General features: G+C 38.9%; 93 protein-coding genes and 1 pseudogene. 71 read left to right on the forward strand and 23 right to left on the reverse strand.

Annotated elements, in window-relative coordinates; all coding sequences use genetic code 11:
- Positions 1 to 90: 90 nt before the first annotated feature.
- The 8 genes from A4245_RS10825 to dnaA all read right to left on the reverse strand — a co-directional run bounded on the left by A4245_RS10825 (position 91) and on the right by dnaA (position 10,828).
- A complete protein-coding gene (locus tag A4245_RS10825; RefSeq protein ID WP_067727757.1) occupies positions 91 to 1,197 on the reverse strand; it encodes an HD-GYP domain-containing protein in 1,107 nt (368 codons plus the stop codon).
- 126 nt (positions 1,198 to 1,323) lie between these two features.
- Positions 1,324 to 3,864: a DNA gyrase subunit A gene (gene gyrA, locus A4245_RS10830; RefSeq protein ID WP_067727758.1), complete on the reverse strand. Its 2,541-nt coding sequence runs from the start codon at positions 3,862 to 3,864 to the stop codon at positions 1,324 to 1,326.
- Positions 3,865 to 3,947: 83 nt separating this feature from the next.
- Positions 3,948 to 5,873 carry a DNA topoisomerase (ATP-hydrolyzing) subunit B gene (gene gyrB / locus A4245_RS10835; RefSeq protein WP_067727759.1) on the reverse strand — a complete coding sequence of 642 codons (1,926 nt, stop codon included), beginning with the start codon at positions 5,871 to 5,873 and terminating at the stop codon, positions 3,948 to 3,950.
- Between the two features lie 104 nt (positions 5,874 to 5,977).
- A complete protein-coding gene (gene remB / locus A4245_RS10840; RefSeq protein WP_067727760.1) occupies positions 5,978 to 6,259 on the reverse strand; it encodes an extracellular matrix regulator RemB in 282 nt (93 codons plus the stop codon).
- Positions 6,260 to 6,281: 22 nt separating this feature from the next.
- Positions 6,282 to 7,394, reverse strand: a complete 1,113-nt coding sequence (recF, locus tag A4245_RS10845; RefSeq protein WP_067727761.1) for a DNA replication/repair protein RecF — start codon at positions 7,392 to 7,394, stop codon at positions 6,282 to 6,284.
- Positions 7,395 to 7,399: 5 nt separating this feature from the next.
- A complete protein-coding gene (gene yaaA, locus A4245_RS10850; RefSeq protein ID WP_067727762.1) occupies positions 7,400 to 7,621 on the reverse strand; it encodes a S4 domain-containing protein YaaA in 222 nt (73 codons plus the stop codon).
- A gap of 487 nt (positions 7,622 to 8,108) precedes the next feature.
- Positions 8,109 to 9,245: a DNA polymerase III subunit beta gene (gene dnaN, locus A4245_RS10855; protein ID WP_067727763.1), complete on the reverse strand. Its 1,137-nt coding sequence runs from the start codon at positions 9,243 to 9,245 to the stop codon at positions 8,109 to 8,111.
- A gap of 239 nt (positions 9,246 to 9,484) precedes the next feature.
- Complete coding sequence (gene dnaA, locus A4245_RS10860; protein WP_067727913.1) at positions 9,485 to 10,828, reverse strand: chromosomal replication initiator protein DnaA; 1,344 nt, start codon at positions 10,826 to 10,828, stop codon at positions 9,485 to 9,487.
- Positions 10,829 to 11,446: 618 nt separating this feature from the next.
- On the opposite strand from dnaA, the gene rpmH reads away from it, so the two are divergent.
- The 13 genes from rpmH (at position 11,447) to A4245_RS10925 (ending at position 22,779) form a co-directional block, all read left to right on the forward strand.
- Positions 11,447 to 11,581, forward strand: coding sequence for a 50S ribosomal protein L34 (gene rpmH / locus A4245_RS10865; protein ID WP_010648907.1), 135 nt, complete (start codon positions 11,447 to 11,449; stop codon positions 11,579 to 11,581).
- A 138-nt stretch (positions 11,582 to 11,719) separates the two neighbouring features.
- A complete protein-coding gene (rnpA, locus tag A4245_RS10870) occupies positions 11,720 to 12,061 on the forward strand; it encodes a ribonuclease P protein component (protein WP_067727764.1) in 342 nt (113 codons plus the stop codon).
- 114 nt (positions 12,062 to 12,175) lie between these two features.
- Complete coding sequence (gene spoIIIJ, locus A4245_RS10875) at positions 12,176 to 12,916, forward strand: YidC family membrane integrase SpoIIIJ (RefSeq protein ID WP_407668384.1); 741 nt, start codon at positions 12,176 to 12,178, stop codon at positions 12,914 to 12,916.
- A gap of 14 nt (positions 12,917 to 12,930) precedes the next feature.
- A complete protein-coding gene (jag, locus tag A4245_RS10880) occupies positions 12,931 to 13,545 on the forward strand; it encodes an RNA-binding cell elongation regulator Jag/EloR (protein WP_067727766.1) in 615 nt (204 codons plus the stop codon).
- Positions 13,546 to 13,703: 158 nt separating this feature from the next.
- Positions 13,704 to 13,967, forward strand: a complete 264-nt coding sequence (locus tag A4245_RS10885; RefSeq protein WP_067727767.1) for a hypothetical protein — start codon at positions 13,704 to 13,706, stop codon at positions 13,965 to 13,967.
- An 18-nt stretch (positions 13,968 to 13,985) separates the two neighbouring features.
- Entirely contained in the window at positions 13,986 to 14,198 is a 213-nt protein-coding gene (locus tag A4245_RS10890; RefSeq protein ID WP_067727768.1) for a YozQ family protein, read from the forward strand.
- Between the two features lie 741 nt (positions 14,199 to 14,939).
- Positions 14,940 to 16,316 carry a tRNA uridine-5-carboxymethylaminomethyl(34) synthesis GTPase MnmE gene (mnmE, locus tag A4245_RS10895; protein WP_067727769.1) on the forward strand — a complete coding sequence of 459 codons (1,377 nt, stop codon included), beginning with the start codon at positions 14,940 to 14,942 and terminating at the stop codon, positions 16,314 to 16,316.
- Positions 16,317 to 16,346: 30 nt separating this feature from the next.
- Positions 16,347 to 18,233, forward strand: a complete 1,887-nt coding sequence (gene mnmG / locus A4245_RS10900) for a tRNA uridine-5-carboxymethylaminomethyl(34) synthesis enzyme MnmG (protein WP_067727770.1) — start codon at positions 16,347 to 16,349, stop codon at positions 18,231 to 18,233.
- Positions 18,234 to 18,319: 86 nt separating this feature from the next.
- On the forward strand, positions 18,320 to 19,036 hold the full coding sequence (rsmG, locus tag A4245_RS10905; RefSeq protein WP_067727771.1) for a 16S rRNA (guanine(527)-N(7))-methyltransferase RsmG: 717 nt from the start codon (positions 18,320 to 18,322) through the stop codon (positions 19,034 to 19,036).
- A gap of 254 nt (positions 19,037 to 19,290) precedes the next feature.
- Positions 19,291 to 20,145, forward strand: coding sequence for a nucleoid occlusion protein (gene noc / locus A4245_RS10910; RefSeq protein WP_067727772.1), 855 nt, complete (start codon positions 19,291 to 19,293; stop codon positions 20,143 to 20,145).
- 189 nt (positions 20,146 to 20,334) lie between these two features.
- The gene (locus A4245_RS10915; RefSeq protein ID WP_067727773.1) at positions 20,335 to 21,108 is read left to right on the forward strand and encodes a ParA family protein; all 774 of its coding nucleotides are present in this window, start codon (positions 20,335 to 20,337) and stop codon (positions 21,106 to 21,108) included.
- Positions 21,089 to 21,925: a ParB/RepB/Spo0J family partition protein gene (locus tag A4245_RS10920; RefSeq protein WP_067727774.1), complete on the forward strand. Its 837-nt coding sequence runs from the start codon at positions 21,089 to 21,091 to the stop codon at positions 21,923 to 21,925. Before A4245_RS10915 ends, A4245_RS10920 begins: the two co-directional genes overlap by 20 nt.
- A gap of 149 nt (positions 21,926 to 22,074) precedes the next feature.
- Positions 22,075 to 22,779 carry a DUF554 domain-containing protein gene (locus tag A4245_RS10925; RefSeq protein ID WP_067727775.1) on the forward strand — a complete coding sequence of 235 codons (705 nt, stop codon included), beginning with the start codon at positions 22,075 to 22,077 and terminating at the stop codon, positions 22,777 to 22,779.
- Between the two features lie 230 nt (positions 22,780 to 23,009).
- On the opposite strand, the gene yyaC is transcribed toward A4245_RS10925, so the two are convergent.
- Positions 23,010 to 23,633 carry a spore protease YyaC gene (gene yyaC, locus A4245_RS10930; protein ID WP_067727776.1) on the reverse strand — a complete coding sequence of 208 codons (624 nt, stop codon included), beginning with the start codon at positions 23,631 to 23,633 and terminating at the stop codon, positions 23,010 to 23,012.
- A gap of 89 nt (positions 23,634 to 23,722) precedes the next feature.
- On the opposite strand from yyaC, the gene A4245_RS10935 reads away from it, so the two are divergent.
- The 7 genes from A4245_RS10935 (at position 23,723) to rpsR (ending at position 28,579) form a co-directional block, all read left to right on the forward strand.
- Entirely contained in the window at positions 23,723 to 24,745 is a 1,023-nt protein-coding gene (locus A4245_RS10935; protein ID WP_067727777.1) for a YkvI family membrane protein, read from the forward strand.
- Between the two features lie 18 nt (positions 24,746 to 24,763).
- Complete coding sequence (locus tag A4245_RS10940) at positions 24,764 to 25,663, forward strand: mechanosensitive ion channel family protein (protein WP_067727778.1); 900 nt, start codon at positions 24,764 to 24,766, stop codon at positions 25,661 to 25,663.
- Between the two features lie 40 nt (positions 25,664 to 25,703).
- The gene (locus tag A4245_RS10945) at positions 25,704 to 25,898 is read left to right on the forward strand and encodes a DUF951 domain-containing protein (protein ID WP_067727779.1); all 195 of its coding nucleotides are present in this window, start codon (positions 25,704 to 25,706) and stop codon (positions 25,896 to 25,898) included.
- 288 nt (positions 25,899 to 26,186) lie between these two features.
- Positions 26,187 to 27,287, forward strand: a complete 1,101-nt coding sequence (gene ychF / locus A4245_RS10950; RefSeq protein ID WP_067727780.1) for a redox-regulated ATPase YchF — start codon at positions 26,187 to 26,189, stop codon at positions 27,285 to 27,287.
- A 248-nt stretch (positions 27,288 to 27,535) separates the two neighbouring features.
- Positions 27,536 to 27,823, forward strand: coding sequence for a 30S ribosomal protein S6 (gene rpsF, locus A4245_RS10955; RefSeq protein ID WP_067727781.1), 288 nt, complete (start codon positions 27,536 to 27,538; stop codon positions 27,821 to 27,823).
- Positions 27,824 to 27,838: 15 nt separating this feature from the next.
- Positions 27,839 to 28,327 (forward strand): single-stranded DNA-binding protein, encoded by a 489-nt coding sequence (gene ssb, locus A4245_RS10960; protein ID WP_067727782.1) that lies wholly within the window; start codon positions 27,839 to 27,841, stop codon positions 28,325 to 28,327.
- Positions 28,328 to 28,348: 21 nt separating this feature from the next.
- Positions 28,349 to 28,579 (forward strand): 30S ribosomal protein S18, encoded by a 231-nt coding sequence (rpsR, locus tag A4245_RS10965; RefSeq protein ID WP_067727783.1) that lies wholly within the window; start codon positions 28,349 to 28,351, stop codon positions 28,577 to 28,579.
- Between the two features lie 47 nt (positions 28,580 to 28,626).
- Here the strand turns inward: rpsR and A4245_RS10970 are convergent, their stop codons facing one another.
- Positions 28,627 to 29,115, reverse strand: coding sequence for a hypothetical protein (locus A4245_RS10970; protein ID WP_067727784.1), 489 nt, complete (start codon positions 29,113 to 29,115; stop codon positions 28,627 to 28,629).
- 331 nt (positions 29,116 to 29,446) lie between these two features.
- On the opposite strand from A4245_RS10970, the gene A4245_RS10975 reads away from it, so the two are divergent.
- From A4245_RS10975 to A4245_RS11010, 8 genes are all read left to right on the forward strand, one after another.
- Positions 29,447 to 30,391, forward strand: coding sequence for a YybS family protein (locus A4245_RS10975; RefSeq protein ID WP_067727785.1), 945 nt, complete (start codon positions 29,447 to 29,449; stop codon positions 30,389 to 30,391).
- Between the two features lie 43 nt (positions 30,392 to 30,434).
- Positions 30,435 to 32,411, forward strand: a complete 1,977-nt coding sequence (locus A4245_RS10980) for a DHH family phosphoesterase (RefSeq protein WP_067727786.1) — start codon at positions 30,435 to 30,437, stop codon at positions 32,409 to 32,411.
- On the forward strand, positions 32,408 to 32,854 hold the full coding sequence (rplI, locus tag A4245_RS10985; protein ID WP_067727787.1) for a 50S ribosomal protein L9: 447 nt from the start codon (positions 32,408 to 32,410) through the stop codon (positions 32,852 to 32,854). Before A4245_RS10980 ends, rplI begins: the two co-directional genes overlap by 4 nt.
- A gap of 151 nt (positions 32,855 to 33,005) precedes the next feature.
- Positions 33,006 to 34,382 carry a replicative DNA helicase gene (gene dnaB, locus A4245_RS10990; protein ID WP_067727788.1) on the forward strand — a complete coding sequence of 459 codons (1,377 nt, stop codon included), beginning with the start codon at positions 33,006 to 33,008 and terminating at the stop codon, positions 34,380 to 34,382.
- A gap of 508 nt (positions 34,383 to 34,890) precedes the next feature.
- Positions 34,891 to 36,081, forward strand: coding sequence for a quaternary amine ABC transporter ATP-binding protein (locus tag A4245_RS10995; RefSeq protein WP_067727789.1), 1,191 nt, complete (start codon positions 34,891 to 34,893; stop codon positions 36,079 to 36,081).
- 1 nt (position 36,082) lies between these two features.
- Entirely contained in the window at positions 36,083 to 36,940 is an 858-nt protein-coding gene (locus tag A4245_RS11000) for an ABC transporter permease (RefSeq protein ID WP_067727790.1), read from the forward strand.
- Between the two features lie 69 nt (positions 36,941 to 37,009).
- Entirely contained in the window at positions 37,010 to 37,930 is a 921-nt protein-coding gene (locus tag A4245_RS11005; protein WP_067727791.1) for a glycine betaine ABC transporter substrate-binding protein, read from the forward strand.
- 290 nt (positions 37,931 to 38,220) lie between these two features.
- Complete coding sequence (locus A4245_RS11010; protein ID WP_067727793.1) at positions 38,221 to 39,510, forward strand: adenylosuccinate synthase; 1,290 nt, start codon at positions 38,221 to 38,223, stop codon at positions 39,508 to 39,510.
- Between the two features lie 184 nt (positions 39,511 to 39,694).
- Here the strand turns inward: A4245_RS11010 and A4245_RS11015 are convergent, their stop codons facing one another.
- Positions 39,695 to 40,525, reverse strand: coding sequence for a dihydrodipicolinate synthase family protein (locus A4245_RS11015; RefSeq protein ID WP_067727794.1), 831 nt, complete (start codon positions 40,523 to 40,525; stop codon positions 39,695 to 39,697).
- Between the two features lie 519 nt (positions 40,526 to 41,044).
- On the opposite strand from A4245_RS11015, the gene A4245_RS11020 reads away from it, so the two are divergent.
- From A4245_RS11020 to A4245_RS11050, 7 genes are all read left to right on the forward strand, one after another.
- On the forward strand, positions 41,045 to 42,526 hold the full coding sequence (locus tag A4245_RS11020) for a M23 family metallopeptidase (protein ID WP_067727795.1): 1,482 nt from the start codon (positions 41,045 to 41,047) through the stop codon (positions 42,524 to 42,526).
- Positions 42,527 to 42,702: 176 nt separating this feature from the next.
- The gene (gene yycF, locus A4245_RS11025) at positions 42,703 to 43,404 is read left to right on the forward strand and encodes a response regulator YycF (RefSeq protein ID WP_067727796.1); all 702 of its coding nucleotides are present in this window, start codon (positions 42,703 to 42,705) and stop codon (positions 43,402 to 43,404) included.
- Positions 43,405 to 43,409: 5 nt separating this feature from the next.
- Positions 43,410 to 45,245, forward strand: coding sequence for a cell wall metabolism sensor histidine kinase WalK (gene walK / locus A4245_RS11030; RefSeq protein WP_067727798.1), 1,836 nt, complete (start codon positions 43,410 to 43,412; stop codon positions 45,243 to 45,245).
- Complete coding sequence (locus A4245_RS11035; protein ID WP_067727802.1) at positions 45,242 to 46,561, forward strand: YycH family regulatory protein; 1,320 nt, start codon at positions 45,242 to 45,244, stop codon at positions 46,559 to 46,561. The genes walK and A4245_RS11035 overlap by 4 nt, the downstream gene beginning before the upstream one ends.
- A 2-nt stretch (positions 46,562 to 46,563) precedes the next feature.
- On the forward strand, positions 46,564 to 47,481 hold the full coding sequence (locus tag A4245_RS11040; RefSeq protein WP_067727803.1) for a two-component system regulatory protein YycI: 918 nt from the start codon (positions 46,564 to 46,566) through the stop codon (positions 47,479 to 47,481).
- Positions 47,478 to 48,263 carry an MBL fold metallo-hydrolase gene (locus A4245_RS11045; RefSeq protein ID WP_067727805.1) on the forward strand — a complete coding sequence of 262 codons (786 nt, stop codon included), beginning with the start codon at positions 47,478 to 47,480 and terminating at the stop codon, positions 48,261 to 48,263. Before A4245_RS11040 ends, A4245_RS11045 begins: the two co-directional genes overlap by 4 nt.
- 94 nt (positions 48,264 to 48,357) lie before the next feature.
- Positions 48,358 to 49,554: a S1C family serine protease gene (locus A4245_RS11050; protein ID WP_067727806.1), complete on the forward strand. Its 1,197-nt coding sequence runs from the start codon at positions 48,358 to 48,360 to the stop codon at positions 49,552 to 49,554.
- 274 nt (positions 49,555 to 49,828) lie between these two features.
- Here the strand turns inward: A4245_RS11050 and A4245_RS11060 are convergent, their stop codons facing one another.
- The gene (locus A4245_RS11060) at positions 49,829 to 50,197 is read right to left on the reverse strand and encodes a DoxX family protein (RefSeq protein ID WP_067727915.1); all 369 of its coding nucleotides are present in this window, start codon (positions 50,195 to 50,197) and stop codon (positions 49,829 to 49,831) included.
- A 344-nt stretch (positions 50,198 to 50,541) separates the two neighbouring features.
- Here A4245_RS11060 and A4245_RS11065 point away from each other — a divergent pair, with 344 nt between their 5' ends.
- The 3 genes from A4245_RS11065 to A4245_RS11075 all read left to right on the forward strand — a co-directional run bounded on the left by A4245_RS11065 (position 50,542) and on the right by A4245_RS11075 (position 53,793).
- Positions 50,542 to 52,257 carry an ABC transporter ATP-binding protein gene (locus tag A4245_RS11065; RefSeq protein WP_067727810.1) on the forward strand — a complete coding sequence of 572 codons (1,716 nt, stop codon included), beginning with the start codon at positions 50,542 to 50,544 and terminating at the stop codon, positions 52,255 to 52,257.
- 123 nt (positions 52,258 to 52,380) lie between these two features.
- The gene (gene aroD / locus A4245_RS11070) at positions 52,381 to 53,145 is read left to right on the forward strand and encodes a type I 3-dehydroquinate dehydratase (protein WP_067727920.1); all 765 of its coding nucleotides are present in this window, start codon (positions 52,381 to 52,383) and stop codon (positions 53,143 to 53,145) included.
- Positions 53,146 to 53,451: 306 nt separating this feature from the next.
- Positions 53,452 to 53,793 carry a DUF3889 domain-containing protein gene (locus A4245_RS11075; protein ID WP_067727812.1) on the forward strand — a complete coding sequence of 114 codons (342 nt, stop codon included), beginning with the start codon at positions 53,452 to 53,454 and terminating at the stop codon, positions 53,791 to 53,793.
- 560 nt (positions 53,794 to 54,353) lie between these two features.
- On the opposite strand, the gene A4245_RS11080 is transcribed toward A4245_RS11075, so the two are convergent.
- Positions 54,354 to 54,899, reverse strand: coding sequence for a GNAT family N-acetyltransferase (locus A4245_RS11080; protein WP_067727813.1), 546 nt, complete (start codon positions 54,897 to 54,899; stop codon positions 54,354 to 54,356).
- A 292-nt stretch (positions 54,900 to 55,191) separates the two neighbouring features.
- Between A4245_RS11080 and A4245_RS11085 the strand changes: the two genes are divergently transcribed.
- Entirely contained in the window at positions 55,192 to 56,364 is a 1,173-nt protein-coding gene (locus tag A4245_RS11085) for a TraB/GumN family protein (protein WP_067727815.1), read from the forward strand.
- A gap of 22 nt (positions 56,365 to 56,386) precedes the next feature.
- Here A4245_RS11085 and A4245_RS20110 read toward each other — a convergent pair whose 3' ends face one another.
- Positions 56,387 to 56,560, reverse strand: a complete 174-nt coding sequence (locus A4245_RS20110) for a Spo0E family sporulation regulatory protein-aspartic acid phosphatase (RefSeq protein ID WP_199860677.1) — start codon at positions 56,558 to 56,560, stop codon at positions 56,387 to 56,389.
- A gap of 204 nt (positions 56,561 to 56,764) precedes the next feature.
- On the opposite strand from A4245_RS20110, the gene A4245_RS11090 reads away from it, so the two are divergent.
- The 4 genes from A4245_RS11090 to A4245_RS11105 all read left to right on the forward strand — a co-directional run bounded on the left by A4245_RS11090 (position 56,765) and on the right by A4245_RS11105 (position 61,005).
- Positions 56,765 to 57,985, forward strand: a complete 1,221-nt coding sequence (locus tag A4245_RS11090) for a hemolysin family protein (protein WP_067727818.1) — start codon at positions 56,765 to 56,767, stop codon at positions 57,983 to 57,985.
- A gap of 73 nt (positions 57,986 to 58,058) precedes the next feature.
- On the forward strand, positions 58,059 to 58,538 hold the full coding sequence (rlmH, locus tag A4245_RS11095; protein WP_067727820.1) for a 23S rRNA (pseudouridine(1915)-N(3))-methyltransferase RlmH: 480 nt from the start codon (positions 58,059 to 58,061) through the stop codon (positions 58,536 to 58,538).
- A 213-nt stretch (positions 58,539 to 58,751) separates the two neighbouring features.
- On the forward strand, positions 58,752 to 59,057 hold the full coding sequence (locus A4245_RS11100) for a hypothetical protein (protein WP_157087705.1): 306 nt from the start codon (positions 58,752 to 58,754) through the stop codon (positions 59,055 to 59,057).
- Between the two features lie 118 nt (positions 59,058 to 59,175).
- A complete protein-coding gene (locus tag A4245_RS11105) occupies positions 59,176 to 61,005 on the forward strand; it encodes a DNA methyltransferase (protein WP_067727825.1) in 1,830 nt (609 codons plus the stop codon).
- Positions 61,006 to 61,027: 22 nt separating this feature from the next.
- On the opposite strand, the gene A4245_RS11110 is transcribed toward A4245_RS11105, so the two are convergent.
- A complete protein-coding gene (locus A4245_RS11110; protein WP_067727827.1) occupies positions 61,028 to 62,548 on the reverse strand; it encodes a phospholipase D family protein in 1,521 nt (506 codons plus the stop codon).
- 146 nt (positions 62,549 to 62,694) lie between these two features.
- Between A4245_RS11110 and radC the strand changes: the two genes are divergently transcribed.
- From radC to A4245_RS11220, 22 genes are all read left to right on the forward strand, one after another.
- Positions 62,695 to 63,144, forward strand: coding sequence for a RadC family protein (radC, locus tag A4245_RS11115; RefSeq protein WP_067727829.1), 450 nt, complete (start codon positions 62,695 to 62,697; stop codon positions 63,142 to 63,144).
- Positions 63,145 to 63,158: 14 nt separating this feature from the next.
- Positions 63,159 to 63,674, forward strand: coding sequence for a DUF1643 domain-containing protein (locus A4245_RS11120; RefSeq protein WP_067727830.1), 516 nt, complete (start codon positions 63,159 to 63,161; stop codon positions 63,672 to 63,674).
- Between the two features lie 27 nt (positions 63,675 to 63,701).
- Positions 63,702 to 64,025 (forward strand): hypothetical protein, encoded by a 324-nt coding sequence (locus A4245_RS11125; protein ID WP_067727832.1) that lies wholly within the window; start codon positions 63,702 to 63,704, stop codon positions 64,023 to 64,025.
- Positions 64,009 to 64,317, forward strand: coding sequence for a DUF960 family protein (locus tag A4245_RS11130; RefSeq protein ID WP_067727836.1), 309 nt, complete (start codon positions 64,009 to 64,011; stop codon positions 64,315 to 64,317). The genes A4245_RS11125 and A4245_RS11130 overlap by 17 nt, the downstream gene beginning before the upstream one ends.
- A 226-nt stretch (positions 64,318 to 64,543) precedes the next feature.
- Positions 64,544 to 65,410 carry a hypothetical protein gene (locus A4245_RS11135; protein WP_067727837.1) on the forward strand — a complete coding sequence of 289 codons (867 nt, stop codon included), beginning with the start codon at positions 64,544 to 64,546 and terminating at the stop codon, positions 65,408 to 65,410.
- Between the two features lie 178 nt (positions 65,411 to 65,588).
- Positions 65,589 to 66,062 (forward strand): hypothetical protein, encoded by a 474-nt coding sequence (locus tag A4245_RS11140; protein WP_067727839.1) that lies wholly within the window; start codon positions 65,589 to 65,591, stop codon positions 66,060 to 66,062.
- The gene (locus tag A4245_RS11145; protein WP_067727841.1) at positions 66,062 to 66,703 is read left to right on the forward strand and encodes a hypothetical protein; all 642 of its coding nucleotides are present in this window, start codon (positions 66,062 to 66,064) and stop codon (positions 66,701 to 66,703) included. The genes A4245_RS11140 and A4245_RS11145 overlap by 1 nt, the downstream gene beginning before the upstream one ends.
- 77 nt (positions 66,704 to 66,780) lie before the next feature.
- Positions 66,781 to 68,460 carry a DNA primase family protein gene (locus tag A4245_RS11150; RefSeq protein WP_067727844.1) on the forward strand — a complete coding sequence of 560 codons (1,680 nt, stop codon included), beginning with the start codon at positions 66,781 to 66,783 and terminating at the stop codon, positions 68,458 to 68,460.
- Positions 68,461 to 68,612: 152 nt separating this feature from the next.
- Complete coding sequence (locus A4245_RS20115; RefSeq protein WP_157087706.1) at positions 68,613 to 68,762, forward strand: hypothetical protein; 150 nt, start codon at positions 68,613 to 68,615, stop codon at positions 68,760 to 68,762.
- Positions 68,728 to 70,413 carry a recombinase family protein gene (locus A4245_RS11155; protein ID WP_067727846.1) on the forward strand — a complete coding sequence of 562 codons (1,686 nt, stop codon included), beginning with the start codon at positions 68,728 to 68,730 and terminating at the stop codon, positions 70,411 to 70,413. The genes A4245_RS20115 and A4245_RS11155 overlap by 35 nt, the downstream gene beginning before the upstream one ends.
- 17 nt (positions 70,414 to 70,430) lie before the next feature.
- Positions 70,431 to 70,721 (forward strand): hypothetical protein, encoded by a 291-nt coding sequence (locus tag A4245_RS11160; protein WP_067727848.1) that lies wholly within the window; start codon positions 70,431 to 70,433, stop codon positions 70,719 to 70,721.
- 305 nt (positions 70,722 to 71,026) lie between these two features.
- Positions 71,027 to 71,356, forward strand: a complete 330-nt coding sequence (locus A4245_RS11165) for a hypothetical protein (protein ID WP_067727850.1) — start codon at positions 71,027 to 71,029, stop codon at positions 71,354 to 71,356.
- 336 nt (positions 71,357 to 71,692) lie between these two features.
- Positions 71,693 to 73,024, forward strand: coding sequence for a reverse transcriptase/maturase family protein (locus A4245_RS11170; RefSeq protein WP_234402403.1), 1,332 nt, complete (start codon positions 71,693 to 71,695; stop codon positions 73,022 to 73,024).
- 35 nt (positions 73,025 to 73,059) lie between these two features.
- Positions 73,060 to 74,139 carry a hypothetical protein gene (locus A4245_RS11175; RefSeq protein ID WP_067727852.1) on the forward strand — a complete coding sequence of 360 codons (1,080 nt, stop codon included), beginning with the start codon at positions 73,060 to 73,062 and terminating at the stop codon, positions 74,137 to 74,139.
- Entirely contained in the window at positions 74,118 to 74,321 is a 204-nt protein-coding gene (locus A4245_RS11180; RefSeq protein WP_067727854.1) for a hypothetical protein, read from the forward strand. Before A4245_RS11175 ends, A4245_RS11180 begins: the two co-directional genes overlap by 22 nt.
- 321 nt (positions 74,322 to 74,642) lie before the next feature.
- The gene (locus A4245_RS11185) at positions 74,643 to 75,644 is read left to right on the forward strand and encodes a LacI family DNA-binding transcriptional regulator (RefSeq protein WP_067727862.1); all 1,002 of its coding nucleotides are present in this window, start codon (positions 74,643 to 74,645) and stop codon (positions 75,642 to 75,644) included.
- Between the two features lie 722 nt (positions 75,645 to 76,366).
- Positions 76,367 to 77,806 carry a sucrose-specific PTS transporter subunit IIBC gene (locus A4245_RS11195; protein WP_234402404.1) on the forward strand — a complete coding sequence of 480 codons (1,440 nt, stop codon included), beginning with the start codon at positions 76,367 to 76,369 and terminating at the stop codon, positions 77,804 to 77,806.
- Between the two features lie 10 nt (positions 77,807 to 77,816).
- Positions 77,817 to 79,265, forward strand: coding sequence for a sucrose-6-phosphate hydrolase (locus A4245_RS11200; RefSeq protein ID WP_067727869.1), 1,449 nt, complete (start codon positions 77,817 to 77,819; stop codon positions 79,263 to 79,265).
- Between the two features lie 20 nt (positions 79,266 to 79,285).
- Positions 79,286 to 79,780, forward strand: a complete 495-nt coding sequence (locus tag A4245_RS11205) for a PTS sugar transporter subunit IIA (protein ID WP_067727871.1) — start codon at positions 79,286 to 79,288, stop codon at positions 79,778 to 79,780.
- 539 nt (positions 79,781 to 80,319) lie between these two features.
- Positions 80,320 to 82,728, forward strand: coding sequence for a beta-glucosidase (locus A4245_RS11210; RefSeq protein WP_067727873.1), 2,409 nt, complete (start codon positions 80,320 to 80,322; stop codon positions 82,726 to 82,728).
- A 214-nt stretch (positions 82,729 to 82,942) separates the two neighbouring features.
- A complete protein-coding gene (locus A4245_RS11215) occupies positions 82,943 to 83,803 on the forward strand; it encodes a glycosyl hydrolase family 28-related protein (protein ID WP_067727875.1) in 861 nt (286 codons plus the stop codon).
- The gene (locus A4245_RS11220) at positions 83,737 to 84,453 is read left to right on the forward strand and encodes a right-handed parallel beta-helix repeat-containing protein (protein WP_234402406.1); all 717 of its coding nucleotides are present in this window, start codon (positions 83,737 to 83,739) and stop codon (positions 84,451 to 84,453) included. The genes A4245_RS11215 and A4245_RS11220 overlap by 67 nt, the downstream gene beginning before the upstream one ends.
- An 896-nt stretch (positions 84,454 to 85,349) precedes the next feature.
- On the opposite strand, the gene A4245_RS11225 is transcribed toward A4245_RS11220, so the two are convergent.
- The 5 genes from A4245_RS11225 to A4245_RS11245 are packed head-to-tail and all read right to left on the reverse strand — an operon-like array spanning position 85,350 to position 90,346.
- Positions 85,350 to 86,405, reverse strand: coding sequence for a YkvI family membrane protein (locus tag A4245_RS11225; RefSeq protein WP_067727886.1), 1,056 nt, complete (start codon positions 86,403 to 86,405; stop codon positions 85,350 to 85,352).
- Positions 86,406 to 86,419: 14 nt separating this feature from the next.
- A complete protein-coding gene (gene menC / locus A4245_RS11230; protein WP_067727887.1) occupies positions 86,420 to 87,526 on the reverse strand; it encodes an o-succinylbenzoate synthase in 1,107 nt (368 codons plus the stop codon).
- On the reverse strand, positions 87,526 to 88,338 hold the full coding sequence (locus tag A4245_RS11235) for a GNAT family N-acetyltransferase (protein ID WP_067727889.1): 813 nt from the start codon (positions 88,336 to 88,338) through the stop codon (positions 87,526 to 87,528). The genes menC and A4245_RS11235 overlap by 1 nt, the downstream gene beginning before the upstream one ends.
- Entirely contained in the window at positions 88,335 to 89,471 is a 1,137-nt protein-coding gene (locus A4245_RS11240) for an amidohydrolase (protein WP_067727891.1), read from the reverse strand. The genes A4245_RS11235 and A4245_RS11240 overlap by 4 nt, the downstream gene beginning before the upstream one ends.
- Positions 89,472 to 89,476: 5 nt before the next feature.
- A complete protein-coding gene (locus A4245_RS11245; RefSeq protein WP_067727897.1) occupies positions 89,477 to 90,346 on the reverse strand; it encodes a MurR/RpiR family transcriptional regulator in 870 nt (289 codons plus the stop codon).
- 383 nt (positions 90,347 to 90,729) lie between these two features.
- Between A4245_RS11245 and A4245_RS11250 the strand changes: the two are divergent.
- Positions 90,730 to 91,300: pseudogene (locus A4245_RS11250) on the forward strand (Crp/Fnr family transcriptional regulator).
- On the opposite strand, the gene A4245_RS11255 reads toward A4245_RS11250, so the two are convergent.
- The gene (locus tag A4245_RS11255; RefSeq protein WP_067727899.1) at positions 91,301 to 92,029 is read right to left on the reverse strand and encodes a DUF4386 domain-containing protein; all 729 of its coding nucleotides are present in this window, start codon (positions 92,027 to 92,029) and stop codon (positions 91,301 to 91,303) included.
- 295 nt (positions 92,030 to 92,324) lie between these two features.
- Positions 92,325 to 93,899, reverse strand: a complete 1,575-nt coding sequence (locus tag A4245_RS11260) for a BCCT family transporter (protein ID WP_067727901.1) — start codon at positions 93,897 to 93,899, stop codon at positions 92,325 to 92,327.
- Between the two features lie 824 nt (positions 93,900 to 94,723).
- Here A4245_RS11260 and A4245_RS11265 point away from each other — a divergent pair.
- Positions 94,724 to 95,629, forward strand: a complete 906-nt coding sequence (locus A4245_RS11265) for a DMT family transporter (RefSeq protein WP_067727903.1) — start codon at positions 94,724 to 94,726, stop codon at positions 95,627 to 95,629.
- Between the two features lie 359 nt (positions 95,630 to 95,988).
- On the opposite strand, the gene A4245_RS20120 is transcribed toward A4245_RS11265, so the two are convergent.
- The gene (locus A4245_RS20120) at positions 95,989 to 96,135 is read right to left on the reverse strand and encodes a hypothetical protein (protein ID WP_157087707.1); all 147 of its coding nucleotides are present in this window, start codon (positions 96,133 to 96,135) and stop codon (positions 95,989 to 95,991) included.
- A gap of 81 nt (positions 96,136 to 96,216) precedes the next feature.
- Between A4245_RS20120 and A4245_RS11270 the strand changes: the two genes are divergently transcribed.
- From A4245_RS11270 to A4245_RS11285, 4 genes are all read left to right on the forward strand, one after another.
- A complete protein-coding gene (locus A4245_RS11270) occupies positions 96,217 to 97,227 on the forward strand; it encodes a N(5)-(carboxyethyl)ornithine synthase (RefSeq protein ID WP_199860678.1) in 1,011 nt (336 codons plus the stop codon).
- Positions 97,228 to 97,750: 523 nt separating this feature from the next.
- The gene (locus tag A4245_RS11275) at positions 97,751 to 98,476 is read left to right on the forward strand and encodes an ABC transporter ATP-binding protein (protein WP_067727905.1); all 726 of its coding nucleotides are present in this window, start codon (positions 97,751 to 97,753) and stop codon (positions 98,474 to 98,476) included.
- 1 nt (position 98,477) lies between these two features.
- The gene (locus A4245_RS11280) at positions 98,478 to 99,506 is read left to right on the forward strand and encodes an ABC transporter permease (RefSeq protein ID WP_067727906.1); all 1,029 of its coding nucleotides are present in this window, start codon (positions 98,478 to 98,480) and stop codon (positions 99,504 to 99,506) included.
- 83 nt (positions 99,507 to 99,589) lie between these two features.
- Positions 99,590 to 100,210, forward strand: coding sequence for a TetR/AcrR family transcriptional regulator (locus A4245_RS11285; protein WP_067727908.1), 621 nt, complete (start codon positions 99,590 to 99,592; stop codon positions 100,208 to 100,210).
- Positions 100,211 to 100,272: the final 62 nt, after the last annotated feature.

Raw genomic sequence — 100,272 nt, forward strand, 5'->3', positions numbered from 1 at the left:
CCAAGGGGACTTTTTTTATTCAATCCTCATTTTGCTTTGTTACAGGAATGCTTTCTTTTCTTTTAAAAAAGTGAGGGAGCCGGCATATAGCTAGCTCCCTGAAACTTCTTCAATATACAGTTCGGGCATCTGCTCCAGAGCAATAATTTCGTCACTTCCCTCGAGGCGAATCATAGGCCTTGTAGGTTTATCCGGTTTAACAAATACTATTTCCCCGCTTTTTTTATTTGTTAGGGTGACCCTGGTACCTATTGATATATTAGAAAGGCTCTCTAGAAAACATGTAACTACTTGGGAATCAAATTTTAGATACTGCTCTTTCTGAATTTCCTCTATCACTTTAAATGGTGATTGTTTTCCAATATAAATTCTGTCGCTTGTCATCGCATGATACATATCTGCTACAGCTATCACTTTAGCGAATTTGTGGATTTTATCGTTTTTAATACCAAGCGGATAACCATTTCCATCAACCCGCTCGTGATGCTGCAAAACTGCCAATTTCACACCTAAAGTGATGGTAGGAAGGTTTTCTACCATACGATAGGAGTATGTTGGATGATTTTTGATTTCATCATATTCTCTTGCTGTTAATGGGCCAGCTTTAAAAATAATATCTGACGTTACCCGTGCCATGCCACAATCACACAAAAGTCCAGCCAAACCGATTTGCAGCCATTCTCCTTTAGAAAATCCCATTTTTCTGCCCAAAAATGCGGAGATAACAGAAACAGCTACACTATGATAATAGGTATAGTCATTCTTTTCGACATACTTATGCAGAGAAAAAATTTCTTCCGGAGTCACTGCCTCTGATTGTTCCAATAAAGGAATAATAATTTTCCGCACTGTGGGAATATCGATCGGCATACTATTTTTCCATTTTTGATACTGTTCCTTGTATTCTGAAACAGCTTTCCGGTAATGATCTTTAAAAGCTATTTTTTCCAGTCCGGCTTGTATATCTGGTTTAACATCCTGGTTTTTCTCTTTTTTATGTACCTGTTTCGGTTGAAATTCTTCTCCACCCGAAAGTTTTGTTGATACTTCAACAGATTCGACGAGAAATTTTGTTAGTATGGTAATATGGTTTTCTGTCAAAATCGTGTCCTTTGAAACGATCGGACGATTGGATTTCCCCTTGACTTCATTCAGCAGTATACAGCCTGGAACCAATTGTGATGGCTCTACTCGCATATAATTTCCCCCATTATTATATAATAAGATGAAGTAGATGACTCAGGGGAAGGGTACTATCCATCCTGAGTCACTTGATTTTATCCCGTCATTTGTTGATATGAAGATCTTGCTTAATCTGATATCTTACTCTTCTTCTGTTGCAGTATCTTCCGGATTGTCCAGCTCTGCATCCGTGTTTTCAACGACCTCTTCCGTTTCTGCTTTTACTTCGGATTGATCTGAAATTTCCTCTTCTTCATCCTTATCTACCTTAGCGACGGTTGCCACTTCCTCACCATCCTGCAGACGGATTAGATGGACACCTTTTGTATTACGTCCGGTAACAGAGATTTCCGATACCTGGATGCGAATTAACACACCTGCAATCGTAATCAGCATGAGATCTTCATCACCTGTAACTGCTTTAACTGCAACAACGTCACCGGTTTTCTCGTCAAGCTTACAGGTGAATACACCTTTTCCTCCACGATTGATCCGGCGATACTCCGCTTCATGTGTCTGTTTACCGAAACCTCTATTTGTAACATGGAGAATTTTGGACTCTGGCTCAATAATTTCCATGGAAACAACGATATCGTCGCCTCTTAAAGAAATGCCCTTCACACCAGCGGCAGTTCTGCCCATTGCGCGAATTTGTGTTTCTTCAAACCGGATCAGATAACCATTTTTCGTTGCAATCATCATGTCCTTTGTTCCATCGTTTAGTCTGACGGAAATAAGTTCGTCATCTTCGCGAAGGCCGACTGCAATTAACCCACCTTTGCGGATATTTGCGAATTTATCAAGTGATGTACGTTTTGCAATCCCGTGTTTGGTTGTGAAGAACAGGAATGACTCTTCGTCATACTCACTTACAGATATAACTGCATTGACCCACTCACCTTTTTCCACCTGAAGCAGATTTATGATTGGGATCCCTTTTGCTGTCCGACTAAACTCAGGAACCTCATATCCTTTTGCTTTATATACTTTCCCCTTATTCGTAAAGAAAAGTACGGTATCATGCGTCGAAGTGGATACGAGATGTTCGACGAAATCATCTTCGTTTGTGCCCATCCCTTGGATTCCGCGACCTCCGCGTTTTTGTGTACGGTACGTTGAAGCCGGAAGACGTTTTATATATCCTTGATGTGTAAGTGTAATGACGATATTTTCTTCAGGAATCAAATCTTCATCCTCAAAGAAACCTGCACCGCCAGCGACAATTTCCGTCCGGCGATCGTCATCAAATCGTTCTTTGATTTCAGTAAGCTCTTCACGAATGATTTCCAATACCTTTTCATCATTGGCTAGAATGGCTTTCAATTCGCCAATAAGCTGCATGAGTTCTTTATATTCATTTTCAATCTTTTCACGTTCTAAGCCTGTTAATCGTTGTAATCGCATATCCAAAATAGCTTGTGCTTGCTTTTCTGACAGATTAAAACGTTCGATCAAACCATTGCGTGCAATATCCGTTGTTTTCGAATTACGAATTAACGAGATTACTTCATCTAAATGATCCAAGGCTACACGCAGGCCTTCTAAAATATGTGCACGTGCTTCTGCCTTCTTGAGATCAAAGGCAGTACGTCGTCTGATGACTACCTTTTGATGGTCCAAGTAATGCTCTAAACATTGCTTGATCGTCAATACCTTTGGCTCACCACCTACAAGTGCCAGCATATTAACACCAAAAGTAGTTTGCAGCGAGGTAAATTTATACAAGTTATTTAATATGACATTGGCGTTCGCATCACGGCGAATTTCCATGACAATACGCATACCATTACGGGACGATTCATCACGTAAATCTGTGATTCCCTCAATTTTTTTATCCCGAACCAGCTCAGCTATTTTTTCAACAAGTCTTGCTTTGTTTACCTGGTAAGGCAATTCTGTAACAAGAATGGTTGACTTTCCATTTGCATGCTCTTCAATATCCACCTTCGCACGCATCGTAATGGAACCTTTTCCGGTTTCATAGGCTTTACGTATACCGCTTCTGCCGATTATTATTCCAGCTGTTGGAAAGTCAGGCCCGTGAATATGGTCTTCCATCAGTTCATCAATTGTTATTTCCGGGTCTTTACTGATAGCTAAAACAGCGTTAATTGTCTCCCCTAAATTGTGCGGTGGTATATTGGTTGCCATTCCAACTGCAATCCCGGAAGTCCCGTTAACCAGCAAGTTAGGAAACCTGGCAGGAAATACGACTGGTTCCCGTTCTGATCCATCATAGTTATCCCTGTAATCAACTGTGTCTTTATTAAGGTCCCGGACGATTTCCATTGCAATTTTAGACATTCTGGCTTCTGTATAACGCATCGCGGCAGCCTGATCCCCATCGACGGATCCAAAGTTACCGTGACCATCTACAAGCATTTTACGATAGCTGAAATCCTGTGCCATCCGAACCATCGTTTCATAAACAGCCGTATCACCATGTGGATGGTACTTACCGATAACTTCCCCAACAATACGTGCTGATTTTTTATGGGCCTTATCTGAATGCATTCCTAAATCATTCATTGCATACAGAATTCTGCGATGTACTGGTTTCATGCCGTCACGTACATCAGGCAATGCCCTTGAAACAATAACACTCATTGAGTAATCCAGAAAAGATGTACGCATTTCATTACTTATATTTACTTCTTGAACGTTTTGACGTTCCTCCGCCATTTAATTACCTCCCAATAGAAAAACAATTCATATGCTTTTCCAGAAGTAAGACAAATCAAAAAGATCTCTTACCTCTTTCACTCTTAGATATCTAAGTTTTTTACGTATTTTGCATTTTCTTCGATATAGTTTCTTCGGGGTTCTACTTTATCACCCATTAACATATCAAAGACCTGGTCTGCTTCAATTGCATCAGCTAAGTCTACTTGCAACAATGTTCTATTTTCTGGATCCATTGTAGTTTCCCATAATTGCTCAGCATCCATTTCACCAAGACCTTTGTACCGTTGAATAGCTGGTTTTGGGGTCGCTGGAATTTCCCGCAAAACTTTTTCTAATCCTTTGTCATCGTAGACATACTGTACTGCCTTACCTTGCTTCACCTGGAATAATGGCGGTTGTGCAATATAAATGTATCCATGATCAATCAAAGGACGCATATAACGGAAGAAAAATGTCAATAGTAATGTACGGATATGTGCACCATCAACATCTGCATCTGTCATAATAACCACTTTATGATAACGGGCTTTTGATATATCGAATTCATCACCAATTCCAGTACCAAGTGCTGTGATCATGGAACGAATTTCTGCATTGGATAATATGCGATCAAGACGTGCCTTCTCAACATTTAAAATCTTTCCACGTAATGGGAGAATTGCCTGAAAATGACGGTCTCGTCCCGCTTTTGCAGATCCTCCTGCAGAGTTACCCTCAACAATATACAGTTCACTGATGGAAGCATCTTTAGATGAGCAATCAGCCAATTTTCCTGGTAAACTTGAAATTTCCAAAGCACTCTTTCTTCGGGTGAGCTCCCTTGCCTTTTTAGCTGCCAGTCTTGCCCGCGAAGCCATGAGCCCCTTATCAACGATGGTTCGTGCTACCGTAGGATTTTCATATAAAAACTTGGAAAATAACTCACTAAAAAGCGAATCGGTTACTGTACGAACTTCCGTATTTCCAAGCTTTGTTTTTGTTTGTCCCTCAAATTGCGGATCTGGGTGCTTAACAGAGACAATTGCTGTCATCCCTTCCCGGACATCATCCCCTGAAAGATTCGTCTCATTGTCTTTAATAAGGTTGCTTTTACGTGCATAATCATTGATCACACGTGTCAGACCTGTTCTAAATCCAACCTCATGTGAACCACCTTCATACGTATGAATGTTATTGGCGAAGGAAAGCAGATTGCTGGCAAAACCATCATTGTATTGAATGGAGATTTCAACCGCAATTCCTTGTTCTTCACCTTCCGCATAGAATGGTTCGTGTAATACTTCTTTATTTTTGTTAATATACTCCACGTAAGAACTGATGCCACCTTCATAGAAGTACGTGATTGGCTCTTTATCTTCACGTTTATCTTCAATCGTGATGGTCAGTCCTTTATTCAGGAAAGCCAGTTCACGAAGGCGTTGTTCCAATGTATCAAAGTTATAGGTCGTTGTTTCGGTGAAAATTTCCGGATCTGGTATGAAGTGGGTTACCGTACCTGTACTGTCTGTTTCACCAACAACCTCTATTTCTCCCTGCGGAACACCTTTTTCAAATCTTAGATAATGAATTTTATTGTCACGATGGACATGTACCTCCAGGCTGCTAGATAATGCGTTAACTACAGAAGCACCAACACCATGCAGACCGCCTGAAACTTTATATCCGCCGCCGCCGAATTTACCTCCAGCATGGAGAACTGTCATGATTACTTCCAGTGCTGGTCGACCTGTTTTCTTTTGAATGTCGACCGGTATCCCACGTCCATTATCCTTTACAGTAATACTGTTATCTTTTTCGATAATCACTTGAATATGATCACAATATCCTGCAAGCGCCTCATCTATGCTGTTGTCAACAATTTCCCAGACAAGATGATGCAGTCCTCTTTCACTTGTTGAGCCAATGTACATCCCAGGTCTTTTGCGTACTGCTTCCAGTCCTTCAAGTACTTGTATCTGGTCGGCATCATATGCTTGATTTTCTGTTACTTTGTCTTCCATTGACATTTTCTCACACTCATTTCTCTTGAAATACGCTTAGCTTCCATCGGGAGGAAGGTTGGTAATTTATTACTATATTTCTTTTGTTGCAGCATCCACTCGATCTATTGTTACAGAGGAATTTCCTCAGAATAATCATCCAATTTATTGATTGTTGAAACCATGCTCGATCTCTTCTTTAACGTGGAAACCGATAATGTGCTGAAATAAATCATTTCTTTAGTGATCATAACAGCTTTGGCTCCTTTTTTTGGACCGGCAACCTTTTTCTTCCGCTTCGATGCTGTCATCATTTCGTCAATGATGGTGGAAGAGGATATTAAGTTGTAATCGATTATTGCGATAATATCTTCCGAATTAATCACATTTCCATTTCCTATATGAATAAACATTATGTCCACTCCTAGCCAGGGGTTACCTGTCAACTTTTCCACCTGTTATCCGAAACAATTCTGCTTGTTTTAATGTTTCATGATTAATTCCATCGACACTTGTAGTGGAAACGAATGTCTGAACGCGCCCCTGGATGGTGTTTAATAAATGGGATTGTCTGAAATCATCAAGCTCACTTAAAACATCATCCAAAAGCAATATAGGATATTCTCCCACTTCCTGGTATATCAGTTCGATTTCTGCCATTTTAACCGATAGTGCTGTTGTGCGTTGCTGTCCCTGTGAGCCGAAGGTTTGCACATCCTTACCATTTACAAGGAATAGAAGGTCATCTCTGTGTGGACCTAACAATGTAGTTCCGCGTTCTATTTCTTTCTCTTTGATTATCTGGAATTTTTCCCTATATATATTTCCTATTTTTTCCTTATTTTCCTCTTCTGATACTTCAATTGTTGGAATATAGCGAATATCAAGCTCTTCCAGCTCTCTGCTGATACCGTGATGGATTGGTTTTGCCCATTTGCGCAGCAATTTCAAAAAGACAAACCGTCTTTCCAGTAAAGTTGCTGCATGTTCTGTCAATTGCTCGGTAAGTACATCCAGCATGGTGAGGTCCGGCTTATCTTTTCGCTGCATTTGCTTTAATAAATGATTACGCTGTTTAAGTATTTTTTGGTACTGACCTAAGTGATAGATATACCGTGGCTGAATTTGACCGAGCTCCATGTCAATAAATCTTCTTCTTATTTGGGGTGGTCCTTTAACGAGAGTTAGATCCTCAGGGGCAAACATGACAACATTAATCGAACCGATATAATCGCTTAGTCGCCTTTGCTCAAGTCTGTTTAGTTTGGCTTTCTTGCCTTTTGAAGAAACGATGATCTCCAGTGGAATCGATTGGTTTCGTTTTGTTATTCTACCTTCTATTTTAGCATATTCCTTTTCCCATTGGATAAGCTCTTTTTCTCTTGGTGTGCGATGTGACTTTGTAAAGGCCAATACATAAATGGCCTCCATCAGGTTTGTTTTTCCTTGCGCATTTTCACCAATGATTACATTGACCTTATCATCAAAGGAAATATCCAATTTGTCATAATTACGGTAATTTTTTAATTGGAGCTGTTCTATGTGCATGCAACCTAATCCTTTTTAATTACAATATACGAACCCGCACCTTCTACTTCAACCACATCTTTCGGATAAAGCTTTCGGCCCCGTCTATGTTCCAATTCTCCGTTTACCAATACCCCTACATCCGCCAGAAATGCCTTAACCATTCCGCCGGACTCCAATATGTTCAGCAATTTTATAAATTGTCCCAGAGTAATATACTCTGTATTTATCTCAATTTGCTCATGCAATATGATCACCAAATTCCGTTTTATTTTATAGCATCGTATCTTTAAGAGTCTTATATACCTATTTTACTAAAGTTTTCGGTGAAAGGGAAGGTAAGACCCTCAAATCGTGCAAAAACGCGTAAAAAGCCCCTTATTTGAACTCCTGAGAATAAAAGTCTCAGCAACTCCGAACAAAAACGCATGGTTTTCGCGTTCGGAATGTTCATTGCTTGTTCATGAATTTCCAGGAATCGGGGCTGAATGCGGCTGTTTATATGTAAACGTTAATTGCTGCCAAAATTTTTTACATTCCTTCTGTTAGAAAACTTGGTTGTCATCAGTCCTTCGGTAACAGCCTTAGTGCAGGCAGGAAAGTTTAAATTTTCCTATCTGGCCAAAAAAAAGCCCTTGAAAAAGAGCTTCTTAAAGATACTTGTATACATGAAACAAAGGCATTTGCCCAAAGGATTAGACAAATGCCTTTGTTTTCTCATGTTAAATTTCAAAATTAGTATGTTCTTACAGGAAGAATCAATTGTAAAATGGAATCTTCATTAAGCGGCTGAATAATAAATGGTCGCATCGCTCCAGTGAATTCGATTGTTACTTCGTCAAATTCAATTGCTTTAAGAGCATCAATCATATATTTGGAGCTGAAGGAAATTTTTAAATCTTCCCCTTCAATCGCCTCAACGATAATTTCCTCCACTACATTTCCCACTTCAGGGGAATTACTGGAAATCTCGATTACCGAATTACCTTGTGTGGACAATCTTACAACATTATTACGTTCCTCTTTTGCCAAAAGAGAGGCACGATCAATCGTACTCAGAAGCTCTTTTGTTTTGACCTGGATTTTTGTTTTACTTTGCTCAGGTATCAGACGAGATGTTTCAGGGTAATTTCCGTCAAGCAAACGGGAAAGGAAATTCAGATGTTTCGTCCGAAATAAGATTTGATTGTTCGTGACACTGATTTCTACCGTTTCCTCGGAATCATCCAATATTTTATAAAGTTCATTTAAACTTTTTCCAGGAACAACTACTTGCTGGAATTCTATGTTTGCGTCTGTAACAGGTATTTCCCTTCTTGCCAAACGGTGACTGTCTGTAGCAGTAAAAGATAAGACATTATCAGCCAATTTTAAATTAACCCCTGTAAGGATTGGTCGTGTTTCCATTGTGGAAACGGCAAATACCGTTTGTTTGATCATGCTTTTAAATAAATCAATCGGCATTTCAAAACTATTATCCGTTTGGAGTTTTGGAAGATGCGGATATTCTTCAGCATCCTGTCCATTCAGGTTGAATTCAGCTTTGCCGGATTTTATCGTTACTTTCAGATTGGAATCCACTTCAATTTCAACTGTTTTTTCAGGTAATTTCCGGACAATGTCAGGGAAATATTTTGCCTGTAAAATAATTGTACCTTCTTCTATTTGCTCTACATGTACGACTCCATCTTCTTCCGCTGGTATGTATGATTCGATGGAAATATCAGAATCGCTTCCTGTTAAAGTGACTCCATGTTGTTTTGCTTCAATTTTCATTCCTGTAAGAATCGGGATTACGGTTCTGGACGATATTGCTTTCATTACATCTTGTACTCCTGCAATTAATCGGTCACGTTGAATAATAAATTTCATGAAAATATCCTCCTAGTGGAAGTTCTTTTATTTATATTTTTTTATAAAAAAACAGTAGTAATAGTAATAGGGCCTGTGACTATGTGGATAAGTGTATATTTCAGCTTGTTTTATATCGTTTTCCACATGTGCATAACCTGTTCATATGCTTGAACAGTTATAAACAGTATTCACATGTGGAGAGTTTTATAAATATGCCAACGAATCAAAGAAGATTTGATAATAACTGGAAAAAGCCATCAAATTGACTTTAACTTTTCCTTAATATCCTCAATATCGTGATTTAAATTGGAGTCCTTCTCCAGCAGCCTGGAAATTTTCTCATGTGCATGTATGACTGTTGTATGATCTCGTCCACCGAATTCTTCACCTATTTTAGGCAAGGAGAAATCGGTCAGCTCCCGGGATAGATACATGGCAATCTGCCGTGGGAATGCAATTGATTTTGTCCGTTTCTTTGCAGTAAAATCCTCAAGTCGTATATTGTATCTTTCACCAACTATTTCCTGTATTCCCTGAATGGTGATTACCTTAGGCTTACTGCTGGGTATAATGTCTTTAAGTGCATCTGCTGCGAGGGATGCATCAATGTCCCGGTTAACAAGTGAGGAGTAAGCAACTACACGGATCAGGGCACCTTCGAGCTCTCTGATATTGGTATTAATCTGGTTTGCTATATAAAGCATAACCTCATTGGGAATATCGAGCCCTTCTGCTTTTGCCTTTTTATTTAAAATAGCAATTCTTGTTTCCAGATCCGGAGGGGTAATATCAGTGATCAAACCCCATTCGAAACGCGATCGCAGACGATCCTCCAATGTTGGGATTTCCTTTGGCGGACGGTCACTAGAGATGATAATTTGCTTGCTTTCCTCATGCAGTGCATTAAACGTATGAAAAAATTCTTCCTGGGTTGATTCTTTTCCAGCAATAAATTGAATATCATCTATTAATAGGACATCTATATTTCGGTATTTATTCCTGAAATTATTTGATTTATTTTCCATAATGGCATTAATGAATTCATTCGTGAATTTTTCGGAAGTTATATAAACCACTTTTGCATTTGGATTATGTTCACGTACATAATGCCCGATTGCATGCATTAAATGCGTTTTTCCAAGCCCGACACCACCATAGATAAACAGCGGGTTGTATGCCTTGGCAGGTGCTTCGGCTACAGCCAAGGAAGCAGCATGGGCAAATCGATTTCCTGCACCTATTACGAATGTGTCAAAAGTATATTTCGAATTTAACATTGATTTTGGTGAGTCGGTCCCGTCCATATTTGGCTTTGGCTTAGGCATCGGTTTCAGATCTTCTACTTCTATAGTGGAATCAGGAATAATGAATTTGGTATTTAACTTTGTACCAGTTACTTCATCAAGGATCTCCGAAATTAGTTCAGTATACTGATTTTCGAGCCAGTCTCTGGCAAATTCATTTGGAGCAGAAATAATCAATGTATTTTTCTCAAGGGCTTCTGCCTTCGTATTTTTTAACCAAGTATCAAAGCTGGGTTTGCTGATTCTTTCTTCGATTTTCTCTAATGTAGCAACCCATAGTTCCTCGATGTTTTCCAAAATCGATTTCACTCCTTTCAAAAAGTGTTTTGTGCTCATGACAGAAAAAGCCTCTCTCAATCTCTAAAGATGGAAAGGCATATACTCCTATATATATTCCTAAATAATAGGGAAAAATAAAAAAATAATGCTTATTTGCTAAAAAGCGATGTGGATAGTCGAAAGTAATCGAAAAAAGGATTATAAGGGCTTATAAACGTTATTCACACTCCTGTTGAAAAAGTTATTAGGGGGAATGTGAACAAGTATCCACACCTTATCCACAGATTGTGAATAAGTATAAAGGGTGTTTTTGATTTCCACAGGTGAAAACATAAATATAATATCAAATAAACACTAATTAAGCAATGGTTTTTGCAAGGTTATCCACACTTCCCACCGCTTGTGTATTTAATCTATCCACACTACCATATTTTGTGATTAACATGTAATTAATGATTGTGGATAGCAAAAATGGAGGGAAATGTTATTAACTTACTCTGTGGATAAGGTAAATTAAAAGACGAGGTTGACAGATGGCAGTAATTTTTCGTATAATATCAAGGACTGTCTACTGGATTAGTTATTACTTTAAATTTAGATATCGAAAAAGGGTTCCCTTAGGGAGGTGCAAGATACATGAAAAGAACTTATCAACCAAATAACCGTAAACGCAAAAAAGTGCATGGCTTTCGCGCGCGTATGAGTACTAAAAACGGACGCAACGTTTTGGCACGCCGTCGTCGTAAAGGAAGAAAAGTATTATCTGCATAGGCCACTGAAATATCAGTGGTTTTTTTCTGCTTTTTAGCAGAGAATGAATATAACAGAAAAGCAGTGATCCGAGCTGCTTTTTTACATAAATAAATTTACAGGCTTGCAGGTGTCAGAGCAGTAATAAAGGTGATAAAGATGAAGAAACAATATCGTATAAAAAAGAATGAAGAATTTCAGTCTGCATTTAAACATGGGAAATCTTTTGCCAACCGACAGCTTGTTATCTATTATTTGAAGAAAAACGATCAGAAGCATTTTCGCGTAGGCCTGTCCGTAGGGAAAAAAATTGGTAACGCTGTGACGAGAAACAGAATTAAGCGGTACTTGCGCCAGGCTTTTCAGGAACTGGAAGAGCGTATCCGGCATCCTTATGATATTGTCATTATAGCCAGAAACCCTACTAGGGAAATGAGCTATGATGAAGTCAAAAAAAGTTTGACTCACTTGCTGTATAAAGAAAAATTATTCAAGAAATAAAGAAAATGGCAGTTTAAGATAGAATCTTATATACAATTAGGATAAAATAGCAAATAGAGTAGTTGCAGGTTATGTTAAGGAGGAAATAAATTGCGTAAAAAGTATCTATTGCTTATGACCTTCGTTGGTTTACTAGCAATCCTTTCCGGTTGTATGGAAGTTGATCAGCCGATTACTGCGGAAAGTGAAGGAATCTGGAATACAATATTTGTTTATCCATTATCATGGGTAATTATAAATATAGCTGAATTCTTTAATAACAGTTACGGTCTTTCCATAATTATTGTTACAATATTAATCCGTCTGCTGTTAATGCCGTTGAATATTAAACAACTTAAAAGTTCCAAAGCAATGCAGGAAATCCAACCGAAGCTTCAGGAAATACAAAAAAAGTACAGCTCTAAAGATGCAAATACACAGCAAAAACTTCAGCAGGAGACAATGGAATTATTCCAGAAAAATGGTGTAAACCCACTTGCAGGTTGTTTGCCGATATTTATACAGATGCCAATATTGATTGCGATGTACCATGCGATCATGCGTACAGATGAAATTAATTCGTACAGTTTTTTATGGTTTGAGCTTGGATCACCGGATCCATACTTCATTTTACCGTTATTGACTGGTGTATTTACGTATATGCAGCAAAAGCTTATGATGTCAACGAATACATCGATGAAAAGTAATCCGCAAATGGCAATCCAGATGCAGGTTATGCTTTATGTTATGCCGATTATGATAGGTGTGTTTGCGATATTCTTCCCTGCTGCACTGGCATTATATTGGGTAACTGGTAACATCTTTATGGTAGTTCAAGTACTTCTCATTAATAAACCAATGATGACGAACAAGTAATGGAGGAGACCATAGTGAGAGAAATAACTGCTAGCGGACAGACAGTTGAAGAAGCGGTTCAATCAGCACTAGAGCAGTTAAACACCACGAAGGACCAAGTGGAAATTGATGTGATTGACGAAGGAAAAAGAGGCGTCTTCGGCATATTTGGCTCGAAACGCGCCATCGTCAAGGTCACAATGAAGAAAGATCCGGTCAAAGAAACGGAAAAATTCATCAAAGAAGTCACCAGTAACATGAACCTTTCCGTTGAACTCACTACTACTGTGGAGGGAAAGCACGTTACCTATGAAATGGATGGCGAAAATATTGCTATTATCATAGGGAAACGTGGACAAACCCTGAATGCCTTACAATACTTGGTTCATTTGGCTATTAATAAGGATAGTGAAGATTATTACACTGTCACTTTAGATGCAGAAGGCTATCGTGCAAGAAGAAAAGAGACGCTTGAGTCATTGGCACATAAAATGGCCGATAAAGCGAAACGGATGAATAAAAAAGTAGCGCTTGAACCAATGCCGGCATTTGAGCGTAAAATCATCCATAGTGAACTACAGAAAAAAGGTGATGTTTCCACCTATTCAGATGGCTTGGAACCACATCGTCATATTGTGATAAAACCTTAAAAATAAAGATTATTGGACCCCGGAGGTAAAATCCGGGGTCTATTTGTGTTTAAAAAAAGCCGATATGGCACATATTAATACTAATATCATTACGAATTATTAGCTGGTTCGTAACGCATGCTATTGATATTCATGACACGTTATGAGGAGATACAAAGGTGCAAAATTTCTCTGGTATGATTTTCAGTGGAGATCTCGATCGGATGCAGGAGTCGTTCTATCTTACACAGGTCAAAAACCTGGAAACAGCCTCTATTTTATCGGAAAAAAAGCTGACAGAGCTTAATCATTATTTAAGCAGCCAGGACGACACATGCATGATTACTATCAATGATCAAATCCCGATTCTTTTGAAGGAGCAGGAAGTTTCAGAGTTGGTGACTGATCTTACAAAAATTATCGATGCCTTGAAAGCACCGTAACGGAAGGGAGTATGCAAAGTGAGAAAGAAAGTAAATGAAAAAGCAAAAACGGTTGCAGATAAGACTTATCAGTATTCCGATTATTACAGTAACGATCAACTTTCTAGAGGGATGGCTGAGTCCCATGAACAGGTATCAGACACGTATATGGAAGGTACGATCGATCGAATGGAAGGCAAAAACAAACGTGATGACCATGAAGAAGGCGAAAAACTTCCGAGAAAACTTTAAGTAAGCTATATAGAAGACTAAAGGCGTGGATAATCCACGTCTTTTTTTGCACGAGTCTTGCCGAAAAATTTTCTTTGCCGCAAAATAAGTAAACTACCGACATAACTTATAATTAATATTTGTGCATCTGCTGTCGTCCGAGATCGCTCTGGGCGGATGCGCATCCTTAGGGCACGGCCTCAGCCCCGAAGAGAAAACCACTCTTCTGGTCTTCGGACACGTGCTTTTCCCGCAGGAGTCACCGCCCGCCGCTCACCGGGACTGGTATAGCTGTGTATTGCTAGTTTAGCTATCGCACAGGTTATAATTGGCAGCATGCGCTAATCAGCTCGGGGAAATACACGGAGACTCCTACGGGAAGAGAGGCATAGGTGAGACACTGAAATGCGATAGCATGAAGGGGCTCACCAGCCGCCTTAGGATGCGCGCAGTGTATTTCCCCGAGCGATCGCCGAAGTATCTCGCTTCAATTATTCGAGCCAAAGTTCTAACACAAATAGTTGTTACGTCGCATTCTATATCCACTGCGAAGTCTGTAAGCAACAAATCACAAGTAGAAAACTAATTTAAAAATCAAATTATCCACATGTTGATAATTTAGTAGAGAAATCAGAAAAATATTTTTTTGTGGATAACTTTATTTTTGCCTAAATGTATGTTATTCTATTTTGTTAGTGACATTAAAAAAAATAATAATGTTAATTAATATAGATTCAGAAAAAAATGTTGGAGGTGACGGAGATGGAGACAGATACAATTACTGCGATTTCAACCCCGATTGGTGAGGGTGCAATAGCCATCGTAAGGTTGAGTGGACCTGAGGCAATTTCGATAACAGCTAAGATCTTTAAAGGTAAGAACTTAACGGAAGTTGATTCACATACGATTCATTACGGAAAGATTATAGAACCACAGACGAAGGAAATTGCTGAGGAAGTAATGGTTTCCGTAATGCGTGCACCGAAAACATTTACCCGCGAAGATGTGGTTGAAATAAATTGTCACGGTGGAATGGTTGCAGTAAACAGAGTGCTAGAAATCATTCTATCTAAAGGAGCACGATTGGCTGAACCAGGAGAATTTACAAAGCGTGCATTTCTGCATGGCCGAATTGATCTGTCACAGGCTGAAGCTGTAATGGATTTGATTCGGGCAAAAACAGATAAAGCCATGTCTGTTGCCTTGAAGCAGATGGATGGTCGTCTATCTGGTTTAATTCAGCGGCTAAGGCAGGATTTATTGGAAACCGTCGCACATGTGGAAGTGAATATCGATTATCCGGAATATGATGATGTCGAAGAAATGTCCCATGATATGATGCGTGGGAAAACGAAGGAAGTTCATGCGGAAATCGAACAGCTGCTGGATGTTGCCAAACAAGGGAAAATCTTACGGGAAGGTCTTGCTACCGCAATTATTGGCAGACCGAATGTAGGGAAATCGTCATTAATGAATACTCTTGTACAGGAAAATAAAGCAATTGTCACTGAAATTCCGGGTACAACCCGTGATATTATAGAAGAATACGTGAACGTAAGAGGTGTACCACTGCGATTGGTTGATACTGCGGGAATCCGTGAAACAGAGGATATCGTGGAAAGAATCGGAGTAGAGCGCTCAAGAAAAGTATTGAAGGAATCGGATCTGATTTTGTTTGTGTTAAACTATAACGACGAACTTACAGATGAAGACGTAAAGCTTTTTGAGGCAGTCGGTGGTCTGGAATATATCGTCATCATTAACAAGACCGATTTGGATCAAAAGCTTAATATGGATAGAGTAAAGGAACTTGCAGGAAACAGACCGATCGTTACCACTTCTTTAATAGAAGAAGAAGGTGTAGACGAGCTGGAAAAAGCAATTGCAGACACATTTTTTGCAGGAGAAATTGATAGTGGAGACATGACATATGTTTCCAATATCAGGCATATTCAGCTGCTGAAACAGGCAAAACAAGCACTTGAAGATGCAATGGAAGGCATTGAACTGGGAATGCCAATGGATATCGTTCAAATAGATGTAACCCGAACATGGGAATTTTTAGGTGAAATTATTGGTGATACTGCGAGTGACAGTCTGATTGACCAGTTATTCTCACAGTTCTGTTTAGGTAAATAAATATAATATAATAAGAAAGGATGAAAAAAGATGACATACGATGCAGGTAAATATGATGTAATCGTTATTGGAGCTGGTCATGCTGGTGTAGAGGCTGGTTTTGCAGCTGCACGAATGGGTGCCAAAACATTAATGCTTACGTTGAATCTGGATATGATTGCCTTTATGCCATGTAACCCATCCATTGGTGGGCCGGCAAAAGGTATTGTTGTACGTGAAATCGATGCCCTTGGTGGAATAATGGGCAAAGTGATCGATAAAAGCTATATTCAAATGAGAATGTTGAATACAGGAAAAGGCCCCGCTGTACAGGCATTGCGTGCACAGGCCGATAAACCTGTCTATATGAAAGAAATGAAAAAATGGATGGAGAATGAAGAAAATCTCACCGTTCGTCAAGGAATGGTAAATTCGCTTATCGTGGAAGATGGTATTTGCAAAGGAGTTATTACCGAAACAAATGCTGCCTATCATGCTGAGTCAGTAATTATCACAACGGGTACATTTATGAGAGGAAAAGTATTAATGGGAGATTTGGAGTATGAGAGTGGTCCAAATAACCAACGCGTATCCATTAAACTTTCTGAACATCTGGAAGAGCTTGGCTTTGAGCTGACTCGTTTTAAAACGGGAACTCCTCCAAGAGTAAACAGTCATACAGTTGATTACTCACAAACGGAGATTCAACCAGGGGATGATAACCCACAAGCGTTTTCCTATGAAACAACCGAACAAATTACGGATCAAATTCCTTGCTGGTTGACGTATACAAATGAATTTACCCACAACGTAATCAATGACAATTTGGGACTTTCTGCAATGTACTCTGGAATGAAACGTGGTACTGGTCCTCGTTACTGTCCGTCCATTGAGGATAAAATCGTTCGTTTTAATGATAAACCGCGTCATCAAATTTTCCTTGAACCAGAAGGAAGAGATACCGAAGAGGTTTATGTACAGGGCTTGTCAACATCATTGCCTGAATCTGTTCAGCATGAAATTATTAAAACAATTCCAGGCCTTGAAAAAGCACAAATTATGCGTCCTGGTTATGCGATAGAGTATGACGCAATGGTGCCGACACAACTTTGGCCGACACTGGAAACAAAGAAAATCTCTGGATTATATACAGCTGGCCAAATTAACGGTACATCCGGTTATGAGGAAGCTGCAGGTCAAGGACTTATGGCTGGCATCAATGCTGCTGCCAAAGCATTGGGCAAAGAACCTGTCATTTTGGACCGTTCACAAGCCTACATTGGTGTTATGATTGATGACCTTGTAACGAAAGGGACAAATGAACCGTATCGCTTGTTGACATCTCGTGCAGAATACAGATTGCTTCTTCGCCATGATAATGCTGATATGCGTTTGACTGATGTTGGTCATGAAATCGGCTTAATTTCTGAGGAACGCTATAAAAAATTCCTTGAGAAAAAACGATTGGTGGAGGAAGAGAAAAAACGTCTGCGTAAAATAGTCATCAAGCCATCTGAAGAGATCAATGAATTGATGGATGAAGCCGGTGCAACACGTCTAAAAGAGGCAGTGAAAGCATACGACTTGTTAAAACGACCGGAGATTAACTACGAAATAATTGACCGAATGATTGAAAGTAATCACGAAATCACACCTGAAGTAAGTGAACAAGTTGGAATTCAAATTAAGTATGAAGGTTATATTAAAAAGGCAAATGAACAAGTGGAGCGCATGCTGAAAATGGAAGAGAAAAAGGTTCCTGTTGATATTGATTATGATGATATTCATGGACTTGCTACAGAAGCAGTGGAAAAACTGAAAAAAGTTCGTCCATTGTCAGTAGGGCAGGCATCCAGAATATCAGGTGTCAATCCGGCAGATGTGTCCATATTGCTTGTTTATATCCAACAAGGGAATATCGCTCGTATTGCCAACTAAGCATTCATTGGATAAAATTTGAGATAGCGGCGTATGAAGGAGATACGCCGCTATCTTTCAATTACTATAAAGGAGACATCCTAATCATGAACCCAGAACAGTTTGTAAACGCATTAAAAGAACATGGAATTGAACTTAGTACATATCAACAGGAACAATTTTCCAAGTATTTTAAGCTGTTGGTGGAATGGAATGAAAAAATAAACCTGACAGCAATCACCGAGAAGGAAGAAGTTTATCTGAAGCATTTTTATGATTGTATCACTGCGGCATTTTATTTTGACTTGGATAAGGAGCTGCAGATTTGTGATGTAGGTGCAGGTGCAGGATTTCCAAGTATTCCGCTTAAAATCTGTTTTCCCCAACTAAACGTAACAATTGTTGATTCACTGAAAAAAAGAATTGGTTTTCTAAATCACTTAGCCTCACAGCTTGAACTTACTAATGTGGCCTTTTATCATGATCGGGCAGAGAATTTCGGGAAAAACAGCGAGTTTCGTGAAACATTTGATGTCGTAACAGCAAGAGCTGTAGCACGTATGTCTGTTCTAAGCGAATTATGCTTGCCTCTTGTAAAGAAAAATGGTGTTTTTATAGCCATGAAAGGATCCCAGGCTGAGGAAGAACTCAATAATGGGAAACATGCAATCGAATTGCTGGGAGGAGAAACAAATGCCGTCCATACATTCAAACTACCGCAGGAAGATAGTGAACGTTCGATTGTAATTATAGATAAAAAAAGGAAGACACCAAAAAAATATCCGAGGAAAGCTGGACTGCCAAATAAGGAGCCGATTGAATAATATTCCACTTTGAAGTATGAAACATGGAATTGAAAAGTCATAAACTATTCTTTACTTTTTCGTATTCAAATATGGTAGAATAGGTATAATTAATGATGGTTTTTAGCGCGCAGTATTTATACTGTAGCGTTTTTATTAATCAATATATTTTATACTGTCAGTCTGTTAAAATTATAAACAAACAAAATTGTTTCACGTGAAACAATTTTATACATACATAGAAACTAGTTTATTTATGAAGGTGGTGTCAGGTAGTGGTACATCCTTTTAATCGGATATTTGGTATGGGAGAGAAGGCGAACACTGAACAAGAGGAACCTGGTTATTCTACAGATGAGGTTTTTCAGCTTGAAGTAGGAAAAATCGAGCCTAATCGTTTTCAGCCAAGAACTATCTTTAATGAAGAGAAAATAAAGGAATTAGCGCAAACAATCAATACACATGGGATGATTCAGCCTATAGTCGTTCGACAACTGGACGAAGAAAATTTTGAGCTGATTGCCGGTGAACGTCGCTGGAGGGCTGTTCAGTCCTTAGGCTGGGAAAAGGTGCCGGCAATCATCCGTGAAATGTCCGATACGGAGACAGCATCGGTTGCATTAATTGAAAATTTGCAGCGTGAGGAATTGACAGTTATCGAAGAGGCATTGGCCTATGCGAAACTTCTTGAGTTACATTCTTTAACACAGGAAGCATTAGCACAAAGATTAGGGAAAAATCAATCAACAATCGCTAATAAGCTGCGTCTGTTGAAGCTTCCTGAAGAAGTGCAGACAGCATTATTAAATAAGTCAATAACAGAACGACATGCCAGAGCTTTAATAAAATTAAAAGATGTCGAAAAGCAAATATTAATTTTACAGGCAATTATCGAAAATGATTTAAATGTGAAGCAGACAGAAGAACGCATAGCAAAAATTAATGAACCAAAAGAAGAAAAAAGAAAACGCCCTAAGCTAAAAGGGGTTAATAAAGATATTCGGATAGCTATGAATACAATTCGCCAATCATTGAATATGGTATCTGATACTGGGGTTGAAGTTGAATCCGATGAGAAAGAAATGGACGATTATTATCAAATCACAATAAAAATACCAAAGAAGAAATAATATCTTTTATTTACTTATACATGATTTCACCCATCTTTTCTGCAAGATGGGTATTTCTACGTGCTTGATTTTGCAAAAGCATATCATCGTGGGGAATTAAATTACAAATTTACAAAAATGGTGAAATTTATAGTCGTTTTAATGTAATTAATGATAATATAGTATTTATATAGTTAGGTAGGTGTCAACATGGGAAAAATAATATCCATCGCAAATCAAAAAGGTGGTGTAGGGAAGACAACTTCATCTGTAAACCTTAGTGCATGCCTGTCATCTTTAGGTAATAAAGTGTTACTTGTTGATACAGATCCCCAAGGGAATGCTACCAGTGGTGTTGGAGTCAACAAAGCAGATGTGAACCATTGTATTTATAATGTACTTGTTGAAGATTTACCAGCAGAAGAGGTTGTTATTCCGACAAATGTAAACAACTTAGATATTATACCTGCAACCATTCAGCTTGCTGGTGCGGAAATAGAGCTTGTACCGATTATTTCAAGAGAGATACGGCTGAAAAAAGCACTTGAAAGCTTAAAAGAACAATACGATTATATACTTATAGATTGTCCGCCATCATTGGGATTACTGACTATCAATGCACTTACAGCTTCTGATACGGTAATGATCCCTGTTCAATGCGAATACTATGCACTCGAAGGGCTCAGTCAGTTATTGAATACAATCAGACTTGTTCAAAAACATCTGAATAAACACCTGATGATAGAGGGTGTCCTGTTAACGATGCTTGATGCAAGAACCAATTTGGGAATACAAGTAATTGAAGAAGTGAAAAAATATTTTCAGGATAAAGTCTATCAAACAATCATACCTAGAAATGTAAGGTTGGGCGAAGCGCCTAGTCATGGGTTACCGATCATTATCTATGATCCGAAATCCAGGGGTGCGGAAGTTTATCTTGAATTAGCGAAGGAAGTGATGGCTAATGGCGAAAGGGTTGGGTAAAGGGCTAAATGCTTTTTTTCCTGATATGGAAAAGCAGGATGAAGCTTCCGTTCAAGAGATTGCTATCACTCAGTGCAGACCAAATCCTTATCAACCGAGAAAAACATTTCATGCAGATGCAATTGAGGAACTCAAGGAATCCATTTTGGAATACGGCATTATTCAACCGTTGATTGCGAGAAAGAGTATTAAAGGTTATGAGATAGTGGTTGGTGAACGGAGATTTCGCGCTGCAAAGGAAGCAGGCCTTAAAACGATTCCTGTTGTAGTTAAAGAGTTATCTGATGAAAAAATGATGGAAATTGCTTTATTGGAGAATCTGCAACGTGAAGATCTGACACCAATAGAGGAAGCCCATGCTTATGCAAATTTAATATCGGAATTAAAAATCACACAGGAAGAATTATCAAAACGTTTAGGGAAAAGCCGATCACACATAGCAAACATTGTTCGTCTGCTTTCCTTGCCAGAACAGGCTGTTGCCTATATTAATAATGGGGAATTGTCGATGGGCCATGGACGAGCTTTATTGGGCTTAAAAGACAAGAACAATCTAATTCCTTTAGTTAATAAAATTCGTCAGGAAAAATTGAATGTACGTCAAGTAGAAAAAATGATTATGGAATTGAACCAAAAACCTGTCCGGAAGAAGGAGAGACCTAAAAAAGATGTGTTTCTTCAGGAGAGGGAAACCGTATTACGGGAACGTTTGGGTACTGCCGTTAATATTCATAAAGGTAAGCGCAAAGGGAAAATAGAAATAGAATTTTACACCGATGATGATTTGAACCGTATCATTGAGTTTCTCGAAAAATAAAATAGGAATAAACTTTAACAGGGACTGACGAAATACTGGTCAGTCTTTATCATTCACATCAATGTTCCACGTGAAACATTGGTGTGAATTTAAATTTATACATAGTAATGGATAAGGTATAGGATGAAAAAATAGATGGAGAGATAACAATGATATTATTTGGAACGTTGGTTAATGGAGCATTCATCATAATTGGAAGCGTTCTTGGGTTGTTTTTCACAAAAATACCAGAAAGATATAAAGAGACAGTCATGCAAGGGATTGGGCTTGCTGTACTATTAATCGGATTACAAATGGCAATGGTCACAGATCAAATTATTATCATTCTATTGAGTTTGCTTTCGGGAGCGGTAATTGGCGAATTTATTCATTTGGAAGAGGGATTGAATAAATTCGGCAATTGGATAGGAAGCAAATTCACATCAACGGGAAGTGATTTTAGTGTCGCTCAAGGCTTTGTCACAGCCACATTAATTTTCTGTATTGGAGCGATGGCAATTATCGGTGCATTGGATAGCGGCATTCGCGGGGATCATGAAATTCTTATCACAAAAGGAGTTATTGATGGATTTGCTGCATTGGTACTGACAACAACGTTAGGATTTGGAGTGATTTTCTCGGTTGTGCCGGTAGTTGTCTACCAGGGTACGATTGCTTTGTTGGCTACACAGATTGAAAAGTGGATTCCGGAATCACTTCTAAATGGAATGATCGTAGAAGTGACTGCAGTAGGGGGACTGCTCATTGTAGCAATCGGTTTGAACATATTAAAGATAACTAATATTAGAATAGGTAATCTATTACCGGCAATATTGACAGTAGGATTCATTTTTTATATCTACCAGCTTTTATAGAGAAAGAAAAGTCACGGTACATGATTTAGTGAACGTTTACTGTGTTACATATCTATTACATAGGATTATATTCTTCTTTCTATTAGAACCGTCCGGAAACCTGCTTTGGAGTCTAGGACGGTTCTTTAATTTGGAAAATGACAATATAAAAATATGTTATATTTAATAGATACTTCCCTCAGCTCATGACAAGCTGAGTCAACATTTTCCAAGACAATTATGACGGACCATTAAACCGTCCATTTTTTAACTTGCTGCTCTTTAGGAATAACTACTGAAGGAGAAGGATTATAGGTTAAACGCTGATCGATTCTGTTTAATATGGAAGAAATTTGTCTTGCCATATCCATAACAATCGATAGTCTGGTGCTTTGCAAAATAGAATGCTCCATAAAACCGCTAATGTTAACGACACCTGTAACATTGATATCACCTATGGGCGGTAATGCTTTATTTAAGGCTGAGCCTGGCTGTAATGGACCTTTTTCCGTAATGATATGCCCAATGGAGGAATTCCGTCCGAGGCAGGCATCAATTGCGATAATAAAAGGGTTCCTATGATTCGACTTTATTGTATCAATTGATTCCTGTAAATTTACCGCATGAACCGGTCTGTGAAGTGTACCATAAATATTCATGTGTTTCGGTTTTGACTCTTGCAGAAATGTACCTGCCAATGGACCAAGTGCATCTCCCGTTGAACGGTCTGTCCCAATACAAAGTATTACATATTCACGCGGGATTTCCGGAAACCAGGAAATGATCCTTTCACTCATTAATGATAAAATGTCTGAATCGTTATGGGGCATACGGAAATGTTCAGCTGAATGATCAAATCGACTTTTTAGACTCATAGCTTATCCTCCACAAACATATTGGTATAGTATACGGATTTTTTGATTGAACTATACATACGAATATTGAAATAATTGGAGGAAGCAAAATGTGGGGAGCCGGATTAAAATGGATGTTTTTAATTATAGGGACGACAATTGGTGCAGGTTATGCTTCGGGGAGGGAACTATGGCAATTTTTTGGACATGAAAGCGGACTTGCCATATTATTATTTGCTCTAATATTTTCCCTGTGCTGTATGGTAATCATGGATATCAGCTACAGATTACAGACTTCTCATTATTTACCGGTACTTGAGGAGATTGTTGGCAGTAGATTGACCGGTGTATTTGATGTTATGATTCTATTGTATTTATTTACGACCACAATCATAATGATTGCCGGTAGTGGAGCTACAGGACAAGCGTTTAATTTTTCCTATTGGTGGGGAATAGTCGTTATTGCCGTCGCATTGGTTTTGTTGTTCAGTAAAGGTGTAAATGGACTGATAAATATCAACCGACTCATCCTTCCTATATTGCTCGGTGGCATGCTGTATATTTTGGTTATGTTTACGATAGATCAGGAACTGAAGTTGTTTTCCCATTGGCATGAACAAAGGAATTGGATGGCTGCCTTTCCGTTTACAGCATTAAATATCCTGCCCCTGATTGCTGTACTTGGTGCGATTGGAAATAAGGTTTATTCCAGGAAGGAAATTTTGATTGCCTGCCTTGGAAGCGGCATTTCTCTCGGTGTCATCTCCTATATCTATAATAATAGTCTTATTCAAATTGCAGATGAAATTCTTCTATACGAAATCCCCTTATTTGCCATTTTAAAGCATTATCCGTTTGAGATTCTCGTGCTTATGTCAATTCTTTTATGGTTCGCTATTTTTACCACGGCAGCTTCAGGAATGCTAGGAATTGCTTCGAGAATGCAGGAATATTTCAGAAAACCACTATACTTGATTGTAATCGGAGCATTGTTCATAATGATTCCTTTAACTACTTTTGGTTTCTCCACCTTAATCGGCATTATCTATCCGATTTATGGCATGCTGAATTTATATGTTTTGGCCAGACTATTACTATATCCAATCTGGAATAAATTGGACAACCGTAAATAATTGAAGTGAGGTTTTAGCATGGAAAAAATAAATGAACAATTAATGGATTTATGGATATATATTACTGGTCCTGATTTATGGACCACATTACTTTACGTATTATTTAGGATTGTCGCTATTGTTTTGCTCGCGGTGGCAATCGTGAAGGTTACAAGATCATTGGTCGATAACGTTTTTAAAAATCGCAAAACCGGACCTCTCCGAATTTCACCAAGACGTGAAAATACATTAAAAAAACTGATTAAAAATGTTGTTGCCTATATCGTCTATTTCATGGCAATCGTAATGATATTAGGTGTACTTAACTTTGAAATTGGCCCGTTGCTCGCTGGTGCAGGGGTTGTTGGACTGGCAATAGGTTTTGGTGCACAGAATCTGGTCAGGGATATCATCTCCGGATTCTTTATCATATTTGAAGATCAATTTTCCGTAGGGGATTATGTAGCAGTTTCCGGTATTGAGGGAACGGTGGAAGAAATCGGACTGCGCACAACAAAAGTACTTAGCTGGACTGGCGAAATGCATATTCTTCCAAATGGCAATGTTACACAGGTGACGAATTATTCCTTACACAATGGACTTGCCGTGGTTGACATCAACATTCCTTATGAAAGCAATGTAGACGATGCAGAAAAAATCATTAATCAGGTAGCCGCTACACTGCCTGAGAAATATGAATATATTGTAGGTGTTCCAGAAACGATCGGAGTACAGAACTTGGAAGCTTCCTATTTTGTTCTGCGTGTCATAGCGGACACATTGCCAGGCTTCCAGTGGGCAGGGGAAAGGAATATCCGAAAAGAAATGCAGGACAAGCTTTATAAATCCGGCATCGAAATACCTGCGCCTCGTCTTATGATGTATTCCACTGAAGAGAAGCAAAAATTCATCAGGGAAAATAGAGAGCGCGGCCTCTAAATATCCGTTATAATAATAGGAAAAAAAGGAGAGCCCGAAAATGGAGAAAGAATTTGGACTGAATGATGTTGTACAAATGAAAAAACCTCATCCATGCGGAGAAAACAGCTGGAAGGTTATTCGAATGGGGATGGATATTCGTATTAAGTGCCTTGGCTGTGGACATAGTGTGATGATCCCGCGGAGGGAATTTACGAAGAAGATGAAAAAGGTTATTGCAAAAGCAGAGGAATAAAAACAGCAAAATATTATCTAAGCATAAATGGATCCCCGCGCAAATGAAGTTGAAGGAATCCGAAATAATTTAAAAAATAGTTAAAATTGACTATAACCCTCCTATAATAGTATTATAGAAGCATAAAGAGATTAAAAAATTTAAAAGTAATAGGGTTTCAAGCAAAAATAGGCATCCATCATATGCCTATTTTTGCTTTTTACGCGCTTGTCTTTTTACATACTAATATCTATAATTGGAATAACGAACGCGTTCATATGAATGGTATCCTTAAGGAGTGAAAGTTTAATGGCATTAACAGCAGGAATCGTCGGACTTCCGAATGTGGGGAAATCCACGCTTTTTAACGCAATTACACAGGCTGGAGCAGAAGCAGCAAACTACCCGTTTGCCACGATCGATCCAAATGTGGGAATTGTGGAAGTGCCTGACGAGCGCTTAAATAAATTAACAGAATTAGTAAAACCGAAAAAAACCGTACCAACAGCTTTTGAGTTTACTGATATTGCCGGTATTGTTAAAGGTGCAAGTAAAGGTGAAGGACTGGGGAACCAATTCCTGTCCCATATTCGCCAGGTCGATGCAATCTGTCAGGTTGTCCGTTGTTTCGTGGATGAGAACATTACCCATGTCTCCGGCAAGGTGGATCCAATTGATGATATTGAAATCATTAATCTGGAGTTGATATTGGCGGATCTGGAAACGGTCAATAAACGTTTTACCCGAGTTGAAAAGCTTGCAAGACAAAAGGATAAAGACGCCGTGGCAGAGCAGGATGTACTTGCAAAAATTAAAGCTGGACTGGAAGAAGAGAAACCTGTAAGGGCAATTGAATTTTCCGAAGAACAGGAAAAAGTTGTTAAAGGACTTCATTTGTTAACGAGCAAACCGACATTATATGTTGCTAATGTGAGTGAAGAAGAAGTTGCTGACCCTGATTCGAATGAAAATGTACAGAAAGTAAAGGAATATGCTGAAAAAGAAAATGCCGAAGTGATTGTAGTCTGTGCAAAGATTGAAGAGGAAATTTCTGAACTTGATGCAGAAGAAAAAGAGATGTTCCTTGATGATTTAGGGATTGCAGAATCAGGCTTGGATAAGCTTATCAAAGCATCCTACCAACTTCTGGGACTGGCAACATACTTTACTGCCGGTGAACAGGAAGTGCGGGCATGGACTTTCCGTAAGGGGATCAAAGCACCCCAGGCAGCAGGAATTATCCATACCGACTTTGAAAAGGGGTTTATCCGAGCCGAGACAGTATCCTATACAGACCTCATGGAAGCTGGATCGATGGGGCATGCAAGGGAAAAAGGAAAAGTAAGACTGGAAGGTAAAGAGTACATCGTTCAGGATGGAGATGTCATCCATTTCCGTTTTAATGTTTAATAAATAAAACGGCAGTAAGGTATCGACTTATTTTCACTGAATGTCTTTGTATGGCACAGGCACAGAACGGATAAAATTGGTGATAACGTATAATTTGGATCTCTCGAAGGCTTGTTATTCTGTAAAAAATTTGGTATAATATATCATTGTGAGTAATTAGATTTTTGATTATTCCTTGCTCTTATCGAAGGACGGTAAAAAAACTGCCAGCAGATAGGGGCCGCTAAGACCAAAAGGAGGTGTAACGGATGAGAAAATACGAAATCATGTATATCATCCGCCCAGACATTGAAGAGGAAGCTCAAACAGCTTTGATTGAGCGTTTCAACAAGATCTTAACTGATAATGGGGCGGAGATCGCAAAAGTAGATGAAAAAGGCAAGAAACGTCTTGCTTATGAAATCAATGACTACCGTGATGGATATTATGTTCTGATTAACTTCAGCAGTGGTGAAGAAGCAGTAAACGAATTTGATCGCCTTGCTAAGTTCTCTGATGACATTATTCGTCATATTACAATTCGAGATGAACAATAATAAGGAGTGGTTCTGATGTTAAATCGTGTCGTATTAGTAGGCAGGTTAACGAAGGATCCTGATTTACGTTATACACCGAATGGCGTTGCTGTAGCTAACTTTACGATTGCAGTAAACAGACCTTTTTCTAATCAACAGGGAAACCGTGAAGCAGACTTCATTAACTGTGTTGTTTGGCGCAAACCGGCTGAAAACCTTGCTAACTACATGAAAAAAGGTAGTATGATAGGTGTGGATGGTCGTATTCAAACACGTACATTCGAAGGCCAGGATGGTAAAACTGTTTTTGTGACGGAAGTAGTTGCAGACAGTGTACAATTCTTAGAGTCAAAGGGTTCCTCTTCTCAAGGAAACCAAAACTCATCAGGATTCCAGCAAAACAGAAATCAGAACCAATTTCAAAACCAAAATCAATCCCAGCAAAACCAGAATCAAACTCAAGAGGATCCATTTAAGAATAATGGAGAGCCTATCGATATATCAGACGATGATTTACCATTCTAGAATCTAAAAGGAGGGGTATCAATGGCAGCTCGTCGCGGACGCGCTAAGCGTCGTAAAGTGTGTTACTTCACAGCCAACGGAATTACACACATCGATTATAAAGATGTTGATTTGCTAAGACGTTTCATTTCTGAACGCGGAAAAATTCTTCCACGTCGTGTAACTGGAACTTCTGCAAAATACCAACGTAAACTTACAATTGCAATCAAACGTGCTCGTACTATGGCATTACTTCCATATGTATCAGAGTAATAAAAGAAAACCTCAAAATCTAATTTGGATTTTGAGGTTTTTCATTTTTAAGTACGCTCTCTTCGTTTCGGATAATGCAAAATCATCCTTACTAATAGTCCGGTGGTATAAATAAAAGCAAAGACCAGATAGATGTCGCTGACTTGGAAAATAAAGGTGATGACAGCATAAAACAGGAACGGAATGGTTGTTGTAAATGCACACATTTTCCAAAGTACAGGGTAACGCAGCTTGCGTCTCATCAGATAGGTGAGTCCTCTTCCCGCATATGCAATTAAGGATAGGCACATAATGACGATAATCGTAAGCGGGAGATAATAAAACATGAAAAAATAGATGAGTTTCAAAATAAAATTAAGATCGGCTCCAAAGCCGGTTGTGGCTGATAATCTTTCAATCAATTCAGGGACGGAGACAATTGCCAACAGAATAAACATATATATGACAGCGGCATCCATTCCGATTCGGTTCAATTGAAACATAGCATCTTTTCTCGGCAGTCTGATGCTATGAAGAAACACTTGCAAATAGATCATTAATTTCATCCTTCATGATTGGTTATTTCATAACGGGAAGAATAGGAATACGCAAATGGCCTCGAAGCCTCCCGTCGTTGTTACTTCTATTATAATGGAAATGAAACAATAAAGCGTCTGTAATGCAATACAAAAAATGAATTAATAGTGACAAAATATGACAAAAAAAAGAGAGTTTTATTGAAATATACCGTCCCACAGGCGGGTTTTTATTCCCCGGGAAATAATAGTATCTACATTTTCCGACAAGCCTTTCTGTACGAATCGTGTTATCATATTATAATACGTAATAATTACTATATTTTTAACTAGCATAGATGAGGTGCAATGAATGAATCAATCAAGAAAAATGACTGACGGGGCATTACTGCTGGCAATTTTCATGGTAATATTGCTGGTTACCATTTTCGTCCCAGTGTTATCGGTATTCAGTATGTTCTTTTTGCCGGTTCCTTTTGTTTTATTCGCTTCAAGACACGGCTTTAAGCCTTCCTTAGTGATGTTTGCTGTTTCTTTAGTGTTGGCAACAATGTTCGCAACCTTCTTCTCCTTACCGCTTGCTTTATTAATGGGATTAGGTGGCATAACTGTAGGGAGCGCAATTTATAAAGAGTATTCACCATATGAAACATGGGCAAGAGGAACATTTGGGTTTGTAATCGGTCTATTGTTTGTTTTTGTTTCCAGTCAAATGATATTTTCTGTGAACTGGGTGGATGAATTAGAGGTTATGGTAACAGACTCCTTGGAAATGAGCTCCTCCCTTATGGAATCTTTTGGAGTAGCTGAACAATCGGAGGAATTTGAAGCGTTAATCCAGCTGCAGGTACAGACTATGATTGATTTGCTGCCTGTAGGCTTAGCGTTATCTGCTCTAGTACTTGCTTTTCTTTCGCAATGGATCAGCTATAAATTTATAAATAGACTTGAAAAGAAAGAACTTCGGTTTTCTCCTTTTCGCAATCTGAGATTCCCACCATCCATATTATGGATTTACTTTTTTGCGTTGATCTTTTCGTTTATCAGCCGTGATCCATCAAGCTTTTTCTTTACGGCAGTACAGAATGTCCTCGTGCTTACAGGTCTAATAATGACAATGCAGGGATTTTCCTTTATATTCTATTATGCCTATCATAAGAAAATTTCAAAGTCTATACCGATCTTTATTGTAATCCTTACGATACTTTTTCCTACATTTCTGCTTTATTTCATTAGAATCTTAGGTATAATTGATATAGGCTTTAGGTTAAGAGATCACCTGGAAAACAAAAAATAGCACAGTAATAATCACAGGTGATATGAAATAGGAGCTGAATGCGATGCCGGACTTACAAAAAAAACCAACATTAAGCAGCCATTTATGGGTAATTTATTTATTATCCGTAATTTTGCTTGGTGTCATTTGGTATTTCCAATGGATGTTAGGTCTCATTATGACTGTCGTTTTGGCTGCTTCCTTTTACTACAGTATCAGGACAGAAAGGGCACTTCTTCAAGAAGCAGAACAATATATTTCCACGATCTCCCATCGAATAAAGAAAGTTGGGGAAGAAGCATTACTGGAAATGCCATTTGGAATTATCCTATATAATGAAGATTACAACATAGAATGGGCTAATCCCTATATGAATCAATTCAGTGAGGAAAGTGATTCACTTGTTGGTGATTCGCTGAATAAACTGTCCGAAAATCTTATTCCAATGATTAAAGAGAATAAAGATAGTGTCTGGATTGAGATAGATGAATATAAGTTTATGACAATCATCAGAAAAGAAGAACGGCTGCTTTATTTGCTTGATCGGACAGATCAGGAAGAATTGGAGCAAATGTATCATAACGAACAAACAATACTTGCCATTATCTTTCTTGATAATTATGAAGAAATTACCCAGAACATGGATGATACAGCCAAAAGCCAGTTGAACTCTCAAGTGACCACAGTTTTGAATAATTGGTCAAGTCATTATGGGCTGTATTTAAAACGTACTTCACAGGAAAGGTTTTTGGCAGTTGGAACGAAAGAAATTCTCCAGCAGCTCGAGAAAGTTAAATTTGATATACTGGATGACGTTCGTGAAATGAATGGTGCCGAGAGTAACCCAGTAACATTGAGCATTGGCGTCGGAGTGGGAAATATAAGTCTTCCTGAACTGGGAGAACTGGCACAGTCCAGTCTTGACCTTGCCCTCGGTCGCGGCGGTGACCAGGTTGCGATTAAAGAGGATCAAGGGAAGGTACGTTTCTATGGAGGGAAAACAAACCCGATGGAAAAACGTACCCGTGTAAGAGCCCGAGTAATATCACATGCCCTGAAAGAATTGGTCAAGGCAAGTGATAATGTCATCATCATGGGCCACAAGTCACCGGACATGGATTCACTTGGTGCCGCAATAGGTGTGTTAAACATCGCCAAAACAAATAATATTGATGGACATATTGTTTTCGATCCAAATGATCTGGATACAGGTGTATACCGTTTCGTCGATGCAATAAAATCCGACGAAGAATTATGGAACTATTTCATTGATCCTGAGGAAGCAGAAGAAATTGCAACAAACCGAAGTCTATTGGTTATTGTGGATACACATAAACCATCCATGGTAGCTGTTGAAAGTCTGCTTCATAAATCGGAGTACAAGGTAGTTATTGACCATCACCGCAGAGGGGAAGAATTTATTGATAATCCAACCCTGGTATATATGGAACCATATGCATCATCGACTGCAGAGCTCGTAACAGAGTTGCTGGAATACCAGCCAAAAGGAACGAAACTCAAAATGCTTGAGGCTACAGCACTGCTGGCAGGTATTATTGTAGATACAAAAAGCTTTACATTACGGACTGGTTCCAGAACGTTCGACGCTGCATCCTATTTGCGTTCAAAGGGTGCAGATACGGTATTGGTACAGCAGTTTATGAAGGAAGATTTAGATCTTTATATAAAACGAAGTAAAATTATCGAACGCGCTAAAATCTATCGGGAGCATATTGCGATTGCCAAGGCGGAAACAGGAACAGCCTACAGCCCTGTTCTGATTGCCCAGACTGCCGATACACTTCTGACAATGACTGGCATTACAGCTTCATTTGTCATCTCGGAAAGGGAAGACGGCAGAATAGGTATCAGCGCCCGATCACTCGGTGAGGTCAATGTACAGGTAATTATGGAAAAAATGAATGGTGGCGGTCATTTGACAAATGCTGCTACTCAAATAGAGGATACAACGATAGAGGATACGGAAGCATTCCTCATCGATATTTTGAATGAGTATTACGAAGGGAGAGAATCGGAATGAAGGTAATTTTTCTAAAAGATGTAAAAGGGAAAGCTAAAAAAGGTGAGGTAAAAAACGTACCTGATGGATATGCCCGTAACTACCTATTGAAAAATAAATTGGCAGAGGAAGCAACAGCAGGCAGTCTGAAGGCTTTGGAAGCACAAAAAAGAAAAAGCAGCCAGCTTGAACAACAGGAAAAGGAAGAAGCTATGAATCTTAAAGATACATTGGCAGAATTGACAATTGAACTGAAAGCAAAATCCGGTGAAGGTGGTCGCCTGTTCGGTTCCATTACAAGCAAGCAGATTGCAGACGCTTTGCAGAAACAGCATGGCCATAAAGTCGACAAACGGAAAATCGAGCTTGATCAGCCTATCCGTGCATTGGGATATACAACCGTTCCAGTTAAGCTCCATCCCGAGGTTTCCGGATCCGTTAAAGTCCATGTAAGTGAACAATAAGCATCATAAACTGTGAAAATACTGAAATAATATCAGGGAAATCGGCTTAATTGCCGATTTCTTCTGTATTTGGCAGTATACTTGTATATATTGGTAATCAGAAATATAAAGAGGGATCAAATTCGCCTCTTTAACAAAGGGGGAAAGAACGATGAGTCAATCGTGGAATGACAGAACACCACCACATAATATAGAAGCGGAACAATCTGTAATTGGAGCTATATTTCTGGAGCCCCAGGCATTTTCGACAGCATCTGAATTACTCGTTCCGGAAGACTTTTATCGTGCAAGTCATCAGCGTATTTTCGCTGCAATGATGAGTCTTTCCGATAAGGGAGAGCCAATTGATGTAGTCACAATCACGACCTATTTGAATAATAAAAAGCAGCTGGAAGAAGCGGGAGGCGTAACCTATCTTTCACAAGTGGCGGAAAGTGTCCCGACAGCTGCCAATATTGAATATTACAGCAAAATTGTTGAAGAGAAAGCAATTTTGAGGCGACTGATCCGTACAGCAACAGATATTGTTACCTCTACATTTGAAAAGGAAGACGAAGTTGAAGATGTACTCAATGATGCGGAGAAAAATATCCTTGAAGTGTCTGGACGGAAAAACACCGGAGCATTTAAAAACATTAAAGACGTATTGATTGATGTCTATGATAATATTGAACAGCTTCATCAGCAACAAGGTGATGTTACGGGAGTTCCGACAGGCTTCCATGATTTAGATCGGATTACTTCCGGTTTTCAGCCAAATGATCTGATTATCATTGCAGCCCGGCCATCCGTTGGTAAAACAGCTTTTGCCCTTAACGTGGCACAAAACGTAGCAGTAAAAACAGATCAGAATGTCGCCATTTTCAGTCTGGAAATGGGTGCTGATCAGCTTGTACAGCGTATGCTTTGTGCAGAAGGAAATATTGATGCACAGCGTTTGCGTAATGGTCAATTGCAGGCAGATGACTGGGGTAAATTAACGATGGCTATGGGCTCCTTGTCCAATGCAGGAATTTATATTGATGATTCCCCAGGAGTGCGTGTCAGTGAAATCCGCTCGAAATGCAGGCGTTTAAAGCAAGAGCATGGCCTTGGCATGATATTAATAGATTACTTGCAGCTTATACAAGGAAGCGGAAGTTCCCGTGAAAACCGTCAGCAGGAAGTATCGGAAATATCCCGTGCGTTAAAAGCACTTGCACGTGAACTAAAAGTTCCATTAATTGCCCTGTCACAGCTTTCCCGTGGAGTGGAGTCCCGCCAGGATAAGCGGCCAATGATGTCCGATATCCGTGAATCAGGAAGTATTGAGCAGGATGCTGATATCGTAGGGTTTCTATATCGCGATGATTATTATGATAAAGAAACAGAGAAACAGAATATTATCGAAATCATAATTGCAAAGCAACGTAACGGCCCGACTGGCACGGTTGAGCTTGCTTTTGTAAAAGAATACAATAAATTCGTCGATCTCGACCATCGTTATCAACAGGGTGATGTCCCGCCAGCAATGATGCAGCAAGCATAGTTATAAAACAAAGAAACAGTCTTTTAACAGGCTGTTTTTTTGTGTGACTTTTGAACATCTGCTGATGCTTTCGTCTGTCCGGGATTGCTCGGAACAGATAAACGTACACAGCTATCCAGGCATAGCAAAAAAAACGATACACAGTTCAATCTTCGGGAAGAAAACCTTATAAAAAAGGACTTCATATTGAACTATGCGAAAGTAGAGTTGCTGGAAGTATGTTGGAGGATAAAAGAGAAATTGTATGGAATTGCGGCTTCAAACTCCCTCATTCTAATATGCAAGCAAAATATTTAACGAAACAATCAAATTTGAGGTTTGAATCTGACAATTATAAGGTTTACAGTTGAGTAATGGGTAAAATGCCGATCGGATATAAGTGGGTTTTGGAAATGAATCCTTTATAGGCTTCATTATATTCCTGTGTATTCATGCTGATAGAATAGTAGCATGTCTTTTTACGTGTTTATAACAAAATATGTCAACAACGAATCAAGAGGTGAAAGATATGGCAGTAATTGAAGCTAAAAATTTATCAAAAGTTTTTGGTAAAAATACTAAACAAACGTTAAAGCTTATGGATAAAGGTTTAACCAAAGATGAAATTTTAAAGCAAACCGGTAATACAGTTGGGGTAAATCGTGCCAATTTCTCCGTGGAAGAAGGAGAAATCTTTGTCATCATGGGCCTCTCCGGCAGTGGGAAGTCGACTTTGGTCAGATTGTTGAACCGGCTGATCGAACCGACAGAGGGAAGCATCTTGATAGAGGGCCAGGACTTGGCGCAAATGGATAAAAAAGCATTGCGCAAAGTACGTAGAGAAAAATTAAGTATGGTATTCCAGCAATTTGCTTTATTTCCACACCGAACTATATTGGAAAATGCCGAGTTTGGTCTGGAGGTTCAAAATGTACCGAAAGAAGAACGTGAGAAAAAGGCAAAAGAAGCTTTACAAATGGTCGGTTTAGGTGAGTATATCCATCAGAAGCCTGGACAATTATCGGGCGGTATGCAGCAGCGGGTTGGTTTAGCCCGAGCTTTGGCCAACGACCCAAAAGTACTATTGATGGATGAAGCTTTCTCTGCATTGGATCCTCTTATCCGCAAAGAAATGCAGGATGAGCTGATTGATCTACAGTCCTCAATGAAGAAGACAATTATTTTTATTACACATGATCTGGATGAAGCATTACGATTAGGAGATCATATTGCGCTTATGAAAGATGGTGTTGTCGTACAAATCGGAACACCTGAGGAGATTTTAGTAAACCCTGCAAATGACTATGTTGAAAAATTTGTGGAGGATGTAGACAGATCCAAAATATTAACTGCTGAGCATATTATGAAACGTCCTGAAACAGTTAATATTGAAAAACATGGCCCGAGGGTCGCTCTTGAACGAATGCGTGAAGAAGGGATATCCAGTATTTTGGTTATCGACGGAAAGCGTAATTTAAAAGGGTACATTACTGCAGAAGATGCTTCACATGCCCGGAAAAATGAGAGCACTAACTTAATAGATATTTTACAAACCGATATACCTAAAGTGAAAAAAGAAACAACCATGCATGATATTTTCACAATTATCCACGATTCACCAACCCCGGTCGCTGTTGTTGAGGACGATAAGTTAGTTGGAATTGTCGTACGTGGGGCAGTAATCGCCGCATTGGCTGGAGATGGAGAGGTGAATTTATAAAATGCTTAACAATACGTTGGATTTCATACCGGAAATACCGATAGCAGAAGCAACCGAGGCTGCATCAGATTGGCTGAAAAGTACATTCTCGTTTGTGTTCAATCCGATTAAAGAACATTTTGGTAACTTAATGGAGTTTGTAGCGGAAGATATATTGATGAATATTCCACCTGTTATTTTTATTATCCTTGTTGCCTTACTGGCATTTTTCGTAACTGGTAAGAAACTGGGATTGGCTGCCTTTTCCATCGTTGGGCTCGTACTGATTTATAATCAGGGACATTGGGATGACTTGATGAATACAGTCACCTTAGTCTTGCTGGCAAGTTTATTGTCTGTAATTATAGGTGTTCCAGTTGGGATATTGATGTCGAAGAGCAAAATCGCCAACATGATATTTACTCCCGTCCTGGACTTTATGCAAACAATGCCGGCATTTGTCTACTTGATTCCTGCCGTGGCATTTTTCGGGATTGGTATGGTTCCTGGTGTATTCGCATCATTGATTTTCGCAACGCCACCTACTGTTCGGTTTACTAATTTAGGCATTCGACAAGTTTCCAAAGATTTAGTGGAAGCATCTGATGCATTTGGAAGTACTGGTGCACAGAAACTTTTCAAAGTAGAACTTCCAATGGCAAAAGCGACGATCATGGCTGGTATCAACCAAACGGTCATGCTTGCATTATCCATGGTCGTTATCGCATCCATGATTGGTGCACCTGGTCTCGGCAGCCAAGTTCTATCATCCTTGCAGCGTGCCCAAGTAGGAACAGGATTCGTTGCCGGATTAGGAATCGTTATCTTGGCTATCATTATTGATCGGATTACACAGAATATGAATAGGAAGAAAGACTAAAATTGCTGGTTACCTTTTCCTTTGGGAAAAGTTCCATATATTAAAATACGAAAGAAAGAGGAGATAATTATGGGTATATTTAATTGGAAGCGTCTTGGAATCGTATCTGGACTTTCATTGGCATTATTCGCTGCCGGTTGTGGAGCAGACGAGGAAGAAGCAGATAACGGATCCACGACAACAGATGAAGGTACAGAAGAAGCAGCAACAATCGAAGGTCAGGAAATTGAATTGGCTTATGTCGAATGGGATACAGAGATTGCTTCTACCCATGTGGTAGGTAAAGTGCTGGAGGATCTTGGATATGACGTGAAGCTGACTCCGCTTGATAATGCAATTATGTGGGAAGCTGTGGCAAATGGCGAGGCTGATGGTATGGTAGCGGCTTGGTTGCCAGGAACACATGCAGCTCAGTATGATGCATATGGTGATCAAGTAGTGGATTTAGGGGAAAACCTTGAAGGTGCTACAATCGGTTTAGTTGTACCAGAGTATATGGATGTTGATTCCATTGCTGACTTGGATGAGCAAGCAGATCAAACCATTACAGGTATTGAGCCTGGAGCAGGTGTTGTAGCTGCTGCAGAACAAACGCTTGAAGATTACGAAAATCTTGAGGATTGGACCGTACAGACTTCTTCAAGTGGAGCAATGGCAACAGCATTAGGAGAAGCATTTGAGAATGAAGAAGAAATTATTGTCACTGGCTGGTCACCACACTGGAAGTTCCAGGCTTATGATTTAAAATATCTGGAAGACCCAGAAGGAACGTTTGGCGAAGCTGAAATTATCGCAACAATGGTCCGTGAAGGTCTGGAAGAAGACATGCCTCAAGCATATCAGGTTTTGGATAACTTCCATTGGACTTCTGAAGACCTTGAAGCTGTAATGCTCGATATTTATGAAGGTACAGACGCGGAAGATGCTGCAGCTGCATGGGTAGAAGAAAATGCAGATTTAGTAGCTGAATGGACAGAAGGAATTGAATAAGTAATTATCCACTTAGAACAGGCTGTTAAAAACTAGCAGCCTGTTTTTTTTCTTTGCTTTATTTTGCAATTTAAAGAATGTATATAGAAGAGCAATTTAACCATATTATAACTAATATGCCAGCCACCGTTTAAAATAATCTATAGATACATATTATTTTACCGTACAATATCAAAATTACATCTTGTTAACGTTCGTATTTTGATTTGACTTCATTCTTTATTATTGATAAAATTACATTTAGTAATATTAAAAACATATAATCTACATAAAATTAGTGGAGGTGCAAGATGTCCTCAGTAGTAGTTGTGGGAACACAGTGGGGCGATGAAGGGAAAGGGAAGATCACTGACTTTCTATCGCAAAACGCAGAAGTAGTTGCAAGGTATCAAGGAGGAAACAATGCCGGTCATACAATCAAATTCGATGATGTGACCTATAAATTGCATTTGATTCCATCAGGTATTTTCTTTAATGATAAAATATGTGTGTTAGGGAATGGGATGGTAATTGATCCAAAGGCATTTGTCGAGGAGATTGCTTATCTGCATGAGCGTAATGTGTCGACAGACAATCTGCGCATCAGCAACCGTGCACATGTGATTTTGCCATATCATTTAAACCTGGATATTCTTCAGGAAGAAGAAAAAGGCGAAAACAAAATAGGCACGACAAAAAAAGGTATCGGTCCTGCTTATATGGATAAAGCAGCACGCATGGGTATCCGTATTGCTGATCTCATGGATAAAGATGCTTTTCGTGAGAAACTGGAACAGAACTTGAAAGAAAAAAACCGTTTGTTTGAAAAGGTTTATGAAGTAGAACCAATTAAAGTAGAAGATATCCTGGAAGAGTATTATGAATATGGTCAGCAAATGGCCCAATATGTAACAGACACTTCTGTTGTCCTGAATGATGCACTTGATCAGGGTCGCCGTGTTCTTTTTGAAGGGGCACAAGGAGTTATGCTCGATATTGACCAGGGTACATATCCATTTGTTACGTCGTCCAACCCAATTGCCGGTGGTGTTACAATCGGTTCGGGAGTAGGTCCGACAAAGATCAATCATGTTGTCGGTGTTTCAAAGGCTTATACGACACGTGTTGGTGATGGTCCTTTCCCAACGGAACTGCACGACGAAACTGGTGATCAGATTCGGGAAGTAGGCCGTGAATATGGAACGACAACAGGAAGAGCGCGCCGTGTAGGCTGGTTTGACAGTGTCGTTGTACGTCATGCCCGCCGTGTGAGTGGGATTACTGATTTATCATTGAACTCGATTGATGTCCTGACAGGCATTGAGAATTTAAAAATCTGTACGGCATATCGTTATAAAGGGGAAATTATGAAAGAATTTCCTGCAAGCTTAAAGGTTCTTGCAGAATGTGAGCCTATCTATGAAGAAATGCCAGGGTGGAAAGAGGATATTACTGGTGTTAAAAGCCTGCACGAACTGCCAGTGAATGCTCGTCATTATCTGGAGCGCATTTCACAATTAACAGAGATTCCGTTATCAATATTCTCTGTTGGACCTGACCGTTCACAAACGAATGTAGTACGCAGTGTCTATAGTCAATAATGCAACTAAAACATAAAAAGCTTGAGGGGATGTTTCCAACCTCAAGCTTTTTGGCTTTCATATAGTGTGTTGCTTCTTGTAATTAAATGTCCTTTAGCTGAAAAGCATTGGGTAAGGGAAATGAAAAATATTACTTGATGAAATGAACATTTTTATAATTAGTTTAGAAAATAATTCCCTATCTTTAAGTATTTCCTATTGGACTCCTGCAAATCTCCATCGGAATACTCTTTTCACTAATGACCTTTTTCACATTCACAATAGCATTTCCTTGATAGACTTGTTCCATAATATATCTTATTTTTTCGCTTTCTTGCATACTTACTTTTTGTTTCATAAGCATTTTTTGAAACCATTGACTAATTTCCATCGGGGAAACATTCCCAGCTATGGAGGAGAGACGATCGTATCCATAGGAGACCTTTTCTTCTAATCCTACTTCTCCGCCAGCATAAAAATATAAAAAATCGTTTTTATGGATACCGTTTTTTATTCTTTCAACTTTTTCTTTATTGCCAGCATCTTTTATTCCAACCACTAAGTCTATCTCACTTAACTGAATAATACTTTCTACTGATAAATCAAATCCGGTTCTTTTTGGGTTGTTATATAGGATAGTTGGCTTGTTACTAAGATGTATTATTCTTTTCGAGTAAACGATCGCTTCTTCTTGTGTCGGTATAACATAAGGTGGATACCCAAGCATAATACCAGATAATCTTGTATTGCGAATCTTTTTAGCCAGTTCCTCCGCTTCTTTCTGTCTAATGGAAGACAGACCAAAGATTATTTCCATGTTACGAATGAGTTCTTCTTCCAGTTCTAAACCGTTTATTATTTCAATTTTCTCCTGAAGATTTAGACTGTGCTGTTCTCCAGTAGTTCCAGAGACAAGAACAGATTTTACACCTTGCCTATACAGGTTTCTTATATGGCTTATCGTCCCTTGAATATTAAGAGATTCATCCTCAAAAAAAGCTGTTGGTACGGCAATATGGACTTTTTCTGCCAGCATTATATTATCCCCTTTTCCTGTTTATGTACTGAGACCAAACTGTCCGATAGTCAAATAACTTCATCATAATAATACCAAAATACTCAAAAAGGTGCTTTGATGACCGCCTTGTTGAACTATCTTCAATAAACGTTTTTTCACTATCGTCTAACACCTAAAATACGGCTCACTTTGCTCATTTGTATGTACTCGCATTGCTTCTATTAAAACCCATTTTTCCGGGACCGCCTCACACCCATCTTTTCCACTCCATTTGAGTCACCTCCAGAATATAAGATTATACTATCATGTATAGTAGAGATGTAGTTCACACTGATTTTAACAAAGGGAAAGCACAATTTTTCCATCGAATTTTTATAGCAATTGTAAAATACTGGGTCTTATTATACAGTTTCTTTACATTGTTCGACAATCTCTGTTTAATCCTTTTGGCCTATGGTAAATTTATAAGTGACGAAAAGTCTTACACTAGTTAATAAAGAGATACATGAATCAAAGGATGCCGGAGGAAATACGAGAATGTCTAATAGAATAACAGAGATAAAAACGAGAAATAATAAAGGTTTTTTAAAAAAACTCGCCACAGCTGTATGCTTTGGTCTGATCTTTACATCTACAACTGCTTTTGCAGATGACACGCTAGGGACAGTTTACCATGTATACGTGGATAGTGAGCATGTCGGAAAGATAGATAACAAAGAAGTGGTTGAAAATTTGATAGATAGCAAGGTTCAAGAAGAGAAAAAGGAGTTTGAAAATCTTTCTTTAACCGTGGGAGAAGAGATTTCGTATATTTCGGAAAAGGTATTTAACCCATCCTACAACAACGAAAAAGTAGCAGATCGGTTAAATGAAGAGCTTTCTATCAAAGCAAACGCAATAGAACTTAAAATTGCAGATGAGACAGTAGGATATTTTAATGACGAGAAAACGGCGAATGACGTATTGGAGCAATATATAAGCGAATATGTAGATGAGAAAAATCTCTTAAATCTTACGTTTGCAAAACTGCATGAGGATAGCAGCGATGAAGTAGTAGTAGCGGAAATATCACCGGAAGAGAAAAAAGAGCTTTCGGAAGAGGAAAGCATTGTAACAGTTATCATGTTATCGGACGATGTAACAATGGTGAATGAAAAAGTATCGCCGACAGATATATTGACCGTCGAGCAGGGTATTACAATGCTGCAAAAAGGCACCCTTGAAGAGAAAGTTCATACCGTTAAAGAAGGAGAAGTATTAGGTAAGATAGCGGGGGAATATGACTTAACCATAAACAAATTGCTCGAATTAAATGGATCATTAAAGGAAGATTCCATCCTTAAACCCGACCAGGAAATCAACGTAATGGAATATGAACCGTTTGTGGACGTTATTATAAAGGAAGAAAAAATGGTTGAAGAAACGGTCGAATACGAAACAGAAGTAATTGAATCCGAAGATATGTATAAAGGTGAAGAGGAAGTTAAGCAGGAAGGCAGTGACGGTACAAAGGAAGTTCTTTACAGCATTGAAAAAACGAATGGAAAACAGACTGGAAAAGAAGTTCTTGACGAAAAGGTAACGAAAGAACCAATTAAACAAATTGTCAAGAAGGGGACAAAAGTAATATCTTCTAAGGGTACCGGCGACATGGTTTGGCCGGCGGTTGGCGGATATATTTCAAGTCATGTCGGCGAACGATGGGGAAAAGCACATAATGGAATCGATATTGCCCGTCCATCCAATAAAAATATACTTGCTGCAGATAACGGAGTGATCGAATCTGCAGGCTATGACAGCGGCGGCTACGGCAATAAAATCGTTATCAATCATAATAACGGGATGAAGACAATTTACGCACATCTTGCCTCCATTGATGTAAAATCCGGACAGGTTGTCGAAAAGGGAAGCAAAATAGGGATAATGGGATCAACGGGAAATTCAACGGGAATTCACCTCCACTTTGAAGTTTACAAAAATGGATCTCTTCAAAATCCAACAGAATATGTAAGTAAATAACCAAAAGGCTGACTCCTTAAAAGTCAGCCTTTTAGCATTTGAATAAAATTTTCGGATTTCTTAAGATAGATAGTGACAGGCACTCTAATCCGGATGGAAATTTTTCAGGGAAAGACATATTTGTGAAATTGAGTTAGAATAGAGAATAGTAATGGATGAAAAGGATGTGGCTAAAAATGAATCACAAAATATTAGTAGTAGATGATGAGCAGCCAATTGCAGATATATTAAAATTCAATTTAGAGAAAGATGGATATGAGGTAGTCGTAGCCAATGATGGCGATACAGCTGTCGAACTGGCAGAAAGTGAAAAGCCTGATCTGATCCTCTTGGATATTATGTTGCCTGGCAAGGATGGGAATGAAGTTTTGCGTGAAGTAAGAAAAACGCAAACCATACCTGTAATCATGCTTACAGCGAAGGATTCAGAGATTGATAAAGTACTTGGTCTTGAGCTTGGAGCGGATGACTATGTAACAAAGCCTTTCAGTAATCGTGAGCTGATCGCGCGCGTAAAAGCTAATCTTCGCAGACAGCAGGTTCCTGAGGATACGGTGAAAACGACAAAAGATATCGTCATTGGAGACTTAACGGTGCACCCTGATGCATATGTTGTATCAAGAAAAGGGGAACAAATCGAATTGACACATCGTGAATTTGAATTATTGCATTACCTTGCCCGTCACATTGGACAGGTTATGACAAGAGAACATTTACTTGAGACCGTATGGGGCTATGATTACTTTGGGGATGTCCGTACTGTCGATGTTACCGTTCGAAGACTTCGTGAAAAAATTGAGGAGAGTCCAAGCAATCCGATGTGGATCGTGACAAGACGGGGTGTTGGATATTATTTACGTAATCCTGAGCAGGAGTAGTTGTTATGAATAAAGTTGGTTTTTTTCGTTCGATTCAATTAAAGTTTATTATCATTTATATCCTTTTACTGCTTCTTGCTGTTCAGGTTATTGGGTCTTTCTTTACACAAAGGTTGGAGGAGGATCTGCTCGACAGCTTCAAATCTTCCATCAGTGAACGTGTGGAACTGCTAAGCTATAACCTGGAGCAGGCCTTTGATAGAGAGCGCAGCGAAGAGGATGAAGGACCAACTTTACAGGATGAAATTCAGCAAATCGTACAGGATATCAATACGGATAATATCGCTACGACCGTAAATGTTATTGATAATCAGCGCAGAATTATCGGGACGAATAAACTCAATCAAGAGGAAGAACTCGGTAAAAGAACTTCAATGCCTATAGTCCAGCAGGCATTGTTTTTTGAAACATCACAAAAAGAGGACTTTTGGGAAGCAGAATCCGAAAGCCGTGTATATGTCCATGTAGAACCCTTAATAGATTCGGATGGCATTACGGTCGGTGTCATTTATTTCCAATCCTCCCTGGATGAGGTATATGGGCAAGTGGAAGACATCAACAGCATCTTCCTGCAGGGTTCGCTATTGGCAATCAGCATTTCGGCAATTGTCGGTATATTGGTCGCACGTACGATTACGAAGCCAATCATGGAGATGAGAGAACAAGCCCTGATTATGGCAAATGGAGATTTTACGCAGAAAGTAAATGTTTATGGAAAAGATGAAATCGGCCAATTGGCGGAAACCTTTAATGATCTGAACAGTCGTCTAAAGCACTCCTATGCTACCATCGAGGAGGAGCGGAGGAAGCTTAGCTCCGTTCTGTCCAATATGTCGGATGGGGTTATCGCCACCGATAATAATGGTTCTATAACGTTAATGAATGAAGCGGCAGGGAGATTAATCGGGGAGAATCCGGAAGAAGTTATAGGAGACTACTTGCTTGATATATTGCAGCTGGAAGGAAAAGTAATAGATTTGACTGAATTGCAGGATAGTGGTTCCATGATTATTGATTTCAGTGATGATGATACGCCATTTCTTATAAGGTCCAATTTTTCCACGGTATCCGATGATGAAGATGAAATAACCGGATTTATCACCGTTATCAGTGATGTAACAGAGCAGGAAAAAGTGGAACAGGAGCGTCGTGATTTCGTGTCCAATGTTTCACATGAATTGCGTACGCCATTAACGACAATGAAAAGCTATATTGAAGCATTGACGGACGGGGCGTGGGAAGATAAGGAAATCGCGCCAAAATTCCTTCATGTTGCCCAGAATGAAACGGACAGAATGATTCGCATGGTCAACGATTTGCTGCAGCTCTCCAAAATGGATTCCGATGAATTGCCATTGCACAAGGAACGTACGGATTTTGTAGAATACTTCCATCAGGTGATTGACCGATTTGAAATGAATACACCGGAAGAGATAACCTTAATCAGAGAAATTCCAAAAGGGCAATCCCTTGTCTGGATGGATAAGGATAAGATGACCCAAGTACTGGATAATATTATTTCCAATGCAATAAAGTATTCTCCAGAAGGCGGAGAAATCCGCATGAAGCTTGATATTAAAAGGCATTATTTACTCGTAAGCATCGAGGATCAGGGAATGGGAATTCCATATGATAAACTGGAAAAGGTCTTTGAACGTTTTTACAGAGCAGATAAAGCGAGAACAAGGAAGCTTGGAGGAACGGGTCTGGGACTTGCGATTACGAAAGAATTAGTGGAAGCCCATCATGGTAAAATATGGGCCAAAAGTAAAGAAGGTAAAGGGACAACGATTCTCTTTACACTACCGCTGATGAGTAAGAAGCGGAGGGATATGAGATGAAACTGGAAACGGCCAAAACACTTATATTGATTATCCTTATAGGTACGAGCTTAATTCTTACTTTCGGAGTTTGGAATTACAGAGCAGAGGTAGGAACGCTAAGTGAAGATTCATATGAAGAAGTCAGTTTAGGCGGAACAGATGATGAGACAAAAAGAAGTCTTATCCAGCCTAGCGAAATTATATTTAAAGACCAAGGGGAATTCTATGGTTTTTCCGAGCATGAAAGCCGGGAGCAGCTGTATCTGCAAATGCAAAACTGGACATTGACGGATTTCAGGACCCAGGTTGCAAGTGAAAGGACTGCCAATGAACATGAAGTGGAAGTTATATTCCCAGACCCTCTTCCAATGGAGTTAATCAGCAGGATCCTTTCCTTTAGCCAAGACGATATAATAATGCCTGGCTGGACGTTTGATCGGATGTATATCACTTTTCAATCTGACAATAATTCATTGGAAGTGGAATTTTTATCGAATGACAGTGATAGAATTGCGCTGGCCACTGTAACTGATTCGACTGTCCATGAACAGCTATGGTCCTATATAACAAATATAGAATCGGATATGTTCCGTAAATATACTGTATTTAATAATGGGGAAAAGGATATTTACATTCCTGAAGGTGAAGTAGTATTGCATGAAGAGTCACTACGATACACAACGATTTCACCATCTTCCATGAGAGACATCTTATTCCCTAATCCAGGTGTGGTGATGGAGTCAACCACACCGCAAATGGGGCTGACTTATTTTACGGACAGCCGGCAGATGCGGGTTGGAACCGATCGTTATGCGATGGAGTATGTCAATCCATTTACGGAGAATACGAATCCATTACTTTCCCCTGTCGAAATTTTGGACAAAAGCATCGATCATATTAATAATCATTCGGGCTGGACCGGTGATTACACATTAGCTGAGCTGGATGTTTATCAAAGCCGTGTGAAGTACCGCATGAATTATGAGGGCTATCCGGTATTCAGCAGATCAGATCCTTCCAACCCGGAATTATCAACCATTGAACAGAAGTGGAACAGTCAGCAACTGGAAGAATATCAACGTCCACTTGTCAATTTAGATGATTCTCTTAACCAGAGTGAAGTGGAATTGTCCTCCGGTGAGAGTTTTATAGCTAATTTATTGACGCTTGCTGATTATAACAGAGATAGTATAGAAGACATAAAAATCGGCTATCGATTAAGGGTTCTCGAAAATAACCTTATTGAACTGGAACCTAATTGGTATGTAAAATACAATGGAACATGGAGATTGCCTGTATTTAATGAAATGACAAGTCAAAAAGGAGGGGATTGAGGATGCAATGGGGTCATATAAAAACACTATTTATTCTCAGTTTCCTCATTTTGAATATTTACCTGCTTATTCAATTTGTGGACAGGCAAAAGGATTCCGATCTGGGAGTGCTGGATAGTGAGGAACAAAGCTATGAAGAGCTTTTGGCCTCAGAGAATATTTCAATTCCTGATTTGAATCAGGATGTGACGGAAGCAAGTTATATAAATGTATCCGATAAAAAATTCACCAGTGAGGAAATGGATCAGCTGAACAGCATGGAAGATCTTGACGCAGCTTTAGTTGAAGATAATTTTATACTTGCTCAATTTGAAGATCCCTTACTTGTACCGGCAAATGCAAACGCCGCTCGCATAACGGACATTGTAGAGCCATATTTGCTCTATCCTTCAGAATACCAGTATTGGGCTTGGAATGAAGAGGCAAATATTCTCCTTTTTTTCCAGGTGAAGGATGGCAGCAGGCCAATATATTCCAACCAAAATGCATTACTGCTTTTTTATCTGAATGATAAAGATGAAATTACCCACTATACCCAGACAATGCTAGGAGAAGCTGAGCAACAGGGAAATGCAGAAACACTTCTTCCCCCGCTGAATGCAATTGGATCGCTTTATGATCGTGGTACCCTTACACAGGACGAAAAAGTGACCGAGTTGGAGCTTGGCTATCTTTCCCGTATTGAATCACAGGTGTTTGCACCAACATGGAGGATTACAATCAATCACGAAGAGAATTACTTTATCAATGCAATCGAAAACCTCACCTATCCGGGTGATGATATGGAATTTTTGGAATCTACCATAACAAATTATATGGAAAAGATTGAGGCTTTACCAGAGGAAGAGGAGCTTAAAGAGCCTTTTGAAGCAGTTATAGATCAAAAGTTTGAAGAAGAAAATCGGAGTGAAACAGAATGACATTGCGTTTTAGTGTATTGGCATCAGGAAGCACTGGAAATGCCTTTTATATCGAATCAAATGAACAGAAGTTTCTTGTGGATGCAGGACTGAGCGGAAAGCAGATGGATCACCTGTTCAGTAAAGTAAATGTCGACCCAGCCCAATTAACCGGCATTTTGGTCACACATGAGCATAGTGACCATATTAAAGGTTTGGGGATCATTGCCAGAAAATATAATCTCCCTATCTATGCAAATGAAAAGACTTGGAATGCCATGGAGAAATCCCTGGGAAAACTCTCCCTGGACCAAAAATTTATTTTTGGGATGGAAGAGGTAAAAACATTTGGCGACATGGATATTGAATCATTTGGTGTATCCCATGACGCCGCAGAGCCGATGTTTTATACATTCCGCCATGATGGAAAGAAAGTGGCTCTTGTAACAGATCTTGGCTATGTATCCGAGCGCATCAAGAAGACCGTGGAAGATGCGGATGCATATATCTTCGAGGCGAACCATGATGTGGGAATGCTGCGAATGGGGAGATATCCTTGGAGTGTCAAGCGCAGAATACTAGGCGATTCCGGACATGTATCCAATGAAGACGCAGGCCTTGCCCTGACAGATATTATAAGTAACCGTACGAAGCGAATTTATCTTGCACATTTGAGCCTGGATAACAATATGAAGGACCTTGCACGCATGTCTGTACAAAATGTCCTTCATGAGAGAGGTATTGAGATAGATTTACAGGATACGGATCCAAAAAACCCTACCGCATTATATGAAGTGGGTTAATTCAACCAGATTTTTCTTCCTTGCTTCCGGTGTTTAATATTTTTCGGTTTAAGGTAATACTAATATATATCATATAGCAAGGAGACCTTTAACTATGGGATATTATAGTGATGATTACAGGAAGACGCGTAAACAGAGAAGACCTTGGTTAATTCCTCTTATTACGGGCGTCGTGCTTGGAGCATTATTAGTACTTATCGTTTTACCGGAATTATTTAATATGGGTGGGGATACAGCGACACAGGAAGAAAATACGGAAGTGCAAAGCAATACAGATGACCGGTCCATCAATCAAACAATGCAGGTCGATGTGTCAACCCAGATCACTGAAGTTGTCGAAGAGGTCACCCCTAGCGTTGTTGGTATAACAAATATCCAGCGGCGTAGTGACTTTTGGCAGCAGCAGGAAGGGATTGAGGCTGGAACGGGTTCAGGTGTCATTTATAAGGTTGAGGAAGGAACAGCTTTTGTTGTCACGAACCATCACGTAATCGAGGGTGCCGATGTATTGGAGGTAGTTTTATCTGATGATACACATTTGGAAGCAGAAATCATTGGAAGTGATTTATTCTCGGACCTTGCAGTATTGAAAATGGACGGATCAAACATACCAAAGGTCATTGAAGTAGGTTCGTCAGCGGATATAAAAGTAGGCGAACCTGCCATTGCCATCGGAAACCCCCTCGGACTTTACCTTTCAAGTACTGTTACCCAGGGAGTAATCAGTGGAACAGAGCGTACGATTCCACAGGATTTTAACCAGGATGGCCGTGCGGACTGGCAGGCGGAAGTCATACAGACAGATGCAGCCATTAATCCCGGTAATAGTGGCGGTGCGCTGATTAATCTTTATGGACAGTTAATTGGTATTAATTCGATGAAAATCAACCAGGAAGCGGTAGAAGGCATCGGTTTTGCAATTCCGATAGACTCCGCCATACCGATTATTGAAGAACTGGAGAAAACTGGGGAGGTTGTACGTCCATACTTAGGTGTTGAAATTTATTCCCTTGATGAAATTCCCCATACGGAGTGGAGCAATACATTAAATCTCCCTGCAGAAGTCGAAGGTGGCGTGTATGTTTGGAATGTCGATCCATTATCACCTGCAGACAGGGCTGATTTAAAGCGATTGGATGTTATTACCGAATTGGATGGAAATCAGGTTAAGAACATGATTGACCTGCGTAAAATTCTCTATCAGGAAAAGGAAATCGGTGATGAGGTGGAAATAACGTTTTATAGAGACGGAGAACGAAATGTTACGACGATAACACTCGGAACACAATAAGAAGTAAACTCCCTTACAATATGGGAGTTTACTTCTTTTGTGTGTACAACGAGAAATTTATCCACAGTTTTTAAAAGTTATGCACAAACCGTGGATAAATATTAAAGGCAAATCCATATATGGTATAGAAAATATGTTCTGCAACCAAATAACTGCGAACACTTGTGCATATGTGTACAACTTTGTGGATAAACAAGAGTTATTCAATGAAAAATGCCCCTTATACACCCTTTATCCACAGAAAATATATAAAGCATGTTGATTCTTGTCTATTTTAGGCGAGATGATAGCTTCTGACATGCTGCCAAAGGAGAATCAGTAAAATGATCATTACAATATCCAAACGAGCATTAAAAGCAAAGGAGAGAAAGCCTTCCGTCCACAGCACCGGAATTTTGGTAAAATAAAGTGCTCCCAGCATAATCAGAATGAGCGGAGGTACAGCAAGCCTCATATACATCCTCCCTGCAATCAGCATTCCACAGGCAAGCTCAACAATTGCGACTAAAAACAAGGTAAGCTCTGGAAAAGGCAATCCGATGCTTGCGAAAGTCCCCTTAAAATCACCGTCAACCAACTTCAATATACCGGAAATAATAAATACATAGCCTACCGCATAGCAAACCCATTTTGTAACATGCATTCCCTTCAATCGATTACCTCCCTAATTTTGCTATTGTTATAACCTATGCGAAAAGAGGGACAATCTTTCTAGAGATAAAATAAAATATAAAATCCGACAGCTTCAGAGGAAAAGTGTCTCATCAAAACAAATAAATCGGTCATCCCCATATAGCGAACGCTACAACATCAAAATGTACTTCTCATACCCCGGCCACCCGAGCAGCTTATTTACCTCACAATTTATATCTTCCCAAACTTCACAAGGCAATAAAAAAATGCCCCTTCTAATAAAAGCTTCTCTCATTGCCAACTTAACTAATTAACACTATAATTTCCTTAGACTACAAAAGGGAGTGCAATAAGTTGATTCGACGATTTTTTTCCTATTATAAGCCGCATAAGCGGTTATTTATTATTGACTTTACTGCTGCTGTAATCGTTGCAATCCTTGAGCTTGCATTTCCGTTAGCGGTACAATGGTTTATTGATGACCTCTTGCCGGGGAATGACTGGAATATTATTATGACGGTAGCTGTATTGCTTCTATTCGTTTATATTCTCAGTACCTATCTGCAATATGTCGTGACCTATATCGGGCACAAGCTTGGGGTGAATATTGAAACCGATATGCGTAAAGACTTGTTCAATCATGTCCAAAAGCAATCATTCCGATTTTTTGATAATACAAAAACAGGACATGTTATGAGTCGTATAACAAATGATTTGTTTGATCTGGGAGAGCTTGCACATCATGGACCTGAAGACTTTTTCATTTCCATTATGACGTTTACCGGGGCATTTTTCATTATGTTCACCATCAATCCGACATTGGCATCAGTCATTTTAGTTGCGGTTCCTATCCTCATTTTCCTCATAACATTCGGGAATATAAGGATGAACAAATCATGGAAGAAAATGTACGAGAACATCGCCGGGGTAAATGCCAGAATTGAGGACGCCGTCTCTGGAGTACGAGTTGTCCAATCATTTACGAATGAGAAATTTGAAATGGAACGCTTTTCAACCGATAATAAGCGCTTTCGAAAAGCAAAAATAGGTGCTTATAAAGTAATGGCGATTGTCCATTCCAATATCTATTTGCTGATGCGTCTCATTACACTGATTGTACTGGTTGCAGGGGCATGGTTAACCTTTAATGAAAGAATGTCATATGGGGAGCTTGTCAGCTTTATCCTGTTTGTAAATGTCCTTACCAATCCAATAAACAAAATTACCGCTTTGCTGGAAATGTATCCAAAAGGTATGGCAGGATTTAAGCGGTTTACGGAACTGATGGATGTAGAGCCGGATGTCCAGGATCGCAAGGACGCCATCGATATGCAACACGTTGTCGGTGATATATCCTTCAAGGATGTTACTTTCAGCTATGAATCGTCCCATGCTCCTGTTCTGAAATCGATCAGTTTCGATATCTATAAAGGTGAAACCGTGGCTTTCGTCGGCCCATCTGGAGCAGGAAAGACAACCATCTCTTCACTTATACCACGTTTTTATGATGTAGATGACGGCAGTATTGCAATTGATGGAATAGATATCCGCGATATGAAAAAAGAATCGCTGCGCAGCCAGATCGGTGTTGTTCAGCAGGACGTATTTCTGTTTACAGGGACATTGCGGGAAAATATAGCGTATGGCAAATTAGACGCGACCAATGAAGAAATTGAATTGGCTGCACGTCGCGCACATATGGAAGAATTTATTAGAGAGTTACCGGATGGTTATGAAACGCAGGTTGGTGAGCGGGGCCTGAAACTGTCAGGTGGTCAAAAGCAACGGATTGCAATTGCCCGTATGTTCTTGAAAAATCCTCCAATTCTAATTTTGGACGAAGCAACTTCAGCACTTGATACAGAAACAGAAATGATTATCCAGCAGGCACTGAATGAGCTGGCAAAAAACCGGACTACACTCGTCATTGCCCACCGTCTTGCAACAATTAAAAATGCGGATCGGATCATGGTCGTTACCAAAAATGGTATTGAAGAAGAAGGCAGCCATGAGGAACTGCTTCAACGTGACGGTATATTTGCCCAATTGCATAACATACAGATGAGTTAGCTGGCGTGAGGAGGAATATTTGTTTATCCCTTCTTTGCAGGCAGAGCAGCTTGGCAACCGCCTTAAGGGTGAGGCAAATGAAGCACAGACAAATATCATGTGAAAGCCAGGAGGGAAGCAATGATGAACCGTACAGTAAAAGTAAAAGATGTAGTAATTGGGGAAGGAATACCAAAAATCTGTGTACCAATCGTCGGAAAAACGATTGAACAATTAAAGGACGAAGCAGAGTTCCTCAAATCAATTGAATTTGATGTGCTCGAATGGCGTGTCGATTTTTTTGAACAGGTAGAAGAGCTCGAAAGCGTAAAAAAAGCGCTTTTCGAAATTCGCCAACGATTGCCTGAGACACCGATCATCTTCACCTTTCGCAGTGCCAAGGAAGGTGGGGAAAAGGAAGTCAGCGCCTCCTATTATATCGAATTAAACCGTAATATTGTCCAAACAGGCGACGTTGATATGATTGATGTGGAACTATTTAATGATGAAACAGACATAAAAACATTAGTGGAAGCTGCCCATGCAAATAATGTGTTTGTTATTATTTCCAATCATGATTTTCAAAAGACACCTGCAAAAAACGAAATCGTTTCAAGGCTGCAAAAGGCACAGGAACTCGGCGGAGACCTGCCAAAAATTGCTGTGATGCCAACAAATGCAGCTGATGTCCTGGCTTTATTGGATGCAACCCGAATTATGAAAGAAGAACATGCGGACCGGCCAATCATTACGATGTCCATGTCCGGAAAAGGTGTCATCAGTCGTTTAGCCGGAGAGGTCTTCGGCTCTGCCTTAACCTTTGGAGCTGCCAAAAAAGCCTCTGCACCAGGTCAGGTAGGTGTGGAGGAACTACGAAACACACTTGAATTATTACACAAAAGCCTATAGCTTTCGAAAGTTATCCACGGATTGTTAATAACTTGTTGATATGTTTAGAAAATTAAAACAAGAAATTCAATTTAAAAATCAAAAGCCTAACTATAATCACCTTGGAACTTATCATATTTTGTCGATATTTCCCGGGAAATGGCAGCCCTCCTCTGGTTTACAGGGGAGGGTTTTGTGCTTCAGCCTTTATTAGATTGGGTCTGTAAAGGGTTTAAGCATTGCTTACGATTGTGCAAAAAATCTTGAATCAAAATTTATAATAAAAAATGTTAATTTACGAATCCTATGAAAAAGGAGGAATGACTAATGCGAAATTTACTTCTTGTTATAGTTACGATCTTAATAATAATGGCCCCTTATACTGGACCCATACATCTTCACGAAAATGCAAGCGCACAGGAGGAAGGAATTCCCTCCTATGCAAAATGGGGGCGGCTTGCAGTAATGGAAACCGAGAAAAGATACCCCGGTGCAAATATAGTTGATTATTTGCATATTGGCAAAGAAGAATTGGAAGAAAGCACAGTAGAAAAATTTAAGTTGTGGCTTAATGCGGGTGAAAAAGAGTTTGGAGTTCTTATTAATATCGAATTCAAAACGGAAACTGATGAAGTAATTAGAATTACATTTGAGGAAACGGATCGATAGGGATGGGATGTTTATAAATGTGCTATGTACCTGTAAACTTGGGGTAGGGTCAAGTTGTGCGGTTGGGAGAGAAGGAGTTTTAGTCGGTAGAGGCTGCGGGTAACTCGGGAGGGACCAAGTTGGTAGAGCCAGCACGTAACTCGGGCGATAACATGTTCAAGTCGGTAGAGCGACCGCACACTCGGGAGAGAGCGAGCTCAAGCCGGTAGAGTCAGCACGTAACTCGGGAGAGAACGAGTCCAAGCCGGTAGAGTCAGCACATAACTCGGGAGAGAGCGATCCCAAGCCGGTAGAGCCACCGCCTAACTCGGGAGAGAGCGATCCCAATCCGGTAGAACCACCGCACCACTCGGGAGAGAACAAGTCCCAGTCGGTAGAACCAGCACATAACCTGGGAGATACCAAGCTCCGTTCGGTACAGCAAAAATCAGTCCGAATGAGCCGCTGCAACCCAACAGAGCCCCCACAGAAAATCCCGACTTCCATCTAGGATCCAGACACCAATGAACAACTAATCAGAGCTTAATAAAACCATCCTCTTTAAACAGCCACTCACTAGACTAAAACCTATACCACTCACTGGCCAACATGCCGTAGATGACGTGGTCCACATAATGGTCATAGAGCCATTCGGCATGCCTGATTTTCCCTTCCTCTGTGAATCCTAATCTTTCGGCAATTGCACGGCTCTTTTTGTTTTCATATGCAGCTCGTATATCAACTCGGTTAAGTTCCAGGGTACTGAAGGCATAGTCTGTCAATGCCCGGGCTGCACTTGTCACGATGCCGTGCCCTTGATAATCGGGAGAAAGCCAGTATCCGATATAGCCGATCCTGTTAGCCCAGTCTATACTGTTAAAGCTGATAAGTCCGACCAGTTTTCCTTTGAAATAAATCCCTGCAGTAAGTGCTCTCTTGGATTCAGCGCTTTTTAACGTTTGATCAATAAAAGCCAGGGTGTCTTCAGGCTTTCGAGTTGAATCTACCCATGGAAGCCATTCGCGAAGGTATTCCCTTGCATAATCCGTTAATTGAAATAAATCATTTGCATCCTGTAATTTCAGCTGCCTCAATACAATATTTTCATCAACTTCAAAAATAAACATATCCTCACCCGCTTCAAGGTCATTTTATATTCTAAAAGTAATCATATCACATAAACATAAAAATATTTTGTCTTTATTTCACCTTTATTGACAGCTGTTTTCGACGGTATGTGAGAAGGGAATAATAGAATACGCTTCTATAAACGCGGGAAGTAAATTTTAGGTCGCAGCATTTTTTGGAAAATTAATATCAATTTTGCACCATAATGGTTTATTATGGAGTTATGTTTGTATTAAAATGTAACTATTAAATTGATTGCAGTAGTTGAATGCATAAAAGGAAGGTTCATATATGACCGAAGAGAATATTACCAGATTACATATAAATGATAAGGAATATATCCTTATTGGAACAGCCCATGTTTCGAAGGACAGTGCAGAACAGGTGAAAGCGGTAATCGAAGCAGAAAAGCCTGATTCTGTTTGTATTGAGCTTGATGAGCAAAGGTATCAATCCGTAACGGAAGGCAATAAATGGAAGGATACGGATATCTTTGAGGTGATTAAAAATAAAAAAGCATCCCTTTTATTAATGAACCTGGCAATATCATCCTTTCAAAAAAGAATGGCCAAACAGTTCGGCATCAGCCCTGGCCAGGAAATGATCCAGGGAATCGAGTCGGCAAAGGAGCATGGTGCAGAGCTTGTACTGGCTGACAGGGATATTCAAATTACTTTCTCACGTATTTGGGGAAATATTGGCCTAAAGGGTAAGGCACTGCTTCTCATGCAAGTAGTTGGCAGTATTTTCAGCAATGAGAAGATTTCTGAAGAAGAACTGGAGAAAATGAAACAGCAGGATACAATCAATGCGATGCTGCAGGAATTTACGGAGCATTTTCCCAAGTTGAAGACTCCGCTGATTGATGAAAGGGATCAGTATTTATCGCAGAAAATAAAAGATGCTCCAGGAGAGAAGGTTGTGGCTGTACTGGGAGCGGCCCATGTCCCTGGAATAACGAAGGAAATCCATAAGGAACATGATTTAAAGCGCCTTTCAAAACGACCTGCGAAATCGAAGAAACCGAAAATAATTGGCTGGGCGATTCCTTTAGTTATTGTGGCGATCATTGCCTATACATTTTATATGAACCCCTCTGCAGGTCTTCAACAGACAATCAGCTGGGTAATCTGGAATGGGTCGCTCGCTGCGATCGGGGCAATAATCGCGCTCGCACATCCACTTGCGATCCTGACAGCTTTTGTCGTAGCACCAATTACGTCGTTGAACCCATTACTTGCTGCAGGCTGGTTTGCGGGTTTTGTCCAGGCATATGTGAAAAAACCAAATGTTGGTGACTTTGAAAGCTTATCCGGTGACGTGCATACGGTAAAAGGTTTTTGGAAAAACAAGGTCACGCAGATATTGCTCGTCGTCGTTTTTGCCAATTTAGGCAGCTCAGCGGGAACATTAATCGGTGGTGTTGATGTCATCCGGGTATTTATTGAGAATCTAACATCCTAATGAAATAAGAAAAACACTTTCATCAGTGAAAGTGTTTTTCTTTTGCCTGCTCGAGATTTTCAAGTTTGTTCTTTGCGGAATCCAATTCACGAGATATTTTGATAATCTTATCGTAATTCAGTTTGCTTTCAGAAGCGTCATATAATCTGGATTGTAGCTGTTCGACCTGCATCTCGAGTTCTTCCTTTGTGTTCACGTCTAAGCACCTGCTTTCAATGGTACTTGTATATAGCCGCTTTTTGAGAATGTAAAACATCGTATACAATAGATTCATAATGGGTATAAGGATAAGATAAAAAACAGCTTTTATCGTTGCATAATACTTTTTTCTTTAGATGAAATAGGCTATGATTAACCTAATTACCTATTTTTCTTGTCCATATTGAGGAGGAATATACTGATGATCATTGCGATCATTGTATTATTATTTGTTTCATTTTTCTTTTCCGGAAGTGAAACAGCATTAACTGCAACAAATAGAGTTCGACTACAGTCAAAGGCAAACAATAATGATGTGAGGGCAGGCAAGATTCTGGACCTGGTTTCCAAGCCGGGTGAGTTTATCACTGCAATATTGATTGGAAACAATATTTCAAACATATTGCTGCCAACTCTTGTGACCATGCTGGCAATTGACTATGGATGGAATGTAGCCGTTGCTTCAGCAATTTTAACGATTGCAATTATTATCTTTTCGGAGGTAATCCCCAAATCGGTGGCAGCGACGTTCCCTGACCGGATTGCCTATATCGTTTACCCGATGATCAAGTTTGTGGTAGTTATATTAAAACCTGTTACCATCTTGCTGAATGGCCTTACAGGATTAATTACGAGAGCACTCTCCAAGGGACAGCCAAATGATGTATCCATTTCCAAGGAAGAATTGATGGCAATTGTCGATATTGCCGATTCGGAAGGGACATTTAGGGAAGAAGAATCCAACCGTATTAAAGGGGTTCTCGATTTTTATAATATGAATGTAAAAGATGTACTGAAAACACCACGGGTTGAGATTGTCTCAATGCCAAGCACAGCGACGTATGAAGAAGTAAGAGACACGGTTCTGCAAAACCCGTTTACAAGGTATCCCATTTACGAGGACGATATCGATAATATTGTAGGTGTCTTTCATTCTAAATATTTGATTGCGTGGACAATTGAAACAGGAAGATCCCTGAAGTACTATAGTGACACAGAGCCGCTGACAGTATATGAATTCCATTCCATTGAATATGTTTTCCGCAAAATGACGAAAGAGAAAAAACATATGGCAATTGTTTTGGATGAGTATGGCGGCACAGAGGGTATTCTGACCCATGAAGATATAATTGAGGCGATGATTGGGCTGGAAATAGAAGATGAGATGGACGTTGAAAGTGATTCCCTCGTCGAAAAGCTGACAGAAACTGAAATTATCTGTGACGGTAAAATAACCTTGCATCGACTGAACGCCGTCTTTGACACGGATATCCCTGAGGAAGAGGATGTTCTGGCAGGATATCTGCTGAAGGAATTTAATGAGTTCCCTAAAGAGGAAGATGTTATCGAACGGGAAAACCTTACCTTCAGGATTCTCGAGGTCGATGGCCGGTCGATTAAACAAGTACAAATAATTAAATAACAATAGAAGATAATAAAAATCCCATTTGTCTCCCGATAGATGGGATTTTTGTTAAACGGAGGATCGTGAAGAAATGAAAATTACCATTGTGTCAGTTGGGAAACTAAAGGAAAAATACTTAAAGCAGGGCATTCAGGAATATATGAAGCGGCTCGGAGCCTATGCAAAGGTCGATATCATTGAGGTAGCAGATGAAAAAGCACCGGAAAATATGAGTGAAGCGGATATGCAGGAAGTAAAGCGGAAAGAAGGAGACAAGATTCTCTCCCATATCAGTAACGATACATATGTCATCACTCTCGAGATTAATGGCAAAATGCTGAGCTCCGAGCAGCTCGCCGCTAAGATGGATGAGCTTGCCACTTACGGGAAGAGCAAGCTTGCCTTTGTGATTGGCGGTTCGCTCGGTATTAGTGAATCAGTGCAAAAACGGAGTGACTTTGCGCTGTCCTTCTCCAAGATGACTTTTCCTCATCAGGTGATGCGATTGATTTTGTTGGAACAGGTTTACCGGGGGTTTCGGATTAATCGGGGGGAACCGTACCATAAGTAAATGAGGTTTTTAGAAGAGTGGTATTGGGACTGCTCTTTTTTTATTAGCTAAATTTTCGTCCTTCAATCATATAGGAACAAATGTTTTTATTTTTATTGACTATTGATAACACTTGTATTAAACTTATAATAACATCAATAAAATTTAATGAAAGTTTTAATGTACTAGTTAGGAGGGGACACTATTTATAAGTACACTGATGCAGAGTTTATGATGGAGGTCAATGATAAGATAGGTAATGTAAGGTTATTTAAGAAACATCTAAGAAGATTAGGGTTGATTGGAAATAGGCAGCAATTCTCACATGAACACATAGAAATGTTCCAATCAGTTAAAGAATATAAAATAAAAAACCATACTACATGGGATTTAGCTTTTAAAAGAGGTTTGTGCACCGAGGAATTAGAAAATATTGATATTCCATTGAGGACTGTAATCTCTGAAGTTGGACAAAGTAATAATGAGGAAATTCTTATTGAAATCTTAAAAACGTTAAAGAGCATTGAAGCAAAACTTTAAATGCCATTACTATATAGTTATTGGAAACTAATATGCAAAGGGTAGATAAAGTGTTAGACTATAAGTTTAAAGACATATATAGGAGTAACAATCTAATCCTTTTAACAGGAGGAAAGTAATGACAACAAATATGAAAGAAAAATTGGAGAATCGTTATAAAGAACTAAAAAATATAGATAATAAAAGTTGTAACAATTTTAATATAAATGACTTTAATAATTTAAATGACAAAGATAGATTAAGTAATCCCATATTTAAAGCATACGGCTATCCAAGTAAAATATTTTATCCTAATATACAAAAATTTATTAGAGCATATACAAAAGAAGGGGCTGTTGTATTAGATTCTTTTTGTGGAAGTGGGACTACAGGAATTGCTGCTTTGATAGAAAACAGAAAAGCAATTTTATTTGATAATAGTCCTAATGCCATTCATATTACAAAAAATACATTTGCGGAAATTGATTTTAATAAAGTCGAAAAAACTTATAAAGGTCTGAAAAAAGACTTGGAAGAGATAATTAACAGACTCTATTCAACAGAAACATCTGATGGACTGGATGGTGTTGCAGAATCAATAATAACTAGTAACATTTACTCGTGTCGTAAATGTGATAATGAAATTAAACTTCATAATTCTTCAACAGGTAAACGTTCTGAGTACAAGTGTTTAAATTGTGGAGAGGTAATTAATATTAGTAAGGCAGAAGATAAAAATCGTATTCTTGCAAGGAGAGTACCTGTTGAAGTAAATATAAGGATAATTAATGGTAAAGTAGGGAGAAAAACAGAAAAAAGAGAAGTAACAAAAGAAGATGTTATTAAGTGGAATAAAATACTGGAAGAGTATAAGCTGAAAAGTGAGCATTTATGGGCACCTACGGAAAAAGTTGTCTACAATAGAAGTTACCCGAGAACTGGAGGTTGGCCTGGTTTTCCAATAGACTCAAAAGTAAGTGACTTATTTCCAGAGAGAAATTTAATTGCCCTAAAGATATTATACAACTATATAAATGAAAAAATTTCTGATGTTGATACTAGAGACTTTTTTATTTTTGTGTTTACCGAGTCTCTTTTTAGGTCTAGTAAGCGATTATTTACAACCTCAGGTATTAAGACAGTATATCATGTACCACCAGTTGGAAAAGAGCAAAATGTACTTTCAGTGTTTGATAGGAAATATAAAACAATAATTAAGGCTAAGAAATATATATATAGTAATTTAGTGGATGCAGTAAGCGTAAACCAAAATCTATTAGTTGAGAAACAAAATGCTAAAGATATTCCTCTGGAGGATAATTCAATTGATTATGCTTTTATTGACCCGCCTTATGGTGGAGTAGTGCCTTATGCTGAATTAAATTTATTCTATAGTGCATGGCTTAAAGAAGAAGAAGACCTTGATAATGAAGTTATTATACCAATGGATTATGATAAGAAATTAGAATTTGTTCACGATTGGGGAAGACAAATAGAAGCTGCCTTTAGTGAAGTTTATAGAGTATTAAAGCCAGGGGCTTATTTTACAATTGTCTTTCAAAGTAAGTTTAGTGAAATTTGGAATGAACTAAGGGACTTAATGGTTAATCGAATTGGTTTCCAATTTGAAAAAATTGTATCAAATGAACGTTCTACTACCTTCCACACAAATCATTTGAATGACACTAATCCCCAAAGTGCATTTATCACTTATAGAAAACCATTGTTTGAAGAAACCAGTGTTTCAGTAGAAACTACTTCTTCCACTGAGGTATCTAGTGTATTCCGGCATATATCAAATGAGTATTTCATAGAAAAGCGTTCCTTTAGGGAAGTTCAATCATTTATAATAAATTTAGTACATGAATTAGGACTGGAAAGAATACCCTCTGATGCGGAAATTAAACAGTGGTTAAATGAATTTTGCAATGTTAATAACAATTATTATCAGTTGAAAAAAAGCAAGTAGACAATTATCTACTTGTTTTTTTTTATAACCTTGTGAGCGTAGCAGTATTTTCTTGGTTTATATCAACGATTGAAAATCCTCTCAATAGGGATAATAAAAATGGAACTCTGTGTTCTAAACTGCTTTGAGAAGGGGTTGTTAATTCTAATAGGTCTAGATATTCTATAACCGGTTCATAGCTCCAGAAATCCTCATACAAAGCTGAAATAGGAATTTCATTTGTGTGATATTGATTAATAAAATCTACGAGAATATTGAAGATAGATAGGTTAGCAAATAAACTATATAGAATTTCTTTAGCATTATTATCTAACCCCTTAATAAAATCAATATAGTACTCAACACGATTATGTTCCATTTTCCAACTAGTAGGAGAATCAGTTGCAAAATTGTAAAACGTTTCATCTGTCACAATTTCATTTAGTAAATGATATAAAACGTCCCCATTATCAGTTAACTTAAGTGAAAAAAGTGGATTATTTAGATTCTGAGGAAGACGATAATCTTCAAGGAACATTAATTCCATACAAGCAGCTACTTTATAATTTGTTTGACGTACGGAAGTTCCGTATTCCCCAGTGGTTGATTGATTATATAAACTTAGTCTATAATCTAAGGAACCATCCCCAATAGATTTAATAATATAAAATATATGTCCTAAATGAACACCTTGGGGTATATTATAATAACTTTTGGTAATCCCATTTATGGTACCAACAAAGTCACTGTATGAGCCATATACGGTTTGATAAGTATCGAGATTAATTGTAAGATTTCCTTCTTCACTAGTTTGTTGAAATAAACCTGGTACTGCCCCCTCTACATTACCTGATGGAATAACTCTTTCGCCCATTGGGAGCTCTTCAAATGTGTCAGTAGTTTCATTATGCTCTTGTTCAACAGGAGGTGGTGAAACAGTCATACTACCAAAAATCCTTCTACTGTTCTGTCTATTACTAATCGTACTTCTCAATCCCCTTGTAAGCTCATCTTCTGATTTTATATATCCTTCAAATTCCAGTGTTTCAATTAATTCTAAATCTACCTTCTTACATAGGTCGTTAGATGTTTCACTATATGATGTAAAGGTTTCTTGAAGGTATTTATTATTAGCATTATCTTGTTCTAAATTTAAATCTAGCTGGCTGTAGGTGCATATCTCATTATTTGTATATAATCCTCCAGCTGTAAGATTATTAGAACCTGTAAATACATGAGTTAAACTTTCTTCATTTAGTATATAAAGCTTTGGATGGTATGTTTGGTCGGCTTTCTCATTATGATATATAAATAATTCATCACAAATGTTGTATAACATAATAAGAGCATCTTTTGAAGTGTTTGACTGGTCAATACCGACTACTATATTTATCGTACCGCCACGCGCTTTAAATGATTGTAGATTTCCTAATAGTCTAATTACACCACTTTTTTTTGCGTATGCTACTAAAATTGAAAGGTTAGTAATCTCTTCTTTTTGTAATAAAGTTTCTAAGTGTGCACCCAGTGAGCCGTAATTGGGCTGATTAATAAATGTTAGCAATTTTTTATTCCTCCTCTTCAAAAAGTTAATAGATACTACACTAAACAAATATAGCATATTATATAGTTCTTTTGATTTAAATAAAGCTGAATTAAATGCCAATTGGAATATATATTATTATTTTAGAAACATAAGGAGGTAAAAATATGAATAAATCAGCAAAAAGAGTAGACGTTGTATCAGTTAAATTAGTAAAGGAATCTAGCTTGCTTTATAAAGAACGTTCAGTTAAGTCACCAGAAGATGGTTATAAACTAATGAAGCTATTTCTTGCCGATAAAGACCGTGAGCATTTCATTGTAGCTTCACTTGATATTAAGAACCAACCAGTATCGATTAATGTATGTCACATTGGTAGTTTAAACGCTAGTATAGTACATCCTAGAGAGGTGATGAAGTCAGCAATTCTTTCTAATGCCGCATCAATAATAGTAGGACATAATCATCCATCAGGGTTGCCAGAACCAAGTAAAGAAGATATTGGGGTTACAAGGAGATTAGCAGAAGCAGGAAAAATAATAGGTATAGATGTTCTTGACCACATCATCGTGGGCGATGAATCATTCATTTCATTGAAAGAAAAAAGCTATATCTGAAAGGAGTAAAAGCAGTGAAAACAACAAATAGCATTATAAAAACAGAAGTCACTTATGATGACGAAATGAAAAACAAGTATCTTGTTAGAAAAGAGTGGGACAAGAACAAGAAAAAGGCACTTGTTATCATGAAAAATGCAGGTCAAGCGGATGAAATCGTGCAAGACCAAACAACGATGTATGTCATTAATAACCTTTCCAAATTGGAATACGGTGTTGTAGATATTGTGAATTTATTTCCATCTATCGAAGGAAATGAAACGAGAGAGACTGCTATTGAAAATTTGAAGTGCATTCAAGAAGCTATCACAAGAGTAGATGATGTCATTATAGCGGTCGGAAAAGGAGCAAGAACAAATAAGAAGGCTGTTGAACGATTAAACATGATTTTAGCCATATTGATAGACAAGAAGGCTAACATTCTTCAAATAGAAACGAATTTTGGTCGGAAAGGTTTCCATCCTCTCTACCATGCGCTTAAACATCAGTGGAAATTAGTACCGTATGACGATAGCCAAAAGGTGAGCTAATAATATTTTATATGGAAGGAGAAAGCTATGTTTGGTATAAAGCAATTGATAGATTTTATGAAAAAGGAATTCGGTGTAGTAGTTGAATTGAATGAGGTGGGAGAGGAAACGGTACTTCTATATCATGAGGAACTAGATAAGAAACTTATTTCAGATGATGTATTGAAAATATTACCGAATCCAGTTTCATTTCACACATATATATACAATGAAGAGTCAGAGTGGATTATTGGGATTGCCTTAGAAGCAAAAACCAATAATCCACTCTTTTTGGTTTGTCTGAAAGATGGGTTAAGGGTGTATGCAAAATTGCTAAATGAGCTGAGGAATAAAAATGATAGAACAACGTAAGTCTCGGTATGTGACGAGAGCGATTAATGATGAATTAAATATAGAAATACAAGCCCTTCTGTGGGGATTATGGGATTCAATTGCAGTTAATAGGAAAGATAAAATGGATTACTTACAGGTTTTTGAGATTGTTACTGATGGAAAAAAGTTAAAGGTAATGAATCGCCAGGAACAGCCAGCCATGAGCGAAGAGTTGGTAATAGAACAATGTTCAATGGAAATTAGTAATATTATTGTTTGGATTATCGATGAACTAAATAAGCAGACTATGTTACTGCCATCGGATTACTAGTGCGATGTATTGAATTTAAAGTGGATTATTAATTTGGATGGGATAACTAATAATCCACTTTTTTTAGGGGGATGGGGAGCAAGTAAAAAGTAAATCCCAGCATTGTTGCTTAAGCTGTTTAGTAATAGAATGAAAAATGGTAGTAAGTTAATCAAGAAAAGTATCTCGTGTGTAATTTTTTTTGATTGACTTCCCCCCTATCCCCCTAAGACTGGAGTGTAAGATAATGGACTTAAAAGAAACTGTTACTATGTACCAAGTATCAAAAGAACTTGCACTGGAAAGTAATTATGACTTTGTAAAAAAAGAAGATGATGGAAATATAAAAATAGTGGAGGAAAAAAGAAATACCTTTGATAATTATAAGAAAGAACAGGTAAAAAAATTAACTGACCTTCTCAGGGTAAAAGGAATAGAAAAAAGTGCAATAAAGAATGGACGGGACTTTGCAATACCAATTGAATCAAAGGAATACATAAAATATTTACTTCTAAATTATACCTCAAAATCGGTGAAAGCAATCAGGAAACACGGGCTCGAAAGTTTGTCATATTCTCAATGGAGCGAGTTAGTAAATGGTCTAGTTGAATATAGCACTAAGGATATTGAGGATATAAATCAAAAAGAGGAAAAAAGGTGTGAGATTTTGGCTCAGCATCAATATTTTTCTATTGAGAGGCATAACCGTTTGATTGATAAATTCAGCAGGTTGTTAAAGGAAGCAGAACTACGATATGGAGAATTTGAAAATTTAGGCAGTGAAAATAGTGATTTGCCGAAAAGAGAAACAACTGAAGTAAAGAACCTTAGTGATGAATCAATTGATTTACATGTGGATGGTTACAACGCTAGATTACTTAGCGAAAATGATGTAATTGAATTATACGACTACTTAGAGAAAAGTATTTACCAATGCTTTATGAAATTCGGAGAAGTTGCGGATATTTTTAGCGAAATTCGTCACGAAGAGATTGAAAATAAAGTTATTCAGGCTATTGATGATAATATAAATCCTGATGAAATAACTTATGATGATAGTAGGTCAGTTATGGAAGAGACATTAAAGGAGTTCCATATAAAACGCAATAAATAAAAAACTACCAACCACTTGGTAGTTTTTTGCTTTTTCATTAATAGTTAGGGGGGAAAAAACAAAGTTTTTCCCCTACTAATTGTTCTTGTTCTTCCTTGTTACACTTAATTCATCAAGTAAATACAAGTAGTTGTTGATAAGGTATTTACAAAATTTAAATTAATGGAGGTAACTCAAAATGATGGTAGATGAACAAGCACAGAAATATTACAAAGGAAAATTGACATTTATTAATAATGTTAAAGTACAAAGTAAACCAGTAAATATTTTGAAAAAAGAACAAAGATTAATGGAAAGACACCCTTTTGGAGATGAACTAGCTAATGAAGATGGCGAGAATGATTTTGCTGTACTAGATGATGTTAATACATTAAAAAATGTAATGGTCTTTGCGGAAATTAACCGCTACAGAGAAACACTCTTGTCAGATATGCAAGACGGAGAAAGAAGCAAAGTCATTAGTCTTATTATTGACAACTTAAATAGGTTTCACGTAAAACCTGTTGCTTATGAAGTAAAAGCTGACTCCATTGTAGTTGCATGGTATCCCAATACAGTAATAAATACTTTCAGATTTTCTGAGTCTATTTTGGCTTTAGAAGACTATGAAGAGAGAGAAAACAGCAATGAAGAATTGGAGGTAGTGGAATAGTGGCACTTAAAAAAGTGAGACGTCCAGTATTGCATGGCGAAAAGGAATATTTAGAGAAGAAAGGATGGAACAACGTGATGGATGCTAGAAATGAACTTGAAGAAACTACCAATGATTTACAAAACGAATGGAATAGTCCAATTTTGCAAAATCAGTCCAATGTTCATAACACTGATTTAGAAATTGACGCTGATACTATTGATGAAGATGAGGCAGAATTTGAACCAAAAAAAGCTTTAGGAGAATCTGCGCTAAACCGTACTATTTCCTTTCTGGAAGATAGTGTGAGGTTGCCAAGGAAACCAAAAGTTGAACAAGGTAATTATTCCTTCCGTATTGACAACATAACCAGTAAAGAAAACATAGTAGGGAAATTTGGAGCATATGACCAGTTTTTGATTGCCTTTTCCCTCTACAAAATCGGTATAGATGTACCAATACAAATCACTATTCCTTATATCATATCATCGAAGCCTGAGTCACCTCTTATGTTGTTCCTTGCCAGCTTCAAATCAATATTTAATGGGCAGAACATAACTATCACACAATTAGTAGGATTACAGGGTACTTGTGTGGTTAGTCATTATGAGACAGCTTTAGGTGATATTTATGAAAGGTTGCTAGTTAAAAACGTAGAATGACCTAACAAATAAGCATTTTGAGAGAAGTGACAGGGCGATTTTTTACCTTGTGCTTCTCTCAAGTAAGGAGAATTGTTATGCATAATGAAAGCCATTTAAATGAATATGTATCATCTTATCCTATTAAAAAAGTAAGATTACTAGAATCAAGCGAAACCATAAGGTCAAAAATGCAATCCATTGATGTTAAAGAAAATCTTTCTTTAATCGTTACAGCAATTAAAATTGTTGCGTTTGAAGAAGGAGCTGCTTTTTTCTCTGCTTTAATGTATCACATATATGAGACATCGAAACAAGCTGCTATTGAGCTATATAATAACGCCGAATTAGTGCCAGAATCTCTTGTTCCAACAGGGTTACTTGATGAATTGAAACTAATTCTAACGGTTGGTAAAGCAGAAGAACGAGGGTTTTTCTATGATGAAAGGAAAAACAGCTATACATTTAATGCTAATGCTTTTGCAAAGCATTTTATTAAAAGATGTAGTGTTCGCTCGACAAAGGACGGGCGACTATTCCTTTACCATAGGAAAGGTATTTTCGAGGAATTGTCTGAGGTTGAATTAGGTAAAGTTATTCGAACCTTGATGCACGAAGGGCGTTGGAATAGTTGGAATAGTAAGTCTGAAACAGAAGTAGTAAAAGCATTATTGCGAGAATCAAACACGGTTGGTGAAATGAATTCTAATCGAAACTTTATCAATTTAAGAAATGGGATGTTGAGTTTGGATAACTTTGAGTTATTTCCTCATCATCCAAGTTATTTATCAACTGTACAATTGCCTATTAATTATGACTCGAACGCTGTTGCTTCATCTTTTATGCGATTTCTAAAAGAAATTACATTGGATGATGAAGAGCTCATTCGGGTTCATCAGGAAATTTTGGGCTATCTCTTATCCGCTGAAACAAAAGCGGAAAAAGCATTCTTTTTTTACGGTAGCGGTGCAAACGGCAAGAGTGTTCTTGCTTCCATCATAACTCAATTGGTGGGAAAAGAGAATGTAAGTAGCATACCGTTGGCTGAATTTAGTCAGCAATTTGGTCTTGAGGGTTTAGTCAATAAAACCGTAAATATTGCCGCTGAAAATGAAATGGGCGGTAAATCGTTAAAGACGGAAAACTTTAAAGCAATTGTTAGTGGTGACACGGTAACTATTAATATCAAATACCGCCCAGCCATAACCTATAAACCGTATTGCAAACTCGTTTTTGTCGTAAATAATTTACCAGATTCAATGGATGTGACTAATGGCTATTTTAGGAAGCTTATGCTTATACCGTTTAGTCGCACGTTTAAGCCAACTGAAAGAAATGTAAATTTAACGCAAGAGCTATTAGCAGAACTCCCTGGAATATTAAATTGGGCTATTGAAGGTCTGAAACGATTAAGGGAGAATAACTATCAATTTAGCGAATGTAAGGTAATTGAAGAATGTCATCGCACTTATTATGTAGAGCAAAACCCTGTTATGGAATTTTTCAACGAGCATGTTGTTTTAATAGAAGGGGTTCGAACAAGGCAGTCTGATTTTCATGAAAAATATCTAAGGTGGTTAACTATGCAAGGAATTGACGACAAAGGGACAAAATCCAAACAAAATTTTTGGAGATATTTCAAGATTGTCCTTGAAAATGAAGGTATTCCAATTGTGAAAAAGAAGGTCAGAGGGACAATTTACTTTGATGGATTGGAAATCGTTGGACTAGATAATCTCCAAGTACCAGTACTAAATGGGGAAATAATTCAGTTTTAGGGGGGGAGGGGGAATGCAAAAACTAAAAATGGGTGGAAATGTAATTACAGAAAACCAATCAAACAAAAGTTTCCATTTTACTCGCCACCCCTCCCCCTAACCTAAAATCAAAATAAAATATATATTATAAATCAGATGAGAGGGAAATTAGCATGAATATGGAAGATACACAAGAATACAAATATCAAACTCTAATAGACATATTAGCAGAAATGGTCAAGGGCTATTTGACTAATCAATCAACACAAAAAGAGAGGGAGAAAAAAGATGAATCAAACAGTGTATCCAATAGACCAGCTTGACCCAAGTAATCAAACTGGAACACAGAAACGTGTTGCACTTTATGCCCGTGTATCTACTGTAGAACAAGCTGAGGAAGGTTATAGTATTGATGAACAGATAAATGTTTTAAGAGAATGGTGCGAGCGAGAAGGATATACAATCTATAACGAATATATTGATAGAGGGATAAGCGGTAAGAATATTAAAGGTAGACCAGCTATTCAGCAACTACTTTATGATGCTAATCAGAAGTGCTTTGATATTGTGTTAGTGTGGAAAATGAATCGACTCTCAAGAAAAAGTGTTGACCTTCTTACCATTGTCGATAATTTGCAAAACAAAAGTATTAGCTTTCGTTCTTATACAGAGCGATACGAAACAGAAACTCCATCAGGAAAACTTCAATTTCAAATGATGGCAGCTATAGCGGAATTTGAACGTGCTAATATTGCCGAAAATGTAAAAATGGGAATGATAGCAAGAGCAAAGGAAGGTTCCTGGAATGGTGGACAAGTCCTTGGATACGATGTAGTAAGTGCTCCCAGTGAGAATCGAAAAAGAAAATTTTCTAAACTCATAATCAATGAGGATGAAGCAATCATAGTACGGAAGATATTTGAATTGTATATTCAGGGAAATGGGTATAAGTCAATTGCAAACCGACTGAATAAAGAGGGATATAAAACTAAGAAAAATAAAGCATTTTCTATAAATGGTGTAAAAACTATTCTATCAAATCCTATATATGCTGGATTTATAAGATACAATGTTAGACGAGACTGGAGTGAAAAGAGAAGAAATAATATAAATCCAAACCCAGTCATTGTAAAAGGACAACATAAACCAATTATATCTGATGATATTTGGGAGCAGACTAAAGGTATTATGAAAAGCCGTACTGGCAAACCAAATAGAATTCATAGCGGTGAATTTCCACTGACAGGTATCTTAAAATGTCCAGTATGTGGCTCGGGCATGGTATTGGGGAGAACGACCAACCGAAACAAAGATGGAAGTAAGCGTGTACTCGAATACTATGTTTGTGGGGCATGGAAAAATAAAGGAACAGCAGTGTGTCGTTCAAATGGTGTAAGAACAGAGTATGCTGATGAATATGTTCTTCAAAGGTTAGCAAATTTAGCCAGTAGTGATGTGCTGATTAAACAAATTGTAGAGAGAATTAATCAAAAGAATGAGGATGGCATATTACCGCTACAGAAAGAATATGAAATGCTGAAAAAATCACTTTCTGCTATCCAATCTAAAAAAGATAAATACTTAAGGTTATATGTAGATGAAGTGATTAGTAAAGGTGACCTTACTAGTCAATTAACTAATCTTGATAACGAAAAGGAACGTCTGGAAGAACGGCTATCTCCTATTGAAGAACAAATAGGACATGGTGGTATTCCAAATATTAATCATGAAGTGGTTAAAGAAATCATGCAGAACTTTATGACTGTCTATAGGAATGCTTTAACACCAGAACAACGTAAAAAGCTGTTGCATCTTCTGATTCACAAAATTACTATTTCAGAAGATAGAAAGATTGATAGCATACAAATACAACTAAATAAAGAAGTAGCAAAACACTTCACAATTAACGGAGGAGCAAATTCGTCTATAACGGATGAATTTGCTCCTCCGTTTTCTATTTTCATTAATATATAAAAAGGAGCGTTAAATTTATGAGTGTTATTAAAGTATTTAGAAGTTATATGGCAAAACATCATCCACACTTAGCGTATAAGGATTGGAAAGCGGATGTAAGACTATTATCAGCCGAGGAAATTCAAAATGGAAACATTAAGGCTCTATTACCCCATGAAATTAGTGAGCCTATAACATGTTGGTTATTCTTTTATGATGATAATCTAAACAACGTTGTATGTTTATTGCAGGACAAAAAGGGTGTAAGTAACATTGGAATTAGTCTTTTAAAGAATGGTGAGCTTGTAAAGCCTATAAGCTTTATTTGAGTGTGATGTAAGAATTTTAATGGTATTAATGAAAAATTCAATAGGCAATTTCTAACTGGGACTATTATGGTTCCAGTTAATTTATGTTGGAGAATTGAAAGGGGTGAAAGAATGTCTTCTATAGACTTATTTAAGTCAGGTGTAACCTTCGGTGTATCAATTTATATTTTAATTAAAGAAAGTATCAAAAATGAATATTAGTAGGGAGGAATAATAATGCAATATTTTTTAATGGGTACCGTCGTAGGGGTTGTAGTCTGTTATGCTTTTGAAAGAATCCAGAGGTCGCATTGGTGCTATAGCAAATGAATAAAATTCGGTGTTTAAAAGACTTTAAATTAATTTCTAGTAAAATTGATAGTGATTTTTTAGCTTACTTGAAACAGGAATTCTATGGGCTTTATGAATACCTGAGTAATGGTGAAGGTCTGAGGGAATTTAAGCTTCATTATCACCAGGCTATCGTTATTTTTGAAAGTAAAGAAGAAATTAATCAATTATTAGAGAGTGATGAAGAAGTTGAGTTTACTGAGGAGGTACAATTAAAGTCTTGTTCTATCCAACGGATAGGTATCTACCATTCTGAAGATGTTCAACTTTGTTTTTATATAAATGATGGTAAGATAAGTACTTAATAAATAAAATAATAAGAAAAATCTAGTAAATCTGGTTGGTAAATATGGCCTTATATGGTAAAATAGACATGTCTCGTAAAAGTAGTTATGAGGGCGAATGGTGAATTTCTGTCAACCCTTATCCATTCCTTAATGATAATTTCTGTAACTAAACAGATATCAATTATTATGGATATTGCTAAAGAATAATACATCAAGACATCCACACCTTCTGTTGTATTAATTGACCTTTCCAATATACTAATTAAAGTATAGCATATAAGTGAAACAAGTAGTCCTATCATAGATTAGTAGTCTATGAGTGAAAAAATGTATGCTTGCGAGGGGTGACTGAATATGGTTCAGGATAATAGGCTACGATTATATACCTTTGCAAGCTCTTCAAAAATAAATGAAGATAAATATAAAACTAAAAGGTATATTCATTTCGACAGGAAAGTCTCTTTTAAGAATATTAAAGATAAAATATATGACCCATGCTGGGTAGAACAGCATGGGTTTTACCCGTTCATTCATTTTCAAATAAAATTTAATAAGTATTTAAGAAAAGAAAAGAGGAAGAAGCCTAAAGAGCGTGACATTTTCTATGCTTCCCATGTTGACAGTTATATTTATAAATATTATGGCGATATCTTAAATAATAAATATAACGATATAGTGGATGACCTTGGTATTAGTGAGGTTTCTACAGCTTATAGGAATAATTGCCCGGGTAAAAGCAATATTAACTTTGCTAAAGAAGTAATTGATTTTATAACTAAACAAAATGAAGCTTTTATATATGTAGCTGATTTTACTAAGTTCTTTGATAAAATAGACCATCACTACTTAAAGGAACAGTTAAAGTTAGTGTTAGGTATAAAAACACTTCCTAAGGATTTTTATGCAGTGTATAAAAATATTACTAAGTATAGTTGGGTGGAAAAGAAAGATATAGACGAGGAACTAAAAGTTAAATATGGAAAAGATAAACCTCAATTACTAAGATATTTTTCAAAAAAGGAATTTAGGGATTTTAAAAAAGGGAATGTACATAAGAACCAGAAGACCTTTGGTATCCCTCAGGGAGCAGGCATTAGTTCAGTTTGTTCAAATATTTATCTTTTAGAATTTGACCGCTTGCTTAGTGCTTATGCTAAAGAAAATAACGGATTATATAGAAGATACTGTGATGACTTAATCATAGTTATTCCTATTAAAAGTGTCGAAGGATTTGACCATAAGACTCACGAAGATATTGTTGAGGTAATAAGAGAAAAAGTACCAAATTTGGAGATACAAAAAGAAAAAACGGAACAGTATTTCTATACAAAAAATAGAATAGTCAATTTGAAAGGCGAAGTATCAAAATTGGATTATTTAGGTTTTAGCTTTGATGGAATTAATGTAAGAATAAGGGAGAAAAGCCTGTTTAAGTATTATAGTAGAGCCTACAAAAAGGTGAGAATATCTAACCGATTGACTAAAAAAACAAATCAGAAAGCACAAAGAAAAAGTTTGTATAAAAATTATACGCACTTAGGTAAAAAAAATAAGGGTCATGGGAATTTCTTAAGCTATGCTTCTAGAGCACAAGAGGAGTTTGATAAAAACTCCAGTACAAATAACCTTATGGAGCACCAGGTAAAGAATCATTGGAAAAAAATAAATGGACGTTTAGAAAAGTAATATAAACAGAATATTTAGCTTTTAAGGAGTATGAAATGGATTCAAATTTCAAACAAAGTTTATTAAATTTAAGTGGAGATTTCGATGAGTTCTTTAAAACACTACAAAAAAGTTATAGTGATGAAAAGTTAGGTCGATGGTTACCTACTCTACTAATTGCACCGTTCACTAAAAAGACATTTTGGAGTATTATTAAATCTATATTTCCTATTATTCTAGGATTCCTCATTGGTTTAGGGATAGTATTCTTACCTGAAACCTCGATATTAACTAAAGTGGTCAGCGGAATTTTAACTATACTTGTTGCTTTATTTGTAACATACGTTCTTCACTTTTTAAAAATGATTAATCCCATAGATTCTACTAATTTCCATATAGGTGCTTATCGAGTGGCAAAAAAACAAGAGTATGAACTATTCGTGAAGTATTTACCATATAATTTTTCATTCTATGGACTTTACGATGAAGTTGTTACTCATAATCCCAGTAGGCAGGAACTTTTAATGAAAGAAAAACAGATAAACCTGCAAAAAGAGCAACATGAAAAATATGTAAAAGAAGCTGAAAAAAACTATTTGGAACTTAAACAGGAGTTTAAAGATTTACAGGAACAAAATTCTTTAGTTGTAGAACTTTTTAAAGAAATAGTAACCGTATTCTATCAGTTTATTAATAGTCATTTCCAAATTTATTCACTTAAATTCTTTTCAGGATTTACTATTTATGAGATGAATAATACTGAAAGGGATTATCTTTATAAAATAGCTGATATTGGTACGTCAGGACATTCACCAGAAAACATTTCCATACCTGATAATATTTCAGACGAGGATTATGCAGTTTTAAGAGCTTTGAGACCAAGAGAAGATAGATATGAACCAGAGTTTGACACACCATATAAAAACCGTTTTATTGTATCACTCAGCATACAAATGAATAATAATAATACATGGGTATTTAATTTTCATGCAGATGAAGATAACACAAAGGCTTTGTTTTTTCTTCTTACAGATAGTATAATGGAGACAAGAGAAGTATATCGTTTAATTCACTCCCTTTGTTTAAATTTAGAGCAAAGAAAGGAGCTAAGAAAATGTGGAGAGAAATTGCATTAGATAAAATTAAAAATAAACGTGGCAGTCTTTCTTTTAAAACACAGCGAGAAATAAACACAGAGCAACAAAAGAAACTTGAAGAATTTAATCAGAAGATATCGAGATTACATGACTTAAATATAAAATTCCATGAGGTATCAATTAACGAATTGCCTGCTAGGGAAGAAGTGAGAGTAAACTAATAGTTTACTCTCTTTTTCATATTAAAAACCTCACTTAGATACACCACGGTGAACCGTACCATAAATAGTGGTAAAACAAAAAGTGGAATATGAGTTTATTGCCATGAAGAAAGTTGCTCTAGTCTTGCCATGTTTTTGAACTAGCAGTGCGGAGTTTTGAGGCAGTAATTGCGAAAGGGAGATCCACCTCCAAATTTGCCATAATTAGCGCAAATATATCTACCACTTGACTTAACTTTTGTCCGTGTTAAAAAATATCCCAAACAGAAGCAAAACACCCCTTGCCATGGTAAAATAAAGTAATGATGGGAGGTTAAAACCTTGGTTACTATAAAAAATATTGCCGAAATGGCAAAAGTATCTCGAACAACTGTTTCTCGTGTCCTGAATAATTCCGGCTATGTTAGTGAGGATGTCAGAAAACGGGTGGAGAAGGTTATTGAAGAAACAGGGTACATACCGAGTCATTATGCCAAATCACTAAGGACAAAGAAGACGAAAATTGTTGGCGTTATTTTGCCGACGATACAGACTGAAACATCTAACCGTATCGTAACAGGGATTGGAAAAGAATTATCGCAGCAAGGTTATGAGATCCTGCTGGCGAATACCAATTTAAACAAAGAAAAGGAAATGGAATATCTCGAACTGTTAAAAGAGCGCAGGGTCGATGGAATTATATTGATTGCCACCAACACGGAGCCTGTTCTTGTAGAGAAAATAAAAGAGATAAATATTCCCCTTGTGATGATTGGGCAGGCAGTTGATGGGATTATGTCGGTTACATTTGATGATTATCATGCTGCACGTGAACTGACACTTACCTTTATAAAAAAGGGGCATCAGGACATTGCCTTTATTGGCGTGGACGAAACGGACCGGGCGGTAGGTTATTTGCGGAAAAAGGGCTTTTTAGATGAAATGGTTGCTAATCAGTTGAAGGTTAATGAGGAATGGATGCAGAAAGCAATCTTTGATATTGATTCAGGACACGATGCAATGGAAAAAGTTCTGACTTCAGCTAGTACGACTTATAAAAAATCAATTCCTACTGCAGTTATTGCTGTAACAGACAGACTGGCCATAGGGGCGATAAATTATTTGAAAAAGCAGGGAATCCGCATTCCGAAAGATATGGCAATTGCCGGCTTTGGCGCATCGGAAATCACTCGCTATCTCGATCCTCCGCTGACAACGGTAGATTACCAAAATGAGAAAGCAGGAGAGGTAGCAGCAAGACAGCTGTACAATCGAATGCATGCACAAAAATGTACAGAAAAAGTTGTACTGGACTATAGACTTGTATTGAGAAAGAGTTTATAATATACATGAAATCGATTTCAAACGTTATAAACTTTATTAAGTCTATAACGTTTCTATATATTAAACAGTAAATGGAACAGTACCGGCAGCACCCATTCTGCGGAAGTATTTCATTACGCACTAAGCAGATAAAACACCTAATGTGCAAAGCTCCATTTGTCACAAACCCAATGTGGAATCGATTCCATACCATTTCAGCATGGATTTAAAGGAACTGCAACGGGTTTCTCTTATTCTGTAGAGGGAGCTATTATCACATGCTGAGCAAGGTTAATCTCCGCTGTAAAAAGATCTATTTATAATTAATCCTAGTATGGATCGATTCCTTATTATATAGAAAGGAGTCATAAAGTCCCTTAGGGGAAAGCAACACCATCATACAAAAGTAAGAGATAACAAAGAAAAGAGAATCGAGAACCAAACAGAGGAAGAATAAAGGATGAATGATAGTTAAATCGATTTCATATATATTACTATTTGCTGCGAAATCGATTCCATACTATGAAGAAAAATAATAAAAGGAACATGAACGGTTTTCTTTATCGGGCTGAGGTAGACTGTATGACCAATACGCATGGTACAAGGGGAATTTTCCGTTCGAAGTTCATTTAATATATTCATCCAATGTGGAATCGATTCCATGCGCAAGCAGGTCAAAAGGGAAGCCATTAGTCAAGCTGGCTTCCTTAGAGCAGCACACCATGAAAAAAGGGGCGAGTAAATTGACAGATACAAAACAAAAGAAAAGCAACAAACAAATTGTGCAAGAATTATTGGATGCAGTTGGGGGAAAGGAAAACATTGCATCTGTTACCCACTGTGCAACACGACTAAGATTTATTATAAACGAGGAAGAGAAAATCGATAAGGAACAAGTGGAAAATATAGATAAGGTAAAAGGGGCTTTCTTTCATTCCGGGCAATATCAGGTTATTTTTGGAACAGGAACGGTTAACCAAATGTATGAAGAGGCTGAAAAACTGGGCCTTAATGGTGTAAGTAAATCGGAGCAAAGCGCTGCAGCTGCAAGGAAAAAAGGACGCTTCCAGGCAGCAATCCGCACATTCGGTGATGTCTTCGTACCGATTATTCCAGTGCTGGTGGCAACAGGTTTATTCATGGGGCTCCGTGGTCTCCTTATGCAAGAAAATATTTTAGCTTTATTTGGCATGACACCTGATGATGTATCACAGAACTTTTTGCTGTACACCCAAGTGTTAACGGATACAGCATTTGCTTTCTTACCAGCACTTGTGGCATGGTCTGCATTCAGGGTATTTGGCGGTAGCCCAATCGTTGGTGTGGTATTGGGTTTAATGCTAGTGAACCCTGCCTTGCCGAATGCGTATGAAGTAGCCAGTCAGACAGCTGAACCATTGATGTTCTTCGGCTTTATTCCAGTTGTAGGTTATCAAGGGTCTGTACTACCCGCATTTATTGCAGGTTTAATTGGGGCAAAGGTCGAACGCTGGGTTCGCAAAAAGACACCAGAAGTGTTGGATTTACTCGTCACGCCGTTTATTACCCTATTAATTATGAGTAGTTTGTCTCTGTTCCTGATAGGTCCTGTTTTTCATTCAGTTGAAATGGTATTGCTTGATGCAGTCGTAGCGGTACTTGGATTGCCTTTAGGAATTTCCGGAATCATTCTGGGTGGACTTAACCAGGTCATTGTTGTTACTGGAGTTCACCATGTCTTCAACTTTCTTGAAATCCAGCTGCTTGAGGCATTCGGCAATAACCCATATAACGCAATTGTAACCTGTGCGGTTGCAGCACAAGGTGGCGCAACTTTAGCTGTCGCACTGAAAACAAATTCTGGTAAGTTGAAAGCACTGGCATTTCCTTCCTCTCTTTCGGCCTTTCTGGGAATTTCAGAACCAGCGATTTTCGGAGTGAACTTGCGCTATTTCAAGCCATTCCTGATGGCACTAATCGGCGGAGCCGTCGGTGGTTTCTTATCATCGGTTATGGGGTTAGCCGGAAATGGCATGGCCGTAACCGTTATTCCGGGTATGCTTCTATATCTTAATGGGCAACTGGTCCAATATATTATCGCGAATGCGGTCGCCATTGCTATAGCATTTACCTTAACCTGGTTCTTCGGTTTTAGCGATAAGATGCTTAAAGAAGTAAAGCAGCCAGAGATACAAACGAAGTAGGAGAATTGTTATGAGTATATCAAATGAGATTATAATAAAAGCAAACCAGCACGTGAAAACGCATCAATCCTTGGTAGGGAGTGATCCATATCGCCTGCATTACCATTTGATGCCGACTGTTGGGCTGTTGAATGATCCGAATGGGTTCGTTTACTATAAAGGACAATATCACGTTTTTTATCAATGGAACCCGTTTGTGACTGCACATGGACCTAAGTTTTGGGGACATTATGTTTCAACAGACCTTGTTCATTGGAAGGAAGTTCCACCTGCTATAGCACCAGGGGACTGGTACGACAGAAATGGCTGTTACTCAGGCAGTGCCGCTGTTTTAGGAGATACCTTGTATTTATTTTACACAGGCAATGTAAAGGATGAACAAGGTAACCGTGAATCCTATCAATGCCTGGCTGTGTCAGAAGACGGTATACATTTTGAAAAGAAGGGACCGATCATCCATGTACCAGAAGGGTATACCGAACATTTCCGCGATCCCAAGGTATTTCTGAACAACGGAAAATGGTATATGGTGCTTGGAGCACAAACCATAGAAGAGCAAGGAGTAGCGGTCCTATATTCTTCTCCTGATCTTCAGGAATGGAGCTTTCAGGGTATACTGGCAGGCAGCGGCTATCATGGTCTTGGTGATCTAGGCTATATGTGGGAATGCCCGGATTTAGTTGAACTCGATGGAACCGACATTCTGCTTGTTTGTCCACAGGGCATGGACCCCAATGGTTTTGAGTATCAAAATATGTTTCAATCTGGCTACATTGCGGGAAAAATGGACTATAAAGAGGGCAAATTTAATCATGGCCCATTTGTAGAAATGGACCGAGGTTTCGATTTTTACGCACCACAAACGATGGAGGACCCAAATGGGAGGCGGATTCTATTTGGCTGGATGGGAAATGCAATAGAAAGTGACATCCAGCAGCCGACTACCAAGTTTAACTGGATTCATGCACTCACCCTACCGCGCGAACTTGAGTGGAAAAAAGGAAAACTACTGCAAAGACCGGTAGAAGAGTTGAAATTGCTCCGTGGCGAAGAAACTCGGTATTTAAATGTAAACCTAAAAGATAATCAGCAATTAAGCTTCAATGGGCAAGTATTTGAAATGAAAATGGCCATTGACCGTATGGAAGGTGAAACTCTGACCATTCAGATTGGGGAGTCGAAATTGATATATCATCAGCGTGAGGGCGTTTTTACCTTTCAACGAAAAAGTTACTATTTGTCTGATCAAGAATCGAGGCATTGTTATTTAAAGGACTTAAAGAAAATTCACCTTTTTAAAGATACGTCTTCCATTGAAATTTTCCTGAACGATGGTGAGGAAGTATTCACTTCTCGTGTGTTTGACGATATTGAAACAGATGAGATTGTAGTTCATACATCAGGAAGCGTGGCAATGAATCTACTAAAATGGGATTTACATCGTGTTACTTCCTATTAAACAACGAAAGGAGAAGGAACATGCTAAAAAGTCTGTTTAAGAAAAAGGAAGCTATAAAGGATATTACACTTGTTGCTCCAGTTAGCGGTAAATTAGTCAGCTTGGAAGAGGTGCCCGATCCTGTATTTGCGGAAAAGATGATGGGTAACGGAGTAGCGATCGAGCCAGCAAACGGGGAAATAGTTTCTCCCATCGATGGGAAAATTGTTCAACTGTTTCCGACTTTGCATGCGATAGGCATCGAAGCAGAGAATGGTGCAGAAATCTTGCTTCACATTGGACTGGATACGGTGAATCTAAATGGGGAAGGATTTACTGCCCATGTGGAAGAAGGCAAGAAAATTAAGCAAGGGACTCCTTTGTTGAGTGCTGATTTAGATGTGATTCGTGAAAAAGCAAGGGGCACTATTATCCCGATTATTATCACGAATAGTGATGAGATGAGCTCTATCAAAGCCACAGATGTCAAACAAGTAACTGCAGGAAAAGAAGAGATATTAGTCGTAAAGAGATAGAAAGAGGACCATGGGGACAGGAACCTTGGTCCTCTTCTTTATGCAACACACAATAAAACGTTGATTCTAATGAAATAAACTACCTTGGTCAGTGAGCTTTGGTGAAAAGCATGGAGGGACAGGTTCACTGGCCTAATCTTAAAAATGGACCAAGGAACCTGTCCCTGTGGTTCTTTTTAGTCCCCAATTTTCATTAACATCATCACGCCACCCGCGATTGTATTTCCAAATATTATCATATTTGGTAAATAGAAGTTCCTCCATTATATTTCAGTATATTCACAGTAATGAATTATATTTCATTTTAATTTATTCATCTTGATTGTTTATTTGGCAAACCATTGCTACTACAGTGTTGGATGATTTTTTTGGGGCTTTAGGGTCGGTATAATTTTCGTAGTTTTTGTTACTTTTTTGTTATGAATCGTACATGATACCGTAATAGTTTTTCTGTATATTAAGAGACCTAGTAAAAAAAGGGAGAGGTTAACTAAAAGAATTATTTCAAGACTAATAGACAACTAGAAGGAGAGAACAACATGGCAAAACGAACTATTTCAATTTTTATGATTGCAACTATTTTCATGTCCTCGTTATTAAATTCTGTAAGTGCGATGGGCAATGGAACAGAAGGCGATCTCCCTTGGATAAACACCGAGCTATCTGCTGAGAAGCGCACCGAGTTGCTTCTTGATGCGATGACGATAGAACAGAAGATCCAGCAAATCGCTATTTCGCGCTTCAATGAGAACGACACCGGTGAAACGGTTGTTATCGACAGGGGCGGTAGTAGCGAGTATATGAACGGCGAATTTGCTCCCCAGGGTACCCTCCCTGGGTGTGAGTGGCAGGACACCGGCCGACAAATCCGTGGTATTGAGGAACTTGGTATCCCAACACTCCGTATGACTAACGGTGGTACGGGTGTGAAAGGCGGATCGTGTGGCAATGACCCAGAGGCGACGGGACTACCGTCTACCCTGGCTATGGCCGCGACCTTCAACCACGAGTTGAATTATGAAGCAGGCCGAATCCTCGGCGAGGAGACACGGGCCTTCGCACATCACGTGATGCTCGGACCGGGCATGAACCTCGTGCGTCACCCGTACAATGGCCGGAACTATGAGTACTTCAGTGAGGACCCATATCTAACTGGTATCTTGGCGACTGAGCAGGTCAAGGGCATCCAGGACCAAGGTGTACAAGCTCAACTCAAGCACCTTGCAGGAAACGAGCAAGAAACCGAGCGATGGACGATGGGTGTTCAAGTTCCGTCAACGGCTATGAACGAGCTTTATATGCTGCCATTCGAGATGACCGTCAAGGATGCTGATCCAGCTTCTGTGATGTGTTCATTCCCAGATGTCAACGGCACCTATGCTTGTGATAGCTCTGAACTGCTTCAAGATGCCCTAAGGGACAACTGGGGCTTCGATGGTTACGTTATGAGTGACCGTCGCGCAATTCACGATACAGTGGCTGCTATCAAGGCGGGTACAAATGTTGAGCTTGACTGGGCACCACAGTACTACACCCAGGAGAAGGTTCAGGAAGCCCTTGACTCAGGGTTAGTGACCGAGGACGACATCGATAATCTGCTTCGTCCACGGTACATCAAGATGATCGAGTTTGGCCACATGGATGAGCCCTACGATGAATTCTTGCCAGAGATTGTTGATCCAATGGTCAATGGCGCTAGCGCACGTAAGATGGCAGAGGAAGGTTCCGTGCTATTGAAGAACGATGACGGCTTCCTACCATTAGACGGCGAGCCGAAGTCAATTGCATTAATCGGCGTTGAATGGTTTGCTGGTGAGGCAAAAATGTCTCCGCGCTCCATTCGAGACAACAATGACAACGTAGTGACCCCTTATACGGTCACACCACAGGAAGGTTTAGAGAATGTTATCGAGGAGCTTGGTTATGATACCGAAGTGACTTACAACGATGGCCGTGACCCTGAGGCTGCGGCAGAACTAGCGGCTGAGTCCGACGTTGTGCTACTTATGATTGGTGACAACCCACATGAGACTGCGGACCGTGACACACTAGGCTTCCCAGCTATCGACCTTGATGAGCATGAGGACCGAGAAAACTGGGTGGAACAAGAGCCGCTAATCGACGCAGTCTTGGAGGCGAATGCGGAGAATACTGCTGTAGTTCTGAAGACTTCCGGTATGGTGCTTATGCCGTGGCTGGATGAGGTACCAGCAGTACTTGAAGCTTGGTTCCCAGGCATGGAGGATGGCAATGCCGTGGCCAACTTGCTTTACGGTAAAGTCAATCCTTCCGGTAAGCTACCTATGACATTCGGTGCAACTGAGCGTGAAGCTGCCTTCGCGACAGAAGTGCAGTATCCTGGAACTCGTCAAGACACTGGTAAGGTAGGTGGACCAGGTCCATACGGTGATGGTTCCGATCAGCTGATTGCTCAGTACACAGAGGGCCTTGAGATGGGCTATCGTTGGTACGAGGCTAACGACGTGAAGCCACTCTTCCCATTCGGTTACGGTCTGTCTTACACTACTTTCGGGTATGACGACCTCAAGGTGAAGAAGGTTCGCGGTGAAGGTAAAGGCAACAAAGGCAACAAAGGATCATTATCTGGAATTGAAGTGTCCTTCACAATCACAAACACTGGTGACGTTGCCGGGAAAGAAGCGGCACAGGTCTACCTAACACTTCCGGATGAGGCGGGGCAGCCGACTAAGCGACTCGTCAACTTCGAAAAGGTTGAGCTTGATCCCGGTGAGAGTGAGCGAGTGACTCTACAGATTAACCATGCTGACTCTAACCACCCGTTCTCCTATTTCGTTCCGGAAGAGCCGGACAACTTAGCGAACTGGGCTGACGGCGAGTGGGAAACTGCTGACGGGAAATACCGCCTGCATGTTGGTGGTTCATCTGCAGACACTCCGTTAGAAAAAGACGTTCCATTGAACTTCTAAACTCAGCAAGGACAATAGCAAGGCCAAGGGTAAGGGGAACTCCCGTAAATAAACCCAGGCGATGGGATGACGTCGGCAACCCGATATGGGTCGTCAGGCGCCCCGAAAGTAGTGAGCCCGCGGGCTCGGTGAATCAAGCCGAGGCTCGCGGGCTCACTACTTTCTCTTGTGCCCACATAGGGGACGAAAGAAGTCAAGGAAGGACGTGAGAAGTTTGAAGAAGGAATCCGTTCGGAACAGCAGGCGTGGTTCGGTACATTCGTGGTGGGTGATCCTTGGACTGGTGATCCTCTTGACTGCTTGCACCGTCGAGGAATCCGGCGGGCCTATCGAAAGCGATGATGCCGTGGAACCCACCCCGCCTGAGCGTGGCGACTGGCAGGATCCTGGCTTGGTGGACCGGACTGGCGAACCAATTGAGGTTCCGACGCCAGGACCGGCAACTGGTAGGACCCTGGACGCCACGGACTTTGGGGCAGATCCAGAACCAGATTCACAAGATGATGCAACAGCGATCCGGGCGGCACTTGATGCGGCCGAACCGGGTGACGAGGTCGTGCTGCCAGCTGGCACGTATGACCTACGTTCTACTGACCCGGCCGACGAGTCGGCGAACATCGTGTTACAAAGCGGCGTGGACCTGCGTGGCGAAGGTCAGGAGAATACTGTACTGCTGACCTCCCTCGACGGCGAGGATAACAGCCGAGTGATCCGCGGTTCTGGTGTCCACGATGTCATCATTGCGGACTTTACCATCACCTCCCACCATGAGGGACCACTTGGCGATGACCCTGACGACGGAGACGCGGGTGGCGGACCGATGTATGGCGTCTACCTTGGAGCTCATGAAGGGAAGTCGAGTTCTCAAGTTCTGGTGGAGAATCTGAGCATCCGCAGGTTCGAGCGTCACGGTATCTCCGTCAAGGCCAGCCGTGAAGTGCCATCTCTGGAAATCACATCAGTGAGGCAACCGCCGTTGGTCCCGGCGGACAGGGCTACGGCATCGCTATCGAGGGTTCAGTTGACCAGCATGACCCAAATGCCGCCAACGATTCACGGCATAATGTCGTCATAAGCAACACCTTCGATGGTAGGCATCTGCGACACGCCATTCTGCTGCAGTTCCCGACACACAACAATCTCGTGGCGGATAACACCATCGTTGGCAGCCACCTCGACGCCATTGACCTTCACGGCGAGGGCGAATACCTGAATGAGATCCGGGACAACACCGTCATTGGTGGTCAACGGGCGGGCATCGCGCTGGGCAATTCTGGTGGATCTAAGAACAAGCACGATGCCTCAGGGCCTGGAAACTGGGTATACTCCAACAATCTGATTGGAAACCGTCAAGGAATCCTCGTTATACTGGGTACTCCTGACACCCTAATTGAGGACAACAAGATCACCGCTGGTGAGGATTCCAAGGCTGGTATTGAGATTCGCAATGCACCGGGTACAACGTTGCTTGGTAATCACATCACTGGAGGGACTGATGGGTTCTGGTCTATCAGGCTCCGTGATGACCGTGGTACTGACGGACGGGGCAAAGGAATCCCCACAGGCATTAGGATGGAGTCCAACGTCATCCGTCAAGCGGCCAACGGCATAAGGATCGATGATGGAGAGAAACTCACTATGGTTAAAAATGTCGTGGATGGCATCGATGGATCTGAGCTAAAGGTGGCCGATGGGATCGAGGTGAGCCGGTCGGCCCAGCGGTAATTTATGTAAGCCTAGGTACTAGCAAGATATAGAAATACCTCTAATATTCTGGAGTATTTGTTGACAAGGAATACAATTATTGTCTAATACTAGATAGCATAAATATGGAAGAAGCTGGGGTTACTAGGGGTTAGTCGAATTACGAAATGTTACTCCAATTATTTATTTCCAATAAATGGATGAAATGATGTAATATTCAACAAATGATCTTGGTTAGATAATTTTTGAATAACATAATGGCATTGGATATAATTCCAATGCTTATTTTTTTGCCTCTTAAAAAATTACAGTGAACCGCACCATAAGTAGATGAGGTTTTTCATAAGGACACTAGTAATTAAAACTAGCTCTATGCTCATGAAATATGTATATAAGAATCGTGTTGCTTCTTTATTTTTCCTATCTCTACAGAAGAAATTTTTCTTCAAGATAAAATCTTATCTAGATACCCATGATGACTTTATATATCCTAAGTAAGTTTGTTTCATCGTAGCAATTGGTCAAAAAAAACCTGCCACTTCTATATTGAAGCGGCAGGGTTCTTAATAACAGAGTAGTTGCAAAGTAACAATGCTTATTTAATGTATATCCAACCGGTTCCAACTGCGATAAAATTATCATTTTTCAATTTCCATGAAATACGCATACTGATTTAAAAGGATCTGTTCGTGTTTATTGTATTTTTCTAATTAGGAATTCCCAAAGGCTGTTACCTGACAAGAGGGAGTGAATTTTGACCTCATGTCCACTTAGTATATCAATCAGCAGAAAATTGTTTTTTAATTAGTGTAAACAGATATCCTTTATATCAATAGCAGTGAACTACAATCACCATAAAAAAAAGACATGACCCCCATCACAAATTTGGGAATCATATCTCTTAATTCAGTTAAAATTTACTGATACTTGGCTTTTCCCTTTTTTATCCATGCAATAACAGCAGCGATAATTAACGCAAATCCTAAGTAGCCCATTGTTGAATATACTTCTCCAATAAGTGTAGTAAATCCTACAGAACTTAAGATAAAACCAAGTAACCCGATAACAACTACGGCTGGTTTATATAATTTACTATCAGGTGCGATAAACCGTACGGTAAAGGAGTAGAACATACCTACCGCAGTATTATACATCATACCGAGCAGCGCAATCGCCATTAATATGCCGACAGCTGGATGGAGCTGATTTGCGAGTGCCAGTGTTGGCATGTCAGCACCAGCTACCACATCAATTTTCACTAACATCCCAATATGGATCAGGATAATCAGTCCTCCTAGCATGGCGCCACCAAGAATACCACCCATGCCAGCAACTTTACGGTCTAAAACGCCTCCACTCATCACAATTAATAATGCTGCACCGGCTGCTAGATTATAGGACACATAAAGAAAAGCACCTAGAACCCAGTTGTCTGTAGCAGAGACTTGTTGTTTTGCCAAGGTGTCCGCTTCAGCAAATGATAGATCCATTGTGAAGATAGAATAGATTAAAATGATAAAAATAATAGTGATTAAATAAGGTGTTATCATTGCTATGATACTAATAATCTTTTTCGTATTTAATAATAGAGTAAGAATGGTGAGGGTTACCATGATGATACTCCCTACTCTAGTATCGATGCCGAACATTTGCTCAAATGTTGATCCTGATCCTGCAAACATAACAACCGCTACACCAAATAAGAAAAATGTAATTAAGATATCCAATATTGCTCCGATATATCGGCCGCCAATATGATAAATAACTCCTTTATGTGATGTTGCTTGTAGGTCTGTTCCTAGCTGTGCGAATGTGTACCCTAAAAAGATGAATAGGATGGTAGCAAGAATTCCTCCAGCCGTTCCCCAAATGCCAAAGCTGGTGAAGTATTGCATTACTTCTTGCCCTGAGGCAAATCCAGCTCCAATAATTAGTCCGACAAAGGCACTACCTATTTGAAAACTCTTTTTCATGCGGCCAATCTCCCTTATTTGTAATTTTTCTTAGCTACGGTATATGCTTCAACTGTTTCCCGGTCTACTTCATAACCAATGCCTGTTGTTTCTGGAACATCTATATAACCGTCTGCAGCGACAACTTCAGGAACGATAATATCCTTTTCCCAGTAGCGACTTGAACCAGCTGTATCTCCTGGTAAAATAAAGTTTGATAATGTTGTTAAAGCGACATTATGGGAGCGGCCAACACCTGATTCCAGCATGCCGCCACACCAGACTGGAATGCCATTTGCTTCACAATAGTCATGGATTTTCTTCGCTTCGGTTAACCCTCCGACACGACCAATCTTGATATTAATAATTTTCGTGCTTCCTAGCTCAACGGCTTTTCGTGCATCCTCTAGAGAATGAATACTTTCGTCTAAACAAATTGGCGTTTTTAGTTCCTTTTGCAGCTGTGCATGGTCGATAATATCATCCGATGCTAATGGTTGTTCAATCATCGTTAGGTCAAATGCATCTAGTTGTTTTAAGAGGTCAATGTCTTCTAAGCGATAAGCCGAGTTTGCATCAGCCATAATTGCTACATCTGGGAAACTTTCACGTAATGTACGCATGACGTCCACGTCCCAGCCTGGCTTGATTTTCACTTTAATGCGCTTATAGCCTTCCTTCACATAGCCATCTACTAATGCTACTAATTCTTCAATAGACTCTTGTATTCCAATACTGATTCCAACTTCAATTTTGACCTTCGTTCCACCCAAGGCTTTGGCGAGTGATTTATTTGTTTGTTGTGCGTAAATATCCCAAACAGCGCCCTCAAGCGTTGATTTTGCCATGTTATTTTTACGAATTGGAGCAAAAATTTCATTCACTTCATCTGGATGGTTTAATTCTTTATTTAAAATAAGAGGAATTAAAAAATCCTCCAGCATATGCCAGTTTGTTTGCAGTGTTTCTTCGTTATACCATGGTGCGTTAAATGCAACAGATTCACCCCAGCCAACGGTGCCAGCTTCATCTCTCGCTTCCAGCAATAAAAATTCCTTCGTTGTAAAAGTTCCAAAGCTTGTTGTGAATGGAGCTTTTAACTTCATTTGTAAATGACGGATTGTAATTTCTGTGATTTTCATTATTGTTCTCCTCCAAGTTCTAATGTATCTTTTTTTACGAAAATGTATTCACCATGGTTTTCATAGGGTTCTATATGAACGGCCACATATCCTGCTTTAAAAAGGTTTTGGAATTGCTTGCGTGTTTGTAATCTCCAGTCCATTGCCAGCTCTTGGCTTGCTGCTTTTAATCCTTGAAAATCCTTTGGTACAGCGATGGAATATGCATACTCTGTTAGTTCGGTTTTCTCGCCAGCAGCAAAGACAGGCAATCCTGCTTTATTAAATGTTAATGTACTTAAGCTCACTGTGCTTTCTATGTTTGGCAACTGTTTTTCAACTACATATGGACTTGTTAAATGCCAATGGATTTCAAAGCGATCGGATGGAAGGCCTTTATTGAAACCGTCCTGCATCTCACCATAACAATTTTCAATATAGGTATCACAAATACCATTCAGTTTGGTTAAATTCAGATAAGCATTACGTGTTTCAAGTGGATCGTATGTCCATTTCATCATGTCATAGCCTTTTTCTATCGCTATTTCACGTTGTTTTTGCTTCAGCATTTCACCGATGCCTTTTGAACGGTAGGCCTCGTCAATCCCAAGCATATGAGAGCATAAATAGCTTTTTCCATTATGAAAGCCTGCAAATCCGTAGCTGAAGCCAACCAATTGCTCCACGTCATAAGCACCAACCATAATTCCGCCATTTTTAACAGCTGTTAGCGTTTGATGTGTAGGGATGGTGTTAATTCCCCAAACCTTCCGTTCAAGCTCTTGTATTTGTTGCATTTCATCCATCGTTTTTAGTTCTCGGCTTTCAATCATGAGTCTACTCTACCTTCTGCTTGTTGTAATGCGATTACTAGTGCCTGAGCTATTATTTTTGCCCCAGTTGGTAGACGCTTTTGATTAAATGTCATTTTTGGATGGTGGAGTCCTGGTGTAACACCACAACCGATGCCAAGCATCGTCGTTTGCAGCTGTGATTTAGAATAGGTGTAAAAATGGAAATCCTCGCCACCTGGTGTCACTACTTCTGGTGCGCATTTTTCATTCCCTGCCACGTCGATAATTGCTTGCTTCATAATATCTTTTGCTGTGTCATCAACCTGGGCTGCAGCAATATGAGCATCTACTTGGTAATCAATCGAAATACCATATAGCGTACCGACAGCTTTTACTACTTTTTCAAAGCCATTTGTCAAAGCTTCCATTGTTTCGTTCGTTTGGGCACGGGCATCAATACTAAATGTTGCACTGCCTGGAATGATATTTGTTGACGTACCACCTGCCTGTATTTGCGTCATTTTGATAGAGGCTGACTCTGCAGGGCTGATCCAAATTCGCTTGAGCCCATCAATCAGTGCAGCTGCTACTTCAATCGCGTTCACCCCCTGCTCAGGTCGTGCTCCATGTGCTTCCATCCCATTAATTTTCCCAGAAAAAAGCTTCGCTGCTCCGTGATGTAATGCTGGTGCGTATGTCCCGTCTTGTAATTCGATGAGTGGTCGTACATGTGCACCGAATAAAAATTGCAGGGAATCCACTACCCCTTTTTCCACAAGCAATTTTGCTCCTTGTGCCTTTTCTTCCGCTGGCTGGAAAATGATCCGAATTGCTCCTGATAGTGTAGGCTCCAATTCCTTCAATAAAAGAATGGCGCCAAGTGCGACTGTCATATGGCCATCATGCCCACAGGAATGATTTGCTCGGAATGTTCCATCAACTTCTTGCCAAAGGGCATCAATATCGGTTCTGAATCCAACTTTAGGGGTGCCTTTTCCAATGTCTACATACAATCCGGTCATATTTTCAAAGGTTTGGGGATGTAAGCCTTCTTCCTGGAGAAGCTTTACAAGATACGCAGTTGTTTCTACTTCATTCCAGCTTTCTTCGGGATTCTGATGCAAATGTTCAAAGATTGGCTGTAATCGTTCTGCTAATTGTTGTTCTGTCATTTATTTCAACTCCATTTTTCTGCAATAAAACTATTGTTATAATCATCGTAATTCACACGTTGCTTGTTGTAATAGGTTGGATCAAATGCCATCATTCCCGTTACCAATAAATTAAGAAAGGAAATAAGTGCCGGCATTAAATCAATCGTTGACTTCTCTGTTTGCTCTAATATAAAAATATAGGAACAGTGCTTTTGAATAGGTGCTAGCTTGGAATCTGTAATCGCGAGCACTGGTATACCCCGTCCATGAAGTAATTCGGCTATTTGAATGGGTTCTTTAAAGTAACGATGTTGGGATATCACGATGACTATGGATTTTTCATCTATTTTCTGTAGTGTCCGAACTAATTCTGGTGTTTCTGTTTGAATAAGCGAAACGTTTGGCCGAAGTATATTCAACGTAAAATGCAGCCACTGGGCAGGGAACTGCGATGCTCCCGCTCCAATAATATAGATGCTTTTTGCTTCATGTAGTTTATGTGTTGCCTCATTAAATAATCTCCTGTCAATATGTTCAACAATTCTGTTAATTTTTGAAATGTCTTCTCCCATCGCCTTTTCAATCAGACATTGGTCATTGAAAAGTTCCCTTTTAGAGGAAAGGTAATTACCAAGCGTACTGACAGTAGTTTGATTAAATACAAAAAGAGTGATCTCTTTTTGTAGCTGCGCAAAACCAGTGAGTCCAAGTGTGTAACAGAAGCGGATAACCGTTGTTTCACTTGTGCCAGCCTTCTCTCCAACTTCAGCTGCCGAATGCGTCCCCACAAAAGTCGGATTATTTAACACGAAACTTGCTACTTTTTGTTGCTTCTTTGATAATCCATTAAAATGCATTTCAATCCTGTCTTTAATTGTTTGCGTATCCTCCAAAAGAAGTCTCTCCTTTAATTTATTTAAAAAGAAGTTTAAACTTCTTAATACCTTATCATAAATTAATTAGGAGAACAAGCAATTTTCAGAAAAAAGGGGTGGCCCGTGCCTATTGAACGATAGTCAAGCTATAACTTTCAGGCGACGGACCATGGGGACAGGAACCCCGGTCCACTCGCAACACATAATAAAACCGTGTATTACGATGCAATAAACTATCTTGGTCAGTGAACTTTGGAACAAGGTTCACTGGCCAAATCTTTAAAAATGGACCAAGGAACCTGTCCCTGTGGTTCTTTCCATTCTGAAATATAAATATTAATATAGGTGTATAAGATATCTGAACTTTAGAGTAAATATGATTAATCTGTGGGGTGGAAAAAATGAGTGGTATTCTGTTTAAGATCATGAATAAATACACTTCCCTCAGCGAAGAGGAGCAGCAGGCTATTGTTAACAATATACCTATAGAGGAATATAAAAAAGGGACTGTACTCCTTAAAATGTTATTTCGTATTGAAGGGCTGCATAAGACAGTACGCCATTGATGAAGAAGGAAAAGAGGTCACCTCCAATTTTTACACGGAAGAGCAAGCCATTGTAGTATTCAATCATCATAAAGAAGATAAATGTTCTGACTACACTTTTACTTGTCTTGAAGACTCTCTATTAGTTGTTGGTGACCTGAATACAGAAAAAGACATGTATGACAAATATAATCAGTTGGAATCAATGACCCGCAGGATGATGGAAGAAAATTTTGGTGAGGTACAAGAGGAGTTTGCTGCATTTATCGCTTCTACACCTGAAGAACGTTTTAAAGCCTTATTACTGAAACGTCCTCATTTAATCGATCGTGTTCCCCAACATCAATTAGCAAGTTATCTTGGAATTACCCCTGAGTCACTAAGCAGAATTAAAAAACGAGTCTATAAAGAAGAAAACTGGGAATAATTAAAGCCTTTTTACAGGGTTCTTACCCTTACCACCTCGGAATAGCAACCATAATCCAAAGCCAAGCTCCCCCGCAATCATTGGTGCGGCAAAAGCAATTTCAAGTACATCAATAATGCCATCATAATGATACAGAAACGTACTGAATAGGTGAATGACTATATAGCCTACTGAAGCAATAAATAACAAGATGCTAATGATTTTAGGTATGTGATTTGAATGGAAAGACAAATAACTTATAATCATTAGATGCCCACCAAAAATGACCAAACCAACAGACCAGATAAAATAAAATGCTTCCAAAGACAGCATCATAAGACTCTGAAGTTGCGTATCATTAGATAATAATAAAATGTCAGGACTACTTGAGAGAAGAGATACAAATACCAAATTCAGGATGGCAATCCCTAATATAGCCGCATAGGTTAAACGTAACATTGCCCCTAGTAATGAAAGATTTTTATTAATTGGGTGCATGAAGGTATAAAGAGCCCAAGCCACTACAATGTCACTTATTAGGATAATAAGCCAACCAAAAATTCCAGCATTGAAAAGGTTAATAGATGATACGATGTTATTAAGCGTGGTTCCTGCATCGCCTTGCACCACAAGATTTCCTAGGATAAGGCCATTGGAAAAAGCTGCCGCAAACGCCATAATGATGAGCGATATACCAGCAATTAGAGCTGATTTTCGATGAAACGGTATTTTTTTAGCAATGGTAGCCATATATGAACCTCCTTTTTCCACTGTTACGTTCATTGTAAAAGGAGAATTTCGGATGGTCATTGACTTAAATCAATAAAGTACATCAATTGAAGGATAAAAATTCAGTTAGTTAGAAGGACCATGGGGACAGGAACCTTGGTCCACTTCTTCACGCAACACACAGTAAAACGTTGATTCAGATGAAATAAACTACCTTGGTCAGTGAGCTTTGGAAAGGCATGGAGGGTCAGTTCACTGACCTAATCTTAAAAATGGACCAAGGAACCTGTCCCCTTGGACCTTTTCCTTGGACCTTTTAGCTCCTTCTACGTTCTTCCTCATTTGTTCTATCGATATATTCTTTCATTGCTTTTTTGTTCGGGGTAAGTGTTAACCCTAAGGACTTTCTTTCCTGATTGGCATCTTTGTAAAATGCTAACGCCATCAATATGACCACAACACTGAATGGCAATGCTGATATAATTGCTGCGGACTGTAAGGCATTTAATCCGCTTTCCCCACCTGCTAACAGCAATATATATGCGATTGCTGATAATGATAATCCCCAAACGACTTTTATAAAGCTTGCAGGGTTTAACGTACCAAAGGCAGTCTGCATACCTAAAACAAATGTTGCAGAATCGGCTGAGGTAATGAAAAAGGAAGATATAAGCACCAAGGTAATAATAGATAAAATGATACTCATAGGGATTTCATTGAAAATACCAAACAACTGTGTTTCCGGTGGCAGATCAAATATGGCTGGTGCACTTTGTCCCACTTCAATTCCTGTCAGACCAAATGCGCTAAACCAAAATATACTCACAAAGGTTGGAACGAGAAGTACTGCAAAGATAAATTCACGGATGGAACGCCCCTGTGAAATCCTTGCGATAAATATTCCTACGAATGGACTCCAACTCATCCACCAACCCCAATAATATATCGTCCAGGACTGCATCCACTCATGTTTTTGTTCATTTAATGGGGCTACATCCAAACTATTGTATAATAATGTATTGAAATAATCACCAGTCGCACTTGTCATCATATTGAGAATGAATAAAGTTGGACCCAGAATTAAGATGGCAATAAACAACAGACCTGCAAGGACCATATTTAAATTACTTAAATACTGAATACCTTTGCTTAACCCACTCCAGGCACTGTATAAGAACAAGACGGTAACGACAGCGATGATGATGCCTTGGACCAGTTGATTGTTAGGGATGCCAAAGAGGTAGTTCAACCCCCCGTTGATTTGCATTGCTCCGATCCCTAAGGATACAGCGACACCAATAATGGTTGCAAATACAGACAACACATCAACAATATTGCCGATTGGCCCGTCCACTCTGTCTCCTAAAATAGGCCGTAATGTTTTGGATATTAAACCAACTTCACCTTTCCTGAACTGTGAATAAGCTAAGGCCAGTGCTACAATCCCGTATACAGCCCATGGATGAAAACCATAGTGCAGAAAAGTTGATCGCATTGATTCAGCCAAAGCCGCTCTTGTTTCAGGGTCAGCAGTAGGCGGAGCCAGAAAATGAGAGATTGGTTCAGATGAGCCATAAAACACTAAGCCGATCCCCATACCAGCACTAAACAGCATGGCTAACCATGATAACGTCTTAAATTCAGGTTTATCATTTGGTTTACCCAGTTTGAGTTTACCGATTGGACTAAAACCTAAAAATATGCAAAAGAACAAAATTAAAGTGAAAATCGTCATATAATACCAACCAAAATTTTCAGTAACCCATGCTCCAATAGCTCCAGTAGTTTCACCAAATTGATCGGGGAAAACAGCACCCAGTAGTACCAGTATTCCGACAATTATGGAAGCGTATGTGAATACACTGGAAAATTGTTTTCTTTCTTCTTTCATTATGCCATTTCACCTTCTTCTTATGATGTCTTTTTTCATATTAACATAATCAAAAATGTAATCAATCAGGACCTATTTCGATGACCACAAAAACAGAATTTGTAAAATTCCAACGGGTCATCAACCAAATAGTATTCCAATTTGAGGGCTCGATAAACAGTGATTGAAAAGATTTCCCTGCTCCATAAACCTGTCAGCAATATGAACAATTTCATAATCGTCCCACTAACATAGAATAATCCAGCGCAACGTAATTTGTAATATCGTCCGATGGTTAAGCAAATCCAGGTGACAACCGGCTTCCATTCATTTTCAATCAGCAAGTCAAAACCTTCTGCCTGTACGCCGTAGCAGGAGCAGGGAATTCATAAAATCTCCTGTTTCGAATTGTTTCTCTTTCCTGATTAACCCACAACAATAACAAGTTTCAACTTTGATTTTAATTTTTTTACTGGAACTCTAACGCTATTTCCCTATATCAAAATAAGATAAACCGTCCAAAACATAAATAACCGGGAAATCTTCTTGCGGAAATCTCGCTTCTAGTAAAAAGAGATCGACTGTATAGGTATGGTTTATACGATTAATCAAGTCACCCGATTATTTTGCACATTCATCCATCGAATATGTGAATAAAATAAAGGGTCAGTCCCCCAGCATGTGCGATTGCGAAATGGGTACTGAACCAATAACCAGAAGATAACCTTCTTTAAGTGAAACCTGTCAATATGTCTCCATCCCCAAACAAAAATGTATACGCAAAATCCTATTAAGTATAAAATAGGACAGATAGCATTTTGTTATTTATGGTAAGGGTGGTAAATATGTTAAAAGCATATGCTTGGCTGACATTTTGTGTAGTGATGTGGGGAAGTAATTTTGTATTCGGAAAGATGCTAGTCCAGGATTTTTCCCCAGCACTGTTAACGATGCTCAGACTTTTGTTTATTGTACTATTTTTAATTGTGTTGTCCTCATACAAAAAGCATTTTAGAAGCGTTAAAAAATCGGATTTACTCGCAATTTCTTTTCTGGGGGTTATTGGTGTTTTTATAAACCAATGGTCTTTTTTTGTGGGATTGCAAACAGCTGATCCAACAACATCTGCATTAATTTTGGCAACAGCCCCTATTTTAACCAGCATATTAGCTGCCATTTTTCTAAAAGAGAAATTGACAATTCGCATGCTGTTAGGTTCTGTTGTGGCAATTACAGGTATTTATTTCGTTGTAACAGACGGGAATTCCTCTTCATTTTATATCGATAAAGGGCTATTATGGATTGTTGTCACGATGATAACATTCGCCATTATGATTATCTTGACCAGGCTTCTTTCCCATCGAATAGATCCACTTACCATTACGCTGTATTCAAATGTCGTCGGCTTTATTGTGTCGGTTCCTTTTGCTTTTCTGCTGGACAATCCCTTGCAAATTAGCGCTAAGGTTTCGGACTGGTCCTTTCTGATTGGAACTGCCATTGTTGTACATGGTATTGCAACATTAATTTGGAACAAAAATATTAGGCATGTTGATGCTTCAAAGGCTTCCATATTATCTAATTTAGAACCTTTTGTAGCAATGGTAATGGGATTGATATTGCTGAACAAACTAATAACCGGAGCAGAAATTTTAGGGTCACTGCTTATCGTTGGAGGCGTAGTGTTTTCTACATATCAACGGAAAAAGCTAAATAGAGGAGCAGGACAGTCCCCCACTACGCTAAAGTGATAGAGAAATAGGATCTGACACGGTAACTTGCCTCCTAATTCATCACTTAGGATTCTACCGATAATAAAGATAATGATGATACAGACAGATTACTTCCAATCTAATGAACATATGTTGGTAATCGACAATGCGAGGAATAAGAGGTCCTCCTACTACGTTAAAGCGATAACGAACAGGGGACCTGACCCTCTGTACCATTTTAATGCCGAGTCATAATCCCCGCCTGGAATAAATATTGTCTTTTCAAAAATACGACAAAGCTACCGGACAGTTTAATTAGTATGGCACAAAAAACAAATAAACCAGAAGTGTGTTATACTAAAGGAGAGAAATTATTTTCACTCTATTCAGCAAATTCTTCATTTCATCACTACGATCTTTAATACAAGCCCCCGATAGCTTGGTTGCTCCAATAAAATGAACTTCACGGTAATATCTTTGCTTGACTCGGCAAGCAAGGGTGTATTTTCATGATGGGAGGATTTAATTAAATGTAAGAACTGCAATCATTTTCATCCTAGCTCATGCGATGGAAAGTTAGAAAATCTAGATGGTTTTTTGCTTTGAAAATAATTGGGGGGATTTATTTGATACGAACAGTAGGTTTTCCATTAAATAGTAAAGAAAACGAACATAGACAGGCAATGATTCTTAAAGATATTGCTGAAATGGATCATAAGGACAAGCTATATTTCGAAAAAGGGTATGGTGAATGGTTTACTGTATCGGATGAGAGGTTAATCAAACTAGGCGTCCATGTTGTTAGCAGGGAGGAAGTTTTAAAGCAAGCTATTATCTGTGACCCGAAAGCTGGGGATGCCGACTATATTGAAAACCTTCAAGATGGCCAAATTGTATTTGGCTGGATTCATGCGGTCCAAAATGAGCAACTAACCGATATATTTTTGTCCAAACGATTGACAGGTATTGCTTGGGAGGATATGAATGAAGAAGGAAGACATGTGTTTCTGAGAAATAATGAGATTGCCGGAGAGGCAGCAATCATGCATGCGTTCAGCTGTTATGGGAAAATGCCGTATGATACAAAGGTTGCCGTTTTAGGCAGAGGAAATGTGGCACGCGGCGCATATAAAATACTAATTGGACTAGGTGCAGAGGTAACTGTTTATGATAGAAGGACAGAGGGCTTATTCCAAAAAGAAGCAGGAAAATACGATGTGCTTGTAAATGCAATTACATGGGATGTGGGCCGCACAGACCATATTATTTATAAAGAAGATTTAAAGAAAATGAAACAGGACGCAATGATTATCGATATCAGTTGTGATGAGGGTATGGGGATTGAAACGAGCAGGCCAACAACGATTGAAGATCCGACATATCAATTGGACGGTGTGCTTCATTATGCGGTCGATCATACTCCAAGCATCTTTTACAAAACGGCCTCCAAATCAATTAGTGCGGAGATAGCGAAGTATTTACCAATTATCATGACAGGTCAGGAAAGGGGAAATGATATCATACGTCCAGCAATTATCCTGGAAAACGGTCATATTTACGATCACAAAATAATTGATAATCAAGAACGAAGAGATGTTATGTGGACCATGGGGACAGGAACCCTGGGCCAGCTCTAAAGCTTAATGCACTAGTAATTAAATTTATGTGATGGGCAAAAATCAGCCTTACTGGTTCATCCGCACGTATACCGTATCTCGGCAGGTCCCTTTTAAGCTATAAACGTAAAATGCATTGAATTACAAGGGAAATTAATAGCGTTAGCAGTTAATTTAAAGAAGGTAGCAACGAACTATCCTCTTTAAAGGGTTCTAATTATGATATTGTTATTGTTTTTTGAAATGTGTAGCTGGAAATAGATGTCAAAAAAGGGGTGCTTTTCAGTGGTCGCAACCTGTCCCTATAGTCCTGCGCGCTGCTTCAATGGAAATGGAAGAAAAGCAACTGCAAGAGAGTAAAATTGATTGAGAAAAAAAGCTTTCATTCTGAAGGAATTCAGCGTGAGGCTTATTTTTTGGATGAAATAATGTCAGTGATTTTTTTAATAGATTAATGAGTGATTACTCACTTTACAAAAGGCGAGTTTTGTTGTATTTTATTAGTGAGTGATTACTCACTAATAAAATGATTGAGGTGAAAATGATGAGCAATAGAATGTCGTGGATCTCGATTCAACATGTTTATAAGCAGTTTGGAAAACAGGAAGTGTTAAAGGATATCAATCTAGAAATTAAAGAAGGTGAGATATTTGGACTTCTCGGTCCATCCGGTGCTGGAAAATCAACCTTAGTAAAAGAACTAGCTGGATTAGATGTTCCTACGTCAGGGGAGAATTTAATTTTTGGAGAAAAGATGCCATCACTCAAATTGATGAAGCGGATAGGGTATATGGCCCAAGCAGATGCGCTTTACGAGGACTTGTCAGCAAACGAAAATTTACACTTTTTTGCTAGCTTGTATGGATTGAAAGGGAAAATCAAAAAGGCAAGGATTAGCGAAGTGATGCAGATTGTAGACTTATCGGGTCATCTGAATAAGCTCGTATCCAATTATTCTGGTGGAATGAAAAGACGACTATCACTTGCGATCGCACTTCTTCATGAGCCTGAAATGCTAATCCTTGATGAGCCAACCGTTGGGATTGATCCGGTTTTAAGAAAAAGCATTTGGGAGGCTTTTTATAACTTAAATCGAAATGGAACGACAATCATTATTACGACCCACGTAATGGATGAAGCTGAGAAGTGTGATCGGTTGGGATTGATGCGAGATGGAGAGTTGATCGCGGTAGGCACCCCTGAAGCATTAAAGAATGAAACAAAAACAGGTTCGATTGAGCAAGCTTTTCTAGTATATGGAGGTGCGTAAAATGAGAGTAATCGCTTTAACGAAAAGAATTCTTCAGCAGCTAATACACGATAAGCGGACGTTAGGTTTACTTATCTTTGCACCAATTTTAGTCCTGACGATGCTTCATCTCGTTTTTAACGGGGATGACTATGTACCAAAGGTGGGAATGGTGGAAATACCAGAAGCAATCGTTGAACAAATCGATATGACAGAGGCTGAAGTGACAACATATAACGATGAAAGTGAGGCAGAAAAAGCGCTTGTGGCTGGAGCGGTTGATGGCTATATTGTATTAAACGGTGGCTCACCAGCTGTTTTCCTGGAAGGCAGTGATCCAACTGTAAACAGTGCCACAATCAGCTGGATTCACTCAACATTTGGTGAGATGCAGCAGGGCGGAAATGCGGATTACCTTGAAGTGGATTATTTACATGGGTCAAGTGATATGGGGTCATTTGATTATTTTGGACCAGTACTACTCGGATTCTTTGTATTCTTTTTTGTATTTATTATTGCTGGTGTTTCCTTTATTCGAGAGCGGACTACGGGAACGCTGGAACGGTTACTTTCTACACCAATACGAAAATGGGAGATTGTGATGGGCTATGTATTCGGATTTGGGATTTTTACAATTATCCAATCAACAATCATCGCTTGGTATGCGATTTATGTATTGGGAATGATGATGGTGGGATCGTTTGTCCATGTGCTTTTAATTACGTTGTTACTTGCTCTGACAGCACTAACTTTAGGCATACTTATTTCATCCTTTGCAAATAATGAATTGCAAATGATTCAATTTATCCCAATCGTTGTCATTCCGCAGATATTCTTTTCAGGATTATTTAATTTAGAAACAATTTCAGACTGGCTAAGTTGGGTTGGACCATTTACCCCGCTTTATTATGCGGCAGATGCACTGCGAGATGTTATGGTAAGGGGGCATGGCTGGCACGAAATTTATATTAACCTTATTATTCTGTTAGGATTTTCACTAGTATTTATGCTATTAAATGGCTTAGCCCTTCGGAAATATCGAAAAATATAAGCGGGATTTTTCGTTGCAGCTTGTATCGATTATCCGATATGATGTTATATAAGAAATGTTTAAGTTGACAAGAGGCGAATATAATGACAAATAATGAGACGAAATTAACGAAAAAACAAATAGCGATATTAGAGGCGGCGACAGAGTTATTTGCTGAACAAGGCTATGCAGGGACTTCTACAAGTGAGATTGCGAATAAGGCTGAGGTTGCCGAAGGGACGATATTCAAACATTTCAAATCGAAAAAGGGGCTGCTTTTAGCAATTGTTTCACCGATGATGCTGAAGCTAATCGCTCCAATGGTGAAAAATGATTTGAATAAGGTGCTAGATCAGGAGTTTGAATATTTTCAGGACTTTATCCGAGCAATGATAGAAAATAGAAAGGCTTTTATCAAAAATAATTTACCGCTTTTACGCATATTAATTCAAGAAATTCCTTTTCACCCAGAGCTAAAGGAACAGTTTATTGAGCATATCGGAAAAGATATATATGCCAAGATTCGGAAGACCGTCGAACATTATCAAGCAAAGGGGCAAATCATACAAACATACCCAGATACGATTATTCGAATCGTTACCTCTTCTATTTTATCTTATATTATCACACGCTATGTCATTCTTCCTGATGGAAATTGGAATGACGACGAAGAGATCGAACGAATTATTTATGTTGTGGGTAACGGGATTGTGCCAAGGGAATAGGGGGACCACGGGGACAGGAATGATGTGACCCCCAAAAGTTAGAGTTTGATTTAAGCAGTTAA

Source organism: Oceanobacillus damuensis (assembly GCF_001618145.1).
GTDB classification, from domain to species: Bacteria; Bacillota; Bacilli; order Bacillales; family Amphibacillaceae; genus Oceanobacillus; species Oceanobacillus damuensis.

Coding starts and splice junctions, on each gene's coding strand:
- A4245_RS11180 (WP_067727854.1), top strand. CDS start 74,118: ATGTGGAGAGAAATTGCATTAGATAAAATTAAAAATAAACGTGGCAGT.
- A4245_RS11160 (WP_067727848.1), top strand. CDS start 70,431: ATGAGTGTTATTAAAGTATTTAGAAGTTATATGGCAAAACATCATCCA.
- menC (WP_067727887.1), bottom strand. CDS start 87,526: ATGAAAATCACAGAAATTACAATCCGTCATTTACAAATGAAGTTAAAA.
- A4245_RS11005 (WP_067727791.1), top strand. CDS start 37,010: ATGGGTATATTTAATTGGAAGCGTCTTGGAATCGTATCTGGACTTTCA.
- rplI (WP_067727787.1), top strand. CDS start 32,408: ATGAAGGTAATTTTTCTAAAAGATGTAAAAGGGAAAGCTAAAAAAGGT.
- A4245_RS10925 (WP_067727775.1), top strand. CDS start 22,075: ATGATATTATTTGGAACGTTGGTTAATGGAGCATTCATCATAATTGGA.
- rpsF (WP_067727781.1), top strand. CDS start 27,536: ATGAGAAAATACGAAATCATGTATATCATCCGCCCAGACATTGAAGAG.
- A4245_RS11075 (WP_067727812.1), top strand. CDS start 53,452: ATGCGAAATTTACTTCTTGTTATAGTTACGATCTTAATAATAATGGCC.
- A4245_RS10970 (WP_067727784.1), bottom strand. CDS start 29,115: ATGATCTATTTGCAAGTGTTTCTTCATAGCATCAGACTGCCGAGAAAA.
- mnmG (WP_067727770.1), top strand. CDS start 16,347: ATGACATACGATGCAGGTAAATATGATGTAATCGTTATTGGAGCTGGT.
- A4245_RS11265 (WP_067727903.1), top strand. CDS start 94,724: ATGTTAAAAGCATATGCTTGGCTGACATTTTGTGTAGTGATGTGGGGA.
- A4245_RS11040 (WP_067727803.1), top strand. CDS start 46,564: ATGCAATGGGGTCATATAAAAACACTATTTATTCTCAGTTTCCTCATT.
- A4245_RS11000 (WP_067727790.1), top strand. CDS start 36,083: ATGCTTAACAATACGTTGGATTTCATACCGGAAATACCGATAGCAGAA.
- A4245_RS10980 (WP_067727786.1), top strand. CDS start 30,435: ATGCCGGACTTACAAAAAAAACCAACATTAAGCAGCCATTTATGGGTA.
- gyrA (WP_067727758.1), bottom strand. CDS start 3,864: ATGGCGGAGGAACGTCAAAACGTTCAAGAAGTAAATATAAGTAATGAA.
- A4245_RS10975 (WP_067727785.1), top strand. CDS start 29,447: ATGAATCAATCAAGAAAAATGACTGACGGGGCATTACTGCTGGCAATT.
- recF (WP_067727761.1), bottom strand. CDS start 7,394: ATGCACATAGAACAGCTCCAATTAAAAAATTACCGTAATTATGACAAA.
- A4245_RS11010 (WP_067727793.1), top strand. CDS start 38,221: ATGTCCTCAGTAGTAGTTGTGGGAACACAGTGGGGCGATGAAGGGAAA.
- A4245_RS11205 (WP_067727871.1), top strand. CDS start 79,286: ATGCTAAAAAGTCTGTTTAAGAAAAAGGAAGCTATAAAGGATATTACA.
- A4245_RS10945 (WP_067727779.1), top strand. CDS start 25,704: ATGGAGAAAGAATTTGGACTGAATGATGTTGTACAAATGAAAAAACCT.
- A4245_RS11035 (WP_067727802.1), top strand. CDS start 45,242: ATGAAACTGGAAACGGCCAAAACACTTATATTGATTATCCTTATAGGT.
- walK (WP_067727798.1), top strand. CDS start 43,410: ATGAATAAAGTTGGTTTTTTTCGTTCGATTCAATTAAAGTTTATTATC.
- A4245_RS10940 (WP_067727778.1), top strand. CDS start 24,764: ATGGAAAAAATAAATGAACAATTAATGGATTTATGGATATATATTACT.
- A4245_RS11155 (WP_067727846.1), top strand. CDS start 68,728: ATGAATCAAACAGTGTATCCAATAGACCAGCTTGACCCAAGTAATCAA.
- A4245_RS11260 (WP_067727901.1), bottom strand. CDS start 93,899: ATGAAAGAAGAAAGAAAACAATTTTCCAGTGTATTCACATACGCTTCC.
- A4245_RS10935 (WP_067727777.1), top strand. CDS start 23,723: ATGTGGGGAGCCGGATTAAAATGGATGTTTTTAATTATAGGGACGACA.
- A4245_RS10995 (WP_067727789.1), top strand. CDS start 34,891: ATGGCAGTAATTGAAGCTAAAAATTTATCAAAAGTTTTTGGTAAAAAT.
- A4245_RS11225 (WP_067727886.1), bottom strand. CDS start 86,405: ATGAAAAAGAGTTTTCAAATAGGTAGTGCCTTTGTCGGACTAATTATT.
- remB (WP_067727760.1), bottom strand. CDS start 6,259: ATGTTTATTCATATAGGAAATGGAAATGTGATTAATTCGGAAGATATT.
- A4245_RS11170 (WP_234402403.1), top strand. CDS start 71,693: ATGGTTCAGGATAATAGGCTACGATTATATACCTTTGCAAGCTCTTCA.
- A4245_RS11285 (WP_067727908.1), top strand. CDS start 99,590: ATGACAAATAATGAGACGAAATTAACGAAAAAACAAATAGCGATATTA.
- dnaB (WP_067727788.1), top strand. CDS start 33,006: ATGAGTCAATCGTGGAATGACAGAACACCACCACATAATATAGAAGCG.
- A4245_RS11200 (WP_067727869.1), top strand. CDS start 77,817: ATGAGTATATCAAATGAGATTATAATAAAAGCAAACCAGCACGTGAAA.
- A4245_RS20115 (WP_157087706.1), top strand. CDS start 68,613: ATGAATATGGAAGATACACAAGAATACAAATATCAAACTCTAATAGAC.
- A4245_RS11105 (WP_067727825.1), top strand. CDS start 59,176: ATGACAACAAATATGAAAGAAAAATTGGAGAATCGTTATAAAGAACTA.
- radC (WP_067727829.1), top strand. CDS start 62,695: ATGAATAAATCAGCAAAAAGAGTAGACGTTGTATCAGTTAAATTAGTA.
- A4245_RS11210 (WP_067727873.1), top strand. CDS start 80,320: ATGGCAAAACGAACTATTTCAATTTTTATGATTGCAACTATTTTCATG.
- mnmE (WP_067727769.1), top strand. CDS start 14,940: ATGGAGACAGATACAATTACTGCGATTTCAACCCCGATTGGTGAGGGT.
- gyrB (WP_067727759.1), bottom strand. CDS start 5,873: ATGTCAATGGAAGACAAAGTAACAGAAAATCAAGCATATGATGCCGAC.
- A4245_RS11135 (WP_067727837.1), top strand. CDS start 64,544: ATGGACTTAAAAGAAACTGTTACTATGTACCAAGTATCAAAAGAACTT.
- A4245_RS11130 (WP_067727836.1), top strand. CDS start 64,009: ATGATAGAACAACGTAAGTCTCGGTATGTGACGAGAGCGATTAATGAT.
- A4245_RS11165 (WP_067727850.1), top strand. CDS start 71,027: ATGAATAAAATTCGGTGTTTAAAAGACTTTAAATTAATTTCTAGTAAA.
- A4245_RS11175 (WP_067727852.1), top strand. CDS start 73,060: ATGGATTCAAATTTCAAACAAAGTTTATTAAATTTAAGTGGAGATTTC.
- A4245_RS11235 (WP_067727889.1), bottom strand. CDS start 88,338: ATGATTGAAAGCCGAGAACTAAAAACGATGGATGAAATGCAACAAATA.
- A4245_RS11050 (WP_067727806.1), top strand. CDS start 48,358: ATGGGATATTATAGTGATGATTACAGGAAGACGCGTAAACAGAGAAGA.
- rlmH (WP_067727820.1), top strand. CDS start 58,059: ATGAAAATTACCATTGTGTCAGTTGGGAAACTAAAGGAAAAATACTTA.
- A4245_RS11125 (WP_067727832.1), top strand. CDS start 63,702: ATGTTTGGTATAAAGCAATTGATAGATTTTATGAAAAAGGAATTCGGT.
- dnaN (WP_067727763.1), bottom strand. CDS start 9,245: ATGAAATTTATTATTCAACGTGACCGATTAATTGCAGGAGTACAAGAT.
- yycF (WP_067727796.1), top strand. CDS start 42,703: ATGAATCACAAAATATTAGTAGTAGATGATGAGCAGCCAATTGCAGAT.
- rpmH (WP_010648907.1), top strand. CDS start 11,447: ATGAAAAGAACTTATCAACCAAATAACCGTAAACGCAAAAAAGTGCAT.
- A4245_RS11090 (WP_067727818.1), top strand. CDS start 56,765: ATGATCATTGCGATCATTGTATTATTATTTGTTTCATTTTTCTTTTCC.
- A4245_RS10915 (WP_067727773.1), top strand. CDS start 20,335: ATGGGAAAAATAATATCCATCGCAAATCAAAAAGGTGGTGTAGGGAAG.
- A4245_RS11280 (WP_067727906.1), top strand. CDS start 98,478: ATGAGAGTAATCGCTTTAACGAAAAGAATTCTTCAGCAGCTAATACAC.
- A4245_RS11020 (WP_067727795.1), top strand. CDS start 41,045: ATGTCTAATAGAATAACAGAGATAAAAACGAGAAATAATAAAGGTTTT.
- A4245_RS11275 (WP_067727905.1), top strand. CDS start 97,751: ATGAGCAATAGAATGTCGTGGATCTCGATTCAACATGTTTATAAGCAG.
- yyaC (WP_067727776.1), bottom strand. CDS start 23,633: ATGAGTCTAAAAAGTCGATTTGATCATTCAGCTGAACATTTCCGTATG.
- A4245_RS11045 (WP_067727805.1), top strand. CDS start 47,478: ATGACATTGCGTTTTAGTGTATTGGCATCAGGAAGCACTGGAAATGCC.
- A4245_RS11255 (WP_067727899.1), bottom strand. CDS start 92,029: ATGGCTACCATTGCTAAAAAAATACCGTTTCATCGAAAATCAGCTCTA.
- A4245_RS11080 (WP_067727813.1), bottom strand. CDS start 54,899: ATGTTTATTTTTGAAGTTGATGAAAATATTGTATTGAGGCAGCTGAAA.
- A4245_RS10825 (WP_067727757.1), bottom strand. CDS start 1,197: ATGCGAGTAGAGCCATCACAATTGGTTCCAGGCTGTATACTGCTGAAT.
- ychF (WP_067727780.1), top strand. CDS start 26,187: ATGGCATTAACAGCAGGAATCGTCGGACTTCCGAATGTGGGGAAATCC.
- A4245_RS11015 (WP_067727794.1), bottom strand. CDS start 40,525: ATGCTGGCAGAAAAAGTCCATATTGCCGTACCAACAGCTTTTTTTGAG.
- spoIIIJ (WP_407668384.1), top strand. CDS start 12,176: ATGACCTTCGTTGGTTTACTAGCAATCCTTTCCGGTTGTATGGAAGTT.
- rpsR (WP_067727783.1), top strand. CDS start 28,349: ATGGCAGCTCGTCGCGGACGCGCTAAGCGTCGTAAAGTGTGTTACTTC.
- A4245_RS11100 (WP_157087705.1), top strand. CDS start 58,752: ATGGAGGTCAATGATAAGATAGGTAATGTAAGGTTATTTAAGAAACAT.
- A4245_RS11240 (WP_067727891.1), bottom strand. CDS start 89,471: ATGACAGAACAACAATTAGCAGAACGATTACAGCCAATCTTTGAACAT.
- rnpA (WP_067727764.1), top strand. CDS start 11,720: ATGAAGAAACAATATCGTATAAAAAAGAATGAAGAATTTCAGTCTGCA.
- A4245_RS11085 (WP_067727815.1), top strand. CDS start 55,192: ATGACCGAAGAGAATATTACCAGATTACATATAAATGATAAGGAATAT.
- A4245_RS11060 (WP_067727915.1), bottom strand. CDS start 50,197: ATGCATGTTACAAAATGGGTTTGCTATGCGGTAGGCTATGTATTTATT.
- A4245_RS11140 (WP_067727839.1), top strand. CDS start 65,589: ATGATGGTAGATGAACAAGCACAGAAATATTACAAAGGAAAATTGACA.
- aroD (WP_067727920.1), top strand. CDS start 52,381: ATGAACCGTACAGTAAAAGTAAAAGATGTAGTAATTGGGGAAGGAATA.
- A4245_RS11150 (WP_067727844.1), top strand. CDS start 66,781: ATGCATAATGAAAGCCATTTAAATGAATATGTATCATCTTATCCTATT.
- ssb (WP_067727782.1), top strand. CDS start 27,839: ATGTTAAATCGTGTCGTATTAGTAGGCAGGTTAACGAAGGATCCTGAT.
- A4245_RS10920 (WP_067727774.1), top strand. CDS start 21,089: ATGGCGAAAGGGTTGGGTAAAGGGCTAAATGCTTTTTTTCCTGATATG.
- rsmG (WP_067727771.1), top strand. CDS start 18,320: ATGAACCCAGAACAGTTTGTAAACGCATTAAAAGAACATGGAATTGAA.